The sequence below is a fragment of the Hymenobacter edaphi genome (genome assembly GCF_003258365.1).
Taxonomy (GTDB): domain Bacteria; phylum Bacteroidota; class Bacteroidia; order Cytophagales; family Hymenobacteraceae; genus Solirubrum; species Solirubrum edaphi.
Map to the genome: position 1 here is coordinate 1,647,090 of NZ_QHKM01000001.1, position 115,343 is coordinate 1,762,432.

93 protein-coding genes (2 of these 93 cut by a window edge) are annotated in these 115,343 nt (G+C 67.2%); 59 read left to right on the plus strand and 34 right to left on the minus strand.

Annotation, left to right across the window (positions count from 1 at the left end):
- Positions 1-365: the 3' portion of a DUF3592 domain-containing protein gene (locus DLM85_RS06860; RefSeq protein WP_111477299.1), read on the plus strand. Its footprint begins 55 nt before the window's first position; the window shows 365 of its 420 coding nt (coding positions 56-420); the start codon falls outside the window, past its left edge; its stop codon occupies positions 363-365.
- 106 nt (positions 366-471) lie between these two features.
- On the opposite strand, the gene DLM85_RS06865 is transcribed toward DLM85_RS06860, so the two are convergent.
- Both DLM85_RS06865 and DLM85_RS25730 read right to left on the minus strand, forming a co-directional pair.
- Positions 472-939, minus strand: coding sequence for a MaoC family dehydratase (locus DLM85_RS06865; RefSeq protein ID WP_111477300.1), 468 nt, complete (start codon positions 937-939; stop codon positions 472-474).
- A gap of 65 nt (positions 940-1,004) precedes the next feature.
- Positions 1,005-1,802, minus strand: a complete 798-nt coding sequence (locus tag DLM85_RS25730) for a LexA family transcriptional regulator (RefSeq protein ID WP_111477301.1) — start codon at positions 1,800-1,802, stop codon at positions 1,005-1,007.
- A gap of 155 nt (positions 1,803-1,957) precedes the next feature.
- Between DLM85_RS25730 and DLM85_RS06875 the strand changes: the two genes are divergently transcribed.
- The 15 genes from DLM85_RS06875 to DLM85_RS06940 all read left to right on the plus strand — a co-directional run bounded on the left by DLM85_RS06875 (position 1,958) and on the right by DLM85_RS06940 (position 21,058).
- Positions 1,958-2,356 (plus strand): YbjN domain-containing protein, encoded by a 399-nt coding sequence (locus DLM85_RS06875; RefSeq protein ID WP_111477302.1) that lies wholly within the window; start codon positions 1,958-1,960, stop codon positions 2,354-2,356.
- Positions 2,357-2,512: 156 nt separating this feature from the next.
- A complete protein-coding gene (locus DLM85_RS06880; protein WP_111477303.1) occupies positions 2,513-3,238 on the plus strand; it encodes a PspA/IM30 family protein in 726 nt (241 codons plus the stop codon).
- Between the two features lie 52 nt (positions 3,239-3,290).
- Positions 3,291-3,458, plus strand: a complete 168-nt coding sequence (locus tag DLM85_RS25385) for a hypothetical protein (RefSeq protein WP_165822035.1) — start codon at positions 3,291-3,293, stop codon at positions 3,456-3,458.
- A 26-nt stretch (positions 3,459-3,484) separates the two neighbouring features.
- On the plus strand, positions 3,485-3,709 hold the full coding sequence (locus DLM85_RS06885; protein WP_111477304.1) for a hypothetical protein: 225 nt from the start codon (positions 3,485-3,487) through the stop codon (positions 3,707-3,709).
- A 53-nt stretch (positions 3,710-3,762) separates the two neighbouring features.
- Positions 3,763-4,398: an OB-fold-containig protein gene (locus DLM85_RS06890; protein WP_111477305.1), complete on the plus strand. Its 636-nt coding sequence runs from the start codon at positions 3,763-3,765 to the stop codon at positions 4,396-4,398.
- Between the two features lie 45 nt (positions 4,399-4,443).
- Positions 4,444-4,590, plus strand: a complete 147-nt coding sequence (locus DLM85_RS25390; RefSeq protein ID WP_165822036.1) for a hypothetical protein — start codon at positions 4,444-4,446, stop codon at positions 4,588-4,590.
- A gap of 53 nt (positions 4,591-4,643) precedes the next feature.
- On the plus strand, positions 4,644-6,806 hold the full coding sequence (locus tag DLM85_RS06895; protein ID WP_111477306.1) for a flotillin family protein: 2,163 nt from the start codon (positions 4,644-4,646) through the stop codon (positions 6,804-6,806).
- A 110-nt stretch (positions 6,807-6,916) separates the two neighbouring features.
- A complete protein-coding gene (locus DLM85_RS06900; RefSeq protein WP_133256943.1) occupies positions 6,917-7,291 on the plus strand; it encodes a DUF3592 domain-containing protein in 375 nt (124 codons plus the stop codon).
- Positions 7,292-7,330: 39 nt separating this feature from the next.
- Entirely contained in the window at positions 7,331-12,382 is a 5,052-nt protein-coding gene (locus DLM85_RS06905) for a DNA repair ATPase (RefSeq protein WP_111477308.1), read from the plus strand.
- A gap of 6 nt (positions 12,383-12,388) precedes the next feature.
- Positions 12,389-12,754, plus strand: a complete 366-nt coding sequence (locus tag DLM85_RS06910; protein WP_111477309.1) for a DUF3592 domain-containing protein — start codon at positions 12,389-12,391, stop codon at positions 12,752-12,754.
- 110 nt (positions 12,755-12,864) lie between these two features.
- Complete coding sequence (locus DLM85_RS06915; protein WP_111477310.1) at positions 12,865-14,085, plus strand: PD-(D/E)XK nuclease family protein; 1,221 nt, start codon at positions 12,865-12,867, stop codon at positions 14,083-14,085.
- Positions 14,086-14,355: 270 nt separating this feature from the next.
- Positions 14,356-15,771: an MATE family efflux transporter gene (locus tag DLM85_RS06920; RefSeq protein ID WP_111477311.1), complete on the plus strand. Its 1,416-nt coding sequence runs from the start codon at positions 14,356-14,358 to the stop codon at positions 15,769-15,771.
- A gap of 65 nt (positions 15,772-15,836) precedes the next feature.
- The gene (locus DLM85_RS26175) at positions 15,837-17,711 is read left to right on the plus strand and encodes a serine hydrolase domain-containing protein (protein ID WP_111477312.1); all 1,875 of its coding nucleotides are present in this window, start codon (positions 15,837-15,839) and stop codon (positions 17,709-17,711) included.
- Between the two features lie 303 nt (positions 17,712-18,014).
- The gene (locus DLM85_RS06930; protein ID WP_111477313.1) at positions 18,015-18,869 is read left to right on the plus strand and encodes a HamA C-terminal domain-containing protein; all 855 of its coding nucleotides are present in this window, start codon (positions 18,015-18,017) and stop codon (positions 18,867-18,869) included.
- A gap of 2 nt (positions 18,870-18,871) precedes the next feature.
- Entirely contained in the window at positions 18,872-21,058 is a 2,187-nt protein-coding gene (locus tag DLM85_RS06940) for a DEAD/DEAH box helicase (protein WP_133256944.1), read from the plus strand.
- A gap of 133 nt (positions 21,059-21,191) precedes the next feature.
- Here the strand turns inward: DLM85_RS06940 and DLM85_RS06945 are convergent, their stop codons facing one another.
- A complete protein-coding gene (locus tag DLM85_RS06945) occupies positions 21,192-22,133 on the minus strand; it encodes a hypothetical protein (protein ID WP_111477314.1) in 942 nt (313 codons plus the stop codon).
- Positions 22,134-22,703: 570 nt separating this feature from the next.
- Positions 22,704-23,180 carry a hypothetical protein gene (locus tag DLM85_RS06950; protein WP_133256945.1) on the minus strand — a complete coding sequence of 159 codons (477 nt, stop codon included), beginning with the start codon at positions 23,178-23,180 and terminating at the stop codon, positions 22,704-22,706.
- Between the two features lie 529 nt (positions 23,181-23,709).
- On the opposite strand from DLM85_RS06950, the gene DLM85_RS06955 reads away from it, so the two are divergent.
- Positions 23,710-24,057, plus strand: coding sequence for an ATP-dependent DNA helicase (locus tag DLM85_RS06955; RefSeq protein WP_111477316.1), 348 nt, complete (start codon positions 23,710-23,712; stop codon positions 24,055-24,057).
- Positions 24,058-24,270: 213 nt separating this feature from the next.
- Here DLM85_RS06955 and DLM85_RS06960 read toward each other — a convergent pair whose 3' ends face one another.
- Together DLM85_RS06960 and DLM85_RS06965 are read right to left on the minus strand one after the other, a co-directional pair.
- Entirely contained in the window at positions 24,271-25,551 is a 1,281-nt protein-coding gene (locus DLM85_RS06960; protein WP_111477317.1) for a PAS domain-containing sensor histidine kinase, read from the minus strand.
- 2 nt (positions 25,552-25,553) lie between these two features.
- On the minus strand, positions 25,554-26,363 hold the full coding sequence (locus DLM85_RS06965) for an alpha/beta fold hydrolase (RefSeq protein ID WP_111477318.1): 810 nt from the start codon (positions 26,361-26,363) through the stop codon (positions 25,554-25,556).
- A gap of 178 nt (positions 26,364-26,541) precedes the next feature.
- Here DLM85_RS06965 and DLM85_RS06970 point away from each other — a divergent pair, with 178 nt between their 5' ends.
- From DLM85_RS06970 to DLM85_RS06990, 5 genes are all read left to right on the plus strand, one after another.
- Positions 26,542-27,291, plus strand: coding sequence for a DUF6683 family protein (locus tag DLM85_RS06970; protein WP_111477319.1), 750 nt, complete (start codon positions 26,542-26,544; stop codon positions 27,289-27,291).
- Positions 27,292-27,439: 148 nt separating this feature from the next.
- On the plus strand, positions 27,440-28,294 hold the full coding sequence (purU, locus tag DLM85_RS06975; protein WP_243635875.1) for a formyltetrahydrofolate deformylase: 855 nt from the start codon (positions 27,440-27,442) through the stop codon (positions 28,292-28,294).
- Between the two features lie 90 nt (positions 28,295-28,384).
- Positions 28,385-28,897, plus strand: a complete 513-nt coding sequence (locus DLM85_RS06980) for a hypothetical protein (protein WP_111477320.1) — start codon at positions 28,385-28,387, stop codon at positions 28,895-28,897.
- Positions 28,898-28,993: 96 nt separating this feature from the next.
- Positions 28,994-31,552, plus strand: a complete 2,559-nt coding sequence (locus tag DLM85_RS06985) for an alpha-amylase family glycosyl hydrolase (RefSeq protein WP_111477321.1) — start codon at positions 28,994-28,996, stop codon at positions 31,550-31,552.
- Between the two features lie 344 nt (positions 31,553-31,896).
- Positions 31,897-32,379: a DinB family protein gene (locus DLM85_RS06990; RefSeq protein WP_111477527.1), complete on the plus strand. Its 483-nt coding sequence runs from the start codon at positions 31,897-31,899 to the stop codon at positions 32,377-32,379.
- Between the two features lie 143 nt (positions 32,380-32,522).
- On the opposite strand, the gene DLM85_RS06995 is transcribed toward DLM85_RS06990, so the two are convergent.
- A complete protein-coding gene (locus DLM85_RS06995) occupies positions 32,523-33,095 on the minus strand; it encodes a class I SAM-dependent methyltransferase (RefSeq protein ID WP_111477322.1) in 573 nt (190 codons plus the stop codon).
- 219 nt (positions 33,096-33,314) lie between these two features.
- Between DLM85_RS06995 and DLM85_RS07000 the strand changes: the two genes are divergently transcribed.
- Positions 33,315-38,120, plus strand: a complete 4,806-nt coding sequence (locus DLM85_RS07000; RefSeq protein WP_111477323.1) for a fibronectin type III domain-containing protein — start codon at positions 33,315-33,317, stop codon at positions 38,118-38,120.
- Positions 38,121-38,257: 137 nt separating this feature from the next.
- On the opposite strand, the gene DLM85_RS07005 is transcribed toward DLM85_RS07000, so the two are convergent.
- Positions 38,258-39,754 carry an NCS1 family nucleobase:cation symporter-1 gene (locus tag DLM85_RS07005; RefSeq protein ID WP_111477324.1) on the minus strand — a complete coding sequence of 499 codons (1,497 nt, stop codon included), beginning with the start codon at positions 39,752-39,754 and terminating at the stop codon, positions 38,258-38,260.
- A 250-nt stretch (positions 39,755-40,004) separates the two neighbouring features.
- Here DLM85_RS07005 and DLM85_RS07010 point away from each other — a divergent pair, with 250 nt between their 5' ends.
- The 5 genes from DLM85_RS07010 to DLM85_RS07030 all read left to right on the plus strand — a co-directional run bounded on the left by DLM85_RS07010 (position 40,005) and on the right by DLM85_RS07030 (position 43,839).
- Positions 40,005-40,865: a universal stress protein gene (locus DLM85_RS07010; protein WP_111477325.1), complete on the plus strand. Its 861-nt coding sequence runs from the start codon at positions 40,005-40,007 to the stop codon at positions 40,863-40,865.
- 195 nt (positions 40,866-41,060) lie between these two features.
- Positions 41,061-41,357, plus strand: a complete 297-nt coding sequence (locus DLM85_RS07015; RefSeq protein ID WP_111477326.1) for a hypothetical protein — start codon at positions 41,061-41,063, stop codon at positions 41,355-41,357.
- A 48-nt stretch (positions 41,358-41,405) separates the two neighbouring features.
- Positions 41,406-41,699 (plus strand): hypothetical protein, encoded by a 294-nt coding sequence (locus tag DLM85_RS07020; RefSeq protein ID WP_111477327.1) that lies wholly within the window; start codon positions 41,406-41,408, stop codon positions 41,697-41,699.
- Between the two features lie 117 nt (positions 41,700-41,816).
- Positions 41,817-42,125 carry a hypothetical protein gene (locus DLM85_RS07025; RefSeq protein ID WP_111477328.1) on the plus strand — a complete coding sequence of 103 codons (309 nt, stop codon included), beginning with the start codon at positions 41,817-41,819 and terminating at the stop codon, positions 42,123-42,125.
- Between the two features lie 175 nt (positions 42,126-42,300).
- Positions 42,301-43,839, plus strand: coding sequence for a SulP family inorganic anion transporter (locus DLM85_RS07030; protein ID WP_111477528.1), 1,539 nt, complete (start codon positions 42,301-42,303; stop codon positions 43,837-43,839).
- 247 nt (positions 43,840-44,086) lie between these two features.
- Here the strand turns inward: DLM85_RS07030 and DLM85_RS07035 are convergent, their stop codons facing one another.
- The 3 genes from DLM85_RS07035 to uvrA all read right to left on the minus strand — a co-directional run bounded on the left by DLM85_RS07035 (position 44,087) and on the right by uvrA (position 47,888).
- Complete coding sequence (locus DLM85_RS07035) at positions 44,087-44,473, minus strand: DUF3037 domain-containing protein (RefSeq protein WP_111477329.1); 387 nt, start codon at positions 44,471-44,473, stop codon at positions 44,087-44,089.
- Positions 44,451-45,239 (minus strand): HipA family kinase, encoded by a 789-nt coding sequence (locus DLM85_RS07040; protein WP_111477330.1) that lies wholly within the window; start codon positions 45,237-45,239, stop codon positions 44,451-44,453. The genes DLM85_RS07035 and DLM85_RS07040 overlap by 23 nt, the downstream gene beginning before the upstream one ends.
- A gap of 105 nt (positions 45,240-45,344) precedes the next feature.
- A complete protein-coding gene (gene uvrA / locus DLM85_RS07045) occupies positions 45,345-47,888 on the minus strand; it encodes an excinuclease ABC subunit UvrA (protein ID WP_111477331.1) in 2,544 nt (847 codons plus the stop codon).
- Between the two features lie 211 nt (positions 47,889-48,099).
- Between uvrA and DLM85_RS07050 the strand changes: the two genes are divergently transcribed.
- Positions 48,100-50,346 (plus strand): T9SS type B sorting domain-containing protein, encoded by a 2,247-nt coding sequence (locus DLM85_RS07050; protein WP_133256946.1) that lies wholly within the window; start codon positions 48,100-48,102, stop codon positions 50,344-50,346.
- A gap of 47 nt (positions 50,347-50,393) precedes the next feature.
- On the opposite strand, the gene msrB is transcribed toward DLM85_RS07050, so the two are convergent.
- A complete protein-coding gene (msrB, locus tag DLM85_RS07055; RefSeq protein ID WP_111477333.1) occupies positions 50,394-50,855 on the minus strand; it encodes a peptide-methionine (R)-S-oxide reductase MsrB in 462 nt (153 codons plus the stop codon).
- A gap of 174 nt (positions 50,856-51,029) precedes the next feature.
- Positions 51,030-52,376, minus strand: coding sequence for a leucine-rich repeat domain-containing protein (locus DLM85_RS07060; protein WP_111477334.1), 1,347 nt, complete (start codon positions 52,374-52,376; stop codon positions 51,030-51,032).
- Positions 52,377-52,888: 512 nt separating this feature from the next.
- Between DLM85_RS07060 and DLM85_RS07065 the strand changes: the two genes are divergently transcribed.
- The 3 genes from DLM85_RS07065 to DLM85_RS07075 all read left to right on the plus strand — a co-directional run bounded on the left by DLM85_RS07065 (position 52,889) and on the right by DLM85_RS07075 (position 54,937).
- Positions 52,889-53,617: a dioxygenase family protein gene (locus DLM85_RS07065; protein ID WP_111477335.1), complete on the plus strand. Its 729-nt coding sequence runs from the start codon at positions 52,889-52,891 to the stop codon at positions 53,615-53,617.
- Between the two features lie 104 nt (positions 53,618-53,721).
- Positions 53,722-54,258 carry a hypothetical protein gene (locus tag DLM85_RS07070; protein ID WP_111477336.1) on the plus strand — a complete coding sequence of 179 codons (537 nt, stop codon included), beginning with the start codon at positions 53,722-53,724 and terminating at the stop codon, positions 54,256-54,258.
- On the plus strand, positions 54,239-54,937 hold the full coding sequence (locus DLM85_RS07075) for a pirin family protein (RefSeq protein WP_111477337.1): 699 nt from the start codon (positions 54,239-54,241) through the stop codon (positions 54,935-54,937). Before DLM85_RS07070 ends, DLM85_RS07075 begins: the two co-directional genes overlap by 20 nt.
- A gap of 19 nt (positions 54,938-54,956) precedes the next feature.
- Here DLM85_RS07075 and DLM85_RS25395 read toward each other — a convergent pair whose 3' ends face one another.
- The gene (locus DLM85_RS25395) at positions 54,957-55,940 is read right to left on the minus strand and encodes a hypothetical protein (protein WP_165822037.1); all 984 of its coding nucleotides are present in this window, start codon (positions 55,938-55,940) and stop codon (positions 54,957-54,959) included.
- Positions 55,941-56,144: 204 nt separating this feature from the next.
- Here DLM85_RS25395 and DLM85_RS07080 point away from each other — a divergent pair, with 204 nt between their 5' ends.
- Complete coding sequence (locus DLM85_RS07080) at positions 56,145-58,880, plus strand: T9SS type B sorting domain-containing protein (RefSeq protein ID WP_165822038.1); 2,736 nt, start codon at positions 56,145-56,147, stop codon at positions 58,878-58,880.
- A 120-nt stretch (positions 58,881-59,000) separates the two neighbouring features.
- Here the strand turns inward: DLM85_RS07080 and DLM85_RS07085 are convergent, their stop codons facing one another.
- Positions 59,001-60,605 carry a protein adenylyltransferase SelO gene (locus DLM85_RS07085; RefSeq protein WP_111477339.1) on the minus strand — a complete coding sequence of 535 codons (1,605 nt, stop codon included), beginning with the start codon at positions 60,603-60,605 and terminating at the stop codon, positions 59,001-59,003.
- A gap of 314 nt (positions 60,606-60,919) precedes the next feature.
- Here DLM85_RS07085 and DLM85_RS07090 point away from each other — a divergent pair, with 314 nt between their 5' ends.
- Together DLM85_RS07090 and DLM85_RS07095 are read left to right on the plus strand one after the other, a co-directional pair.
- A complete protein-coding gene (locus tag DLM85_RS07090; protein WP_111477340.1) occupies positions 60,920-61,864 on the plus strand; it encodes a helix-turn-helix domain-containing protein in 945 nt (314 codons plus the stop codon).
- A gap of 95 nt (positions 61,865-61,959) precedes the next feature.
- Positions 61,960-62,715: an SDR family NAD(P)-dependent oxidoreductase gene (locus DLM85_RS07095; protein WP_111477341.1), complete on the plus strand. Its 756-nt coding sequence runs from the start codon at positions 61,960-61,962 to the stop codon at positions 62,713-62,715.
- 258 nt (positions 62,716-62,973) lie between these two features.
- Here DLM85_RS07095 and DLM85_RS07100 read toward each other — a convergent pair whose 3' ends face one another.
- Positions 62,974-63,363, minus strand: coding sequence for a cupin domain-containing protein (locus DLM85_RS07100; protein WP_111477342.1), 390 nt, complete (start codon positions 63,361-63,363; stop codon positions 62,974-62,976).
- A gap of 336 nt (positions 63,364-63,699) precedes the next feature.
- Between DLM85_RS07100 and DLM85_RS25400 the strand changes: the two genes are divergently transcribed.
- Together DLM85_RS25400 and DLM85_RS07105 are read left to right on the plus strand one after the other, a co-directional pair.
- Positions 63,700-64,554, plus strand: coding sequence for a hypothetical protein (locus DLM85_RS25400; RefSeq protein ID WP_165822039.1), 855 nt, complete (start codon positions 63,700-63,702; stop codon positions 64,552-64,554).
- A 209-nt stretch (positions 64,555-64,763) separates the two neighbouring features.
- Positions 64,764-67,421, plus strand: a complete 2,658-nt coding sequence (locus DLM85_RS07105; RefSeq protein ID WP_165822040.1) for a PAS domain-containing protein — start codon at positions 64,764-64,766, stop codon at positions 67,419-67,421.
- A 107-nt stretch (positions 67,422-67,528) separates the two neighbouring features.
- On the opposite strand, the gene DLM85_RS07110 is transcribed toward DLM85_RS07105, so the two are convergent.
- The 4 genes from DLM85_RS07110 to DLM85_RS07125 form a co-directional block, all read right to left on the minus strand.
- Entirely contained in the window at positions 67,529-67,756 is a 228-nt protein-coding gene (locus DLM85_RS07110; RefSeq protein ID WP_111477344.1) for a helix-turn-helix domain-containing protein, read from the minus strand.
- Between the two features lie 2 nt (positions 67,757-67,758).
- On the minus strand, positions 67,759-68,451 hold the full coding sequence (locus tag DLM85_RS07115; RefSeq protein ID WP_111477345.1) for a DUF2975 domain-containing protein: 693 nt from the start codon (positions 68,449-68,451) through the stop codon (positions 67,759-67,761).
- A 113-nt stretch (positions 68,452-68,564) separates the two neighbouring features.
- Complete coding sequence (locus tag DLM85_RS07120; RefSeq protein ID WP_111477346.1) at positions 68,565-69,101, minus strand: DinB family protein; 537 nt, start codon at positions 69,099-69,101, stop codon at positions 68,565-68,567.
- Positions 69,102-69,186: 85 nt separating this feature from the next.
- Entirely contained in the window at positions 69,187-70,290 is a 1,104-nt protein-coding gene (locus tag DLM85_RS07125) for a pectate lyase family protein (protein WP_111477347.1), read from the minus strand.
- A gap of 209 nt (positions 70,291-70,499) precedes the next feature.
- Between DLM85_RS07125 and DLM85_RS07130 the strand changes: the two genes are divergently transcribed.
- From DLM85_RS07130 to DLM85_RS07140, 3 genes are all read left to right on the plus strand, one after another.
- A complete protein-coding gene (locus DLM85_RS07130; protein WP_111477348.1) occupies positions 70,500-71,228 on the plus strand; it encodes a ThuA domain-containing protein in 729 nt (242 codons plus the stop codon).
- 72 nt (positions 71,229-71,300) lie between these two features.
- A complete protein-coding gene (locus DLM85_RS07135; RefSeq protein WP_111477349.1) occupies positions 71,301-72,272 on the plus strand; it encodes a helix-turn-helix transcriptional regulator in 972 nt (323 codons plus the stop codon).
- Between the two features lie 64 nt (positions 72,273-72,336).
- Positions 72,337-72,861 (plus strand): DinB family protein, encoded by a 525-nt coding sequence (locus tag DLM85_RS07140; protein WP_111477350.1) that lies wholly within the window; start codon positions 72,337-72,339, stop codon positions 72,859-72,861.
- Between the two features lie 177 nt (positions 72,862-73,038).
- Here DLM85_RS07140 and DLM85_RS07145 read toward each other — a convergent pair whose 3' ends face one another.
- Complete coding sequence (locus DLM85_RS07145) at positions 73,039-73,956, minus strand: cation diffusion facilitator family transporter (RefSeq protein ID WP_111477351.1); 918 nt, start codon at positions 73,954-73,956, stop codon at positions 73,039-73,041.
- Between the two features lie 123 nt (positions 73,957-74,079).
- A complete protein-coding gene (locus tag DLM85_RS07150; protein WP_111477352.1) occupies positions 74,080-74,904 on the minus strand; it encodes a hypothetical protein in 825 nt (274 codons plus the stop codon).
- Between the two features lie 204 nt (positions 74,905-75,108).
- Between DLM85_RS07150 and DLM85_RS07155 the strand changes: the two genes are divergently transcribed.
- The 3 genes from DLM85_RS07155 to DLM85_RS07165 all read left to right on the plus strand — a co-directional run bounded on the left by DLM85_RS07155 (position 75,109) and on the right by DLM85_RS07165 (position 76,873).
- Positions 75,109-75,702 (plus strand): RNA polymerase sigma factor, encoded by a 594-nt coding sequence (locus DLM85_RS07155; RefSeq protein ID WP_111477353.1) that lies wholly within the window; start codon positions 75,109-75,111, stop codon positions 75,700-75,702.
- Positions 75,703-75,705: 3 nt separating this feature from the next.
- Positions 75,706-75,996, plus strand: coding sequence for a hypothetical protein (locus DLM85_RS07160; RefSeq protein WP_111477354.1), 291 nt, complete (start codon positions 75,706-75,708; stop codon positions 75,994-75,996).
- 184 nt (positions 75,997-76,180) lie between these two features.
- The gene (locus DLM85_RS07165; RefSeq protein WP_111477529.1) at positions 76,181-76,873 is read left to right on the plus strand and encodes a ClpP family protease; all 693 of its coding nucleotides are present in this window, start codon (positions 76,181-76,183) and stop codon (positions 76,871-76,873) included.
- A 325-nt stretch (positions 76,874-77,198) separates the two neighbouring features.
- Here DLM85_RS07165 and DLM85_RS07170 read toward each other — a convergent pair whose 3' ends face one another.
- On the minus strand, positions 77,199-77,534 hold the full coding sequence (locus tag DLM85_RS07170; protein WP_165822041.1) for a winged helix-turn-helix transcriptional regulator: 336 nt from the start codon (positions 77,532-77,534) through the stop codon (positions 77,199-77,201).
- Positions 77,535-77,667: 133 nt separating this feature from the next.
- Here DLM85_RS07170 and DLM85_RS07175 point away from each other — a divergent pair, with 133 nt between their 5' ends.
- The 5 genes from DLM85_RS07175 (at position 77,668) to DLM85_RS07195 (ending at position 84,780) form a co-directional block, all read left to right on the plus strand.
- Complete coding sequence (locus tag DLM85_RS07175) at positions 77,668-78,576, plus strand: NAD(P)/FAD-dependent oxidoreductase (protein WP_111477356.1); 909 nt, start codon at positions 77,668-77,670, stop codon at positions 78,574-78,576.
- 122 nt (positions 78,577-78,698) lie between these two features.
- Positions 78,699-79,979 (plus strand): flavin monoamine oxidase family protein, encoded by a 1,281-nt coding sequence (locus DLM85_RS07180; RefSeq protein WP_111477357.1) that lies wholly within the window; start codon positions 78,699-78,701, stop codon positions 79,977-79,979.
- A gap of 207 nt (positions 79,980-80,186) precedes the next feature.
- Positions 80,187-83,288 carry a nidogen-like domain-containing protein gene (locus tag DLM85_RS07185; RefSeq protein WP_111477358.1) on the plus strand — a complete coding sequence of 1,034 codons (3,102 nt, stop codon included), beginning with the start codon at positions 80,187-80,189 and terminating at the stop codon, positions 83,286-83,288.
- Positions 83,289-83,360: 72 nt separating this feature from the next.
- Positions 83,361-83,579 (plus strand): PID-CTERM protein-sorting domain-containing protein, encoded by a 219-nt coding sequence (locus DLM85_RS07190; RefSeq protein ID WP_111477359.1) that lies wholly within the window; start codon positions 83,361-83,363, stop codon positions 83,577-83,579.
- Positions 83,580-83,766: 187 nt separating this feature from the next.
- Entirely contained in the window at positions 83,767-84,780 is a 1,014-nt protein-coding gene (locus tag DLM85_RS07195) for a zinc dependent phospholipase C family protein (protein WP_133256947.1), read from the plus strand.
- A 131-nt stretch (positions 84,781-84,911) separates the two neighbouring features.
- On the opposite strand, the gene DLM85_RS07200 is transcribed toward DLM85_RS07195, so the two are convergent.
- Together DLM85_RS07200 and asnA are read right to left on the minus strand one after the other, a co-directional pair.
- Positions 84,912-85,556 carry a HEAT repeat domain-containing protein gene (locus DLM85_RS07200; protein WP_111477361.1) on the minus strand — a complete coding sequence of 215 codons (645 nt, stop codon included), beginning with the start codon at positions 85,554-85,556 and terminating at the stop codon, positions 84,912-84,914.
- 113 nt (positions 85,557-85,669) lie between these two features.
- A complete protein-coding gene (asnA, locus tag DLM85_RS07205) occupies positions 85,670-86,701 on the minus strand; it encodes an aspartate--ammonia ligase (protein WP_207890967.1) in 1,032 nt (343 codons plus the stop codon).
- Positions 86,702-87,259: 558 nt separating this feature from the next.
- On the opposite strand from asnA, the gene DLM85_RS07210 reads away from it, so the two are divergent.
- From DLM85_RS07210 to DLM85_RS07225, 4 genes are all read left to right on the plus strand, one after another.
- Complete coding sequence (locus tag DLM85_RS07210; protein ID WP_111477362.1) at positions 87,260-87,646, plus strand: hypothetical protein; 387 nt, start codon at positions 87,260-87,262, stop codon at positions 87,644-87,646.
- Between the two features lie 107 nt (positions 87,647-87,753).
- Positions 87,754-90,162 carry a TonB-dependent receptor gene (locus DLM85_RS07215; protein WP_243635876.1) on the plus strand — a complete coding sequence of 803 codons (2,409 nt, stop codon included), beginning with the start codon at positions 87,754-87,756 and terminating at the stop codon, positions 90,160-90,162.
- A gap of 125 nt (positions 90,163-90,287) precedes the next feature.
- The gene (locus tag DLM85_RS07220) at positions 90,288-91,850 is read left to right on the plus strand and encodes a PepSY domain-containing protein (RefSeq protein ID WP_111477363.1); all 1,563 of its coding nucleotides are present in this window, start codon (positions 90,288-90,290) and stop codon (positions 91,848-91,850) included.
- 21 nt (positions 91,851-91,871) lie between these two features.
- On the plus strand, positions 91,872-92,309 hold the full coding sequence (locus DLM85_RS07225; protein WP_133256948.1) for a hypothetical protein: 438 nt from the start codon (positions 91,872-91,874) through the stop codon (positions 92,307-92,309).
- A 73-nt stretch (positions 92,310-92,382) separates the two neighbouring features.
- On the opposite strand, the gene DLM85_RS07230 is transcribed toward DLM85_RS07225, so the two are convergent.
- Positions 92,383-93,132, minus strand: coding sequence for a superoxide dismutase (locus DLM85_RS07230; protein ID WP_111477365.1), 750 nt, complete (start codon positions 93,130-93,132; stop codon positions 92,383-92,385).
- Between the two features lie 75 nt (positions 93,133-93,207).
- Positions 93,208-93,960: a PD-(D/E)XK nuclease-like domain-containing protein gene (locus tag DLM85_RS07235; protein ID WP_111477366.1), complete on the minus strand. Its 753-nt coding sequence runs from the start codon at positions 93,958-93,960 to the stop codon at positions 93,208-93,210.
- A gap of 227 nt (positions 93,961-94,187) precedes the next feature.
- Between DLM85_RS07235 and DLM85_RS07240 the strand changes: the two genes are divergently transcribed.
- The 3 genes from DLM85_RS07240 to DLM85_RS07250 all read left to right on the plus strand — a co-directional run bounded on the left by DLM85_RS07240 (position 94,188) and on the right by DLM85_RS07250 (position 96,141).
- On the plus strand, positions 94,188-94,763 hold the full coding sequence (locus tag DLM85_RS07240) for a nucleoside/nucleotide kinase family protein (protein ID WP_111477367.1): 576 nt from the start codon (positions 94,188-94,190) through the stop codon (positions 94,761-94,763).
- Positions 94,764-94,907: 144 nt separating this feature from the next.
- Positions 94,908-95,489, plus strand: a complete 582-nt coding sequence (locus tag DLM85_RS07245) for a hypothetical protein (protein WP_111477368.1) — start codon at positions 94,908-94,910, stop codon at positions 95,487-95,489.
- Between the two features lie 229 nt (positions 95,490-95,718).
- Positions 95,719-96,141: a globin family protein gene (locus DLM85_RS07250; protein WP_111477369.1), complete on the plus strand. Its 423-nt coding sequence runs from the start codon at positions 95,719-95,721 to the stop codon at positions 96,139-96,141.
- A gap of 89 nt (positions 96,142-96,230) precedes the next feature.
- Here the strand turns inward: DLM85_RS07250 and DLM85_RS07255 are convergent, their stop codons facing one another.
- Complete coding sequence (locus DLM85_RS07255; RefSeq protein WP_111477370.1) at positions 96,231-99,083, minus strand: outer membrane beta-barrel family protein; 2,853 nt, start codon at positions 99,081-99,083, stop codon at positions 96,231-96,233.
- Positions 99,084-99,354: 271 nt separating this feature from the next.
- Complete coding sequence (locus DLM85_RS07260; protein ID WP_111477371.1) at positions 99,355-100,179, minus strand: GLPGLI family protein; 825 nt, start codon at positions 100,177-100,179, stop codon at positions 99,355-99,357.
- A gap of 149 nt (positions 100,180-100,328) precedes the next feature.
- Between DLM85_RS07260 and DLM85_RS07265 the strand changes: the two genes are divergently transcribed.
- The 4 genes from DLM85_RS07265 (at position 100,329) to DLM85_RS07280 (ending at position 107,182) form a co-directional block, all read left to right on the plus strand.
- On the plus strand, positions 100,329-101,765 hold the full coding sequence (locus DLM85_RS07265) for a sensor histidine kinase (protein ID WP_111477372.1): 1,437 nt from the start codon (positions 100,329-100,331) through the stop codon (positions 101,763-101,765).
- A 196-nt stretch (positions 101,766-101,961) separates the two neighbouring features.
- Positions 101,962-102,636 (plus strand): response regulator transcription factor, encoded by a 675-nt coding sequence (locus DLM85_RS07270; RefSeq protein WP_111477373.1) that lies wholly within the window; start codon positions 101,962-101,964, stop codon positions 102,634-102,636.
- A 272-nt stretch (positions 102,637-102,908) separates the two neighbouring features.
- A complete protein-coding gene (locus DLM85_RS07275) occupies positions 102,909-103,997 on the plus strand; it encodes a porin (RefSeq protein WP_111477374.1) in 1,089 nt (362 codons plus the stop codon).
- A 149-nt stretch (positions 103,998-104,146) separates the two neighbouring features.
- Positions 104,147-107,182, plus strand: coding sequence for a glycoside hydrolase family 2 TIM barrel-domain containing protein (locus DLM85_RS07280; RefSeq protein ID WP_165822042.1), 3,036 nt, complete (start codon positions 104,147-104,149; stop codon positions 107,180-107,182).
- 297 nt (positions 107,183-107,479) lie between these two features.
- On the opposite strand, the gene DLM85_RS07285 is transcribed toward DLM85_RS07280, so the two are convergent.
- The 5 genes from DLM85_RS07285 to DLM85_RS07305 all read right to left on the minus strand — a co-directional run.
- On the minus strand, positions 107,480-108,307 hold the full coding sequence (locus tag DLM85_RS07285; RefSeq protein WP_111477375.1) for a hypothetical protein: 828 nt from the start codon (positions 108,305-108,307) through the stop codon (positions 107,480-107,482).
- A 132-nt stretch (positions 108,308-108,439) separates the two neighbouring features.
- Positions 108,440-109,705: a glycoside hydrolase family 88/105 protein gene (locus DLM85_RS07290; RefSeq protein WP_341537759.1), complete on the minus strand. Its 1,266-nt coding sequence runs from the start codon at positions 109,703-109,705 to the stop codon at positions 108,440-108,442.
- A 196-nt stretch (positions 109,706-109,901) separates the two neighbouring features.
- A complete protein-coding gene (locus DLM85_RS07295) occupies positions 109,902-111,563 on the minus strand; it encodes a glycoside hydrolase family 28 protein (protein WP_111477376.1) in 1,662 nt (553 codons plus the stop codon).
- Positions 111,564-111,809: 246 nt separating this feature from the next.
- A complete protein-coding gene (locus DLM85_RS07300; RefSeq protein ID WP_111477377.1) occupies positions 111,810-113,963 on the minus strand; it encodes a hypothetical protein in 2,154 nt (717 codons plus the stop codon).
- Positions 113,964-114,131: 168 nt separating this feature from the next.
- Positions 114,132-115,343, minus strand: the 3' end of a protein-coding gene (locus DLM85_RS07305) for a DUF4450 domain-containing protein (RefSeq protein WP_111477378.1). Its footprint extends 2,199 nt past the window's final position; the window shows 1,212 of its 3,411 coding nt (coding positions 2,200-3,411); the start codon falls outside the window, past its right edge; it ends in the stop codon at positions 114,132-114,134.

Sequence of the window (115,343 nt, forward strand, 5' to 3'; positions counted from 1 at the left end):
TCACCGGCGCTGCCCTGTTTGGCCGGCGGCAGCAGCGGGCCCGGCAGCAGCGCGGCCGGCGGGCCGAGGCCACCATCGTGGCCCTGACGCCCGCGCGCCAGCTGTTCACCCCGCGGGTCCGGTTCACCACGGCCGCGGGGCAGGTGGTGGAAACCGACCCCGAATCCGCAGCCGTTGCGGGGCAGTACGCCGTCGGCCAGACGGTGCAGGTGGTCTACGAGCCGGAAAACCCCGAAAACGTCGACCTGGCCACGGCCCAAGCCGGCGGCTACGGGTTCGGGTTGGTCGTGGGGCTGCTTTTTGCGGGGGTCGGGGTGCTGCAGATGCTGGGCGTGCTGCCGGTGTTCGAGCAATACGCGCATTAGCAGCCGACGCCACCCGCTGAAACAGCGTTGAGCCGACCCACCGGCGGTTTTTCCGCGGCGGGGTCGGCTCAACGCTGCTGCCAGTTTGCGGTCCGGAGCCGGGCCCTTACTCGGCGAAGTGGTACAAAAACGTCACCACACCGCTGTAGGCGGGCTTTTTCTGGTCCTTGATTTCCAGCGTCACCTCGATCTGGGCCTTGGCAATGCCGCGCAGGTTTTTCACCGCCAGCAGCTTGGTACGCAGCCGCACTTCGCTGTCCACCATCACGGCCTGGTTGAAGCGCAGGCTCTCGATTTCGTAGTTGACCTGCATCTTCAGGTTCTCAATGCGCACAATCTGCCCCCAGAGGTAGGGCAGCAGCGAGAGGGTCAGGTAGCCGTGGGCAATGGTGCCGCCAAACGGCGACTCCGTACGGGCCCGCTCCGCATCCGTGTGAATCCACTGGTGGTCGAGTGTGGCTTCGGCGAAGCGGTTGATCTGCTGCTGGGTGATGGGAAAATACTCCGAAACGCCGAGTTCCTGGCCCTGGAATTGTTCGAGTTCGGCCAGGCTGCGGATGGTAAGAAGACTCATGGGGAAGGTGAGGAGGCGGCCGACGGAGCGCCGGCCGGAAGTAGGGAGAACGAAGCGCCAAGATATCAGTCCTGCTCCTTATCGAGCCGGCTGAGCAGTTCTTCCACCTGCCGCTCCAGGCGGCTCACCCGCTCCTCCAGGGCCGAGGGCGGGCGCAGGTGCGTGGTAAACACGGCTTTCACCTCCCAGATTTCCAGCGCCTGCCCCAGGTCAAATTCCTGCGCGCCGTAGTCGGGGTTGTCGGCGCGCAGCTTGAGCTGCTGCTCGCCCAGGCGCTCCACCAGCCGGCGCACCAGCAGGCGGCTCTGCGTCACGAAGGCGTAGATGCGGCCCGCGCGCAGCGTGGGCGCGGCCCGGTCGATGCGGCGGCAGAGCACCACGTCTTGGTGGCGCAGGCCCTGCTGCTGGTGCTGCATCTCGGCCCCCTGGATTTCAAACGCGCGCGTGGCGGGCCCGAGCGCGTGCGGCAACGTGAGGGCCGGCAGCGCGTCCACGAAGTGCTTGTCGTGGTAATGCACGATGTACTCCAGCAGGCGGTCGGCGCGCACGAAGGGCGTGAGGGCCGCCTGCTGGTCGGCCCGCGCCACTGGGCTGGCATCGGCGGGCGGCGCGGCCTGCAGATCCTGCTGAAAGATATCGAAGCCGTAGAGGTCGTTTACCGTCAGCTCTTTCGTCAGTAGCAGGTCGACGGAAAGGCCAAAATGCTGAGCAATCTGGATCAGGGTCTCCATTTTGGGCTCGGAGCGCCCCTCCTCGTAGGCCCCGACGCTGGGCCGGGCCAGTCCGAACAATTCCGCAAAAGCTGCTTGGCTCAGCTTTTTAACCGTGCGTATCTTGCGGATGTTGTTGCCGATATAGGACATTCTGCTGAAAAAATTTTACGCTCAAAGTTTGAGCAATGCCAGAACTTTCAGTATTCTTGCACCGTAAAGCTACCACAAATACCCCGAAGGCTCTGCCAGCAACGCCAGCAATTTGAGCCGTGCTAACGAATCTTCCCACCCGCCCCGCGCTGCCTATGGCTCACCCCTACTTCGCTATCATTCACCAGCACCTGCTCACGCTGGGCTTCGACATCCGCCACGCCGACGAACCGGACGGCATCCTCGTCGTCGACCACCCCGAGCAGGGCATCCGCAACCTGGTGCTGGGCTGCGGCGAGCCGCTCCTGATTCTGGAGCAGTACCTGCTGGAGCTGCCGGCTCCTTCCTGCGAGGTGTACCAGCGCCTGCTGACCAAAAACCGCGACATCATCCACGGCGCCTTCGCCCTCGACGAGTCGGGCCGCAAGGTCATCTTCCGCGACACGCTGCAGCTCGACACCCTGCAGCTCTCGGAGCTGGAAGCCGTGCTGAACTCGCTCAGCCTGCTGCTCAGCGAGTTTTCCGACGAGCTGATCGGCTTCAGCCGACGGTAGAACGACCTACAAAGGCCGTCATGTCGAGCGAAGTCGAGACATCTCGCTCGATAGTAATTCCCTTGTTGAACAAGTTGCCTGCAGACGCCAGCACGCGAGATTCCTCGGCTTCGCTCGGAATGACGGTCTGGTAAACTCACAAAGCCCTACCCCGCTATGAACATCTTCGCCCGCCTTTTCAAAATCGGCCAGGCCGAAACGCACTCGGCCATCGACCAGCTCGAAGACCCGATCAAGATGACCGAGCAGGCCCTGCGCGACCTGCGTCTGGACCTCGACAAAAGCCTGCACGCCCTGGCCGAAGTGAAGGCCATGGCCATTCGCAGCCGCAACGAGGCGGAGGGCTTCCGCTCCAAAGCCCTCGACTACGAAAACAAGGCCGTGCTGCTGCTGCAGCGCGCCCACCGCGGCGACCTGCCCCCCGCCGAAGCCGACCGCCTCGCCAGCGAAGCCCTGGTGAAGAAAACCGAGAACGAAGCTCACGCCACCCGCGCGGGCCAGGATCAGCAGCGGTTTGAGCAGTCGGCGCAGCAGCTCGACCAGAACGTGCAGCAGCTCAAGCAGACCATCGGCCAGTGGGAAAACGAGCTGAAGACGCTCAAGGCCCGCGCCGCCGTCAACTCGGCCACCAAGACCATCAACAAGCAGCTGGCCCAGCTCGACTCCTCGGGCACGGTGGCGCTGCTGGAGCGCATGAAGGAAAAAGTGGCCGTGGAGGAAGCCCTGGCCGAGTCGTACGGGCAGATTGCGCAGGAAAGCAAGTCCGTCGACCAGGAAATCGACAAGGCCCTGCAGACCAGCGCCGGCGGGCAGGCCGCGGCCGATTTGCAGGCGCTGAAGCAGAAGCTGGGGCTGACGTCGCCGGAGCAGCCGCAGCAGTAGCGTTCTGCCGCCCGGGCCGGCTTGCCGTTGCTTTCACCCAAATCCACCTGAGGTGCCTCGTTTCGAATTCCTTCTGCTGGTGCTTTCCGGCTTGCTGCTCGGCGCCGGCACGTGGCTGCTGGCGGGCCAGCCCGGGGCCACCACTCCCATCCTGCTCGGATTGCTCACCCTTTCGGCCGGCGTCGCGCGCTACCGCCACCGCCGGCCGCAGCGAGGCTGAGCTTCACTTTCTCGGTTGTTACTCCCATGACCCGCCACGAACGAACCCTACTGCTCATTGGCACGGTGCTGATTACCAGCATGGCGGTGCTCCGCATCAGCCACTACATCAGCGCCAGCGTGGCCCTGACGCTGCTGGTCTTCGGCGGCCTGTTTGCGGCGGCCGCCGTGGCCGGGCACCACAAGCGCCTGAAAGCCCAACACACCGCCCTGCGGACGCGCCAGGGCGAGGCCCCCGCGGCTCGACCTTAACCCCCACGCGGCCCGGCCCGTGGCGCTTTGCTTACTTTTAAGCTGCCCTTGTTATGCCTATGACCGAACTGCTGCAAGCCGCGCTTTCGCGCCCGAATCTGCCGGCCACCGGGCTGCTGATTTTCGTGCTGCTGTACTGGCTGACGGTTATCGTGGGCCTGCTCGACTTCAAAACCCTGGACCTCGACCTCAACCACGACCTGGACACCGAGGCGCACCTGGGCGTGGCCTGGCTGAATCACGCGCTGGCCTTTTTCAACCTCGGCCGCATTCCGCTGATGGTGTTTTTGAGCTTCGTGGCCCTGCCGCTGTGGGTGGGCAGCATCCTGACGAACTACTACACCGGCAACACCTCCGGCCTGCTGGGCCTGGCCTTTCTCGGACCGCTGTTTATCGGCAGCCTGCTGGTGGCCAAGGTGCTGACCACGCCCTTCGTGCGGCTGTTTGCCTCGCTGGAAAAAGACCACGCCGACCACACCAACCCGGTGGGTAAAATCTGCACGGTGCTGCTGCCCACCACGCGGGAGCGGCTGGGCCAGGCCGCCGTGCGCACCGGCGAAGTGGCCCTGACCCTGAACGTACGCGCCGCCTCCGCCGCCACCGAGCTGCGCAAGGGCGACACGGCCCTGGTCATCGACTACGATGTGGCCGGGCGCTGCTACCTTATCGAGCCTTACGAGGTGGCCTGACCGCACAACTGCCCCGCTGCTTTCCAACTCCAACACCTGCCTGCTATGACTACGCCGCTGCATTTCTTCATTCTCTGGGCCGCCGCCACCGGCGCGGCCGGCCCCTTCCTGTCGTGGACCAATTCGGCCGCGGCCGGGCTTGAAACCATTGGCCGCCTGCTGGGCGCCCTGCTCGATCTGGTCCTGGCTTAACCGCCCTTCACCTTTCCCCTCTCCTACTGCATACACTTTTACTACCTCCTTTTATGGTTGGTCAACTTTCTCTGGCCGTGCTCGTCGTGCTCGGCCTGTTTCTGCTCGGCATCATTGCCATCATTGCCCGCATGTACCACAAGGCCGCGCAGGGCGAGGCGCTGGTACGCACCGGCATGGGCGACACCAAGGTCTCGTTTTCGGGCATCTTCGTGGTGCCCATCCTGCACCGCATGGAGGTGATGGATATCAAGCTGAAAACCATCGTCATTGCCCGCGCCGGCAAGGAAGGGCTGGTGTGCAAGGACAACCTGCGGGCCGACGTGAAGGTGAACTTCTTCGTGCGCGTCAACAAAACCCACGAGGACGTGATGAACGTGGCCCAGAGCATCGGCGCCCACCGCGCTTCGGACCCGGCGGCGCTGGAAAATTTGTTCGACGCCAAGTTCTCGGAGGCTTTGAAGACCGTGGGCAAGCACTTCGACTTCATCGAGCTGTACAACTCCCGGGAGCAGTTCAAGCAGGAAATCGTGCGCATCATCGGCACCGACCTGAACGGCTACGTGCTCGACGACTGCGCCATCGACTACCTGGAGCAGACTCCCCTTAATGCGCTCAACCACGACAACATCCTGGACGCGGAGGGCATCAAGAAGATTATTGCCCTGACCTCGGAGCAGAAGATTCAGGCCAACGCCATCGAGCGGGAGACGCAGAAAACCATCAAGAAGCAGGACGTGGAAGCCCAGGAAACCATCCTGCAGCTGGAAAAGCAACTGATGGAAAACCAGGAAAAGCAGAAGCGCGAAATTGCCAGCATCCGGGCCCGCGAAACCGCCGAAATTGCCAAAGTGCAGCAGGAGGAACTGCTGAAATCGGAGCGGGCCCGCCTGGCGACCGAGGAGGAAGTGAAGGTGGCCGAGCAGAACCGGGACCGGCAGATCCTGGTGGCCGAGCGCAACAAGCAGCGCACCGACGCGGTGGAAACCGAGCGGGTAAGCCAGGCCAAAGCCCTCGAAATCAACGAGCGGGAGCGGATTGTGGCCCTGGCGCAGATTGAGAAGGACAAGGCCGTGGAGGAGGAGCGCAAAAACATCCAGGCCATCATCCGGGAGCGGATTTCGGTGGAAAAGGCCACGGTGCAGGAAGAAGAGAAAATCAAGGATACCCGCGCCCAGGCCCAGGCCGAGCGCGAAAAGCTGGTCGCCATTACGGCCGCCAAGCAGGCTGCCGAAGCCGCCACGGTGAACCTGGTGGGCGAAGCCGACATGGCCAAGCAGGCCGCCGAGTTCCGCGCCAAACAGTCGCTCATCGACGCCGAAGCCGAGAAGGCCACGGCCGAGTTCAAGGCCCAGGCCATCCGCACGCTGGCCGAAGCCGAAGCCTCGAAAGCCACGGCCGTGGGCCTGGCCGAAGCCCAGGTGATGCAGGCCAAAGCCACCGCCCGCCAGAAAGAGGGCGAAACCCAGGCCACCGTGCTGCAACTGACGGCTACGGCCGAGGCCCAGGCCATCCAGGCCAAAGCCGGCGCCCAGGCCGAAGCCGACGAGAAGCTCGGCCTCGTGGCCGCCAAGGTGAACCGCGAAAAGGCCATGGTGGAAGTGGAAGTTATCGACGCCATGGCCGACGCCCAGCAGAAGAAAGGGCTGGCCGAAGTACGCGTGAACGAGGAGCGGTTTGCGGTGGAAGCCAAGGGCATCGAAGCCAAGGCCGACGCCATGAAAAAGCTCGACGGCGTGGGCAAGGAGCACGAGGAATTCAAGCTGCGCCTGGCCAAGGACCAGGCCGTGGAGCTGGCTGAAATCAACATCCAGAAGGACATTGCCAGCGCGCAGTCGGGCGTCATTGCCGAGGCCCTGAAAGCCGCCAAAATCGACATCGTGGGCGGCGAGACGATGTTCTTCGACCAGATCATCGGCTCGATTACCAAGGGCAAGAGCATCGACCGGGCCGTGGGCAACTCCCAGGTGCTGACCACGGTGAAGGACACGTTCTTTGCGGCTGACGGGGGCGGCGACTTCAAGCACAACATCACCCGCTTTATCAACCAGTTCGGGCTGAAATCGGAGGATGTGCGCAACCTCACCATCTCGGCCCTGCTGCTGAAGCTGCTGAACAAGGCCGGCGACGACGCCACCCGCAACACCATCACCCAACTGGCCAGCACGGCCCAGATGATGGGCATCGGGGATACGAAGGTGAGTTCGTTGAACTAACGGCGCCGGCGCCTCCCCCCCTAGCCCCCTCTCCGAAAAAGGAGAGGGGGAACTAGTTTCTAGCCTTTTAGAAAATAAAGCCAAGGCTGCCTACCAGCTCTTAGAACAGGATGCAAGCACCCTCTTCGAACCCCATTCCTACTAACAAGAAACAGGTGCTGGGGCTGCTGCTCGTGCTGCTGCTGACATTCGCCCTTATCGGAGTCATCATTTACCGGGGCAAGCAGGCCGATGCGCAGAAGCGGGCATTTATCCTGAAGGATCCGGGCGTTACCACGGGCATCATCACCCGGCGGCGGCGCTACAAGCACAAGCGGGTTACCGTCACCTACCGGGTGGACGGCCGGAAATACACGTTGCGCACGCGCGTCAACCGCGCCTTCCTACGCGGCCACCAGATGGGCGACACGACGGCCGTGGTGTACGCCAAGGCCGACCCGTCGAAGGCCGTGCTGAAAGCCACGCTGCTGCGCGAGAAAAACTAATTACTCCTTACGTCCAAACGTCAGGTTCTTACCCGCTTTATGGAACAAACCGCCGCGCCCCAACTCGAAACCGGCACCTACGAAATTCTGCGCAACCGCCTCACCAAGGGCGGCTCGGAACTGCGCGTACGGCTGGATAAGCTCAATACCGAGCGCAAGAAAGTCTTTGGCGCGCTGGACTGGCAGCTGCTGGGCACCGGGCGCATCACCACCGAGCACAACTGCGTGCCGATGGACATGGTGGCCCTGGGCGACCAGTTTCTGTTCGGCTACAACGTGCTGCTGGGCCTCAAGACCGAGGTGGAGCTGACGGACATTTTCGGGGTGTATGCCTACCGCCGGCCGGAGTTTCACCCCGTGGGGCTGGAGCTGCTGAACGATAAGACGTTCATCGAGGAGCTGCGCAACCTGTATAAGTACTACAAGAAGACGCGCTTCGTGAAGTTTGCCCAGCGCGGGGAGCACCTGTTCATGGTGTTCCGGGTGGGCAAGACGCCCAACGACATCAAGACCTTCAAGTGGCTGGTGCAGGGCCAGACCCTGACCTACCTCGACAACCGCTCCGACCACGAGTACACCTTCCCGCCCCAGCACGAGTTCCAGTGGAAGCGCGCCACCCGCGACATGCACCGGGCCGGCAAGTACCCGCACATCAGCATCGAGGACAAGGTGTTCGTGGAGACGGTGGGCGGCGACTTGACCATCAAGGTCGAGGATAATACCAAGACCGGGCAGGGCATCTACGCCGAGCCGGTGGAGAACAAGGACCAGACCCTGGACGACGCCGAAATTCACTACGCGGTGGTCGGCCAGCTGGTCTTGCTCAAGATCCGGCCCTACCAGGAGCCGCAGTTTCGCTACTTTCTCTACAACACCAAGCTGCGGCAGGCCCAGCGCCTCGACGCGCTGGCCGACGCCTGCGTGCTGCTGCCCGATGGCCACGGCCTGATTTTCCCCCACGGCTACTACCTGCAGACCGGCGACGGAAAGCAGTTCGAGCAGGTGCCGCCGGAGCTGGTGTTTGAGCGGCGGGTGGCGGCGCCCAACGGCGAGGATTTTCTGTACGTGTTCTTCCAAAAAGACAACGGCCTGTACCTGCTGCTGAGTTACAACCTCATCAGCCAGCGGGTGGCCGCGCCCATCGTCTGCCACGGCTACGCCTTGTTTGAGAACGGGGAGCTGTGCTACTTCCGCGCCGACGAGGAGCCCAAGAAGCACCACGCCGTGCAGATCTGGCAGACGCCCTACACCGCCCCCGACTTCCAGCTGCCCGCCGCCCAGGACGGCTACCTGGGCAAGCTCGGCAACAAGGAAATCGTGCGGGCCATGGCCGAAGCCCAGGAAGTGCTGACGCTCATCGGCAAGGACGACTCCTACACCGGCCTCTACCTCGACCTGATCCGCCGCACCACCTCCCTCACCGACACCTACCACTGGCTGGCGGAACCCGGCGCCGAAAAGCTGGCCGAGCCCCTGCAGGAAATCCGCCAGGCCGCCACCGCCGCCGTGGAGGAGTTCGACAAGGTGCAGCGCATCCGCCGCAGCACCCAGGAGACGACCCAGCAGGTACTCGGCCGCGCCGCCGAGCTGCGCGACCTGATCAAGCGTACCGCCGACGCCACCGAGGTGCAGCAGTACGTGCAGCAGCTGGCCGATTTGCGCACCGTGCGCGGCGAAGTCATTTCGCTGAAGGAGCTGCGCTACGTGGAGCTGCCCGCCGTCGACAAAGCCGCCGGGGAGCTGCAAAGCCTCTCGCAGGAAGTGGCCCAGCGCACCGTGGATTTCCTCTTGCGCGACGACGCCCTGGCGCCCTACGCCGCGCGGGTGCAGGCCCTAGGCGCGGGCATCGACCAGCTGCCGACCGTCACCGAGGCCAACAAGCTGGAGCAGGAGCTGAACGGGGTGGCCGCCGAGCTGGAATTGCTGATCGAAGTGGTGGGCAACCTGCCCATTGCCGACCCGACGCAGACCACCCGCATCATCGACAACATTTCGGGCATCTACGCGGGCTTCAACCAGCTGCGGGCCGCCCTCAAGCGCCGCCGCCAGACCTTGGCCGGCACCGAGGCCCAGGCCGAGTTTTCGGCCCAGCTCAAGCTGCTCGAACAGGCCCTGGTGAACTACCTCGACCTCTCCGACACGCCCGCCAAGTGCGACGAGTACCTCTCGCGCCTGATGGTGCAGCTGGAGGAGCTGGAGGGCAAATTCCCCGAATTCGACCAGTTCCTGAGCCAGCTGGCCTCCCGCCGCGAGGAAGCCTACGAAGCCTTCGAGGCCCGCAAGCAAAGCCTGGTGGCCGCCCGCAACCAGCGCGCCTCCGCCCTGCTCCAATCGGCCGAGCGGATGCTTAAGGCGGTGCACAACCGCGTGACCAAGCTGACCAGCATTGCCGACATCAACGGCTACTTCGCCGCCGACGTGATGGTGGAGAAAGTGCGCCGCACCGTGGATGAGCTGCTCAGCCTGGGCGACGCGGTGAAGGCCGACGACCTGCAGTCCCGCCTGAAAACCCTGCGCGAAGACGCCGTGCGCCAGCTCAAGGACCGCGCCGACCTCTTCACCGACGGCGGCCAGGCCGTGCGCTTCGGCCCGCACACGTTCACCGTGAACACCCAGCCGCTGGAGCTGACCCTGGTGCTGCGCGACGGGACGCTGCACTACCACCTCACCGGCACCAACTTCTTCCGCCCCGTCGAGAGCGAAGCCGTGCAGCAGGCCCGCCCCGTGTGGGAACAAACCCTGCCCTCGGAAAACCAGGACGTGTACCGCGCCGAGTTCCTGGCCGATTACCTGCTCCGCGCCGCCCAGCATCCCCGCCCCGCCCAGGACGGCGCCCCCGCCGTGCTGACGGTAGCCGAGCTGGAACGCCTCGGCCCCGCCGAGCTGCTGGGCTACGTGCAGCAGCACATGGCCCCGCGCTACGCCGAAGGCTACCTCAAGGGCGTCCACGACCACGACGCGGCCCAGATCCTCTCGGCCCTCGTGCGCCTCACCCGCACCGCCGGCCTGCTGCGCTACCCCGCCGACACCCGCGCCGCCGCCGCGCTCTACTGGCACCGTTTCGCCCCAGCTGAGCAGAAAGCTCACTGGCAGCGCCAGATTCAGGGCCTCGCGCTGCTGTTGCAAGTTTTCCCCGACGCCCAGGAAACCGGCCAGCTCACCGCCGAGCTGCAGGCGGCCATCGAAACCTTTGCCGCTAAAACCGGCCTGTTCACCCCGCAGGAAGTGGCCGAAGCCGGCGAATACCTGCTGCACGAGCTGATTCAGCAGAGCAGCGCGCCTTCCCTCGCCGCGCCGCAACCAGCCGCCGGCCCGGGCGGACTGGTAGAAGGCCGGGGCAGCCTCCCCGTGGAGCAGCTTCAGACGCCGCCGACGCCTTTCACCACTTCCGCCGAAGCCGCCGACCTGTACGACGCCTTCCAGAAGCAGCTCAAGGAGCGCCGCGCCAGTGAAACCTTCGAGTCGTCCGTTGCGGCCCTGAGCGGGCAGCCTACGGCGCAGTTTCAGCTGATCCGGCAGTGGCTCCAGGCTTTCGTCAGCGCCGCCGTGGCTCCCCCTTCCGCCGCTTTATTCGCGGAATCTAAGGAGAGGGGGCCGGGGGGTGAGGTTGCCGTCCTGCTCGCCACCGGCGGCTACGCGCCGGAAAAGGTGGTCCGCACGCCCCTGACCGAGGTGCTGCCCGACATGCGCGGCAACCACCCGCGCATCGTCACCAGCAACGACCAACAAACAACGAAAAACGAATATCACCTCGACTTCCCGGCCTTCCGCCGCCGGCTGCACCAGTACCGCACCCACACGCTGCCGCAGTTCGAGGCCTACCAGACGCTGAAAAAAGACCTGCTAGCCCAGGCCGCCGCGGACATGCTCCTGGACGACTTCCGCCCCCGCGTGCTGACCTCCTTCGTGCGCAACCAGCTCATCGACCAGGTGTACCTGCCCCTCATCGGGGCCAACCTTGCCAAGCAGATCGGTACCGCCGGGGAAGGCAAGCGGACGGACCTGATGGGCCTGCTGCTGCTGATTTCGCCGCCCGGCTATGGCAAGACCACCCTGCTGGAATACGTGGCCAACCGCCTGGGCCTGATTTTCATGAAAATCAACGGGCCGGCCATCGGGCACGCGGTGACCAGCGTCGACCCCGCGCAGGCGCCCAACGCGGGGGCGCGGCAGGAGCTGGAGAAGCTGAACCTGGCCTTCGAGATGGGCGACAACGTGATGATTTACGTCGACGACATCCAGCACTGCCACCCCGAGTTCCTGCAGAAGTTCATCTCGCTCTGCGACGCCCAGCGCAAAATCGAGGGCGTGTACCAGGGCCGCGCCCGCACCTACGACTTCCGCGGCCGCAAGGTGTGCGTGGTGATGGCCGGCAACCCCTACACCGAAAGCGGGGAGGTATTCCGCATTCCCGACATGCTGGCCAACCGCGCCGACATCTACAACCTCGGCGACATCCTCACGGCCGGCTCCGAGCAGGCCTTCCGCCTCTCCTACCTCGAAAACGCCCTCACCAGCCACCCCACCCTGGCCCGCCTGGCCGCCCAGGCCCCCCAGGACGTGCCCACCCTGCTGCGCCTGGCCGAAACCAACTCGGCCGACGGCCTCAGCTTCGAGGGCAACCACTCGCCGGAGGAGCTGAATGAGTACGTGGCCGTGCTGCGCCAGCTGCTGCGCCTGCGCGACGTGGTAGCCCGCGTCAACGCCGCCTACATCAGCTCGGCCGCCCAGGCCGACGCCTACCGCACCGAGCCGCCGTTCAAGCTGCAGGGCTCCTACCGCAACATGAACAAGCTGGCCGAAAAAGTGCGCCCGGTGATGAACGACCAGGAAATCGAGCAGCTGCTGGCCGCCCACTACGAAAGCGAAGCCCAGACCCTGACCAGCGCCACCGAAGCCAACCTGCTCAAGCTGCGCGAGTTGCTCGGCTGGCTCACGCCCGAGCAGCAGCAGCGCTGGCAGCAGATCAAGCAAACCTACCTGGAAAACCTGCGCAACTCCGGCGCCGGCCAGCTGCTGCAGATGCTCGACAAGCTCGAAAGCATTGCCGGCGGGCTGAGCGGCATCCGGGAGGCGCTGAAAAACAACTAACCACGCATGACTGCCCAACCGCTGACGGGCTCCAACGCCCTGATTTTCGCCTTCGGCCTGGGCCTGGTGCTGGCCGGCGCCCACCTGCTGCTGCACAGCAGCCAGCTGCGCCGCCGCGGCCAGCACGTCTGGGGCCGGGTCACCGGCCTCGAAACCAGCCCGCCCCGGGCGCAGGTCAGCTTCCAAACCGTGGAGGGCACGGCGGTAACCGTGGAGTCGCGCTACCGCCTGGCACCGGGCGCCGCCGTGCCACTTTACTACGATCCGGCCCAGCCCGCGCACGTGGCCATCGACAGCCCGCTGTACCGCCGCGGGACGTACGCCTTGATTGCGCTAGGCCTGGCTATTATGCCCCTGGCCTGGCTGCTGTAGCCCGAATTACCCGGCGCAGCTCCGGCGCCGGCCCGCTGCCCGGCAAGCCCGCAGGCGTTGCCAGTACGGTACCCCTTAAGCTTACTTACAAACGCTTCTATCTATCAGGCATGAGCGACATCGACCTGTATCAATCATTGTTGAGGCAAACGCATCAGATTACGGAGCGCAATCAGCAGGAGCTTACCGCGCTTAAGCTTGCTACCGCCTTTGAATTCTCGCCGTTCCACTTCATTCCCTGGGGCGAGGTGCCTGTAACCCACATGCTGGCCTTTTTCCTGAACCATACCAACCAGCATGGACAGCAAGGCGTCTTTCAGCAACACTTTCTCCAAGAGCTCCGCAAGCTGTTGCCCAGCCGCCATATTCCTGAGGATACCTACAACGTGGTGGCAGAGAAGCGGCATGGTGGCGGCAACTACGGACAAATTGATCTGCTGCTGACAGGCCGCCAGCATCGATTCGCCATCTGCCTTGAGAACAAACCGCACGACAGCACCGGGGATACGCCTCGCCAGTTAGAGGCCTACCACGAATACCTTACCGGCGTGGGCGGTTTTGGCGACGGGTACATCTTGCTGTACTTAAGTCGGACGACGCGCCATCCGGCCCCAACCAGTTTATCGACCGACCAGCGTGAGCAGCTGACCGCCTCCGGCCACTACCGCAATATCACCTACCAGGAATTCTTACTGCCCCTGCTCAGCAGCTGGTCCGGGCGGGCGCACGCACCCAAAGTCAAGGAATTTCTACTTGACTTCCGTTTTCAAATCGAAACCCAGCTGCATTTCCCCACTACTTCCCCTATGCCGACCGTCAACCACGCGGAAATTGCGAAGCTTCTGCTCAACGACCCAAACCTGCTTGAAGCCGCCTACCAGCTTCCGACGGTTCTTCAAACGGCAGAGCAGCAGCTACGCGAGAAATTTGCGGGCTACGTCTTGACAGTGGCCCGGGAGCTTGGGCTGCAGCTTGTTTCCTGCCCGGCAGATGTTGAAGCCTTCAAGAATTTTGTCAATGAATCGCCCTGCGCGCTGGCTCGCCCAACGTGGGGAGAATACGCCATCGGCCTGGAATTCAGCGGCGCTACGCTCGACGTTGGAGTCATCGGCGGCGGAACCGGAAGCGCCGTCTCCCAATACCTGGCCGCAGGCTTGGGAGGCCCTAAAAGCTCGCCCGCCTGGGCCTGGTGGTCGGCCCTGTACGACAGTGATTTTAGCGCCATTTACCTGGATATTGCCAGCGGTGCAATTGCTGAAAAGATGAAAGCTAAGTTCTCATCCATCGCCGCCTTGCTTGACCAATTTACCCAAGACGGCATCCTGAACTAAGCTGATTTGGCGGAACTATAAGCCTCCGCGCGGTTCAGATTCAGCGTGGCGTCACGCGGGGCCTTACCGTTCACCACAGGCGCCACCACCAACCCCAAGCGCCCCGGCCAACACCGGGGCGCTTGCGTTTCCCCCGTTCGGCCGGCTTCCCCGCTTCCGGAGGATGGCGCGCATCAAGTGCGTTGGGGCCGGGGCAGGGGCCGCCAGGACCCGGAAAGGGAAGCTCCACCGCGAAACGCCCGCCCCCGCCCGCCCGTTAGCCGGCAAACCATGCCCGCTCCCTCCACTACCACCACCGCCCCGCTTACCGAAGGCCCCATCCTGCGCGCCCTGCTGCGCCTGGCCGTGCCCATCGTGCTGGCCAACCTGCTCCAGACCGGCTACCAGCTCGTGGATGCCTACTGGGTGGGCCGGCTCGGGGCCAATGCCGTAGCCGCGGTGGCCGTGAGCTTCCCCATCAACTTCCTGCTGGTGGCCCTGGGCTCGGGCTTTTCGGTGGCCGGCTCGGTGCTGGTGGCCCGCCACTTCGGCGCCCGCGACCTGCCGATGGTCAACCACGTGGCCGCCCAGTCCCTGGTGCTGACCCTGTCCCTGTCGCTGCTGCTGGCCGTGGGGGCCTACTTTGCCTCGCCCCTGCTGCTGCGCCTCATCGGCGTCGGGCCCGACATTTTCCCGCTGGCCAACCGCTTCCAGCAGGTGCTCTTTCTGGGCCTGCCGCTGAACTTCGGCTTCCTCATGTTTCAGGCCCTGATGCGCGGCGTGGGGCAGGTGCGCCTGCCGCTCTACATCAACCTGCTGGCCCTGGCCCTCAACTTCCTGCTCGACCCGCTCTTCATCTACGGCTACGGCCCCGTGCCCGGCCTGGGCGTGGCCGGCGCCGCCCTGGCCACCGTCGGCACCCAGGCCCTGTCGGTGGTACTGGGCCTCGCGCTGATGCTGCGCGGCACGGCCGGGCTCAAGCTCAGCTTCCGCGGCTTCCGCCCCGACACCGCCCTGATGCTGCGCGCCTTCCGCCTCGGTGCCCCCTCCTCCATCGATTTATCGGCGCGCGCCCTGGGCTTTTCCATGATGACCATCCTGGCCACCGGCTTCGGCACCACCGTGCTGGCCGCCTACGGCATCGGCTCGCGCCTGCTGGCCCTGGGCATCATCCCGGCCCTGGGCATCTCGCTGGCCTGCTCCACGCTGGTGGCCCAGAACCTGGGCGCCCAGCGCCCCGACCGCGCCCGCCAAACTGCCCGCTACGCCATCGGCACCAGCTTTCTGGGGCTGCTGCTGGTGGGCGCGGCCATCTACGCCGCCGCTCAGCCGCTGGTGCGCTTCTTCCTGGCCGGCGACGAAGCCGTGGCCGCCGAGGCGGTGCAGTTCGTGCGCATCGCCGCCGCCAGCCTGTGCTTTACCGGCGTGCAGCAATCGGTATCCGGCGCCCTGCGCGGGGCCGGCAACACCCTGGGCGCCATGCTGCTCACCCTCATCAGCACCTGGGTGCTGCAGTTTCCCATTGCCTGGTACCTCAGCAGCCACACCGCCCTGGGCTTCCGCGGCCTCTGGTGGAGCTTCGTGGCCGCCAACGTGCTGGCCGCCACCCTGGCGCTGCTCTGGTTTCTGCGCGGCAGCCGGCCGCAGCCCGACCCGCTCCAGCCCCAGGCGGACGCGCTGACCGGGCTGGCAGAGGAAGCCGGGTAACCAGCCCGTCAGGCGGCGACTAAAAACTACTCCTATCTTCCCCCAAAATCCCCTTCCTCTATAGCGTGAAACGATTACTCCTGCTCCTGCCGCTGCTGGCCGGCCTTACCCAGCCCGCCGCCCGCGCCCAGCGCCGGCCCATCAGCACCATTCCCCAGCTCACCGACTCGCTGCAGCGCATCATGCAGAAGGAGCACATGCCCGGCCTGCTGCTCACTATCGTTGCCCACGATTCGGTGCTCTTCGAGGGCGGGCTGGGCTTGGCCGACGTGGCCCAGCAAAAGCCCGTCACCGCCCACACGCTGTTTCGCATGGGCTCCGTCACCAAAACCTTCGTGGCCGTGGGCCTGCTCAAGCTCGTGCAGCAGGGCAAGCTCAGCCTGAACGATGAGGTGCGCAAGCTGGCCCCCGAAGTACCTATCGACAACCCCTGGGAAGCCACCGACCCGGTGCGCGTCGTGCATCTACTGGAGCACACCGCCGGCTTCGACGACATGCACCTCAACCACGTCTACAACCCCACCGCCACCGACCCGCGCGGCGCGGCCAGCGTGCAGGTGTTCCGGCCGGAGCTGCGCTGCCGCTGGCGCCCCGGCGAGCGGATGAGCTACTCCAACCCCGGCTACCTGCTGGCCGGCTACCTGCTCGAAAAACGCGGCGGCCAGCCCTACGAAACCTACCTCGCCCGGCACCTGCTCCGCCCCCTGGGCATGGCCGACGCCACCTTCGCCCTGCGCCCCGCCGCCCTGCCCCAGCTGGCCCGGGGCTACCGCTTCGCCGACGGCCACTACCAGCCCATTGCCCCGCTGCCCATCTACTCCGGCCCCGCCGGCTCGCTCAGCGCCTCCGCCGCCGACATGACGCGCTGGGTGCAATTCTTCCTCCACGACCTGCGCACCAGCCCCACCGGCCCCGCCCTGCTCGCGCCCGGCACCCTCCGCGACATCGAAACCACCCACAGCACCCTGGCCGCCCGCGCCGGCCTGCCCGCCCAGTACGGCCTGGCCAACCAGGTGATGAACTGGAAAGGCCCCGCCGCCTTCCGCGGCCACGGCGGCGGCATCGACGGCTTCCTCTCCACCTTCGCCTACCAGCGCGAACTGGGCGTGGGCTACGCCCTCTCCAACAACGGCGGCCAGCCCACCAAAAGCCTCGACAAGCTGATCCGCGACTTCCTGCTGCGCCGCGTGCCCGCCCCCGCCGCCCCGGCCACCCGCCCCCTCGATTCCGCCGCCCTCGCCCCCTTCCTCGGCCACTTTAGCCCCGCCGCGCCCCGGCAGCACATGGCCGGCCTCAACGACTACCTGCTCGGCGACCGGCAGCTGGTGCGCCGCGGCCCGCTGCTGCTGTTCCAGCCCCTCTTCGGCGACGCCGATACCCTGCTGCCCGCCGGCCCCCCGCTCACCTTCCGCCGCCCCGGCCAGCAGCAAGCCTCCCTGGCCCTCACCCACGACCGCGACGGCCGCCGCGCCCTCGTCGGCAACGGCACCTACGCCCTCGAAGCCAGCAACACCTGGTGGTGGCTGCGCCCCGCCCTGCTCGGCCTCACCGTGCTGCTCATGCTCAGCAGCAGCTTCGCCGGCCTGGTCTGGCTGATCCTGGCCCTGCGCCGCCAGGTGCCCCGCGGCCAGGTGCTGCCCCGCCTGCTGCCCCTGCTGGCCAGCCTCACCCTCGTCGGCACCCTCATCGGCTTCCTCGGCCTCGTCGACCACATCACCCAGACCGGCACCCGGCAGCCCCTCCCCATCCTGGTCAGCCTCGGCCCCCTGCTGTTCGCCGCCCTCATCCTGGCCGGCCTGCTGCTCACGCTGCGCCGCTTCCGCCAGTTCCGCAGCCGCACCGTGGCCTGGTACCTGCTGCTCACCTACGGCGCCCTGGGCTGGCTGGCCTTTGCTCTGGCCTCCTACGGCTGGCTCAGCTTGCGGCTATGGACGGTATAATGCCCCGCCCTTTCGCGCCCTAAAACCAAGCGCCCCGGTACAGCTGACGCATCAGCCGCACCGGGGCGCTTAGTGTGGGGAATCTGTAATTTAGGTTTCTACGGTCGCTGGCATTTGAGTTTGGGAGGAGTCTAGGTGTGAATCAACAACCATGTACTGTTCTGACAATTCAAAATTTGTTGTACATAGTCATGATTAACATTATTAGATTTGTCTTCGCCCTGTACCAAATGGTATCATGTGTGCGCTGCATCACCTTAATAACAGTTACTCCACAAGTCCTATCTGACTATTAAGAAGCTTATGCCAAGACCTTTCCAGTCCGACTTAGTCATAGATGAACGCATCTGTGAGCCCGCATTAAAGGCTTACCATGTCGGGTTCGACAACAACAAATTCAGATTCCTACCGCTTATTGATGTAATAAGAAGAGTTATACCCGAGTTTTCATTGGGTTACCATGAAGGAAAAGGATTTTCTTTAACCGTAATGGTAGATAGATTAAAAGAAGCTGCTGATACAGTTTATCAAACTGATAAATACCAAAAGAGAGGAGAATTCGGAGAATTAATATTACATCTTTTGCTAAGAGATTTTCAAAATAGCATACCTTTAGTATCAAAAATTTATTTCAAAGATTCCCATGATGTACCTGTACACGGCTTCGATGGAGTGCATGTAACTATTAATGGAGAAGAAAAAAAATTATGGTTAGGTGAGTCCAAAATGTTTAAAACTGGCAAAAGAGGCATTCAAGATCTTGCAAAAGATATTCACAAACATGTAAATGAAGATTACATAAGAAAAGAATTCGCTTTGGTATCGCGAAAACTACCTGTTGAAGTACCCGAAATAGATTACTGGCGAAACTTAATGGATAAACATCAGCGCGCTCAAACCATATTTTCAAGCTTAGTAATACCGATGGTCTGCACTTATACTAGTAATTTGTTCAACAAGCATACTGATGAAACAGTAGATTATTTTCAAGAATTTGAAAATGAATGCAAGTATTTATGCTCAGAATTTGATAAACTAAAACTAAAGCTAACAATACCAAATAATGTTGAGATTATATTAATGCTACTACCAGTCCCATGCAAAAACGAACTTAATAAAGAACTAAATAAAAGATTAAAGGCCATGCAAAGCATTTAACTATGAATTACGAACAGGCACTTAGCATAATCCGCAACAAGTCATTCATTGACTCTTCAACCAGTTTTGCTATAGCAAAACTATGCACGTCCTTATTAAGAAACAAAGAGTTAGAATCTAATGGAAGAGACCTAGTCATAAGAATACAAGATATATGGGAATTAGTAGCCCCACAAACACATGAAATGTGGAATGACATTACTGAAGCAGCTGGCTTGTACCCGTACGTTAAGCCTGAAAGACTATCCTCAAGCTCACTTCTGAGATATGAATATCACAAATCTCCTCATCTGAACAATGTCTACTTACACGAGGAACAACAAAAAATATCCATGAATTTATTAGAAAAGAGGTCAGTAGTCGTCAGTGCTCCGACTAGTTTCGGAAAAAGCCTACTGATTGAAGAGATAGTAGCAAGCAATATTTATAAGCAAATCGTTATTATACAACCCACATTAGCATTAATTGACGAAACAAGAAAGAAGTTATTAAAATACAAGCGAGAATACAAAATCATTGTCTCAACATCTCAATACCCAGATATAGACAAAGGAAATATTTTCATTTTTACAGGAGAGAGAACTGTTGAGTACTCTAAATTCATTGGAGTTGATTTTTTTATAATTGATGAATTTTATAAACTAAGTGTAGAAAGAGATGATGACAGAGCGGTTGTTTTAAATCAAGCTTTCTACAAACTGCTCAAAATGACAAACAGGTTCTATCTTTTAGGGCCTATGATTAAAAACATACCTGTTGCGTTTAAAGAACAGTTTGACCTATTGTGGTTTCCCACGGAGTTTGCAACTGTTGCTGTAGATGAAATTAACCACGAAACAAGAGGATCATTAAAAGCAGCTGAAAAGAAAGCACTAAAAACCCAAAACCTACTAGATCTATTAGTTCAATTACAAGAACCAACACTCATATATTGCTCCGCACCGTTGAAGGCAACAAAACTTTGTAATGACTTCGTAGAATATCTTAACGAAGACGTTTATAACCCGATAGAGCTGCCAAATTTTGACAACAAGGAAATCATTGAATGGATTGAAGAAAATTTGAATAATGAGTGGCTACTAATCGAAGCACTGCAAAAAGGCATAGGTTTTCATCATGGAGCAATACCAAGGCATTTAGGCAGTGCTTTAGTAGACGCATTCAATCAAGGCAACATCAAATGGTTGTTTTGCACCTCTACACTGATTGAAGGAGTAAATACATCTGCAAAGAATGTCGTGCTCTTTGACAAAGAGAAAGGAAGAAAGCCTATCGATTTTTTTGACTACAAGAATATTGCTGGCAGATCCGGAAGAATGAACAACTATTTTATTGGCAATGTATATAGATTCGAAAAACCACCTATTCAGACAGATTTATTTATAGATTTACCATTATACGATCAAAAAAATGCACCTATTGAATTTTTATTTTCTATCGACACAAAAGATATTAACAATGACGGACTTGCCAAGCTAAGTGAATACCAAAACCACCCACCAGATATATTAGAAACTATAAGAAAGAACAGCTCAATCAATGTTAATGGACAGATAGAAATAATAAATGAGATAGAAAATAATCTACAAAAATATCACTACTTACTTAATTGGTCATCAAACCCCACATACGAACAACTATTAGCGGTTATTGATTTATGCTGGCACTTTTTGTTAAAGCCAAAAGAGAATCGAGCAGAAATCAGATCAGCTAAGCATTTAACTTTCATGACAAGTCGATATACCCAAGTAAAATCATTGCCTATATTAATAAAAATAATTGTAGATGATCCTTATTGGGTAAAAATAATACCAGATTATAAAACCAGATTAAACACCTTGACTTTCTTCACACTCAATATCACCAGACATTGGTTTGACCACAAGCTGCCAAAATGGATATGTGTTATATCCGATTTACAAGAATATGTATTCAAAAAACATGGCATTGATTTTGGCAACTATACTCTTTATGCAAGAACATTAGAACACAATTTTCTCCCTGGAAACCTTTCTTCACTAAAAGAATATGACATTCCTGTTTCAGCAATTCAAAAACTTACAAACATTCTAAACCCAAACGACAGCATAGAAGAACTTATTAATATTTTAAGCATATTACCAAATAGCATGCTTACTCAATTTGGACTACTACCATATGAAATAAATAAAATTAAATCCGCATTCTAATATACAACCACATAACTAACTTGGCCATACATTAAGCATCACAAAATTTTACAATTACAATGTATCACACACAAACAAAAACGCCCCGACCAAAACCGGGGCGTTTCCATTCCGACCAAGCCCACTAGGCGCCCTACCGCACCACCCACCGTCCTTCCCCGTCCACCTGCTCCAGCACCACCAGCAGGTACGGCGCATCGGCCGCCCCCAGCCCGCTATAATCCGCCAGCTGCTGATCCGTCTTGTGCTTCACCACCACGCCCTGCCCCGGCGCGGGCGCGGCCGTGCTGGTCAGGGCCGTGTAGTAGCGCAGCGTGAGGCCCTTGCCGCTGCGGTTGCCCAGCGTCGGCTGGGGCACGCCGGCCTCGCGCCGGTCGTACACCAATACCGGCTTGCCGTAGCGGGCCACCCCGCGGTACTCGGCCTTGCGCCGGGCCGCCGTCTTCACGATGCGCCGCGCGGCCTCGTACTGCGTCACCAGCTCCGGGTGCTTCAGCTGCTGGGCCGTCACCAGCGGGTCCAGCTGCTCGTCCAGCACCCGCGTGGCCTCGTCAATCAGCGTTTCCAGCGCATCGGTGGCCGTACTGGTGCCGGTTTCCACCTGCCGGGCCGCCCCCTGCGTATCGGTCAGCGCCTGGATGTCGGCCCGCAGGTCCGTGCGTACCTGCTCCTCGTAGCCCGCCTCGGCCAGGTCGGCGGGCTTGAGCGTGCCCACCGCCCCGTCGATTTTGCGCAGGTAGGCCAGCAGCTCCGCCTCCTTGCCCTTGGCCACCTTGCTCAGCGGCTGCTTCAGCTCCCCGCGCAACCCGGCATCAGCGGTCAGCGTCACCACCAGCAGGCGCAACACCTCCGCCTTCTGCGCGGCGTGCCCCTTCGTGGCCGTCCTGCTTTCCGTGATTTTAGTCGTGTCGCGGTCCTGCGACTCCCCCGCCGCCCCAATACGCGTCACCACGTCCGCCAGCTTCGCCCGCCCGGCCTCAATGCGCTTCACGGCCAGCAACGGCGTCCCCGCTTCGTCAAAGAAGCGCAAAACCGTCTGGTACATGGCCAACTGGTTTTGTTGATAAGTTTTCATGCTAAAAGGTATTTGATTATGATTAGCCGCCTTTTCACCCGAAAAAGCCCAACAATATATCAATCCCCCTATTCCAAACAAATACAATTCATCATCACCGCCTTCATCCACCACCTCACCGACCGCCCCCACCACCTCGCCGACGATTCCCACCGTCTCTCTGCCTTCATCCACCACCTCGCCGACCGTTCCCACCACCCCGCCGACTGTCCCCACCGCCTCGCCGCTAGCCCCCACCGCCTCACCGCTAGCCCCCACCGCCTCGCCGACCGTTCCCACCACCTCGCCGACCGTTCCCACCGCCTCGCAGACAGGAACGGTCTGGCATAGTGTGGGGGCCACAGCCGCGTAGCGGCGCCATGTTGGTAGCAATACCAAGACACCGGAACGACCAGGCTGCAGCGCAACGGCCCGGCCTCGAACGAGCAACATCAACATCCGCAAGGCCGTGCCGCCGCCCGGCCAGCGTCATGGCCTGAGCCTCCTGATCTTCTACCCCCACAACGCCGCCACGCGCCCGCAGCCCCCGACGCTATGCCGGAACCGGTCTATTAGAGTAGGCTCCTGCCCCTACTTAGCGGGCACGAAGGCGAACCGCTGCCCGGCCAGCGCTTCCAGTTCGGCCTGCCGTACCCGGGCGTAGAACAGCTCCAGCGCCACGGCCTGATCGTAGAAATACAGGTCGATATCGTGCGCCTGCCCGGCCAGGTGCAGCACCGCTTTCAGCTCCCGGGGCCGGTGCAGCAGGGTGCCGTCCTCCAGCTTGCCCTGCGCGTTCTGCACCAGCACCACCCCCCGCAGCCGCCGCTCCCGTCGCAGCGAGTCGGCGGGCAGCGGGCGGTTGTCACGGTCGTAGGCGGGCAGGGCACCCCGTTCCAGCCGCGCAATCAGCGAGTCATTCCAGGCCGGCTGCCAGCCCGGGCTGCCCTTCAAGTCGAGCACTTGCTCGTCGTCCTGCACCCGGTAAGTGAGCGGCGTAGCGGGCGTCGAGCAGCCCAGCAGCAGGCAGGCACTCAAGCAATAAGCGAGGTAGCGAAGGACGGGCATCAGCAGGGCAGTTTCCCCAAATATAGCCACCCGACCCACCCCACCCCATCCGCCCCCAACAAGCCCCCGGCCGGCTGGCTCGCCATCGATTCCTGCATCCTCGCCGCCAGCCCCTGCAGTCATTCCGATGGCTCCTGCAATCATTCCGCCCGCCCCTGCAAGCTCACTGACGGTTCCTGCGAGCATTCCGCATACCCCCTACCGCCTCGTGCCACCAAGCTCCCCCGCTCGTCAGGCTCCCGCGCTCCTTTTCATGTCGCGCATCAAGCGAGGTAGGGGGCCGGGGGGGTTGAGGCGAACGTGAGGGCAGCAAAGCGCACCTGCGCCGGCAAGACAACCAAGCGCCTCCACCAGCCCCCGCCCCATTCGCAGAAGAAACCCGCCCGGTGGGCGATAATCCAAGCTTCTTGGACGGCAGTTCCGGCCCGCCGCCGCCCCGGCGCCCCGCCCTGGCACCCCGCTTGCAACTACCCTGGCAAGCGGTTGCCTACTGCCCCGCCCCCTTCTCACCCCCACACATCCACTTGCCATGAAAGCCTCCCTGTTTTCCTTCGTTGCCGCCCTGGGCCTGTTCGCTTCTTCCGCCTCGGCCTTCGCCGCCCCGGCCGCCAACCCGTTCAACGACCGCCGCGAAGTGAGCCGCTACGAGCGGGAGCGGGCCGAACGCCTCGAACGCGAACGGGCCGAGCGTGCCCGCCGCGAAGCCGCCGAGCGCCAGCGCAAAATGGAGCTCGAACGCCAGCGCCAGCTGCAGGCCCAGCGCCGCCTGGAGCAGCAGCGCGCCGCCGAGCGCGCCCGCTACGAAGCCCAGCACCGCAACGACCGCCACGATGACCGCCGCGACGACCGCGGCCGCAACGACGGCTACCGCCGCTAACGCTCCCTGCGCCTGCTATCCGCCAAAGCCCCGGCCCACCGCCGGGGCTTTTTCGTGTTCCTCACCGAGGTTTCCCGCCCCCAAACCGCGGAGGTGCGCAGCCCCTTCCGCCCCTCAGGCAGCGCGCAGGCACCGGCTGATCAGATGAGCACCGGCCGCGTTTGTCCCCGTTTATCGTGCAAAGCGCGCCCCAACCGTCCGGCAGGCCCAATCCTACCGCGTCGCCTGGCTCCCCCGCTCCTTTTCGGAGAGGGGGCCGGGGGGCGCGGCGAGCGGGCGGGCGTCCGGGGTTGAATCCCCCGCTTCCTCCTGCGGCAGAAAGATGCGGAAGGTGGTGCCCGCGTCCACGGCGCTGTCCACCTCCACGCGCCCGCCCGCCTGCCGGGCCAGCCGGTTGACCAGGTACAGGCCCATGCCGGTGCCGGCCACCTCCGGGTGAAAGCGCCGAAACAGCTGAAACAGCTCCCGGTGGTGGCGCGTCAGGTCGATGCCCCGGCCGTTGTCCTGCACGCTGAGCACGGTGGCGTGCGCGGTCCGGGCCGTGCTCACCCGCACCCGCGGCGGGCGGTCCGGGGCCGCGTACTTCAGCGCATTCGAGAGCAGGTTGTAGAGCAGGCTGTGCAGCCCCGGCCGGGCAATGCGGAGCACCGGCGCGGCGGCAAAGTCCAGCTCGAAGCGGGTTCCGGCCGGCGCCGGCTGCAGGCTGCGGATGATGTCCTCGGTGAAGGGCAGCAGCGCCACCGGCTCGGCGGGCACCTGCTCCATGGCCCGCTGCAGCTGCACCACCTGCGTCAGCCCGTCGATGGTGGCCAGGATCTGCGCCAGCGCGTCCTCGAACATGCTCATCATCGGGCCCGCCTCCGCGTCGTGGAAGGTGACGGAGCGGCGCAGCTCCTCGAACAGCCCCACCATGTTGTTGATGGGCTGCTTCAAATCGTGCGAGGCCGTGTACACGAAGCTGTCCAGGTCGGCATTGATGCGGGTGAGCTGCTCGTTTTTGGCCCGCAGCTGCTCGTTGGCCCGGGCCAGCTGCTCGCGCTGCTCCTCGGCCTGCACCTTGGCGCGCAGCAGCTCCTGCTCGTACTTGCGCCGCTCGGTGATGTCGAACAAGCTCACGCGCACGGCCAGCGGCGTGCCGTCGGGCTCGCGCACCAGCGCCGCGCTCAGCAGCACCGGCAGGGTGCTCCCGTCGCGGCGGCGCAGCAGGTAGCTCATTTCGCGCACCTGCCCCTGCAGCAGCAGCAGCGGAGCGCAGTGCGTTTCGTAGTGCAGGCGCCCGCCCACCGTCAGCAGCTGCTGCAGGCAGCGGCGGGCCACCAGCTCGTCGCGCCGGTAGCCCAGCCACCCGAGCAGCGTCTGGTTCAGCTTCACCAGCGTGCCGTCGGGCAGGCAGGTGCAGTAGCCGCAGGGCGCGTGCTCGTAGAGGTCGTCGAGGTTTTCCTCGGTCAGGCGCAGGTCCAGGGCGGGCAGGGACGCGTCGTCGGGCGGGGTCATGGCTACGGGCGGGGCGCAGCACCCAAAAAGTGGTCGATGGCGGCAATGGTGGGCGCGGGCGCGCTCAGGTGCGGGCAGTGACCCGAGGTATCGAGCACCACCAGCTCGCTGCCGGGCAGCTGCCGGTGCAGGTACTGGCCCACGGGCAGCGGGGCAATGACGTCGTGGGCGGACTGCAGGATGAGCGTGGGCGTGTGCAGCCGCGGCAGGTCGCCGCGGTTGTCGCCCAGGAAGGTCACGCGGGCGAAGTGCCGGGCAATGGCCGGATCGGTGCGGCAGAAGCTGTCGGTCAGCTCCTGGGCCAGCGCCGGCTGCTCGGGGTGGCCCATGATAACCGGCGCCATGGCCCCCGACCAGCCCAGGTAGTTGGCGTCCATGGCCTCCAGCAGCTCCTCGATGTCGACCCGCTCGAAGCCGCCCACGTAGCCCGCGTCGTTGAGGTAGCGCGGCGAGGGCGCCACCAGCACCAGCCGCTCCACGATGCCCGCGGGCGCGGCAATGGCCGCCAGCACCGCAATCATGGCGCTGACGGAGTGGCCCACCAGCACCACCCGCGGCAGCGCCAGCGCCCGCACCACGGCCAGCACATCGTCGGCATGGGCCTGCAGCGCGGCGTAGCGCGCCGGGTCGTAGGCGCCCACCTCCGAGCCGCCCGCCCCCACCAGGTCGAGCAGCACCACGCGGTAGCGGTCCTCGAACGCCGGGGCCACCAGGCGCCACATGCGCTGGTCGCAGCCGAAGCCGTGGATAAACACCAGGGCCACTTCCCCGGTGCCCGTTACCGAGACGTTGTTGCGTGTGAGGGCAGTCATTGCTATGGCCGATGCGCACGGGCCCGCGGCGGGTTGTCGCCGGCCTTGCTGACCCAAGATACGGCTTATCCCCCGCCCGGCCTACCCCGGGCCCGGCCGCCGCGCACCCGCGCGGCCGGCGCGTGCGTAAGACCCGGAAAGGCCCCCGCGCCGTTTTTTGCCACAAGCCCCGCTCCCGATGAACGCCAAGCTGCTCACGGCCACCGCCCTCGGCCTGCTCCTGCTCACCCGCCCCGCCGCCCAGGCCCAGGACCTCGGCGGCGCCCTCGACCTGCCCATGCTCGGCCGCGACCTGGCCCTGAGCGCCGCCATTACCGCCGACGCCGAGCGAAGGGCCAAGGAAATGGGCGTTTCCCTCGACAAATCGAAAGCCGCCACCGGCGCGGCCACCGCCGGCAGCGCCCGCCTGAGCTACACCGCCACCCCCGCCCTGCGCCGCCAGACCGTCGACAACCTCGCCCGGCGCATGGCGGCCAACAACGCCGGCCAGGCCCAGGCCATGCGCACTATGTTCGGCCCCGGCGGCAAGGCCGACTACAGCCAGCTCTACCGCGCCGGCTTGAAAGGCTCCGGCTTCCAGGACAACGACGCGGCCTCGGCCCTGGCCTCGTTTATGGAAGTGGCCTACGTGGTCGTCAACAACATCCGCGACACCAAGGCCATTACCCCCGCCGTCGACCGCGGCCTGCGCCAGCAGATGGCCGGACTGCTCGCCCGCAACGCCGTCGCCAAAAGCCCCGCCCAGCTGGCCAGCCTCGGCGAGGACCTGAAGCTGCAAACCGTCATCCTGATGGCCGGCTGGCAGGAAAGCGTCCAGAACGGCAAGGCCGACGCCTTCCGCGGCACCATCGGCCAGAGCTTCCGCAGCCAGTTTGGCCTCGACCTGACCCAGGTACGCCTCACCGAACACGGCTTCGCGCCCAAATAGGCGTCCGCGCCCCGCACCGGCCGGGGCCGGTCAGCGGAGGCCGGGGACGCGGGCATGGGCGGCGCGGGGCGGGCCCGCGGCGGCGGGCCGTATCCGCCGGGGCGCCGCACGCGTACCTTGCAGCTCACCTGTCTGATTTTCGCCTGCCGTGCCTCCAGCCGCTTTGCCCGCCCCCCACTACCTGCTCATCCGCTGCCCCGACGAGCCGGGCCTGATCTTCCGCATCACCGGCGTGCTTTTCCGCCACGGCCTCAACATCGTGCGCAACGACGAGTTCGTGGAGCCCACCGGCCCCACCTTCTTCATGCGCACCGAGGTAGCCGGCGACTTCCAGGCCGAGGCCCTGCTCAGCGAGCTGCGCGCCGCCCTGCCCCCGGCCGCCGAGGTGCAGCTGGGCGACCCGCGCCCCCGCAACATCGTGGTGATGGCCACCAAGGAGCACCACTGCCTGAGCGAGCTGCTGGTGCGCCACGCCTTCGACGAGCTGGGCGCGCGCATCCTGGCCGTCATCAGCAACCACGCCCTGCTCGGGCCGCTCACCACCCAGTTCGGCGTGCCCTTCCACCACGTGAGCCACGAGGGCCTGAGCCGGGCGCAGCACGAGGCCGCCGTGCGCGCCGTGCTCGACCACTACCAGCCCGAGTACGTGGTGCTGGCCAAGTACATGCGCATCCTCTCCCCCGAGTTCGTGGCCCCCTACGCCGACCGGCTCATCAACATTCACCACTCCTCGCTGCCCGCCTTCGTGGGGGCCAATCCCTACGGCCAGGCCTTCGAGCGGGGCGTGAAAATCATCGGGGCCACGGCTCACTTCGTCAACAACGAGCTGGACCAGGGGCCCATCATTGCCCAGAGCATCATCCCCGTCGACCACACCCACAGCGCCGCCGACATGGCCCAGGCCGGCCGCGACGTGGAGAAAATCGTGTTGGCCCGCTCCCTGCGGCTGGTGTTCAGCGGGCGCGTGTTCGTGCACCACAACAAGACCATCATCTTCGAGTAAGGCCCGGCGCTTGGTGAATACGCAGGAGATAGGGTAGCTTTGGAGCCGGCTATGCCGCTATGTTTTCCGCTTCATTTTCATTCCTACCCCATGCGTTATGTTTTCGCTGGCCTGCTCGTGCTACTCGGGCACGCGGTCCAGGCTCAGATCGGGCTGCTGCAAACCGGGGGCCGGGCCGCCGTCTCGGCCCACTCGCTGGCTAAGCGCCCCACCAAGGCCGGTGCCAAGGCCAAGGAGGCCGCTGCCCCGCCCGTGAAGTACGTGACGCCCTTTACCTACCGCGGGCAAACGGTGTCGCACCAACGCACGGCCGCCGACCAGCTCAAGGGCAAAGGCAGCACCGAAATTCTGGCCCTGGAAGCCCTGCTGGAAGAAACCTATACCGCCATGCGGGCCGACTCGGCGCAGTCGTTTTGCCCGCCCGCCCGCTTCGACGCCATTGCCGCGGCGGCCCGCACGGCGGCGGGCGCCCGGCCTTCGTGGGACTATTATGCCTACCAGAACGAACTCGCGTTCTACCAGCAGGAGGAAGCCCGCCGCCAGCGCCTGCTGAACCCACCGCCCCCGCCGGCGCGCCGCCCGCCCGTGAAGCGTCGCGGGTAGTCCTGCCCGACAGGTTTTTTCGGGGTAATTGCGTTTGTCTTCCGGTGGCTGATAGTTGCGTCGTATCTTTATGATTCTATCCGCAACGACCCACCCATGAAACACCTGTACCTGGCGGCCTGGCTGCTCCTTGGCAGCCTTGGGGCGCACGCCGTGCCCCTCACCTTCCGCGTCGACATGAGCCAGCAGACGGTGGCCAGCACCGGCGTGCACGTGGCGGGCAACTTCCAGGCCGCCGCCGGCTTCGGGGGCGACTGGAACCCGGCCACCACCCTGCTCACCGATCCGGACAATGACCGCATCTACGAGGTGACGGTGGACGTGCCGGCAGGCCAGTACCTCTACAAGTTCGTGAACGGCAACGCCTGGGGCGGGGCCGAGCTGCCCCCCGCCAGCTGCGGCGTGGCCGACGGCGGCGGCAACGTGAACCGCCAAGCCACGCTGGGCAGCACCGCCCTGCGCCTGCCGGCCGTGCCCTTCGGCGGCTGCCCTACGCTGGTCACGTTTCAGGTGAACATGCGCGGGCTGACGGTGCCGCGGGCCGGGGTGCACGTGATGGGCAACTTCCAGACCCTGGCCGGCTACGCCACCAACTGGGACCCCACGGCCATTGCCCTCACCGACAACAACGGCGACGACATCTACGAGGCGCAGGTGGCCCTGCCCGCGCCCGGCCGCTTTCTGTACCGCTTCGTGAACGGCACCGCGGCCACGGCCGCCGAAACCGTGCCCGCTACCTGCGGCGTGGATGACGGCCGCAGCACCGGCACCCTGGCCCGGGTGCTCAACGCCACCGGCGCCGTCAATACCGCGCCGGCGGTGTGCTTCAATACCTGCCAGAACTGCGGCCCCTCGCTCGACACCTACGCCACGCACTGGTGGAACGACGCGGTGTTCTACGAGGTGTTCGTGCGCAGCTTCTACGACTCGAACGGGGACGGCAAGGGCGACTTCGCCGGCCTCACCCAGAAGCTGGACTACCTCAACGACGGCAACCCCAACACGACCGCCGACCTGGGCGTGACGGCCCTGTGGCTGATGCCGATGATGGAGTCGCCGAGCTACCACGGCTACGACGTGACCGACTACAAGGCCACCGAGGCGGACTACGGCACCATGGCTGAGTTCGAGGCCTTTATGGCCGCCGCCCACCAGCGCGGCATCAAGGTCATCATCGACCTGGTGCTCAACCACTCCTCCGACCAGCACCCGTGGTTTCAGCAGGCGGCCGGCTCGGCCACCAGCCCCTACCGCGACTGGTACCGCTGGTCGGCCACCAACCCCGGCGGCCTGGGCTGGTACCCGCGCGGGGGCAGCTACTACTACGGCTACTTCTGGAGCGGCATGCCCGACCTGAACTGGCGCAACCCGCAGCTGAAAGCGGCCATGTGGGACGCCTCGCGCTTCTGGCTGCGCAAGGGCGTCGACGGCTACCGCCTCGACGCGGTGAAGTACCTGGTGGAAAACGGCACCACCATCGAAAACACGCCCGAAACCTTTAGCGTGCTGGAGGAATTCCACGATTCGGTGCGCGCCGTGAATCCGCAGGCCTTCACCATCGGCGAGGCGTGGTCGAGCACCCCGCAGGTAGTGCCCTACGTGGTCAACCAGCGCCTCGACGCCTGCTTTGAGTTTGACCTCTCGGCCGCCATCGTGAGCAGCCTGAACGCGGGCAGCGCCACCGCCCTGCGCACCCAGCTGGCCGCGGTGGACGCGGCTTACCCCCGCCTGCAGTACGGCACCTTCCTCAGCAACCACGACCAGAACCGCATCTTCGGCACCCTGGGCAATGACCTGGCCCGCATGAAGCAGGCCGCAGCCCTGTACCTGACCATGCCCGGCGTGCCCTTCCTTTACTACGGCGAGGAAGTGGGCCTGCTCGGCGCGGGCCTCGACGAGGACAAACGCAAGCCCATGCAGTGGACGGCCGGCACCAACGCGGGCTTCACCAGCGGCACGCCCTGGCGCGCCCTCAACTCGAACTACCCCCAGTTCAACGTAGCCACCGCGCAGGCCGACCCGGCTTCGCTGCTCAACCACTACAAGAAGCTTATCGGGCTGCGCACCGGGCAGGCGGCCCTGCGCAAGGGCTACTACCTGCCCGTGACCACGCCCGCGCCCGGCACCCTGCTCAGCTACGCCCGCGTCTTCGGGCAGGAGGCCGTGGTGATGGTGAGCAACCTGGGCGGCACGGCCGCCACCGGTACCACCCTCGCGCTGCCCCTCTCCACGCTGCGCGCCGGCACCTACCAGGTGACGGAGCTGTACTCGGGCCAGGCGGCCGGCACCGTGACGCTGGACGCGCAGGGCGGCGTCGGCGGCTGGGCCGTGAACCTGCCCGCGCTGGGCGCCAACCAGACCTGGCTGCTGCGCCTGACTTCGACGACCACCGCCGCCAAGACGGCCCAGGCCGGCCTGAACCTGCAGCTCTACCCCAACCCCGCCGCCCGGCAGGTGCGCCTGGCGCTGCAGGGCGCCCCCGCCGGCCCCGCGCAGGTGCAGGTGTACGACGGGCAGGGCCGCCGCCTGCGCACCGTCGACTTCCAGGGCCTGCAGCACACGCTCGACACGAGCACCTGGGCCGAGGGCGTGTACTTCCTGCGCGTGCAGGCCGGCCGGGCCGTGGGCGTGCAGCGCCTGGTCGTGACGCACTAAAGCGCCACCCGTTCAAGTACGCGGGCCGGGGCGGTGGAAACAATTGTTTCCGCTGCCCCGGCCCGATTCGTTGTAGCCCCCGGCGGCGCGGGTAGGCCCCAACACCAAACGACCCCGCAGCCAGCTGCCGCGGGGTCGTCAGAAGAAAGGCCCGTCGTCACAGCCGGTCCCACACCTGAAACCGACCGAGTTGCCGCAAAATGACGACCGGCCCCGGATTCTTAAACGCAGCCCGCGGGCCGGGCGTGGTGCTATTAGTACCGATTTCGCGGCGCGACAAACGCGGATTTTGTCCCTGCGTAGTTATGCACCGCGCCGCCTTCAGCCGGCCGCCCCTTTGCACCATGGACAAACACACCCGGGACTCCCTCGTCGGCTCCCTGACGGCCTTGCTGGAGCAGGGCCACGCCCACGCCACCTTCGAAGCCGCCACGGCCGACGTGCCGGCGGCGCTGCTCAACCAGCGCCCCGACGGGCTCCCCTACTCGCTCTGGCAGCTGGCCGAGCACGTGCGCATCGCGCAGTGGGACATTCTGGAGTTCAGCCGCGACGCCGGGCACCAGTCGCCGGAGTGGCCCGCGGGCTACTGGCCCGCCGAGGATGACCACGCCGACGCCGCGCGCTGGCAGGCCACGCTGCGGCAGATTCAGCACGACCGGGCGCAGTTTCTGGCCCTGCTCCGCGACCCGGCCCGGGACCTGCTGCAGCCCTTCGAGCACGGCACCGGCCAGACGCTGCTGCGCGAGGCCCTGCTCATCGCCGACCACAACGCCTACCACACCGGCCAGATCATCCTGGTGCGCCGCCTGCTCGACAACTGGGACTGACGCCCCCCCGCCCGGCGCGGCGGCAGCAGCGCATGCCCGGCCCCCGGCCGCGGACCCTTGGCGCCCGGCAGCCTGGGCGCCGCGGCCGGTTGGCGCCGAGGCCACCCGCGGCGGCCCAGCTCCCAACGCGCCGCGGGCGCTGGCTAACCCGCCGGGGCCTCGGCGGCGGGCGCGTAGGTGAAGACGTGGGCGGGCGGCAGGTTCAGCAGCACGCGGACGTGGCCCTCGGGGCGAAAAAACCGCTCGAACAGGCGGCAGTTGCGCAGCGAGTACTGAAACAAGATCAGGCGGCCGGCGGGCAGCAGCAGCTGGCGGGTATGGGCCAGAATGCGCCAGCCCAGGCGCCGCGGCAGGGAAGCAAACGGCAGCCCGCACACCACGTAATCGGCGCCGGCCAGGCCGAGGGGGCGCAGGTACTCGGCGGTTTTGTCGGCCGAGCCGTGAATGATGTGCACGTCGGCGTGGGCGGCGTAGCGCTGCCGCAGCAGCTGGCAGAAGCGCCGGTTCACCTCGATGAGCACGATGCGGGTGCCGGGGCGCCGGTGCTGCAGCAGCGCATCGGTGAAGACGCCGGTGCCCGGGCCGTACTCCACGATGCAGCGGGCCCGCGCGAAGTCGATGGGCGCCAGCACCTGGGCCGTCAGCTCGGGGGAGCTGGGCACGAGCGAGCCGACGACGGCGGGGTTGCGCAGAAATTCGCCGAGAAACGTGGCCATACGACGTAGCGGCGCCCCATGGGGGGGCGCTGCTGCCTTGTACGGCGGCGGGCCGACGGGGGCTGCCGGCGCCGGGCGGGGCGGCGGGCCGGCCAGGTATCTGAGTACTTGAATACGACAATTAAATCTTTACATTGTCGACAGAGCGCCAACGCCTTGGCTCCGGCCCCCGGTCCGGCCGCTTCGCCGATTCCCTTCCATCCATTTTTTCTCTCTCCTATGCCCCCAGCATTACCCTTTTCCCAGCGGCTTACCCAGCGGCTGCTCACCCTCTGCAGGCGCTTCGGGCCGCCGGTAGCCTGGCTGCCCGCTGCACTGCTCGGCTCGCTGCTGAGCTTCGCGGCGCAGGCCCAGGCGCCGGTCAACGACGACCCCTGCGGCGCCGTGCAGCTCAGCCTCAACGGCAACCTGTGCGTGACCCCGACCGTGGGCACCAACGCGGGCGCCACCACCACCACCGTCAACGGGACGGTGGCCAACACCTGCGGCGCCTTCAACAACACGGCGCCCAAGGACGTGTGGTACAAGTTTACCACCGCTACCACGGGCGCGGCCAGCGCCGGCGCCACCATCACCGTGACGGGCAACCCCGCCGGCCTGATCCGCCTGTTCTCGGCCAGCTCGTGCTCGGGCACCTTCACCCAGGTGACGTGCTCGGCCTCGAACGCCGCCAACACGGCCGCGCCGCGCCTGGTAACCGGGGCGCTGCAGCCCGGCACCACCTACTACCTGCAGGTGGCCGGCTTCACTTCCACCGACACCCAGGGCCAGTTCACCATCTGCGTAACCGACCCGCCCACCTGCGGCGCGCCGGCCGTGCTGGGCGTGACCTTCCCGACGGGCACCTCGGCCTCGGTTTCGTTTACGCCCGGGCCCGGCAACACCACCTTTACGGCCGTGCTGCAGGGCGGCACCGGCGGGCAGCAAACCGTCAACAACGCCACTTCGCCGGTGGTGTTTGCGGGCCTGACGCCGGGCACCACCTACTTCGTATCGATCCGGACGGACTGCGGCGGCACCACGCTGCAGTCGCCGTTTTTCAGCTTTACGGTGCCGCTGCTCAACGATGACCCCTGCGGCGCCCTCAGCCTGACCATGGGCTCGACCTGCGTGGCCACCACGGGCACCACGTTCGGGGCCGGCACCACCACGCCCAATGGCTACACCAACCCCAGCTGCGCCGCCGACGCCAGCCCGCTGGACGTGTGGTACCAGTTTACGACCCCGGCCACCGGCGGGGCCAGCACCAGCGCCACCATCACCGTAACCGGCCCCACGGCCGGGCAGGTGCGCCTGTTTTCGGCCGCCTCGTGCAACGGTCCGTTTACGCAGCTGGCTTGCTCGCAGTCTGCCACCGGCCCCGCGGCCCCGCTGAGCTACACCTCGCTCACGCCCAGCACCACTTACTACGTGCTGGTGGCCGGCTACGGCGACACCAGCCCGCGCGGCAACTTCACCATCTGCGTGACCGGGGCGCCCGCCTGCCCCGACCCCACCAACCTCGCCATTGCCGGCGTCAACGCCACCACGGCCAGCCTCTCGTTTACGCCCAGCAGCAACGCCACCAGCTACACCGTGACCTACACGCCCACGGGCGGGGGCACCACAACCACCGTGACGCCCGCCCCGACCACCTCCCCGGTGGCGCTGACAGGCCTGACGGCCGGCACCACCTACACGGTGACGCTGCAGAGCGTGTGCCCGGCCGGCGTGGGCTCGGTGCTCACGCGCACCTACACGGCCAGCGGCGGCGCCCCGGCCAACGATGAGTGCCTGGGCGCCACGCCCATCACCAGCATCGGCATCGGCACCTGCGGGGCCGCGGTGCCCGGCACCATCACGGCCGCCTCGTCGTCGACGGGGGCACCGGCCCCGGGCTGCGCCGGCTTCCAGGCCACCACGCTGGACGTGTGGTTCAGCCTGGTGGTGCCCGCCAACGGGGCCCTGCAGGTGGAAACCGGCCCCGGCGCCACCAACAGCATGAACGACACCGGCATGGCCCTCTACTCGGGGAGCTGCGGCAGCCTCACGCTGATTGAATGCGACGACGACGACTCGCCCACCGGCAGCTTTTCGCTGATCCGGCGCACCAACCTCACGCCGGGCAGCACCGTGTACGTGCGGGTGTGGAAGTTCGGCGCCACGGCCGGCACCGACTTCACCGTGTGCGCCCAGACCGAGGCGCCCTGCGGCACGGTGAGCAACCTGAGCGTGAACAACATCACCGCCACCTCGGCCGCGCTGACGTTTACGCCCCCCACGGGCGCCACCAGCTACACCGTCACCTACACCCCCGCGGGCGGCTCGCTGGCCATTCTCACGCCCAGCCCCACGGCCTCCCCGGCCCTGCTCACCGGCCTGACGGCCAGCACCACCTACACCGTCACCATTCAGGCCACCTGCGCGGGCGGCTCGGGCCTGCCGCTGGCGCTGACCTTCACCACCGCCCCGCCGGCCCCGGCCAACGACAACTGCGCGGCCCCGACGGCGCTGACGGTGGGCACCACCTGCGCGCCCGTCACGGCCACCACGCTGGGCGCCACGGCCTCAGCCGCCCCCATCGGGGCCCCGAGCTGCACCAGCGGCACCGTCAACGACGTGTGGTTTAGCCTGACCGTGCCCGCCAACGGCATCGTGCAGGTGACGACCGGCGCGGTGAGCGGCAGCCCCGTAACCGACACCGGCCTGCAGCTGTACGCGGGCAGCTGCGCGGCGCTGACCTCGCTGGGCTGCAACGACAACTTCGGCGCCGGCAACTTCTCGCAGGTGCGCGCCACGGGCCTCACGCCCGGCAGCACCGTGTACGCCCGCGTGTGGCAGGTGGGCAGCACCAACGGCGGCTCGTTCACCGTGTGCGCCGCCACCGACCCGGCCTGCCCGGCCGTGACCAACCTGGCCGTGGGCAGCATCACCACGACCTCGGCCTCGGCAACCTTTACGCCCCCCGCCGCGGGTACCAGCTACACCGTCACGTACACGCCGCAGGGCGGCACGGCCACGACGGTCACGCCCGCCCCCACGGCCTCCCCGGTGGCCCTGACGGGCCTGCTGCCCGGCACCAGCTACACGGTGTCGGTGGTGAGCAACTGCCAGCCCGGCGAAACCTCGACGGCGGCCACGACCACGTTCACCACGACCAGCTGCGTGGCCCCGACCAACCTGAGCGCCAGCGCCATCACCACGACGTCGGCCACGGTGAGCTTCGGCGTGGGCAACGGCGCGACCTACACCGTGACCTACACCCCGCAGGGCGGCGCCCCGACGACGGTGACGCCCGCCCCCACGGGCAGCCCGGTGAGCCTGACGGGCCTCACGCCGGGTACCCAGTACACCGTGTCGGTGGTGAGCAACTGCGGCGCCGGCCAGAGCGCGGCCGCCACTACGCGCTTCACCACGCTGACGCCCTGCAACCCGGTGACGGGCCTGACGGCCGGCAGCATCACCATCACGTCGGCCAGCCTGACGTTTGTGGGCACGGGTGCCAGCTACACCGTGACCTACACCCCGCAAGGCGGCACGGCTACCACCGTCGCGCCCGCCCCCACGGCCTCGCCGGTAGCCCTGACGGGCCTCACGCCGAACACCCAGTACACGGTGGCGGTGACCAGCCAGTGCGCCAACGGGCTCAGCTCGACGGCTGCCACCACGACCTTCACCACGCTGGCGCCGTGCAACGCGGTGACGGCCCTGACGGCCACGAGCATCACCACGACCTCGGCCTCGGTGACCTTTACGGCCCCCGCCGCGGGCACCAGCTACACCGTCACGTACACGCCGCAGGGCGGCACGGCCACGACGGTGACGCCTGCCCCGACGGCCTCCCCGGTAGCCCTGACGGGCCTCACGCCGAACACCCAGTACACGGTGGCGGTCATCAGCAACTGCGGTGGCGGGCAGACTTCCGCGGCGGCTACCACCACGTTTACCACTTCGGCCCTGCCGACCTGCGCCGCCGTAACGGGCCTGACGGCCACGGGCATTTCGACTACTACTGCGTCGCTGACCTTCAGCGGCACGGGCGCCAGCTACACCGTGACCTACACCCCGCAGGGCGGCGCCCCGACGACGGTGACGCCGGCTCCCGGCAGCTCGCCGGTGGCCCTGACGGGCCTGACCCCGAACACGTCCTACACCGTGTCGGTGGTCAGCAACTGTAGCAACGGCGTTAGCTCGGCCGCCGCAACGACCACGTTCACCACCCTGGCCACGGCCGCCTGTCCGCCCGTTACGGGGCTGACGGTGAGCAGCACGACCTCCGGGGCTACGGTGAGCTTCGTGCCGGGCGCGGGCAATACCACCTACACCGTTTCGGTTACGCCCGCCGCCGGCGGCACGCCCCTCACCATTCAGGCTACGGCTTCCCCGGTTACGTTCACGGGCCTGCTGCCGGGCACGGCCTACTCGGCGTGCGTAACGCCCAGCTGCGGCACGACGGCCGGGGCGCAGGTGTGCGCCACGTTCACGACGGCCACTCCCACCAGCTGCCCGGCCCCGACCGGCGTAGCGGTGAGCGGCATCACGTCGACGGCGGCCAGCGTGACCTTCACGGCCGCGGGTAGCCCCCTGAACTACTCCGTCAGCTACACGCCCGCGGGTGGCACGGCCCAAACGCTGCTGGTAACCGGCTCGCCGGCCGCGCTGACGGGCCTCGCGCCGAACACCCAGTACACGGTGTCGGTGGTCAGCAACTGCGGCAGCAACGGCAGCTCGGCGCCCTCGACGGCCGTCACGTTCACGACGCTGGTAACGGCGACGCAGCACGCGGCCCTGGCCCGGCAGGTGCAGCTGTACCCCAACCCGGCCCAGCGCAGCTTCTGGCTGGAAGTGCCGGCCCAGCTCACGCGCAAAGCCGTGACGGTAACGCTGCTCAATAGCATCGGCCAGCAGGTGCAGCAGCGCCTGCTGCCGGCCGCCGCCGCGGGCAGCAAGGTGGCCTTCGACGTGACGCAGCTGCCGCGCGGGGTGTACTCCCTGCGCCTGACCACCGAAGCGGGCGTGCTCGTCAAGCGCCTGGTGGTCGACTAAGCGGGAACGGAGCCGGCCGCCGGCTCCGCCTCCCCTGGCCAGTAAGTAAAAAGGCCCCGGAGCACGCGCTCCGGGGCCTTTTTTTGAGGCTTGATATCAGCTACCGGGCTTCCGTTGAAAGCTGTTTCTGATCTAGCCTATCCCGCCACGGCCACCGGCACCGGCGCGGGGCGCGGGCGCATCAGGGCCACGTAGAGGCCGCCGGAGAGGAAGAAGCCTACGAACCAGGCGTAGTGGTACACGTCGGCCAGCCAGGGCCACACGGCGCCGGCGGGCAGCGCGCCCACGGCCTGCAGAAAGCCCGGCACGTTGGGCAGAATGCCGATGATGAGCGCCAGCATGGCCGGCCCGTTGATGCCGTTACGGTAGGCGTAGCGGCCGTCGTAGCGGTAGAGGTCGGGCACGTCGAGGTGGCGGCGGCGCAGCAGGTAGTAGTCGGCAATCAGGATGCCGCCGATGGGCCCGAGCAGGGCCGAGTAGCCCACCAGCCAGGTGAAGATGTAGCCCGAGGGGTCGGCAATGAGCTTCCAGGGAAAGATGAGCAGGCCGATGACGCCGGTGATGTAGCCGCCGGTGGTGAAGCTGATGCGCTGCGGGCTGAGGTTGGCAAAGTCGTTGGCCGGGCTCACGATGTTGGCGGCAATGTTGGTGGCCAGGGTGCTCAGGGCCACGGCCAGCATGGCCACCGACACCAGCAGCTTGCTCTCGAACCTGCCGGCCAGCACCACCGGGTCCCAGATGGTTTGCCCGTAGACAACGAAGGTGGCCGACGTGACCACCACCCCCACGAAGGAAAACAGCGTCATGGAGGTGGGCAACCCCAGCGCCTGGCCCAGCACCTGCGCCCGCTGCGAAGTGGCGTAGCGGGTGAAGTCGGGAATGTTCAGGGACAAGGTAGCCCAGAAGCCGACCATGCCCGTCAGGGCCGGGAAGAAGAAGGCCCAGAACTCGGCCGAAGTGGCGAATTTGCTGGGGCGGGCCAGAATCGGGCCCAGCCCGTGCCCGGCCGAAATGGCCCACCACAGCAGCGCCGCAGCCGCCACCGGCAGGAAAAATGCCTTGAACACCAGCAGCTTCTTGATGCTGTCGACGCCGAGGTAGACCACGTACATATTCAGCGCCCAGAACACCAGAAACACCAGCGCCGGCCCGGTGGCCAGCCCCCACGAGGCCGGAAACACCGCCGGTAGCTTGCCCAGCCCGGGCCACCAGAGCACGGCCATCTGGTAGAGGGCAAAGCCGCCGATCCACGTCTGAATGCCGAACCAGCCGCAGGCAATGACGGCGCGCAGCAGGGCCGGCACGTTGGCCCCGCGCACCCCGAACGCGGCCCGGGCAAACACCGGAAACGGGATACCGTATTTGGCCCCGGCGTGGCCGTTGAGCAGCATGGGCACCAGTACCACCGTGTTGCCCAGGAAGATGGTGAGCAGCGCCTGCCACCAGTTCATGCCCCCCTCAATCAGCGAGGAAGCCAGCATGTACGTCGGAATGCACAAACTCATGCTGATCCAGAGCGCGGCGTAGTTGGCGGTGGTCCAGGTGCGGGCCGCGGCGGGCACCGGCGCGAGGTCCTCGCTGAGCAGGCCGCGGCTCAGCGGCTCGGTGGCGGCGGGGTGTGGCGTGGGGGTCATGGGGGTTGGCGGAGTACGTTCGGGGTTAAGTATAGCAGTTTAGCGAAGTATTTCGACGCCAGCTGCTTTCGGGCGGGAGCGGTGGCCCCGGTGCCCGGCGGCCCACCAGCCACCTCAGCCGCCGCGCCGCCCAATCCGGCGGTACTTACTTTTAAAATAGCATTGGACAAATACAAAAAATAATTATATTATCATCCTAACCCTCCCGCCGCGGCCCGGATATTGTCCCCCTTCCCCAACGGTCCTAGCCATGCAACACCTACTGGTTCCCACTGATTTTTCCCCCGAAGCGCACCACGCCTTCGAGGTGGCCCTGCAGCTGGCCCGCCGCACCGGCGGCCGCCTCACGCTGCTGCACGTGGTGGATACGCCCGGCGCCGCGGGCGTGGTAGCTACCGGCTCGGCCAGCGGCGGCTCGGGCCTCGACGGCGTGTTTATGGTGCAGCTGCTGCAGAACACCAAGCGCCGCATGCACGCGCTGATGGCCGAAGCCGCCCGCAGCCACCCCGATGTAGCGGTGCAGGACATCGTGGCCACCGGCGACGTGGACGCGGCGGTGCTCGACACCATCCGCGCGCAGCACATCGACCTGGTGGTGGTGGGGGCCCACGAGCACAAGCCCGGCTCGCACCTGCTGTTTGCGCCCGATTCGCACGCCGAGCGGCTGGTGCGCCTGGCGCCCTGCCCGGTGCTGACGGTGAAGCACCCGGCCCCGGAGTTCGAAGTGCACCACATCGTCTTCGCCTCCGACTTTCAGCCCGAAGCCGACCTGGCCGCCGCCAGCCTGCGCCAGGTGTGCGCCGCCTTTCCCGAAGCCACCCTGCACCTGCTCGACGTGGTGACCAGCGCCAGCGACTACGCCGCGGCCGTTTCCCGCATCCACGCCTTTGCCCGGCGCCACCAGCTGGCGGCCTACGAGCCCGACGTGTTCGACGCGCCCGAGGTCAGCGCGGGCATTCCGCGCTACGCGGCCCAGGCCCACGCCGATCTGGTGGTGATGCTCACCCACGGCCGCACCGGCCTGCGCCACTGGCTGCAGGGCAGCATTGCCGAAAGCGTGGCCGTGCAGGCAGCCGCGCCGGTGCTCACGTTTCACGCCCCGGTGGCGTAGCGCCGGCAGCCGCCCCGGACGGGTGGCTACGACCCGCCCCGCCGCTACCGTTGTGCTGGCCAGGCCCTTGCCGCCGCCGGCCGGGCTCGCGGCAGTTCCGTATTCGCCGCCGCCAAATCCCAATTTGTACGGGCCCTTGTGACCGGCATTTTGGTCATCTTTGATTGCAACTTCCTCCTTTCCCCTGCCTGCTCTATGCACCCGGCCCATTCCTGGCGCATTCTGCGCGTGTACGCCGAAACCAGCGGCGCCGCGGTGGCCCTGATTCTGGTGACGCACACCCGCACCGGCACCGACGTGTACGAAGTGGAGCTGCCCTACCTGCTGTGGGAGGCGCTGGGCCCGCGGGCGGCGGCCGGCTTCGTCACCCGCCTCTACCGCAGCCACTGCCCCGAATCGGTGCGGCACCTGGGGCTGTGCGCGGTGCGGCGGCGCATTGCCGCGGGCCTGGCCGCGCATCACCAGCAGCGGGCTCCTGGCCCGGGTTCTTAGCCGCCCGGTGCCCCTGCATCTTTCCCTGCTCCCCGCCGTCGTTTCCCCATGAGCGTCCCCATCTCCTACACCATTCAGGCCAGCGCGGCTCCGCTCTCGGCCATGGTGCGCGTGCGTATCCGCTGCCGCACCGACACCGGCTCGCACCGCTGGAACCTGGAAATGCCCCGGCTGCTCTGGGCGTCGATGGGCACCGAGCAGGCCGCCGCCTTCATCACCGAGCAGTACTTCGATGCCTACCCTGATACCCGGGCGCTGGTAGGCTCCACGCACATTTCCTGGGCCATTGCCACCTCCCTGCTCGATACGGAGCAGTACTTCGCCCCCGAGGACGACGCCTGAGCCGCCGCAAATCGGGAATTACCGGCCTGAAAATCCGTAAAAAGCCGGGGCCGCGGTCGTTTCAGCACCGTCATCCGCCTGCTGCATGGGCCTGGCCCCACCTTCACCAGCACCGTTATGCCTACGTCTACCCTGAGTTCCTCGCTGCAGCTGCACATAGTGCCGGCCGGTCGCCGCCTTGATTTTGCTCAGGTGCCGGGCCACTACGCGTACATCTACCGCCGCAGCCGTTCCGCGCCCTGGGAGTGCATTGCCCACAACGCCCGCAGCCCGTTTATCGACCGCTGCCCGCTGCCCCCGGGGGCCCTGACGGAGTACGTGCTGGTGTACCACGACGCGGCGGGGCGCGTCACGGCCGCCACCGGCATCCTGCAGGCCATGCCCGCGCAGCTGCCGCCGGCCGCCAGCCTGCTGGAGGTGCGCTGAGCCCGGGCGGCCCGGGCTTACTCCGGGCCTGAAGCCGTACTTTTGCGGCGTCCATGCCTGGTTTCTCCGCCTGTACCTTTCAGCTTACGCCACCCTGAGAACGGGCCGGTTTGCCTTGCGCCGCCGCTTCGGAGCCGAAGCGTGCGGCTTTTCTTTTGCCTTTCTCAGCTTCCGCATGCTCTCCGTTCGGGCCTACCTGGCGCAGTACCAACTCAACGTTAAAAACGAAATTCTGGCCGGCCTGACCACCGCCCTGGCCCTGGTGCCCGAAGTGGTGGCCTTTGCCCTGCTGGCCCACATCAGCCCGCTGGTGGGCATCGGCTCGGCCTTTATTATTTGCCTGGTCACCAGTATCGTTGGCGGCCGGCCGGGCATGATATCGGGCGCGGCCGGCTCGGTGGCGGTGGTCATCGTGAGCCTGGTGGTGCAGCACGGCCCGGAATACCTGTTTGCGGCCGTGGTGCTGATGGGGCTGATTCAGGTGGCCATCGGGGTGCTGCGCTTCGGCAAGTTTATCCGGCTGGTGCCGCAGCCGGTGGTATTCGGTTTCGTCAACGGCCTGGCCCTGATCATCTTCATGGCCCAGCTGGAGCAGTTCAAGGTGCGCGATGCGCTGACGGGCCAGGAGCATTGGCTCACGGGTCCGCCGCTGCTGCTGATGCTGGGGCTGGTGGGGCTGACCATGCTCATCGTGTACCTGCTCCCGCGCCTGACCAAGGCCGTGCCGGCGTCGCTGGCGGCCATTATCGTTACCTCGGCGCTGGTGCTGCTGGGCGGGCTCGACACCAAATCGGTGGGCGACATTGCCTCCATCCGGGGCGGCTTGCCGCAACTGCACCTGCCGCAGGTGCCCCTTAGCTGGGCCACGCTGGCGCTGGTGGCGCCCTACGCCCTGATCATGGCGCTGGTGGGCCTCACCGAAAGCCTGCTGACGCTGACGGTGGTCGATGAAATGACCGACACCCGCGGGCGCGGCAACCAGGACTGCGTGGCCCAGGGCCTGGCCAACGTGGCTTCGGGCCTGACCGGCGGCATGGGCGGCTGCGCCATGATCGGGCAGACGATGGTGAACCTGGAATCCCGGGGGCGCGGCCGGCTCTCGGGCGTGGTGGCGGCGGTGGCCCTGGCCCTGTTCGTGGCGGTGGGCGCGGGCCTGATCGAGCGGCTGCCGCTGGCGGCGCTGGTGGGCGTGATGTTCACGGTGGTCATCAGCACCTTCGAGTGGGCCAGCCTGCGCATTCTGCGGCGCATGCCCCGCACCGACGTGCTGGTGATGCTGCTGGTAACGGTGGTAACGGCCGTGTCGCAGAACCTGGCGCTGGCCGTGCTGCTGGGCGTGGTTATTTCGGCCCTGGCCTTTGCCTGGGAAAACGCCAAGCGCATTCGGGCCCGCAAGTACGTGGACGCGGCCGGCGTGAAGCACTACGAGCTGTTCGGCCCGCTGTTCTTCGGCTCGGTGCAGGCCTTCGCGGAGAAGTTTGAGCCCGCCGCCGACCCGCAGCAGGTCGTCATCGATTTCCGCGACAGCCGCGTGGCCGATATGTCGGGCCTCGACGCGCTGCACAAGCTCACGGAACGCTACCAGCGCCTGGGCAAAACCCTGCACCTGCGCCACCTCAGCCCCGACTGCCGCCAGCTGCTGCGCAACGCCGGTGCCCTCGTTGAGGTCAATATCCTGGAAGACCCGGAATACCGCGTGGCCACGGACGCATAGGAGCCTCCCCCGGCCCCCGCTCCCATGGAGAGGGGAAACCTGACGTCAGCAACGGGGCAGAACTGCCCCGCTGGCTCGCCGCTGACGGCTTGGATAAACAGCAAGTGAGTACGCTCCCTATTTGGACTCACACGGAGGCGGAAACACAAAGCGGCAGCAATGAGCCTGCGCTCATTGCTGCCGCTGTCGTTGCTGGCGGCTGGCTCCCCCTCGCCCTTTGGAGAGGGGGCCGGGGGGTGAGGCCCAATTACTCCACCAGCTGCGCGTGCAGGCGGTTCAGCGTCTCGGCCGCGTCGTGGCAGAGGCCGGGGTGTACGGCGGAGGTCTGCACGATGGTGCTGCGGGTGGCGGTGAGCCAGCGAAACCGCTCGGCCAGGCCCAATTGTCCGATGGGGCCACCTTCGCGGCGGCCGCGGCAGATGCGGTCGAAGGCGTGCAGACGGGCCGTCAGCTCGCCCAGGTCCAGGGCCGCGCCGGCGAAGGCGCGCAGGCGGGCTTCGGGCAGGTGGTAGCGGCACTGCAGAAAGCCCTGGTCGCGGCAGTAGAGTACCACGCCCACGTTGAGGAATTCCTCCCGCTCCACGCGCGGCACCACGCGCAGCACGGCGTACTCAAACAAGTGCTTGTCGGGCATGGTCGGCTTCGGCGGTGAAGGTATCGGAAGCGGCCACGCGGGCCGTGAGAAACTGCACGTAGGCGGCGCGCTGCTCGGCCGGGCTCTGGTCGGGCTCCAGCAGCCAGGCCTCGGGCACCAGGGCCACGATGCCCTCGATAACGGCCGGCGTGAGCCGCGGGCGCAGCTCGGCATCGACCTGCGGCAGCTCGGTGGCGCGGGGCAGCAGCACGTGGTCCTTGATCTGCGGAAACGGCCGCGCCTTGCCGGCCCAGCCCGGGCCGGTGTGGTGGGCGTACAGCGCCGCGCCGTGGTCGATCAGCCACAGCTCCTTGTGCCACATCAGCATGTTGGTGTTGCGGGCGGTGCGGTCCACGTTCAGCGTCAGCGCGTCGAGCCACACGACCCGGGAGGCCAGGCGGGCATCGACGGCGGTGACCAGCGGGTCGAAGGTGATGGCGCCCGAGAGGTAGTGCAGGGCCAGGTTCAGGCCTTCGCTGGCGCGCAACAGGTCCTGGATTTCCTCGTCGGGCTCGGTGCGGCCGAAGGCTTCGTGGAGGTTCACGAACACCAGCTCGGGCACGCGCAGGCCCAGCACGCGGGCCAGCTCGCCCACAATCAGCTCGGCAATCAGCGCCTTGGGCCCCTGGCCGGCGCCGCGGAACTTGAGCACGTACAGAAAGCCGTCGTCGGCTTCGACCAGGGCGGGCAGCGAGCCGCCTTCGCGCAGCGGCGTCACGTAGCGCGTCACGTCGACGGTGCGCAACGCGGGAGTATCAGCGGGCATGGGGTGCAGGTGGAGTTCGAAGGGCAAAGAACGGGGTTTTACGGCGTGGGACCGGTTTCGGCCCGCAGAGGGCGCGAAGAGTTTTGCAGAGGACGCGGAGCTGTGCTAGCCGCGCCGAAACCGCGCCAGGTAGGGCGCCGTGCGGCTTTCCTTCGATTTCGCCACCGCGGCCGGCGGGCCCTCGGCCACCACCCGGCCGCCTTCGTCGCCGGCGCCGGGCCCCATGTCGAGCAGCCAGTCGGAGGCGGCGGCCACGCGCATGTCGTGCTCCACCAGCACCACCGTATTGCCCGCGTCGACGAGGCGGTTGAGCTGGATGAGCAGGCGCTCCACGTCGGCGGGGTGCAGGCCGGTGGTGGGCTCGTCGAGCACGTAGAGCGTGTCGCCGCGCTGGGCCTTCTGCAGCTCAGTGGCCAGCTTGATGCGCTGGGCTTCGCCGCCCGACAGCTCGGTGGCGGGCTGGCCGAGGCGCAGGTAGCCCAGCCCCACTTCGCGCAGCACCCCGAGGGCGCGCTGCACGCTGGGCTCCTCATCGAAGAACGCGTAGGCGTCGTCCACGGTCAGGCCCAGCACTTCGGCAATGTTTCGGTCGCGGTACTGGATTTCCAGGGTTTTGGCGTTGTAGCGGGCGCCGTGGCACACCGGGCAGGGCGCGTACACCGAGGGCAGAAACAGCAGCTCCACCATCACAAACCCCTCGCCCTGGCAGTTTTCGCAGCGCCCCTTGGCCACGTTGAAGCTGAAGCGGCCCGCGTCGTAGCGGCGCTGCCGGGCCTGGGGCGTGGCCGCGAACAGCTTGCGCACGTGGTCGAAGAGGCCGGTGTAGGTGGCCATGTTGGAGCGCGGCGTGCGCCCGATGGGCTTCTGATCCACCCGCACCAAGCGGCGAATCGTCTGCAGGCCGTCGGTAATTCGACCTTCCAGGGAAGGCGCGGCGGCCGACTGTAGCAGGTCTTCCTCGGCCGCTTCCGCGGCGCCTTCGTCGTCCCCTTTCACGCCTAGGGCTTGCGCCACAAGTTCAACCAAAACCTGGCTGACCAACGAGGACTTGCCCGAGCCCGACACGCCCGTTACCGTCGTCATCACGCCCAGCGGAAACCGCACGCTGAGCCCGTCGAGGTTGTTGCGGCGCACGCCTTCGAGCCGCAGCCAGCCGGCCGGCTGGCGCGGCGGGCGGCTGCCCGGGGCTTCTTCCCGCAACAGGTAGCGGCGCGTCTGGGAGGCGTCGACTTCGGCCAGGCCGGTTACCGGGCCGCTGTAGAGAATCTGGCCGCCTTGCTCGCCGGCGGCGGGGCCCACGTCGACCAGCCAGTCGGCCTGGCGCACCACGTCGAGGTTGTGCTCCACCACGAAGAGCGTGTTGCCGGCCGCTTTCAGGCTGTGCAGGGCCGTGAGCAGGGCTTCCGTGTCGGAGGGGTGCAGGCCGGCCGAGGGCTCATCGAGCACGTAAACCACGCCGAACAGGTTGGAATAGAGCTGGGTGGCCAGGCGCAGGCGCTGCAGCTCGCCCGGCGAGAGGGTGGGCGTGCTGCGCTCCAGCTGCAGGTAGCCCAGGCCCAGGTCGAGGAGCACGCGCAGGCGGGCCGTCAGGTCGCCGGCAATGCGGCGGGCCACTTCGGCCTGCTCGGGGTGCTCGGCGTCGTGCTTTTTGCGGCCTTTCGCCGTGCCTTCGGCGTAGGGCCGCAGCAGCTCGGCCACGCGCTTGAGCGGCTGCCGGGCCATGTCGGCAATGTCGAGGCCGGCGAAGGTGACGCTCAGTGACTCCGGGCGCAGGCGCTTGCCGTGGCAGGTGGGGCACTCGGTGCTGAGCATGTACTGCAGGGCGCGCTTTTTCATCAGCGGGCTCTGGGTGGTGGCGAAGGTGTGGAGCACGTGGCGCCGCACCCCGGTAAAGGTGCCCATGTAGTTGGGCGGCTCTTTGCGCTGGAGGGCGCGCCGGGTTTCGGCGGGCGTGTAGCCGGGGTACACCGGCACCACCGGCTGCTCGTCGGTGAACAGAATCCAGTCGCGCTGCTGCTGCGGCAGGTCTTTCCACGGCACGTCCACGTCGTAGCCCAGGGTCACCAGAATGTCGCGCTGATTCTGCCCGCCCCAGGCCTGGGGCCAGGCGGCAATGGCCCGCTCCCGAATGGTGAGCGTGGGGTCGGGCACCATCGACTGCTCGGTGACTTCGTAAATGCGCCCGAGGCCGTGGCACTGCGGGCAGGCGCCTTCGGGGGTGTTCGAGGAAAACGCCTCGGCGTAGATGATGCCCTGCCCGGCGGGGTAGTCGCCGGCGCGGGAGTAGAGCATGCGCAGCAGGTTCGACAGCGTCGTCACCGAGCCCACCGACGAGCGGGTGGTGGGCGTGCCGCGCTGCTGCTGCAGGGCCACCGCTGGCGGCAGCCCGTCGATGCTATCCACCGCGGGCACCGACATCTGGTGAAACAGCCGCCGCGCGTAGGGCGACACCGATTCCAGGTAGCGGCGCTGGGCCTCGGCGTAGAGCGTGCCGAACGCCAGCGAGGACTTGCCCGAGCCCGACACGCCGGTAAACACCACCAGCGCGTCGCGCGGAATGTCCACGTCGACGTTCTTGAGGTTGTGCTCCCGGGCGCCGCGCACCTGCACGAAGCCTTGGGTGGAGGAAGTAGAGGACACAGCAGTCATTGTCGTGCGGAATAGGGCGCCGGCTGGCGCGGGTGGTACTACCTGCGCAAGCATACGCAGCGCAACCCAAAGCAATCGGCGCCTTCTGCCCGCTGCGGCCACTATTGCCAGACGCTAAGCCGGTTAAATGCAGGAGCCGGGGCCGGTTAGGCGGCTTTGGATACCGCTAATCCGTTACTTTTAATCATCCGATGCCTGAATAGCTAGCCCGATGATTCCTCTCGCACGCGTACTGATTTGCGGGTTGTGGCTGCTGGCCGCCCCCGCGTGGGCGCAGACGTTCACCAAAAAATGGGACCGAACCTACGGCGGCCCCTCGGGCGACGACGTCAGTGTGATGCTGCGCACCGCCGACGGGGGCTTCCTGCTGGCCGGCAGCAGCCTTTCCTGGAGCGGGTTCGACCGCACCGAGCCTTCCCGCGGCCAGTTCGACTACTGGCTGGTCAAGACCGATTCGCTCGGGGTGAAACAATGGGACAAGGCGCTGGGTGGCGTTACCGATGATGACCTCACCGCGCTGGCCGCGACGCCGGACGGCGGCTTCCTCGTCGGCGGCCACACCGATACGCGCTACGCCCCCTTCGGCGACATCAGCGAGGCGTCCCGGGGCGAAGATGATTTCTGGGTGGTGAAGCTCAATGCCCGCGGCGACAAAGTGTGGGACCACCGCTACGGCGGCCGCCACGACGACTACTTAACCGATATCCTGCCCACCCCGGACGGCGGCTTTCTGCTTACGGGCCTCAGCAATTCCCCCAGCAGCGGCGAGAAAACCACCGCCTCGTTCGACAACGTCGTGCCCGGCCGGGGCGACTATTGGGTCGTGAAAATCGATGCCAGCGGCCGACGGCTCTGGGACCGGTCGTACGGCGGCCCGCAGGAGGATGCGAGCGTGCGGCTGCTGGCCACGCCCGACGGCGGCTACCTGCTCGGCGGCACGTCCAGCTCGCCGGCCTCGGGCACTAAAACCGCGCCCTTGCGCGGCCAGCGCGACTATTGGTTGATCAAATTCGACGCCGGCTTCGCGCAGCAGTGGCAGGCCACCTACGGCGCGCCCGGCGCCGACAGCGGGCTGGCCAACCTGAGCCTGGGCGCGGATGGCAGCGCGCTGCTGGTCGGCCGCTCCAACGGCAACCGGGGCGGGAACAAAAGCGAGGACAGCCGCGGGGGCCTGGATTACTGGCTGGTCAACATCAACCCGGCCACCGGGGCCGTCAACTGGGACCGGACCGTGGGCAGCCCGTCCGACGATTACGCCACGGCGGCCCTCGGGCTGCCCGGCGGCGGCTGGCTGGTGAGCGGCAGCAACCGCGGCGCCGGCCGCGAAAGCACCGCCCCCCGCCGCGGCGCCTCCGATATGTGGCTGGTGCGGCTGCGGGCCGATGGGCAGCTGCAGGACAACTACTGCGTGGGCGGCAGCGGCGACGAGCTGGCGGGCCGCACCGGGACGCTGGCGGCCGTGGGCGCCGGCGAGTACGTGCTGGCGGCCCGCTCTTATTCGGAAGTGAGCGGCGACAAAAGCGAGCCGACGCGCGGCAACTCGTTTGACATGTGGCTGATCCGCCTGGGCCTGCCCCAGATCAGCGGCGACGCCCTGCTGTGCCACGGCGCAACCACCGTGCTGCGCGGACCGGCCGGGGCCACCACTTACCGGTGGAGCACCGGCGCCACCACGGCCAGCATCAGCGTCACGCAGCCCGGCCTCTACACGCTCACCTGCACCTTTCCCGGGGGAGCCGTGGTCACGTTTCAGCATACGGTGCAGCCCTTCATTACGCCCCCCATCCGCATCCGGGGCGATTCGCTGCTGTGCGCCGATGGCGTGGTGCAGCTGGACGCCACCACGCCCAACGCCACCGGCTACCGCTGGAGCACCGGTGCTACCACGCCCGCCATTGCCGTCAGCCAGCCCGGCCAGTATTCGGTGCAGGTCTATTTCGGCAGCACCTGCCGGGCCGCGGCGGCCCAGCGCGTGCGGCTCCTGCCCCGCGGGCCGGCGTTCGGGTTTGGCCCCGATACCACCCTGTGCGAGGGCGGCAGCCTGCTGCTGCGCGGCCCGGCGGCCGGGGCCCTGCCGCCGGGCACCACCTACCGCTGGTCCGACGGCTCCACGCAGGCCACCTTACCGGTCAGTGAGCCGGGGCTCTACACGCTGCAGCTGACGGCTCCTGATTGGTGCCAGCAACTCAGTCGGCGCGTCGATTTCCGCGCCTGCATCGTCATTCCGAACATCATCACGCCTAACGGGGACGACCTCAACGATAGGTTTGTGGTGCGCGGGCTGCCCGCTGGCCCGTGGGAGCTGCAAGTCTTTACGCGCTGGGGCCAGCAGGTGTACCACACGAATGATTACACCGGCCAGTGGGGCTCCGGCGCCGCAGCCGGCGTATATTTTTACCGCCTGCGCCACAGCACGTCCGGCGCGCTTTACAAAGGCTGGGTGGAAGTGGTCAGATAAAGCCGCCAGACCGGTCACCATGCGGCGCCGGGTGCCGGTCCCGGCTTCTACGGGTGCGGCGGTGCGTCCTGCTCTTGCCGCAAGCTCACCGAGTTGATGCAGTAGCGCAGCCCGGCCGGGGCGGGGCCGTCGGGAAAGACGTGGCCGAGGTGGCCCGCGCACACGTTGCAGCGCACCTCCACCCGCTGCATGTTATGGCTGTCGTCGAAGTGGTAGCTGAGGGCGTTTCTGGCCGCGGGCTGGGTGAAGCTCGGCCACCCCGAAATGGCGTGGTACTTCGTGGCCGCATCGAACAAGAGGCTGCCGCAGCCGGCGCACACGTAGCGGCCGGGCTCGTAGGTGCGGCAAAAGGCGTTGCGGTAGGGCGGCTCGGTGCCGTGCTGGCGTAGCACGGCCAGCTGGGCGGGCGTGAGCTGCGCGGCCCATTCCGCTTCGGTCAGCACCAGGCGCCGGGGCGGCTCGGGGTTGCTGTATCTGGCGTATTTGAGGACGTCGGCCCAGCGCAGCATAGCGAAATACAGTGGTTTCGACCCGGCTCTACAAACCAAACCCAGGCGAGTGGACAGCAAGCAAACCAACCGTCGTGCTGAGCAAAGCCGAAGCATCGCTCCCACGTTGCTTAATCGTGCGGTAAAGATGCTTCGGCTTTGCTCAGCCTGGCGTTCCTGACTACTTTTTACAGCCTAATCCGGGGAAGCAGCCGGCGCGGCAGCGGCCAGCGCCCGTTCGATAGCGGCAAACGTGGGGCGGGCGGCCACCTCGGGCTGCGCGCACTGGCGCTGCAGCGCCCACAGCGGCTCCAGCGCCGCCTGTTCCGCGGCCGAAGCCGGGTCGCAGCGTTCCAGCAGCTCTTCCAGCAGGCAGCCGAAGGCCCGCACCTCCAGCGCCTGCAATCCCTGGGCGGTAGCCACGTCGGTGGGCTCGAAAAAGCTGGCCGCGCCGAAGTCGCCGAGCAGGGCGTGGCCGCCGGGCTCCACCAGGATGTTGTGGCCGTACAGGTCGCCGTGGGTGATGCCCTGCGCGTGCAGGTGCGCGGCGGCCCCGGCAATGCCCGCGGCGATGCGCAAGGCGGCGGGCAGGGTGAAGCGCGTATCGGCATCATACACGTCGCGGGAGCAGGTGGCGAAGCTGGGCGGCCCGGCCAGGTTGCCGTAGCGCGGGCTGATGAGCGTCAGCACCAGCCCCTCGGTGCCGGCCGGGTGCCCGGTTATCTGCCCTTCCACCCCGATCAGGCTGGCCTGGCGACCGGCGCTGATGTAGGCGTCCATTTCGCTGCGGGGCAGCCCGTCGCTGGTAATGGCGCCCTTGAACAGCTTCACGGCCACGGCCCGCGGCGCCTCGCCGGCCGGCTGCCACCGGGCCCGCGAAATAACGCCCGAGGCGCCCTCCCCCAGCTTTTGCTCCAGCGTCAGCTCAAGCCAGGGAATCTGGCGGGTGGGGTGGCGGGCCAGCACGGCGGCTTCGCTGCGGTCGGCAAAGGGGTTGCCGGCGTAGCCCAGCCAGCTCAGGCGCGGCATGCGCAGCAGCCAGGCCGGCAGGTGGTCGAGGTGGTTGGCGGCCAGGCGCAGCAGCTCCAGGTGGTGGCACTGGGCCAGCTCGGCGGGCAGCGCGCGCAGCTCGTTGCCGGCCAGCATCAGCTTCTGCAGCCGCGTGCAGCGGCCGATTTCGGGCGGCAGGGCCTGCAGCCGGTTGTTGGACAAAATCAGCCAGCGCAGCTGGGGCGGCAGCGCGGCGGCCGGCAGGGTGCGAATCTGGTTGGTCTTGAACCCCACCATGCTCAGCGCGGGGCACTGGCCGACCGCGGCGGGCACTTCCTCGAACAGGTTGTCGGAGCAGAACAGAATGCGCAGCCGGTGCAGCCGGTGCAGATCGGCGGGCAGCGTGCGCAGGCGGTTGCCGGAGAGGTTGAGAATTTCCAGCGTGTCGGCGAGGTCAAATATTTCGCGCGGAAATTCCGTGAGGCCGGCGGCGAGGTCGAGGCGGGTGGCGCCGGCCAACTGCCCGGCGCGAAGCTGTTCGAGGGTATGCATCGGGGCAAAGGTCGGCAGCGGCGGCCGGAACCGCCCCGAAGCCGGTACCGCCCGGGCCCCGACGCCGGCTCGCAGGGGAGCCTCGCGACGCGCAGGCGCCCCGGGCGCGGGCGAAGCAGGGGCCGCAATCGACCAATCGGCGCTTTTCCCCGACCACGAGCCGCCCAGAGCAGACTAGCTCGGCACCAACCACCAGAATACCATTTCACCATCGTAACCCAACCAGGCGCCGCGCTCCGGCTAAAGGCGCAACAGGGCCTACGTCATTTGGCTGACGACGGCCCCGCCTGAGGCAGAAGCCAGGATGAAAACCGTTTTACTTCACCCAAAAACGCACCCTCTCAATATAAAATCACTCCTACGCCTCCCCTTTTCCGCCTGTACGGTCCGTCAACAGCAGCTCTGGTATTCGTCGGCACAATCGTGCTGGTGGTCGATTCGAGCCTGCGCTACAAAAAGGATAAATACAACTTTGACTCAACGAATCAGCCATCCGTAACGCAACTACCCTTATGGAACGCAAGCACTTTCTGAAGAGCCTTCTGGTCGGCGCCGTGTCGGCCCCCGCCCTGTTGTCGGCCTGCGGCAAGGACGAGGTGACGCCGGACACTTCGGGCGCCACCACCACGGGCGGCACCACCGGCACCACGGGCTCGGGCAGCTGCGCGGCGGCGCCCACCGAAACTGAAGGCCCCTTCCCCACCAAGCAGCCGGCCTCCTACGTGCGCTCCGACATCCGCGACGGCAAAGCCGGGCACCTGCTGACGGCCAACATCACCATCACCAATACCAACAACGGCTGCGCGGCCCTGGCCGGGGCGCTGGTCGACATCTGGCACTGCGACGCCGAGGGCAACTACTCGGAGTACGGCGGCACCGGGATGCAGTCGACCAACTACCAGTCGGTGCACTTCCTGCGCGGCCGGCAGACCACCGGCGCCAACGGGCTGGTCACGTTCACCAGCATCTTCCCGGGCTGGTACTCGGGCCGCGCCACCCACATCCACGTGCACGTGTACTCGGCCAGCGGGCAGTCGTTGAAAGTCACCCAGATTGCCTTCCCCGAGGGCACGGGCTCGGCCGTGGCGGCCGTCAACGGCTACGCCAAGGGCCTGACGGGCTACACCGCCAACGCCCAGGACAACGTGTTCAGCGACGGGGTGAGCCTGGAGCTGGCCTCGGTAACGGGCAACACCACCAGCGGCTTCCAACTGTCCATCTCGCTGGGCGTACCGGCGTAACGATGAACTGGTGAGGTGGTGAAATAGTGAGTGGCGTGCTGCTTGCGCCACGGGCGCGGTTTCGTCCTCCCGAACATCAACTCACCACCTCACCACCTCACCCCATGGCCCGCACCATCACGCTCTGCTACCGCAAAATCATCGACGCCGGCGCCACCCACGCCTGGGACAAGCTGGTGTGGGAGGATACCTACCAGGAGTTTCGGCTGCAGGCCCAGACGGTGGACCCGGCGCGGCAGTACCGCACCTTCGGGCAGCTGCTGCAGCACGCGGCCGGGGCCGAGCGGCTGCACTTTCTGGTCAGCGCGGCCGTGCGGGGCTATTTGCAGCAGCTCGGCGGGCTGGTGCCCGACATCGTCGACAACCTGGGCCGGCGCTTTCTGCCGTTCAGCCAGTTTCAGTTCGAACTCATCAACTCCGACCTGCAGGACCGCAGCCGCCACCAGGTGGCCGTCAACTTCTACTCCGAGGCGCTGCGCTGGCACGACACCATCGGCACCTACCTGCTGGTGTCGGTGGCCGCGGCCCGGCCCGCGGCGCCCGGCGCGGGGCTGCCCACGCACCTGCTGGCGCTGCAGCCGTTTTTATCGATTCACTCCCTCCAGCTGCCCGCCCCGCCCGATGAAGCAGACGCCCGGTAACATCTTTCTGGCCGAGCAGCGCGGGCTGACGGAAACCGCGCAGTTTCGCCGCTACAGCACCCTGAGCTTCGGCTCCTACGCCGACGCGCACAAGGGCCCCGTGGGCCGCCTGCGGGCCCTGAACGAGGAGCTGCTGGCGGGCGGGCAGCAGGTCAGCTTCCGGGCCGATGCCGCGGCGCTGCTGCTGGTGCTGCCCATCACCGGCGACGTGCAAGTGTGCGGCCCGCAGCACGCCCCGGCTACCGTCGACGTGGGCGAAGCGCTGCTGCTGCCGCTGGCCGCCGGCGCCGAGGTTGGCTTTCAGAACCCTTACGCGGCCGACGTCATCAACTTTCTGCACCTCTGGCTCGACGCGGCCCCGGTCGCCGCCCCGTTGCTGGCGCCGCAGCGCTTCGCCTTCGCGCCCGAGGCGCTGGACAACCAGCTGGCGCCCATCGTGCCGGCTGCCAGCGGCATGGGCTTCGCGCTGCACCTGGGCCGTTTTGGCGGGCGCCACGAGGCGGTTTGCCGCCTGGCCGAGGGCGCCCGGCTGGTTGCCTTCGTGCTGGCCGGGGCCTTCGAGCTGGCAGGCCGCCTGCTGCACGAAAAAGACGCTCTGGCCCTCTGGGACACCGATGAAGCGGAGCTGGAAGCCCTCAGCCCCGCCGCCCTGATGCTGGTGCTGGAGCTGGCACCATAGCCGGCCTGGGGCCGGCGGGCTAGTTGCCGGCCCGCCGGTAGCGGCCAGCCCCGAGGCGGTAAGTGCCCGCGGGCAGATCGGCCCCCGCGGCGCCGGCCAGGGAATAAGCCACCGTGTCGGACCGGTCGTCCGCGGCGGTGGCATGCGGCCGGTAGCGGCCGAGCACGACGGTGCGGCCTTGGTCGCGCACGGCGTAGTCGCGGCTGGCTTCGAGGTAGCGGCTGGGCACCTCGCGGCCCTCGTCGTCGGTGTAGCCGTGGTATTCCTCCGTGCGGCTGGTGAGGGCACTGAAGAGCCATTGGTCGCGCCGCAGGTCGTAGATCTGCAGCCACGTAACGGCCGAGCCGCTGGAGCCCCGGCCCGCCCCCATGTGGCCGTAGGTGTTTTCGAGCACCAGCAACTCCGCATCGGCAGAGCGGTAAAGCTGGTGGCGGATGCCCCCAAACCCGCTGTGCCGGCCCAGCACCCGGGCCCGGTACCGGGGGCCGCGAAACTCCAGCAGTACAATCGGGCCGAAGTACGGGCTGCCGGCCAGAAACAGCTGGCGGCCGGCCGCGTTGGGCAGCGGCACCGGGCGCGGGTACGATCCTTCGGCGGCGCCCGTGGGTATGAACTCTTCCAAGGCGCAGAATTCGGTGAGCCAGGGCGTCCACTCGTTGCAGCACTCTTCTTCGTCGAGGCGGTCGGCCGGCACGTAGCGCATCAGTTCGCACCGCTCGCGGGCCTGCGGGCCGGGCGGCCGGGCCGCGTCGGCAATGCGCTGATCAACGCTATCGGTAAAGGCCAGCTGGTTTTCGGCCCGGCGCAGGCTGTCGTAAGCCGCGTAGTCGACGCGGGCCATAACCGCCGGCGGGCCGTACGGGATGGGAACGGAATCGGGCTTGGCCGGCGCAGCTATTGGCGGGGTAGCAGCGGGCGCAGCCGGTGGCCGCTGCACGGCCTCGCCGCAGCCGAGCAGGCAGCCAAGCAGCAGCGGGTAGCAGGAGTTGGGAAGGCGCGGCATGAAGCAGATAGGCCCAAAGCTAGCATTCATTGCCGGGCAGGCATACCAGCAAAGGGTCCGCGGACGTTGGAAAGGCGTTTACCGCCCGTCGCTGCCCACAGCGGCGCCCTTACCCGGCGTGCCGGCCTCTTGCCCGGCGGCGCTGTCTCAGCTCGTCACCAACCCCCGATTCCTTTGCCTTATCGGTTACTCCGGCAGCTTTGCGTGAGCTGCGTTCTGTTGGGCGGCCTGCTCTGCGCGGGCCTGGCCCGGGCCCAGGGGCCTTCGTTTGACTGGGCCGTCACGGTGTCGGCGCCGGTGCCCAGCAGCAATTTCCTCGGCAGCTCGCACATCAATGATATGGCCACCGATTCGGCCGGCAACACCTACGTAACCGGGGGCTTTCGAAACGATGTGCGTTTCGGCACTGCCACGTACAACGCTTCTAACCTGGGCGACGACATCTTCGTGGCCAAGTTCGACGCCCGCGGCACCCTGCGCTGGATGCGGCAGGCCGGCGGCCCCGACAACGGCGACGCGGGCTTGGGGCTGGGCCTCGATGCCCGCGGCAACGTGTACGTGACGGGCTATTTCGTCAGTACCACGGCTTCGTTTGGCGGCATCACGCTCGCCAGCCCCATCACCCGATCCAACCAAGTGACGGGGTACGCCGCCTTCGTGGCCAAGCTCGACAGCAGCGGCAACTGGCTGTGGGCCAAATGCCCCGGTGGCAGCGGCCCGCACTTAAGCGCCGATATTGCCGTCGACCGAGCGGGCAACGCCTACATCACCGGCCAGTTCTGGCAGGCGGCCACCTTCGGCAGCACCACCCTTGCCAACGTGGTGCCGGTCTCCCGGCCCGTAACCCCCGACGCCTACGTGGCCCGCATCGATGCCCAGGGCAACTGGACCTGGGCGGTGGCCGGCGGCGGCCAGCAGGAGGACGGCGGTGTGGCCCTTGCCCTAGATGCCCAGGGCAATGTGTATCAGGCCGGCTTTAGCCTGGGTGCCAACAGCCGTTTTGGGCCGCTGACCTTTGCGACGGGCTGCACGTTCGTGAGCAAGCTGGACGCGCAGGGCAACTACCGCTGGGCAGTGCCCAGCAGCAACATTGCCCCGGGCCAAGTGCTCCAGCTCAAGTCGGCGTTGGTGGTCGATGCCCGCGGCAACTGCCGTTTCACCGGCAACTTCAGCGGCACGTTCAGCTTCGGCGCCATCACACTCACCCGGCCCCCTACGACGCGCACGGCCTACGTGGCCCAGCTGGATGCCAACGGCGGCTACCGCTGGGTCCGGCCGTCATCTGGGTTTGACGGCAATGATTGGCTCCCAGCCGCCCTCACGCTGGACGCAGACGGCAATAGCTACGTCTGCGGTAATTTTTACGGCAACGTGCAGCTTGGCTCTACCGCGCTGGCCAGCGCAGGCTACAACGACGGCTTCGTGGGGCAGCTGGACGCCGCCGGCAACTGGCGCTGGGCCATGGCGGTGCACGGCACCTACCGGGACGAGACGAGCTGCATTGCCCTGCCGCCGGGGGGCACCACCCCCAGCGTGGCGGGCAACTACGACTCGCCCCTGCTGAATTTTGGCCAGGGCCTCACCCTGCCCGGCCACAACGGCACCTCCACGTACCTGACCCGGGCCCTGCCGCCGCCCGCGCTGCAGCTCGCGGGCGACTCGCTGCTCTGCCAGGGCGGGCAGGTGCACCTCACGGCCCGCGCCACCGGCGCCGTGACGGGCTACCGCTGGAGCACCGGCGCCACCACCGCCAGCATCACCGTGACGACGCCCGGCACCTACTCCGTCACGGCCACGTTTCGCGGCGGCTACACCCTGACGGAGCGCCTGCGGGTGCGCAGCATCAGCCCGAGCGTGCAGATTACGGGCGCCGCCCCGCTCTGCCCCGGCACGGCCCGGACCCTGACGGCCGTGGCCCCCGGCGCCGGCAGCTACCTGTGGAGCACGGGCGCCACCACGCCCGCCATCAGCGTGACCCAGGCCGGAGCCTATTCCGTGACGGCCCGCTACGGCAGCGGCTGCGCGGCCACGGCCACTACCACCCTGGCGGCCAACGCGGTGAGCATCGGCGGGCGCCAGCAGCTGTGCCCGGGGCAGAGCACCCCGCTCACCGCTACAGCCACCGGCAGCCCCGTGACCAGCTACCTGTGGAATACCGGCGCCACCACCGCCACGCTGCTTGTGGGCACCACCGGCACCTACTCGGTCACGGCTACCTTCGCCGACGGCTGCCGCCGGACGGCCACTCACACCGTGAGTCCGCCGGTGGCCAGCGTCGCGTCGGTCAGTGGCGACACGCTGCTCTGCCCCGGCGCCGCGTTGCAGCTCACGGCCCAACACCCCGACGCGCTCGGCTACCTGTGGAGCACCGGCGCCACCACGCCCGCCATCAGCGTTTCCCGGCCCGGACTGTACGCGGTGCGCCTCACCTACGCCGGCGGCTGCACCAGCCGCGACTCGCTGCTGGTGCAGCCCGCGCCCCTGGTGCCCGCCTTCACCCTCGGCCCCGATACCACGCTGTGCCTGGAGCAGCCGCTGCGGCTGCGCGCCCCCGCCCTGCGCGGCCCGGGCCTGCGCTACCACTGGTCCGACGGCACGACCGGACCCACGCTCACCGTCGCCGAGCCCGGCACCTACGCGCTGACCGTCACGGGGTTCTGCGATACGCGCACCGTCACGCGGCACGTGCGCTACCAGAGCTGCCTGTTTCTGCCGAACGTCATCACGCCCGACGGCGACGGGCAGAACGACCGGTTTGTCATCAACGGGCTGACGCGCGGCCCCTGGCAGCTGGAACTCTATAACCGCTGGGGCCGCCAGGTGTACCGCACCGCCGATTACCGCCACGACTGGGGCGCGGATGCCCCGCCCGGCGTGTATTACTACCTGCTCCGGCAGGGCGCCACCAGCTACAAAGGGCGCCTGGAAGTCGTGCGCTAGTGGCAGCCGGCCCACGGACGGCAACGGCCCGCTCGCACGCTACTGCAGCGCGACGAGCGGGCCGTTGCCGTCGGGGGTGCCTGGTACGCCGGCTTGCCCCGGATGGGGCCGGTTTTGCGGCTAGGAGCTGCACGAAAGCGTGGCGCTGCCGGGCTTTTCGCGGGCCCATTCGGGGCGCTTGGCGGCCAGCTCCTCGTGTTCGGGCTGCTCGTCGAAGGGGCGTTTGAGCACCTCGAACAGGCGGTTGAGCGGGGCCAGGTCGCCGGCTTCGGCGGCTTCGATGGCCTGGGCGGCGAGGTAGTTGCGCAGCACGTACTTGGGATTGGCGGCCAGCATGCCGGCGCCGATGCCGGCTGCATCGGCCGGCTCCTGGCGCAGGCGCAGCAGGTAGCGGCCCAGCCACTCGCGCAGCTGCCGCAGGCCCTCGGCCGCGGATTCGGGGTAAGCCGCAGCGGTTAGCAGGGCCTCCAGGGCTTCATCCGCTTCGGCGGGGCGGGTGAGCAGGGCCGGCACGCGGTGGGCGAGGCGGCGGAAAAACACCGTCATGTCGACTTCGGCGGCGGCCAGGGCTTCGAGCAGGCTGTCGAGCAGCGGGGCGTCGTCGACCGAGGCCTGGCGGGTGAGGCCGAGCTTGCGGCGCAGCTGGGCGTTGCGGGTGGCGGTGAACACGCGCACGTACTCGTCGAGGGCCGGGCGCAGGGCCTGCACATCGGCCACCAAGGGGCTCAGGGCCTGGGCCAGCATCATCAGGTTCCAGAGGGCCACGCGCGGCTGCTGCCCGAAGGCGTAGCGGTGGGTGCCGAAGTCGGTGGTGTTGGGCGTCCAGTCGGGCTGGTAGGGCTCCAGCCAGCCGTAGGGGCCGTAGTCGATGGTCAGGCCCAGAATGCTCATGTTGTCGGTGTTCATCACCCCGTGCACGAAGCCCACCGTCATCCAGTGCGCCACCATCACGGCCGTGCGCCGGCACACGTCCCCGAAAAAGCGCACGTACACGTCGGCCGAGGGCGGGCCCAGCTCGGGAAAGAAGCGGCCGATGACGTAGTCCGTCAGCTCGCGCAGCTGCTCGGTTTCGCCGTGGGCAGCCAGGATCTGGAAGTTGCCGAAGCGCACGAACGAGGGCGCCACGCGGGCCACCACGGCGCCGGGCTCGGGCCGGGGGTTGCCGTCGTAAAACATGTCGCGCACCACCGGCTCGCCGGTGCCCACCAGGCTCAGCGCCCGGGTGGTGGGCACGCCGAGGTGGTGCATGGCCTCGGAGCAGAGGAATTCGCGCAGGGAGGAGCGCAGCACGGCCCGCCCGTCGGCGCGGCGCGAGTAGGGCGTGGGGCCGGCGCCCTTCAGTTGGATTTCCCAGGCGCGGCCGTCGGGGGCCGGCAGCTCGCCCAGCCCCATGGCGCGCCCGTCGCCGAGCTGCCCGGCCCAGTTGCCGAACTGGTGCCCGCCGTAGCGCGCCGCGAAGGGCCGCATGGAAGGCAGCACCCGGTTGCCGGCCAGCACCTCCACGGCCGGGCCGCGGGTGGGCGGGCGGCTCAAGCCCAGTTCGGCGGCCAGCTCCTCGGACCAGGCCAGCAGGTGCGGGTCGCGCACGGCGGTGGGCGTTACGGGCGAGTAGTGGTAGCCGGGCACCTGCCGGGGCTGCAGCTCGCGCGAGGGGTCGGCGCGCAGCGCGTCGGCAAAGGAGTTCTGAAACGGGGCCTGATCGAGGGAAACGGGGGAAGCGGACATGCGGATGCGTACGGAAAGCGCGGCAAGTACGCCAACACCGCCCGTCCGCCAGATGTTTCCGCGGACCGAAGTCTGAAGCCTGACCGGAAACTCCCAAACGTTCTGCTGAGCTCCGCGAAGCATCTATTCCGCTTCGTCCGATACCATGCAACGAAGCGGAATAGATGCTTCGACAGGCTCAGCAGGACGCCTTGCCTGATTTTCGGCGCCTTCCAAAACAGCTTCATAATCTTCAACTGTTCAACTGCCGGCGGCAAACTTTCCGCGCCGGGGCGGGTTGCCGTGGCGTTGAATCCTACAAGCTAGCTGCTGCCATGACCACCACCGCGCTGACGGCCCTCTACCAGGAACTGGCCCCCTGCATCGGCACCGACCTGAGCGCGCTGCTGCCCCAGCAGCTGCAGCGCGAAGTCGGTCACTTCAACGTGTTCGACCTGGCCGGCTTCTGGGAATCGACCCAGCTGCAGGCGGGCGTGCCCTACCCCTGCCGCTCCTTCTACAAGATCAGCCTGCTGCGCAGCCGTAGCCGCAGCGAATATCAGGGCCAGACCATCGACATCGAGGCCGACGCGCTGGTGTTTTCGACGCCCAAAGTGCCGTTTCAGTGGTGGCCCGCCGAGCCCCAGCAGGGCCATTTCTGCCTGTTCACGGCCGAGTTTCTGCTGCCGGTGCTCGGCGGCCTTGCCCCGGACGAGCTGCCGCTGTTTCAGCACCGCGACTACCCCGTGTTTCAGCTCACGCCGGCCGAGGCGGCGCGGGCCACGGCCATTTTTGCGCGGATGCACGAGGAGCTGGCTTCCGACTACGCCCACAAATACGCTTTGCTGCGGGCCTACGTGCTGGAGCTGCTGCACCTGGGCCAGAAGCGGCAGCCCGCCCCCGCGCTGCCCCCCGCCCCTTCGGCGGCGGCCCGGCTCTCGGCGCGCTTCGTGGAGCTGCTGGAGCGGCAGTTTCCGCTCACCACGCCCCAGCAGCGGGTGCGGCTGCGCACCGCCAAGGACTTCGCCGACCAGCTGGCCGTGCACGTCAACCACCTCAACAAGGTGCTCAAGGACAGCACCGGCCGCACCACCACCGACCTCATCGGCGGCCGGCTGGCGCAGGAGGCCAAGGCCCTGCTGCGCCACACCGACTGGACGCTCTGGGAAATTGCCGACGGCCTGGGCTTCGTCGACGTGGCGCACTTCTCGCACTTCTTCCGCCGCTACGCCGCCCTGAGTCCCGGCGCTTTTCGGACGCAGGAAGCAGTGCCGGCTTGATTTCTACAACAAGCTGATTGGCCGGTACAACGCCGGCGCCCGCGGGCCCGGGGACCTTTGTCGTGTTCAATTTCAACGCGACAAACCGACTCTCTATGAGCACTTCCCCGAAAATAGCCCTCGTTACCGGCGGCAGCCGCGGCCTGGGCAAAGACATGGCCCTGAAACTGGCCCGGCAGGGCCTCGACGTCATCCTGACCTACCGCAGCCAGCAGGCCGAAGCCGCCGCCGTGGTGGCCGAAATCGAGGCCCTGGGCCGCCGCGCCGTGGCCCTGCCCCTCAATGCGGCCGACCTGAGCACCTTCGATGCCTTCTTCGCCCAGGTGCGCACGGCGCTGGGCAGCACCTTCGGTACCGACCGGTTCGACTTTCTCATCAACAACGCCGGCACCAGCCTCAGCGCCCCGATTGCCGAACTGACCGAGGCGCAGTTCGACGACATGCTCAACATTCACTTCAAGGGCGTGTATTTCCTCACGCAGAAGGCCCTGCCCCTGCTGCGCGACGGGGGCCGCATCGTCAACGTGTCCTCGGCTACCACGCGCAGCTCCTTCGCGGGGGCCTCGGCCTACGCCAGCATGAAGGGGGCCGTGGAGGTGTTCACGCGCTACCTGGCCCTGGAGCTGGGTCCGCGGGGCATTGCGGCCAACGTGGTGGCGCCCGGGGCGGTATTCGGCGGCGGCGCCATGACGGATACGCCCGAAATCCGCGCCTGGGTGGCCCAGATGACGGCCCTGGGCCGCACCGCCGAGCCCGACGACATCGGCGGCATCGTAGCTTTCCTTTGCTCCGACGCCGCCCGCTGGCTGAACGGTCAGCGCCTCGAAGCAACGGGCGGCATGGTACTGTAGAACGGGCACAACCGGCTTGGTAGCAACGCGCCCGCCGTTACTGGCTTCTTCAGTAACGGCGGGCGCGTTGCGGTTACAGCAAGCCTTGCGCCGGCGGCTGATTTCGCCCTGGTTAAGCCAGAGCTACGCAAGCGTCGGCCCTGGTTTTCGGGCAAGGGCGACGATAAGCCTGCCCGGTGCAGCCAAAACGTGGCGCCGCCGGGCTTGAGGGGCCGAAGCACGCCGGCGGGTTTTTGGTACAGCCTTCGTAGCCCGGCGCTAGGCCTTGCCGTGCACCGTGGGCAGCCCGAGGCGCTCCACGGTGTTGCCCTCGAAGTCGAACTCGATGAGCACGGCCGGGCCCTCGCCCACCACCCAGCCGTCGTGGCCGGGCTCGATGGCCACGGCCTGCGGGGCCACAAACTCCTCCACGAAGCCGTCGGCGTAGCGGATGCTGATGCTGCCCTGCGCCAGGAAGCCCACGTGCGCGTGCATGCACAGGGCCGTGCCCACCACCGGCTGCATGTGCGCCGACCAGCGGAAGCCCACCGGGTAAATGATGCGCTTGACGCGGGCCGTGCCGGCGGCTACCACGTCGACCTGCACGCCGCCGACTTCGCGGTGCTGGGTGTTTTTCATCGGGGCCAGAAGCTGATTGGGTTGATCCATGGGAAGTAGGGTATGGCGGGCGAAACGGCGGAACCGGCAGCGGCGCCGGCCCGGGGAAATATAGCCAGCACCGCGGGCAACGCGCTGCTATTTTTTCGGGCACCCCGGCCGGGGTGCCCGGTCCTGGCAAAGGACAGCCGGGGCGCCGACACCCGCCGCCAGCGCCGCTGCAGCAACCCCGTTTCAACCTCCACCGCCCTGCCCTTCAACCCGGTAGCCTGACCCGCTCCAAGCGGGCTGAGGCTGGCCGGAACGGGCGGCCAGCCCAGCCAAAACGCAACCTTTGGCCGTGGCCGCCGGTAAAATCGGGGACAAACCAAAACCCTCATTCCCATCATGGCCACTTACAATCAGCACCCGGATGAGGACCGCGACTACCGCGGCCGCAATCAGAATTACAGCAACCAGAACCGTGACTGGAACAACCGCTTCGATGAAAACCGCCGCGGCCAGCAGCGCTGGCAGGACGAGGACAGCAACACCCGCGGCGTGAGCGGCAACGACGGCTACAGCAGCGGCTCGTCGTCCTCGTCGGCCTACGGCCGCGACAACGACTGGCAGCGCGACCGGAGCGAGCTGAGCCGCCGCGGCATGAACCCCAACAGCCACAGCGAGCAAAGCTGGAACCGCCGCAGCCACGACGACAGCAGCCGCTACGGCAGCCCGGGCGGCACGGGCCGCAGCAGCGCCGACTACGGCGCGCGCAGCTACGACCAGCAAAACCAGTGGGGCCGCTCCGAGGCGGACCGCCGCTGGCAGGACCGCAGCGCCGATTACGGTTCCTCGACCCCGGGCTACGGCACGCGCAACCAGGGCTACGGCAGCAGCTACGGGCCGCAGGCCTACACCAGCGGCTCCGACCCGAACGCCTACGGCCGCAGCGACCGGAACAGCAACTGGGCCTCGCAGCAGCCATTGGGCCGCTACGACCAGGACCGCGACAGCCGCAGCCACGCCTCGGACCGCTACGCCGGCGGCCGCTCGGCCGGCGGCTACAGCCAGGGCTACTACGACGCCGACGAAAACAGCCGCTACCAGCACGTGCGCGACCACGACGACCGGCACGACCGCGACGAGCACCGCGGCTTCTTTGGGCGCATGGCCGACCGCGTGTCGGACTGGTTCGGCGACGACGAGGAGCGCGACAACCGCCGCGACTGGCAGGACCGCGACGAGCGGCGGCGCTACTAGACAGCGCGGCGCCACCACACCCCGGCCCGTCGGCCGGCCCGGAGTCCTCCGGGCCGGCCGACGGGCCGCACGGTTTTCGGCCAAATCCGGGCTACCTTGGCTCGGCTTGCGGCTGGCACGCCCCGGCCTTGCCCGGTCGGCGCGGTCAGCATTTCCTCGTCGAGCCCGTCGCTGCCGACGGGCTTTCCTTTGCGTTTCCCCGCCCTCCCGTGACCGTTTCTGACGCTGCTTCCGGCTTTTCGCCGGCCGACTCCTGGGCTGCTTTTCCGCCGGAGGAGCTGCTGGCGGGCGTATTCGACGTGTCGCTGACCGGGCTGCTGCTGCTGCGGCCGCTGCCCGCCGCCGGGCCGCCGGAAGCCGTGGCCGACTTTGCCTACGCCTACGTCAACCCGGCGGCGCAGCGCATCCTGGGGCTGCCCGCCCAGCCCACCCGCACGCTGCTGGAAGTGTTTCCGGACGCCGGGGCCGCCGGCGTGCTTGGCTTCTACCGCCAGGCCCTGGCCTCGCCCGCCCCGCTGCACCTCGATGTGCACTACCAGCGCCACGGCCTCGACAGCTACTACCGCCTGGCCGCCCGGCGCGTGGGGCCGGGCCTGCTGGTGAGCCTGACCGATACCGACGCGCAGCCGCGCACCGCCGCCGAGCAGGTGCTGCGCGACAGCCGGGCCCGGGAGCAGCACGCCCACGCCGAGGCCGACATGCAGCGCAACCGCCTGCACCAGCTGCTGATGGAGGCGCCCGCCCTGATTGCCACTTACCGCGGACCCGAGCACGTGTTTGAGTTCGTCAACGCCCAGCACCAGGCGCTGCTGGCCGGCCGCGCGCTGCTGGGCCGGCCGCTGCGCGAAGCCCTGCCCGAGCTGGTGCATCAGCCCATCTACGCCCTGCTGCGGGCGGCCTACCGCACCGGCGAGCTGCAGTCGGCCACGGAGCTGCCGGTGCTGCTCGGCCCCGACAACGCGCCGGCGCTCAGCCAGAACCACTACAACGTGTTTTTCCAGCCTACCCGCGACGCGGCCGGGCAGGTCGACGGGGTGCTGGGCTTTGCCTACGAGGTGACGGCGCAGGTGCAGGCCCGGCGGCAGATCGAGGAAAAGGAGCAGGAGCTGCGGGCCCTGAACATGCTGCTGGGCGTGGCCAACGAGGAGCTGGCCAGCGTCAACGAAGGCCTGCGCCGCAACAACGCCACGCTGCAGCACACCCAGCAGGCCCTGCGCCAGCTCAACCAGGACCTGGAAGCCCGCGTGCAGCAGCGCACCCACGAGGCCGACGCCGCCCGCGCCGAGGCCGAGCGGCAGCGGGCCCGCCTGGAGCGGTTCTTTATGCAGGCCCCGGCCGCCATCTGCGTGCTCGATGGCCCGGCGCTGGTGTACGAGCTGGTTAACCCCGGCTACCAGCGCCTGTTTCCGGGCCGCGAGCTGCTGGGCCGGCCCCTGGCCGAGGCCATGCCGGAATTTGCCCGGCAGCCTATCTGGCACATTCTGCAGCGCGTGTACCAATCGGGCGAACCGCACGAGGGCCGCGAAACGCTGGTGCAGGCCGCCCGCCAGGCCGGCGGGCCCGTCGAAGACCGGCACTTCACCTTCATCTACCAGCCGCGCCACGACGCGGCGGGCCTGATCGACGGGGTGCTGGTGTTTGCCTACGAAGTGACGGCGCTGGTGCAGGCCCGCCGCCGGGTGGAGCAGAGCGAAATGGAGTTCCGCCTGCTCTCCGACGCCATTCCGCACCTGGTATGGACGGCCACGCCCGCCGGCTCGGTAGATTACTGCAACGAGCAGTGGTGCGCCTACACCGGCGGCACCGTGGCCGATGCCCTGTACGACGGCTGGACCCGCTACTACCACCCCCACGACCTGCCGCAGCTGCAGCAGCACTGGGCCGGCAGCCTGCACGCCGGCCAGCCCTACCAGGTGGAAGCCCGCCTGCGCCGCCACGACGGCTCCTACCGCTGGTTTATGGTGCGCGCCCTGGCCCTGCGCGACGAGCACGGCCAGATTACCCGCTGGTTTGGCACCGGCACCGACGTGCACGAGCAGAAAGGCCTGGCCGAAGCCCTGCGGCTGGCCAGCCGCAAGCTGGCCACCACCAACCGCGAGCTGCGCGTGGCCAACGACGAAACCCAGGCCATCAACCAGGAGCTGGCCCTGACCAACCGCCAGCTCACGCGCATCAACCAGGACCTGGACAACTTCGTGTACACCGCCTCGCACGACCTGCGCCAGCCGGTGTACAACCTGGCGGGCGTGTTTCAGGAGCTGAAGCGCACGGCCACGTTCCACGACCCCGAGGCCCCGCAACTGATGCAGATGTTCGAGGCCGCGCTCGGGCAGATTCACAACACCATTCAGGGCCTCTCGGAGGTGGTGCAGGCAGAGCGCCGCAACGCTCAGGACGCGGTGGAGCCGGTGGCGCTGCTGCCCCTCACGCAGGACGTCATCCGCAGCATGCACGAGCAGGCCTCGGCCACCGGGGCGGCTTTCCGGCTGGATTTTGCGGCCGTGCCGGCCCTGCGCTTCGCCCGCCTCAACCTGCAGAGCATCCTTTACAACCTGCTCAGCAACGCGCTCAAGTACCGCCACCCCGACCGGGCGCCCGCCGTGCGCGTGGCCACCGAGCTGACGGCGGCGGGTGCCCCGGTGCTGCTGGTGCAGGACAACGGCCTGGGCCTCGACGTGCCCCGCTTCGGCCCCGACCTGTTTCAGCTGTTCCGCCGCTTCCACGACCACGTGAGTGGCTCGGGCCTGGGGCTGTATTTGGTCAACCGCATCGTGCAGCAGGCCGGCGGCCGCATCGAAGTGGAGAGCGTGGTAGGCGCGGGCACCACGTTCCGAATTGTGCTGCCGGCGGCGGCCGTGGCGCAGTAGCTCAGGCTGTGTGGGCAGCGCGCAAACAAAACGTCCTGCTGAGCGTGGTCGAAGCAGCACGACCTCGAAAGCCCCAAAATACACTTTTCGCTTACCGTCCGCAGGCCCTAGCCGGCGGCGCCGGGCGGGGCCTCCGGCACGTACTCGAGCAGGTCGGCGGGCTGGCACTGCAATACCCGGCAAATGGCTTCGAGGGTGGAAAAGCGGATGGCCTTGGCTTTGCCGCTTTTCAGCACCGAGAGGTTGGCCAGCGTGATATCGACGGCGGCGGCCAGGGCGCTGAGCGACATTTTGCGCCGGGCCAGCATCACGTCGAGGTTGACAACGATGGGCATGATCAGATGGTGAGTTCGGCTTCGCGGGCCATTTCGACGCCCCGCTGGTAGATGGTGGCAATGACCAGCAGCAGCAGCCCGAACTTCCAGCTGCCCCAGCCGCCCATGGCCGGATCGAGGATGATGTAGCGCGTCACCGTGCCGAGGCGCTCATCGCCGAGGGAAATCGCAGGCACCAGCGCCTGCAACGCCTTCAGGGCCAGAAATTCGTACGCGTCGATGCCCAGGGCCAACAAGCCCAGCCAGCGGATGCGCCGGGCGTTGGCATCGGTGAAGGGCGTATCGAGGCGCATGTCGCGCAGCATGTGGTAGAGCAGGCGGCCGGCCAGCATGGCAAAAAGCAGAATGCCCAAGGACGAGCGGCCCAGCGAGGAATTCTTGACCCCGAGCAGGGCCAGCGCCACGCGTTTGGCCGCGCTGGGCTCGTGGTAGATCAGCCGGTGCTGGCTGCTTTTCTCGACGAGGTAGTGCGTGGGCCGGGCGGCTCCGGGGCTGGTTTCGGCGGTGCTGAGCTGCCCCTGGGCCCGCGAATTGGCTTGCAGCGTTACGAAAACCAAATCGTGGTGCGCCGGGCCCGCGTCCCACAGGCCGAACAGCAGGTTGAGGGCCAGGCCCAGCCCGGCGGCCACGTACTGCGCCAGCGCCAGCCAGCGCAACCCGCGAAACAGCCAGGGTTCGGGTAAGAAAGCAGTCATAGCAGGAAGGGGTTTACGAGGACGTAAACCAACGCAATATTTATTGTTTATCAATAAATATTGTCCGCTTACCAGCAATAATTAACCGTAAAGCAATAACCCGCCGCCAGTGCCTACCCCAGCAGCGGCCACACCCGCTCGCGCCAGAGCTGCAGGTGGTGGGCCTCGTGGCCGGGCAGCATGTAGCCCAGGGCACGCACGCTCACCGGCATGCCGCTGGCCGTGCCCTGCCGCGCCCAGGCCTCGGGCCCGACGGACTCCAGCAGGGCCAGGGTGGCGGCGCGCTGGGCATCGTACTCGCGCAGGATATCGGCCAGCGGGCGGGCGTCGGCGCCGCTGTGGGCGGTGAAGGCGTCCTGGTCGAAGCCGGGCAGCGGCGACTGGTCGCCGCGGGCCAGGCTGAGGGCGCGGTAGGCAAACACCCGCTCCGTGTCGATGATGTGCACCAGGGTTTCCTTGATGCTCCACTTGCCCGGGGCGTAGCGCAGCCGGGCCTGCTCGTCGCGGAGGCCGCCGAACAGGGCGTGCAGCTCGGCCTGCTGCTCGCTCAGGCGCTGCACCGGGTCGTGGCCGGCCGGAATCTGCTGGATGTACCGGTCGTAGTAGGCGCCGTACTCGGCGGCGGCGGGGCGGGTGGTGCGGAAGTTCATGGGGCGAAACTACGCGCCCGCGCCGCGCCAATGCAAAAAGCCCCGGCCGGAGCCGGGGCTTTTTGCATTGGCGGGCGGGCCGGAATTACAGCTTGCCCACGCCGGCTTTGGTCGTCACCGCGTCTTTGACTTCGGCGGCCGGGGTCAGCACGCCGGTGGTGGCGTAGGGTACCGCGAGGGTGCAGGCGGCGTTGGTGGGCTGCGAGCCGGTGCAGCTCAGGTACTGATTGCCGCTGGCCGACCAGTAGCCCAGGGCGCTGTTCTTGCTCGTCACCGGGTCGCGCACGTCCTCAAACACGTTGTTTTCCACCAGCAGGCAGGCCCCCACGCGCGAGTTCACGCCCGAGCCGGTCACGTGCTTGAAGTAGTTGTTGAACACGTGGGCCGTGCCGCCGCGGTAGCTGGGCAGGCGCTCCTTGATGTTGGAGTAGTAGTTGTGGTGGAAGGTCATCTTCCGGTCGGCGTTGTCCGAGTCCGAGGAGCCGATCAGGTGGCACTTGTGGTGGTCGTGGAAGTAGCTCCACGACACGGTGATGTACTGGCTGCTGCCCTTCGCGTCGACCAGCCCGTCGTAGAGGTCCTGGTTGGTTTGCGTCACCGGGTCGAGGTTGTAAAACTCGCAATGGTCGATCCAGAGGTTCTGGCTGCCCTCGATGGTCACGCAGTCCCCGTCGTTGGCCACCACCTGCGGGCGGCCCTCGTCGTTGATGGCGGTGCGCGTGACGGTGGACATGGTGAACTTCAGGTTGCGCACGATGACGTTGCGCTTGTTGCTGATGGTCAGGCCCACGCCTTCCAGAAACGCCGTCGAGCCCACGCCCAGCAGGGTTTTGTTGGAATTCACGCTGACCGACGCGCCCTGGGTACCGCCCGTGATGGTGCCCTCAATCTTGATGACGTAGGGCGTGGCGCTGCTGGCGTACTGCTGCAGATCGGCCAGGGTGCGCACGGTGACGGTGCTGCCGCTCGCCCCGCCGGTGGTGCCGCCGTTCTGCGTCGAGAAGCCCGTCTGCGCGAAAATGGCGGGCTCGTTGGCGCCGGTGTCGGGCGTGGTCGGGTCCGGGTCGGTGGTTTTGGCTTTGCTGCCGCAGGCCGCGAGGCTGCCCAGCAGGGCCCCGCCCAGGAGCAGGGTGCGGGCGGTACGAAGAATAGCCGGGCCAGTAGCCGGACGGGAAAAGCAATGACGCATGCGCGAAAACGTGAAATCAGGCCGAGAAAAAGGCGCGGCCCGGTGCCGCACCCCAGGCCCAACGGCCCGGCAGTGGTCGGAAGTTTCACCCGCCGCGCCAAATACCGCGGCCCGCGGCCGGGCTTTATTTATGCAAACGTTGTCGGGAACGTTGCCTGCGCGGTCTTGCCTGGTCCGCCTTATCTTTCCACCCTATCCTGCTGCTGCCCATGAAAACCATACCCCTGCTGATTGCTGCCGGCGTGGCCTTGGCCGCTCGTCCCGCTTCGGCACCTGCCCCGGCGGCCAGGCCGGCCGTGCTCGTGTTTCACAAAACCGCTGGCTACCAGCACGCTTCCATTCCAACGGGCATTCAGGCCATTCGGGAGCTGGGGCAGGAGCACCGGTTCACGGTGGAAGCCACCGCCGACGCGGGCTATTTCACGCCCGCCAAGCTGAAGCACTACCGGGCCGTCGTTTTCCTCAACACCACCCACGACGTGCTCGACGCGGCGCAGCAGGCGGCCTTCGAGCAGTACATCCGCGCCGGGCGCGGCTTCGTGGGCGTGCACGCGGCCACCGACACCGAGTACGACTGGCCCTGGTACAACGGGCTGGTGGGCGCTTACTTCGACAACCACCCCAAGGTGCAGCCGGCCACCGTCCGCATCACCGACGCCAGCCACCCGGCCACCGCCGGCCTGCCCGCCGCGTGGCCGCGCACCGACGAGTGGTACAACTTCCGCAACCTCGCCCCGGACCTGCACGTGCTGGCCACGGTGGACGAAACCAGCTACAGCGGCGGCACCCACGGCGCCCACCACCCCATTGCCTGGTACCACGCCTACGACGGCGGCCGGGCCTTTTACACGGGCCTGGGGCATACGCCCGAAAGCTACGCCGAGCCGGCTTTCCGGCAGCACCTGTGGGGCGGCATCCAATACGCCATGGGCCGCTAGGCGTGCCCCCGATTCGCTCCCATTGAGCAGTTACCGCGCCCGGCAAGCGGCCGACTTACGCTACTTTCGGCCATGAACCGCTTCGACCGCATCACGGCTATGCTCGTACAGCTGCAGGCCCGGCGCGTGGTGAAGGGCCCCGAGCTGGCCGCCCGCCACGGCGTGAGTTTGCGCACCATCTACCGCGACCTGCGCACCCTGGAAGAAGCCGGCGTGCCCATCTGCGGGGAGGCCGGCGTGGGCTATTCGCTGGCCGAAGGCTACCGCCTGCCGCCGGTGATGTTTACCCGCGAGGAAGCCACGGCCCTGCTCACGGCCGAAAAGCTGGCCGCCCAGCTCACCGACGCCCACACGGCCCAGCTCAGCCAGTCGGCCATGGACAAGCTGCGCGCCGTGCTCCGCCGCCCCGACCGCGACTACGTGGAAACGCTCAGCGCCCGCATCCGCGTGTTTGGCGGCCCGCGCCGCCCGGCCGCGCCCGCACCCGCCGCCGGCACCCAGCAGCCCCTGCTCGACGCCATTGCGCGCCAGCGCGTGGTGCGGCTCGACTACCGCGCCGGCCACCAGGGCACGCCCTCCCGCCGCGACGTGGAGCCCATCGGCGTGTACTTCGGGCAGCACTGGCACCTAGTGGCTTTCTGCCGCCTGCGCCAGGAGTTCCGCGATTTTCGCCTCGACCGCATGGCCGCCCTGCAGGTGCTGGATGAGCCTTTCGAGCCGCGCCCCGACACTCTGCAGTCGTACTGGGCGGCGCAGGCCCGGCGGCGCCAGACGCTGGTGGCCGTAGTGCGCTTCGGGCCGCAGGTGCTCGGGCAGGTGCACGACCACAAGCACGCCTTCGGCTGGAAGCAGGAGCAGGCCCCCGATGCCGCCGGCTGGGTGGAAATGACCCTGGTGCCCGGCTGCCTGGAGCATTTCGGCCGCTGGCTGCTGCTCTTCGCCGGGCAGGTGCAGGTGGTGGCACCGGCCGAGCTGCAAACCGGGGTGCAGGCGCTGGCCCGGGCCGCCCACGATTTTTTTTGCGGCCCGGCCGAGCCCTGCTGACATAGGGCTGTCAGTGGGGGCCGCGAAGTTTGGGCTATCAATCACCCCAAACCCCAGTAAGCCCATGGAAACCACCCTGGTAGCCGCCCCCGCCCAAGCCTTTCTCGCCGAGCTGCACGACGAAGTGCCGCAGACCCGCCGCGTGTTCGAGCGCGCCCCGGTGGCGCAGCTCGACTGGCAGCCCCACGCTAAGTCTATGACCCTGGGCCAGCTCCTGCGCCACACCGCCGACGTCCTCGGCTGGATCAAGGACACGCTCGACTCTACCGACCTGGACGTGTCGGTATTTGACAACGCGGCGACCACGCCCATCAGCAGCACCGCCGAGCTGCTGGCGTACCTGGAGGAGCGCGCCGCCGCGGCCACCGCGGGCCTGCAGGCCGCCACGGCCGACGACCTGGAGCAGCTCTGGACCATGCGCAGCGGCGAGCAGGTGCTCGTCAGCCAGTCGCGCGCCTCGGTGGTGCGCCACCTCATCAGCCAGATGATTCACCACCGCGGGCAGCTTACCGTGTACCTGCGCCTGCTCGACGTGCCCGTGCCCGGCCCCTACGGCCCCAGCGCCGACGAGCAGAACTGGCAGGGCTAGAGGCTTAATGCCCTTGGACGGCCAAAAAGCCCGTCATTCCGAGCGCAGCGAAAAATCTCGTGTGTCTAGTCCGGTAGTATTCCTTTTGTGCAGGAAGTTGCTATCCAGCGTCAGCACGCGAGATTCTTCGCCTCGCTCGGAATGACGTTCTGGTTTGCCGGCGGTGCTGGCCGCTTGCTACTGGTGCCAGTCTTCCGGCTCGATATGCACCAGCACGTCGTAGATGGCCGGCAGCTGGGCAATGACGGCGTCCTTCACGGCGTGGGCCACGGCGTGGCCTTCGCGCACGCTGATGTCCCCGTCGACGAGCACGTGCAGGTCGACGAAGTACTCGAAGCCCATCTTGCGCACAATGCACTTTTCGGTGCCGAGCACGCCGGGCACGGTGCGCGCCACCCGGGCCACGTCCTCGGGCCAGGTGCCGGCGGGGGCTTCGTCCATGATTTCGCCCAGGGCCGGCCGGAAGATGTGGTAGGCGTTGAAGACAATGATGAGCGAGGCGCCGATGGCCGCCCAGTCGTCGGCGCTTTCGAAGCCCGGGCCGCCGATGATGGCAATGCTGATGCCCACGAAAGCCGTGAGTGAGGTAATGGCGTCGCTGCGGTGGTGCCAGGCATCGGCCTTCACGGCCCCGCTGCCCACCTCCTCGCCCACCTGGTCGATGTGGCGAAACAGCCATTCCTTGACGATGACCACGCCGCCGAGCACCAGCAGGGTGAAGGGCGAGGGAATCTTGTGCGGCGTCAGGATGTGCCCGATGCTCTGCCACACAATGATGCCCGCGGCCAGCACCAGCGCCCCGGCCACCAGCAGGGAAGCCAGGGGCTCGGCCTTGCCGTGGCCGTAGGGGTGGTTTTCGTCGGGCTCCCGGGCGGCGGCGCGCAGCCCCAGCCACACAAACAGCGAGGTGAAGATGTCGGAGGCCGACTCGATGGCGTCGGCAATGAGGGCGTAGCTGTGGCCCAGCACCCCGGCCGCGCCCTTCACCATGGCCAGCAGCAGATTGGCCCCCACGCCCACCAGGGTACTGCGCTGTCCGCGCTGCACGCGCTCGGCGGTGGGCCGTACGGAAGGACTCGGGCTGGGCTGTGGCATGAAGGGGCGGAAATAATGCGGACGGCCGGGCGGTCAACCCACCCCGGCGCAGCCCGCAAAATTACGTGGGCAAACGGCAACGGCCGCTGATAGGTTCGGCGGGGCCCCGGGCCCGCCGGTTGGCTAGCCGGCCGGCGGGCCCAGCGCCCACTTGGTGCGGGTGTAAGCCACGCGGAAGCCCTGCGTCTCGGCGTTGCGCTGCGACTGGCTGCCGGGCACAGCGCCCATCATGGCCACGGTGCAGCCCTGCGCGGCGGCGTGGCGCAGGCGGGCATCGAGCAGGGCCAGCTGGGCGCCCCGGCGCCGGCCCGCGGGCACGGTGCTGGCCCCGGCCAGCAGGGCCGCGCCGTCATAAATAAACAGGCCGCCGGCGGCAATGGCCGTGCCGTTCAGCTCGGCCAGAAACGGTGCTGCGCCCGCGCTATGGGCGCTGAGCTGCCCGAATTCGAGCATAAAGTCGGCCAGGCCGGGCATTTCGGTGCTCCAGCCGGCGGCGGCCGTCTGCGCCCACAGCAGCTCCTCGCCCGGCCCGATGCGGCGGGTGCTCAGCGCCGTCTCGGGCCGGGCCGCGGGCTGGTAATCGGCGGTCAGCGGACGGTACAGCACGCTGGTGTACTCGATGGGATGGTAGCCGCGCCCGGCCAGCAGGGGCAGCAGGGCGGCATCGGCCAGCGGGCTGATTTCGTGCTGGACCGGGGCGCCGCGCTCCTGAAAAAACGTCTCGATTGCGGCCAGCGCGGCCGCGTCGGCGGGCTCGAACAAACCCAGTCCGAAGGTTTGCGTCAGCGGCGACGCGGGGCCGTCGAACAGCACGTAGGCGCCAGCCACGGTGCGCCAGGCGGCCCCGCTGGCGGGCTGACGCCGGGCCCGCGCTTCCACGAAGGCGGCGTTGCTGCGGGCTTCGGTGCGTTCGAGGCGCTGGGCGAGGGCGTGGTCGGCGTAGAGCATGGCGGGCAGTGGCTGGCGGCGTAAAATAACGGTAGCCGGGGGTTTTCTTCGCCGGTGCTGCTCCTGCTGCCCCGAGGCCGGCGCGCCCCCGCCGGCCAGGAAACCCCAGCGGCGGAGCTGCCGGGGCCGGCGCCCAAACTTTTTTGCCGGCGCGGCGGTGATACCTGCGCGTTCTGCCGATTAATCAGTACATCACCCGCCGCTATGACTACCGACCTGCTTCCGCCCCCGGCCCTCCCCGCCGACCGCGCCGCGGCCCTGCGCGCCGAGCTGCTGGCCGACCGCCCCGGCACGCTCACCCGCCTTTACCGGCGCACGTTTCCGATGGTGGAGCGCCACGTGCGGCGCCACGGCGGCTCGGGCCAAGACGCGCAGGACGTGTTTCAGGACGCGCTCATCGTGCTCTACGAAAAGGCCGTGGCCGGCACGCTCACCCTCACGGCCGCGCCGAGCACTTTCCTCGTGGCCATCAGCCGCAACCTGTGGCGGCGCGAGCGGCAACGCCGCCAGCAGCTGCCCTACACCGAGCTGAGCCCCGCCCAGGCCGAGGAGCTGCCCGACGCCGAAGCGCCGGCGGAAACCGCCTCGGTGCTCGATTACCTGGCCCGGCTCGGCGAGCGGTGCCAGAGCATTCTGCTCTCCTTCTACTACCATCGTCAGCCGCTGGAGCAGATTGCCACGGCCCACGATTACGGCAGCGTGCGCTCGGCCACGGTGCAGAAATTCAAGTGCCTGGAGCGCCTGCGCCAGGCCGTGCGCACCGCCCGGGCCGACACCGCCGACCTGCTAGCCCGCTAAGCCATGCGCTCCGAACTCACCCGTCTGCAGCGCATCGAGCAGCATCTGCTCGGCCCCGCGCCCACCGCCGAAGCCGCCGCGGCCTGGCAGCTGGAGCGCCTGCTCGACCCCGCGCTGGCCGCCGATGCCGCCGCCCAGCAGCAGCTTTACCAGGGCCTGCAGCGGGCCGGCCGCCGACAGCTGCGCCAGGAGCTGCAGGCCATTCACCGCCAGCTCTACGGCCCCCCGCCCGGCGGCTGGCTGCGCGCCGCCGCGGGGGAGCTGCGCGCCCTGCTGCGGCGCTTCCGCCGCTGAGGCGGGTCGGGCTTAGCGGCCTTGCTTCCGTGTTTTTTCACCCGTAGCGGCGGCCTCACGCCCGCCGCCGGGCCGCGCTTTGCCCATTTCTTTCTCTTCCGCTACGGCGGCTGACCAATATTCAGCCGCCCACGGCGCCCTGGTGCCCCGCCGAAAAACGAAAAACCAACAACAAAAAACCACCATGCACGCATCCACCGAATTTCGCCGCTTTGCCGTCGGCCACCAGGGCCTGAGCGGCTTGCGCGTCGACCAGTACCTGCACCACGCCGCCGGCCTCGCGCGGCCCTACCTCGAGAGCATGACGCGCTCCGTCATCGAGGAGCGGCCCACGCGCTTCGCCGAAATCGACGTGTTTTCGCGCCTGATTATGGACCGCATCGTGTTCCTGGGTCAGGCCGTCGACGACAACATTGCCAACATCATCATCGCGCAGTTTCTGTTCCTGGAATCCGTCGACGCGCAGAAGGACATCCTGCTCTACATCAACTCGCCCGGCGGCTCCGTCTACGCCGGCCTGGGCATGTTCGACACCATGCAGTACATCCGCCCCGACGTGGCCACCATCTGCACCGGGCTGGCGGCCAGCATGGGCGCCTTTCTGCTGTGCGGCGGGGCGCTGGGCAAACGCTCGGCCCTGCCCCACGCCCGCGTGATGATTCACCAGCCCTCGGGCGGCGTACAGGGCCCTTCGGCCGATATCGAAATAACCGCCCGTGAGGTGGTAAAGCTGCGCCAGGAGCTCTACAGCATCTACGCCGAGCGCACGGGCAAAACCGTCCAGCAAATCCACGACGACTCCGACCGGGACTACTGGCTGCGCGCCGACGAAGCCAAAGCCTACGGCCTCATCGACGAAGTGCTGGCCAGGGAGTGAGGCCGAGTTTAGGAGCTGCGTGGGAGGGTTGAGTTTAGGAGTTGTATGTGGCACGTCATCCGGAGCGCAGCTAACCGCAGGTCGGCGCAGCCAAGGACCTTCCCCGCACCCCGCACCACCGCTGCCGACGAAGCGCAAACGCGTTATTGGTGACGTCAGTAACGCCGAAGCGCAGCCACCACGCCCGGACGACAGGGCGTTGGTGGCTGCGCTTTTCGGTTGGTGCAAGGTGCGAGGAAGGTCTTTCGGCTGCGCCGTACGCCAGACGAAGGCTGACCGTTCCTCTACAACCCCTAAACTCTTACCCTCTTAAACTCATAAACGCCTAAACCTCCGTCGTCAGATGCTGGCGGTGGGTTTCGCCGAAGCGGCGCAGCTCCTGCAGCAGCGGCAGCACCGTGCGGCCGTGCGCGGTGAGGCCGTAGCGCGTGATGACGGGGCGCGAGGGCACCACTTCGCGGTGCACCAGGCCGTTCAGCTCCAGCGCGTGCAGGTGCTCGGCCAGGGCCTTGGGCGTGATGCAGTCGAGGTGGGCTTCCAGCTCGGAAAAGCGCAGCGGCTGCCCGCACAGGCAGTGAATGATGGGCATGCGCCAGCGGCCGCACACGACGGCCAGCGCGTCCCAGATCGGGCGCAGCTCCTGGGGATTGAGGGTCGACATCGGGCTATACAACGGGAAAGTAGCTCTCCAAAACACCAGCGCGCGGCGGGGCGGCCGGCAGTAGGTTTGTAAAGCCGGCTGCCAGCCGAAAAGTTTGCTTGCGGCCGACAATCCACCCTTTTCCCTCCGCTCCATGTCCCCCGATTCATCCTACGACGTGCTCATCATCGGCGGCAGCTACGCCGGGCTGAGCGCGGCCCTGGTGCTGGGCCGCTCCCTGCGCCGCGTGCTGGTGCTCGACGCCGGCCGCCCCTGCAACCGCCAGACGCCCCACGCCCACGGCTTCCTCACCCGCGACGGCACGCCGCCCGCCGAGCTGGCGGCCCTGGCCCGGGCCCAGCTGGCGGCCTACCCCAGCGTGCAGCTGCGGGCCGCCACCGCCGTCCGCGCCACGGCCGAAGCCGGCGGCTTCCGCGTCGACACGGCCGCGGGACCGGCCTACGCGGCGCGCAAGCTGCTGCTGGCCACCGGCCTGCACGACGAGCTGCCGCCCGTGCCGGGCCTGGCCGAGTGCTGGGGAATTTCGGTGCTGCACTGCCCCTACTGCCACGGCTACGAGGTGCACGGCCAGCCGCTGGCCGTGCTCGGCAACGGCGACGCGGGCTTCGAGTTTGCCCGCCTCCTTCACCACTGGAGCCCCGATCTGCGCCTGCTCACCAACGGCCCCGGCACGCTCAGCGCCGAGCAGGCGGCCCACCTCGCGGCCCGCGGCGTGGCCGTCATCGAAGAGCCGCTGCAGGCCGTGGAGCACCAGGCCGGGCAGCTGCACCACCTGCGGCTGGCCGGCGGCGCCCGGCTGCCGCTCCGGGCCCTGTTTGCCCGGGTGCCGTTCCGCCAAGCCTCGGAGCTGGGCGCCCAGCTGGGCCTGGCGCTGACCCCGACCGGCCTGCTCGCCGCCGACGAGTTCGGGCGCACCGCGGTGCCGGGCCTGTACGTGGCCGGCGACAATTCCTCGCCGATGCGGCAGCTGGCCGCCGCCGTGGCCAACGGCAGCAAAGCCGCGGCGTTTATCAACCACGAGCTGATTGCGGCCGATTTTTAGCCGCCCCGGTCCCTGCGCCGGTTTTTCGGCCGCGCCCGGCGGGTATATCCCGCCGGGCGTTGTTGCGTAAGTCAGGGCAGCCGGGCGCGTGTTGCTCCAGCCCCGGCCGAATACCCTGTCTTATGTCGGATTCCTCCCTGCTTGTTATCGGCGCGGGCGTGGCGGGCCTGCTGGCCGCCCGCGACCTGGCCCGCGCCGGCCGGCGCGTCACCGTGCTCGAAGCCCGCGACCGGGTGGGCGGGCGCATCTACCCCATCAGCGGCGGCGGCTTCTCGGCCCCGGTGGAAGGCGGCGCCGAGTTCATCCACGGCGACGCGCCTCTGACCCGGGCCCTGCTGCGCGAAGCCGGCGGGACCTGGCACGACACGGCGGGCCGGAATTACCAGGTGCAGGGCGGACAGCTGCGCGAGGCCGAGGCGTTCATCACCGAAATGCCCCGCCTGCTGCAGGCCCTGCAGGCCGTGGCGCACGACCTGCCGCTGGCCGACTTTCTCCACCAGTACTTCGGCGGGGCCGGCAACGCCGAGCTGCGCCGGCAGGTCACGCAGTTTGCCGAGGGCTTCGACCTGGCCGACCTGCGCCGGGCCAGCACCCTCGCCCTGCGCGAGGAGTGGGCCGGCGGCGGGGCCGAGGACTCGCCGCGGCCCGCCGGCGGCTACGCCCGGCTGCTGGCGCTGCTCACGCGGCAGTGCGCCGCCGCGGGCGTGACGGTGCGCTGCCACGCGCCCGTGCACACGGTGCGCTGGCAGGACGGGCACGTGCGCTGCGAGGGGCCGGGCGGCGTTTTCGAGGCCCGGCAGGCGCTGATAACCGTGCCCCTGGGCGTGCTGCAGGCCCCGCCCGAGGCGCCGGGCGCGCTGCGCTTCGATCCGGAGCTGCCAGGGTTGCGCGCGGCCGTGGCGGCGCTGGGCATGGGCGCGGTGGTGAAAATCCTGTTGGAATTCGACGCCGCGTTCTGGGCCGCGCCCGACGCGCCCCGGCCCGCGCCCGACCTGGGCTTCCTCTTCGCCGAGGCCGCCATTCCGACGTGGTGGAGCCAGCAGCCCGACCCGCGCCCCCTGCTCACCGGCTGGCTGGGCGGCCCGGCGGCCAGCGCCGCCACCCCGCCCGATATGCTGCTCACGCAGGCGCTGGCGTCGCTGGCCGGCATCTTCGGGGTGCCGGAGGCCGAGGTGCGCCGCCGCCTGCGCGCCCACCGCGTGCTCGACTGGGGTGCCGACCCGTGGGCCCGCGGCGCCTACACCTACCCCACCGTGGGCGGCGCCGCGGCCCGGCAGGTGCTGGCCACGCCGGTGGCCGACACGTTGTTTTTCGCGGGCGAAGCCTTGTACGAAGGGGCGGCGGGCGGCACCGTGGAAGCCGCCCTGGCCAGTGCCGTGGCCGTGGTGCCGCAGCTGCAGTAGGGCGGCCAGCGTCGACAACCGGCCGCTTTACTCCCGCGTGACGGCGTGGTGCCGCATATGCAGCAGGGCGGCCCGCTGCCCGGCCGGCCGCGGGCGTTGGGAAAAGAAGTTTGTGAGACTCACATAATAATGTGAGAAAACTCCAATATTTGGATAAGGCCAATATTTTCGTGCCGACATCCAGTTTCTCACCCTTCTTCCCTAGCTATGACCGCACCACTTCCCCGCTTATCCTTTGCCCTTGTGCCGGCGGTCCTGCTGGCCTGGGCTGGCCAGCAGGCCCAGGCCCAAACCAGCCAGCCCCCGGTGCGCCCTGCCAATGCCTGGTCGCCGAGCTTCGACGACCCCACCTACGCCACGCGCAAGCAGCGCCGGGCGGCGGGCCGCCTGCAGGCCCAGCCCCAGCCGCCGCGCCCGGCGGCCAAAGCCGGCGGCGTGCCGGCGGCCATCACCCTGCCGGCCTGCTTCGAGCCGCTGGATACCACCGCGGCCGGCGGCTGGCAGCACTTCCCCCGCGTCGACGGCTTCGACGACTCCTTCATCGGGCCGATTCCGCTGGGCTTCAGCTTTTCGCTCTACGGCAGCGTGTACAACGAGGTGTACGTCAACTCCAACGGCAACATCACCTTCGGCCAGGGCTTCACCTCGTTTACGGCCACGGGCTTTCCCACGGGCGTGCCCATGGTGGCCCCGTTCTGGGCCGACGTGGACGTGGAAATGAGCGACACCACGGCCCAGCACACCAGCGGCAACATCTTCTTCAAGAAGTTCCCGGATAAGTTCGTGGTGACCTGGAACCGGGTAGCCTACTTCGCCCGGCACTCCGACAAGAAAAACACCTTCCAGCTGGTCATCAAGGCCAACACGGCCCCGGGCTTCAGCGGCGACGACGTGTTCTTCTCCTACGGCGACATGCAGTGGACCACCGGCGACGCGGACAGCGGCCAGGGCGGGTTCGGGTTCGGCTTCGGGGGGGTGCCCGCCACGGTGGGCGTCAACAAGGGCGACGGCACCAACTTCATCCAGGTGGGCCGCTTCAGCAAGGACGACGGCTCGCACCCCAACAACCAGGACGAGAGCGGGGTGCACTGGCTCGACAACCAGTGCTTCTCCTTCAAGGTAGGCTCGGTCTCGACCAACGCCCAGCCGACGGCCGCGGGTCTGCCGGCCGGCAACACCATTACCCTGAGCCTGGGCCAGACGCGCAACCTGGCCCTGCAGTTCCTGGGCCCCGAAACGGGCCAAACGGTGACGGTGGCCACCACCACCAACGGCCTCTGCAACACCAGCGTCGTCAACGATGGGCAGCCCAACCCGACGGTGAACCTGAGCATCACCGGCGCGGCCTGCAACGTGGGCACGCACACCATCAGCCTGCTGGCCACCGACAACGGTACGCCCGTGGCCTCGCGGCAGTTTGACCTGACGGTGGTGGTGCTGGCCAGCAACCAGTGGACCGGCGCGGTGAGCACCGTGTACACCGACCCGGCCAACTGGAGCGCGGGCACCGTGCCCACGGCCGCCGACGACGTGGTCATTCCGAGCGGGGTGCCGCGCATGCCGGTGCTCAGCACCACGGCCGCGGTAAACAACCTCACCATTGCCAGCGGGGCCAACCTGACGGTGGCCGCGGGCGGCGTGTTTACGCTGGGCGGCAACCTGAGCAACAACGGCCTGCTGCTGGGCGCAGGCACCCTGCAAACCAACGGCGCGGCGTCCCAGACCTTCAGCGGCACGGGCAGCAGCAGCCTTTACCGCGCCACCATCGGCGCGGCGGGCGCGGTGCTCAACCAGCCCCTGGCCCTCGACCAGCTGCTCACGCTCAACGGCAGCCTGACCTCCAACGGCAACCTGACGCTGCTCTCCCGCCTCGACGGCTCGGAAACGGCCATGGTGGTGAACAACGGCGCGGCCGCGGTCAGCGGCAACGTGACCGTGCAGCGCTTCATCGGCCCGACGACCAGCCCGCAGATGGGCTACCGCCACCTCGCGGCCCCGGTCACCAATACCACCCTGGCCGACATGGCCATCGGCGGGGGCGGCTTCAGCCCGGTGGTGAACCCGGCTTATAACTCGGCCTCCAACCCTGGCCTGGTGACGCCCTTCCCGAACGTGTTTGGCTACGACGAAACGCGCGTAACCAGCGGCGCGGCCGTGGCAGACTTCGACCGGGGCTGGGTGTCGCCGGTGACCAATACCATGTTCCCGACCTTCGGCTTCACCGTGAACATGATGGGCCGGCAGATCATGGACTTCGTGGGCACGCTGGGCAACGGCACTTACAACCGCGTCAACCTGACCCGCGGCGCGGGCAGCCAGGCCGGCTGGCACCTGCTGGGCAACCCCTACCCCGCCCCCCTGGACTTCACCCAGCTCACCCGCACGGGCCTCGACAACGCGGTGTACGTGTTCCGCTCGAGCGGGCAGTACGCGGGCTCCTACGCCAGCTACGTCAACGGCGTGCCGGCCAACGGCGGCTCGAACATCCTGCCGATGGGCCAGGCCTTCTTTGTGCGCACCACGGCGCCGGGTACCCCGGGCACCATTGCCTTCAGCAACGCCGCCCGCCTGACCACTTACCAGAACCCGGCCCTGCAGCGCACCGCCGCCGAAACGCGCCCGCTGCTGCGCCTGACGCTGGCCAATGCCGCCGGCTCGGCGTCGGATGAAACGGCCGTGTACTTCGAGCAGGGCGCTACCGCCGGCTTCGACGCGCAGTACGACGCCTACCGCCTCGGCAACGGCAACGTGGTGCAACTCGGCGCCCTGGCCGGCGCCTCGGAGCTGTCGATCAGCGGCATGCCGGCGCTGGGCGCGGCCCCGGTGACGGTGCCCCTGCTGGTGCGCGTGGCCCGGACGGCTACCTACACCCTGCAGGCCGGGCAGCTCCTCAACCTGCCTCCGGGCTGGACGGCTACCCTGCGCGACGCGCTGACCGGCGCCGCCACCGACCTGCAGCAGCAGCCGAGCTACAGCTGCACCATTGCCGCTAACGAGGCCCCGGGCCGCTTCTCGGTGGAGTTTGCCCCCCGCGTGACCTCGGCCGGTCAGGCGCAGCTGGCCGCTACGGTGTCGGTGTACCCGAACCCGGCCCACGGCACGGTGTATCTGGGCCTGCCCGCCAGCTCGCAGCCGGTGACGGTGCGCGTGCTGAACGCGCTGGGCCAGCAGGTGCGCACGCAGCAGGTGCCGGCCACCGGCCGCGGCACGGCCGTGGCCCTGCCGCTGACGGGTCTGGCCAAGGGCGTGTACTCGGTGCGCGTGGCCCTGCCCGGTGGCACCGTCACCAAGCGCCTGGTTGTCGAATAACGAATTCTTTTCCTTTCTAACTCTCACGCGGCGCCGCCTGCTCCTGGGGCACCGCCTCCTTCACCCGCTTTCATGACTGCTTTGCTGAACACCCTGCGCGCCGCCCTGGCCGTTGCCGCCCTGCTGCTGGCCAGCCCGCTTACTTCCCTGCACGCCCAGACGCCCGGCTCGGGTGGCCCCGAGCCGGGCACCCCCGCCGAGCCCACGGCCGTCCCCATCGACGGCGGAGCCTCGCTGTTGCTGGCCGGCGGCGCTACTTACGCCCTCAACCGCCTGCGCAAGCGCCGCTAAGCGCCCGCGGCAGCCGCTGAGCGGCACCGCGACTCAGTCCGAGCCCGCCGTGGTCCTGCCGCGGCGGGCTCGTGTTTTTGGGGTACCGGCCGGCGGGCGGGCTTTTTCTTTAGGCGAGTTTTTGCACAAGGGCGGCAAACCGCTGACCTTTGCTGCCTTGACCGTTCTCAACCTCCCACGTTTCGCCATGTTTTCAATTCGTCGCCGCGCCGTGCTGGCTGCCGCCGCACTGGTCGCCGTTCCCTCGCTGCTGATGGCCTGGGGCAACTGGGGCCACCAGCGCGTGAACCGCGCCGCCGTGCTGGCCCTGCCCGCGCCCATGCGCACGTTCTTCTACAACCACATCGACTTTGTGGTGACCGAGTCCGTCATTCCCGATTCGCGCAAGTACGTGCTCAACGACCGGGCCGAGGGGCCGCGCCACTACGTGGACCTGGAAAACTACGGCGACGACCTGAACGCCATTCCGCGCGCCGCCGCCGATGCCTACGCCAAATACGACGCGGCCCTGCTCGACAAGGAAGGCCGCCTGCCCTGGTACATCCAGGACATGCTGGTGAAGCTGACGGCGGCCATGAAAAAGCAGCACAAGGACGAAATCCTCTTCGTAGCCGCCGACCTGGGCCACTACCTCGGCGACGCCACCCAGCCCCTGCACACCTCCGCCAACCACGACGGGCAGAAAACCGGCCAGAAGGGCGTGCACGCCTTCTACGAGTCGCAGATGGTGGAGCAGTTCGGCCCCAGCTACAACTTCAAGCTGGCCGAGCCCAAGTTCATCCAGGACCCGACGGCCGAAGTCTGGCGCATCGTGCTGCAGGCCCACGCCGCCGCCGACACGCTGCTGGCCGTGGAAAAACAGCTGGCCGCCGCCACCCCCGCCGACCAGGTCATCGAGGCCAGCAACGGGCAGCCGCGCAAAAACATCTTCAACAGCTCGTACCGCACCCAGGCCTACACGGCCGCCGTCCACCAGAAGCTGAACCGCATGGTGGAGCGCCAGCTGCGCACCGCCGCCCAGGCCACGGCCAACTTCTGGTACACCGCCTGGGTGAATGCCGGCAAGCCCGACCTGACCAAGCTCGACACGAACTACACCACCAAGAGCAACGAGAAAAACCTGAAGGCCGAGCTGAAAATGCTCGAAAAGGGCAAGCTGGTGGATTTCTCCTCGTTCCGGGAGTTTCCGCAGGGCCAGTAGCCTGTCGTCCTGCTAAGAATCAAAAAGCCCGGTCGCATTAGCTTGCGGCCGGGCTTTTGCGTGCATAGCCAGACTTGCTGTAGCACAGCGGAATTTCCGATGCTGCTGTGCAGCTTGATTGTACGACCAGATTACCGCTCCATCAGCAGCTTTAATAGGAAACCGCCCCATTCTTGGTAATTTGGATTCGGGTGCCGGCTAAAATACTCAGCTACCGGCAACAAGCGGACGTAGATGGGCTCGAAGTCACCCCCCGGAAGGCTTCCCCAAGGCCGTAGTGGCGTCAGGTCCATCACCTCCCCCAGAGCCGTGAACCGCACGCCTTCGTCTTCATCATCGAGCCGGCGCAGCAGAGCCGGCAACGCTACTTCGGTGGCTACGTGCATCTGATGGTTGCGGGCCAGGGCACCAGTCGCCATTTTGCGCATTCTCACGTTCGGGTCCTCCGTAGCGGCCAGCAGCTGGGGCAGGGCTGTTTCGCCCGTGATGTTCAGGGCCCAGAGGGCGCGGTCGGTTACCGTTCCGTTGGCGTCGAGCAGCCGCTCCATCAGCAGGGGCACCAGCCGGGTTGCATCGGCGCGCAGCTGCTCCGGGTAGCGGCGCACCAAAGCCGTCAGCGCGAAGAAGCGGATGTGCTCGTGCGCATCCGCAATGCGGTTGGTCAGCGGCTGAAAAAAAGCGGGGCGGGCTTCGTGCTCGGCCAGGTAGCGCACGGCCCGCAGCCGCTCTGCGTCGTCGGCGCTGCTCAGGCCGGCTTGAATTTCGTCATCCTGCATAGGGTATAATTCCCTTTGCAAGTACGCCCGTTCCGGCCGAAAAACGCACGGGCCGGCTCCCGCTAAAGGAACCGGCCCGTTCTGGGGTCAAACCGTACTTGCCTCAGCCGCGCCTACAGCAGCTCCACGCCCGAGCCCGCCAGCTCCGCGCGCACGGCTTCGGGCCAGATGCTCACCTGCACTTCGCCGATGTGGGTCTTGCGCAGCATAAACATCGTCACCCGCGACTGGCCGATGCCGCCGCCGATGCTTTCGGGCAGCCCGCCGTCGAGCAGCAGCTTGTGGAAGGCCAGCTCGGCGCGCGCGGGGCAGCCGCGCACTTCCAGCTGCCGGCGCAGGGCCGTCTTATCGACGCGGATGCCCATCGACGACACCTCAAAGGCCGCCTGCAGGCCGGGGTGCCAGAGCAGGATGTCGCCGTTGAGGCCGCGGCGGCCGGCGTCGGTTTCGGTGCTCCAGTCGTCGTAGTCGGGGGCGCGCCCGTCGTGGATTTCGCCGTGGCTCAGCTCGCCGCCGATGCCGATGATAAACACCGCGCCGTACGCGCGGGCGGCTTCGGTCTCGCGCTGCTTCACTGTCAGCCCGGGGTAGCGCAGCAGCAGCTCCTCGGCGTGGATGAAGGTAATCTGCTCGGGCAGAATGGGCTGGATGTCGCCGTACTCCTCGGCCACGCGCAGCTCGGTGGTGCGCAGCGCGTCGTAGATTCTGGTCACCGTTTCCCGCAGCAACGGGATGGTGCGCTGCTCGGGCAGGATGTGCTTTTCCCAGTCCCACTGGTCCACGTAGATCGAGTGAATGGGCGAGTAGTCCTCGTCGGGGCGCAGGGCGCGCATGTCGGTGAGGATGCCGCGGCCGGCCGGGATGCCCAGTTGCCTCAGGCGCAGGCGCTTCCACTTGGCCAGGGAGTGCACCACTACGGCCTTTTGCTCGTCGAGGGCCTTGATGGGAAACGAGACGGGGCGCTCAACGCCGTTCAAATCGTCGTTGATGCCGGTGCCGTCGAGCACGGCAATGGGCGAGGATACTTTGGTGAGCTGCAGCTGCCGGGCCAGCTCCTTGGCGAAGGTGTCCTTCACAAAGCTGATGGCTTCTTCGGTTTTGAGCAGCTCAGCGGGGCTCAGAACTTGGGTGGGGGCCGTTTCCATGATTAACGTGCGTTTTGGAAGTATGAGAAAGTGTTTCTGGGTTTAGGATTTTGCCAAGTATTGGCAAGGCTGCGCCCGGCCGAAAAAACTCGTTGTTTTTTCGGTGCCACGAACCTTGAAATGCGCGCGTAAGGGCGAAAAAAAAGCCTTCCGAGAAACGGAAGGCCTACAAAATCAACAGTTGATTAGGAGTCTGCCAATCAGACCAATAGCCTTCCATCTCGGAACAGATTATTGTTCCGATTCTGATTATTGAGGCTGTTGGCGAACTGACGCATGAGGGTGCTTGGGGGGCGTTTCGAGGGCTAAAATAGAAACCGATTCTTACGCCGCAAAAAATTTGCACAAATAATTTTTCCGCGGCGGCCGGTTTCTCGCGTACGCGTGGGACCTATCGTTACGCAGCCGGGCCCGCCGGGGTTGGGGGTTGGGCCGCCGGGTTTGGCGCTTGGGCGCGGAGGCTGTTCCTTTGCAGCCGATTGCCCTCCGGCGGCAGCTTGGCGGTGCTCCCGCGCTCCGCCAAGACTTAGCCCGCCCCTTCTTTCCCCGTCGCCGCGCATGCGCCAGGCCATTGCCATTCTGCTCCTCTGCTCGCTTTCGGTGCACTGCGCCGGGCGCCTGGGCATTGTGGCCAGCTGGTGGCTGCAGCGCGACTACGTGGCGCGGGTGCTGTGCATCAACCGCGACAAGCCCCGGCTGCGCTGCAACGGCAAGTGCCACCTGCGCAAGGAGCTGAAAGCCGCCGACGCCCGCGAGGCCAAGCAGCAACCGGGCAGCCACCGGCAGGCCTTCCAGGACATCGTGCTGGCCTGCCCGGCCCCGGCCGCGCTGCTGCCCGCCGCCCCGGCCTGGTTTGCCGAGGCCCCGCCCCGCTACGCCGCCCTGCGCGTGGCGGCCTACGCCTGGGCCCGCCCCGGGCCCGATTACCCGCCCGCGGAGGGCTGATTGCGTCCCGTTTCTTCCCGGAAATCGGCGGACCACCGCGGTCCGGCGCGGCGCCGTTCGTGGCGCCCGGCGCCGGCGTTGGCCTGCCCCAATCAGCCTATTCACCCGTGAAACCCATATTTCCCTTGCTGCTCGTGGCCCTTGGCGGGGGCCCGGCGGCCTGGGCGCAGCAGCCCGTCTGCGCCGGCCGCGTCTTCGATGCCGCCACCAAAGAACCGCTCATCGGCGCCACCGTGCGCACCCCGGACGGGGCCACCGGCGCCGTCACCGATGCCAGCGGACAGTTTTCCCTTCCTATCGCGTCCCCCGCGCTGGTGGTTTCGGCCGTGGGCTACCAGCCGCAGACGGTGACGGCCGGCAGTAGCGCCCCGCTGCGCGTGGCACTACTGCCGGCCGTGCAGGATTTGCAGCCGGTGGTGGTGACGGCCTCGCGCGAGGCCCAGCTGCGCACCGACGCGCCGGTGGCCATCAGCAAGCTCGCCTCGAGCGTGATTCAGGACACCAAGCCCACGTTGCTGGCCGAGCTGGTGAACAAGGTGCCGGGCGTGGTGATGCTCAACTACGGCAACGAGCAGCACGCCATGAGCATCCGCCAGCCCATGGGCACGGCGGCCTATTTTCTGTACCTGGAAGACGGCATTCCGCTGCGGCCCATGGGCGTGTTCAACCACAACGCGCTGCTGGAAACCAACCCACTGGCCATCAGCTCCATCGAGGTGGTGAAGGGGCCGGCTTCGTCGCTATACGGGCCCGAGGCCGTGGGCGGGGCCCTCAACGTGCTCACCAAGCGGCCCACCAGCGTGCCCACGGCCAGCGTGGGCGTGCAGGGCGACCAGTACGGCTACCGCCGCGTGCAGGCCGCCGGCGGGGGCATGATCAGCGCGAAGCTCGGGGCCTACGCGAGCGGCTACGTGGCCCGGCAGCGCAACAGCTGGCTGGCGTCGTCGGACTACGACAAGGCCGCGCTGAACGCCCGGGTGGAGTACGCCCCCGGCCCGCGGCTGCGGCTGACGGCGGCCGGCGCGGTGAACGACTACGACTCGCAGACCAGCAGCGCGGTGGACAGCGCGGCCTACTACCGCCGCGAGTATTCTTCGACCTCCGACTTCACCTACCGCCAGGCCTACGCCCTGCGGGCCCGCCTCACGGCTGAGCAGCAGTGGACGCAACGGCAGTCGACCAGCCTGACGGGCTATTTCCGCGATAATGCGCTGGGCCAGAACCCGAGCTACGGCATCCGCTGGAACCCCACCGCTTCGGCCACCAACGACCCCACCAAAGCCCGCGGCGAGGTGAACGTGAGCCGCTTCCGCAGCTACGGCCTGCTGGCCCAGCACAGCGTGCGGTGGCAGTGGCTGGACTCGCGCCTGCTGGCCGGCACCAGCCTCGACTACTCCCCCACCCGCTACGAGGCGCACCAGCTCGACCTGGCGGCCCGGCTACGGCCCGGCGGCCGGTCGGTGGAGCAGTATGCCGTGGTGGCCGAGCGGCCCGACCTGCCCCTGGCCGACTACGCCACCGACCTCGTCAGCTCGGCCGTGTACGCCCAACTCGACGTGCACCCGCTGCGCCGCCTGCAGCTCACCCTGGGCGGGCGTTTCGACCGCCTGTCGTTCGACTACCGCAACCGCCTGGACCAGTCCCGGGGCACGAAGGCCTACCAGCAGGCCACGCCCAAAATCGGGCTGACCTACGACCTGGGCCGCGGCCGCGGCCTCTACGCCAACTACTCGCGGGGCTTCGCACCGCCCGGCCTGACGGCCATCTTCCGCAAGCGCCCCGGCACCGGCGTGACGACGGGCGGGGTGAGCGTGCCGGCTGATTTTTACTACAACCTGACGCCGGCCCGCTTCCGCAACCGCGAGGTGGGCGGCTGGGCCGCGCTGCTGAGTGGCAAGGTGTACGTCGACGTGGCCCTCTACCAGCTCGACGGGCGCAACGAGCTGCTGAGCATCCGCCAGCCCGACGGCTCGACCGACTACCAGAGCGCGGGCAAAACCCTGCACCGCGGCGTGGAGTACGGCCTAACCTGGAAGCCCACGGCGGAGCTGTTGTTCCGCGTGGGCGGCACCAACGCGGTGCACCGCTTCGAGCAGTTCGTGCTGAGCACCAATGCCAACGACGCGGTGCAGAACGTGAACGGCCGCGACATGCCCCAGGCCCCGCGCTGGGTGGCCAACGCCGAGCTGACGTACAAGCCTACGTGGCTGCCGGGCCTGCGCGCCGCCGTGGAGTACCAGCGCATCGGCCCCTGGTACCAAGATCAGGTGCAGCGCGTACGCTACGACGACCGGACGCTGTTCGGGGCCCGCGGCGTGAGTTTGCTCAACGCCCGCGCGGGCTACAGCTGGCGCGAAACGGCGGAGGTGTTCGTGAACGTGCTGAACGTGACCGACGAGCTGTACGCCAACGCCGCCACCCGCGGCAACGCTCGCCCCGACCGCACCACCTACACCCCCGGCGCCCCGCGCACGGTGTCCCTGGGCGTGCAATACAATTTTGTTGGTAAAAAATAGCGTGTAGCGCGGCGGGCTCCAGCCCGCGTCCGCCCGAACGATTGTCGTGGGACGACCGTCGTTTGGACGATAGAACCACTATCTGAGGGACGCGGGCTGACGCCCGCGCTACGCCGTTCATCCCTATGCAAATCCTCGAACAACCCGCGCCGGCCCGTGGCGGCATCCGCCGGGCCGTGCAGCGCCATATGTACCGCTGGCACCGCATCATCGGCCTCATCACCGTGCTGCCCGTTATCTGCTGGACGCTCAGCGGGCTGCTGCACCCGCTGATGAGCAACTGGCTGCGGCCCAGCATTGCCCGCGAAGCCCTGCCGCCGCTGCCCGCCCCGCGCCCGGCCCGGCCGCTAACGCAGGTGCTGCGGCAACACCACCTGCCGCAGCTGCGCAACGTGCGCCTGGTGCGCTGGCAGGGGCAGCCGGCCTACCAGCTGCTCATCGACGGGCCCACGGCCCGGCCGCGCTACTTCAGCGCCAGCACCGGGGCCGCCCTGCCCGCCGATGCCGACCGCCGGTACGCCGAGCAGCTGGCCCGCTACTTCGCCCAGGATTCCACGGCCGGCATCCGCGAGGCCACGCGCCTGACCCGCTTCGACGCCGAGTATAAGTTTGTGAACCGCCTGCTGCCGGTGTGGCGCATCACCTTCGGGCGGCCCGACGGGCTGACGGTGTACGTGGAAACCATGCCTGCCCGGCTGGCCACGTTCAACAACACGACCCGCGCCGCCTTCATCCGCTCGTTCGACGCGCTGCACAGCTGGGGCTGGGTGGAGTGGCTCAGCGGCAGCCCCGCCGTGCGCGTGCTGCTGATGCTGGCTTTGCTGAGCGTCATCATCGGCTCGGCGGTGAGCGGGCTGGTGATTTACGGTTTTATGTGGGGCCGCTTCCGGAAGCCGCGCAACGCGGCCGATAAGGTGGGCGGGCTGAAAAAGTACCACCGCGCCGTGGGCCTGGCCGTGGCCCTGGTCACGCTCACCTTCGCCGGCAGCGGAGCCTTTCACGTGTACCTCAAGCGGCACCCCGACCAGCGGCTGCGCTACCAGCACGCCCCCATCCTGGCCGCCGACCGCCTCGTGGTCGACCTCACCCGGCTGCCCCTCGACTGGGCGCGGGTGCAGAACGTGGCCCTGGCTGAATTCGACGGTGAGCTGTACTACCAGGTATTTGAGCTGCCCGCCGAGGCTGCTGACCACGCAAGCGGCAAGCCCGCCGGGGCCAGCACCGGCCAGCCGGTAGAGGCCGTGCGCGCCGTACCCATCAGCTACTACTACGCCAGCACCGGCCGGCTGCTGCCCGGCGGCGCCGAGCGGCACGCCCGCTTTCTGGCCACGCGCTTCTACCAGCAGGCCGCCGGCCCCTACGCCCCTACCCCCGCCATCGGGCAAACCGAGCTGGTCGACCATTTCGAGGGCGAGTACGGCTTCATCAACAAGCGCCTGCCGGTGGTGAAGGTGGCCCTGCGTACCCCCAGCAACACCACGCTGTACGTGGAGCCCGCCACCGGCCGCCTCGCCGCCCGCGTCGACAACCTGGACCGCTACGAGGGGCTGAGCTTCGCCTTTCTGCACAAGTACCACGCCGTGGGCCGCCTGGGCAAAAACGTGCGCGACGCCGTTACCATGCTGGCCGCCGCCGGCGTGCTGGCCGTGTCTTTGCTGGGGTTGTGGTTGTTTGTGAAAGTGAAATAGCCCGCCTTGCCAGTTCTACCCATGAGGCGTTTTTTACTGCCCGGCAGCCTGGCCTTGCTGCTGGCCTGCCAATCGACCCCGGAACAGAGCCCCACCGGCGGCCCGGCGCCGGAAAACACCCGCGCGGCCGTGCTGCAGCACCACGATGCCCTGATGGCCCGCCTGAACGGCCTCGTGCAGGAGCAGCTCCGCTCAAAAGGCCAGCTCAAGACCCTGGCCCGCGACACCGCGCCGGAAGCCCTGCGGCGCCCCGAGGCCCGGCGGCTGCGCCGTCTCCTCGGCGGCCTGCGCGCGGCCGAGGAGGCCATGATGACGTGGATGCACCAGTACCAGGAGCCCGACACCGCCCGGCTGACGGCGCACCAGTACGAGGATTTCTGGGCCACCGAAGCCGAGGAGCTGCGCGCCCTCGACCGGTTGATGAGCCAGGCCCTGGACTCGGCCCGGACGGTGCGTTGAGCCCGGCCCGCCAAACGCGGAGAGCCGCTTCCTGCGCAGGAAGCGGCTCTTCGCGTTTAAGCAACAAACCGAATTAGCCTTTCAGGGCCGCGTCGTAGCGCTTGCCGGCTTCCGACCAGTTCACCACGTTCCAGAAGGCGGCCACGTAGTCGGGGCGCTTGTTCTGGTATTTGAGGTAGTAGGCGTGCTCCCACACGTCGAGGCCGATGAGTGGGGTACCGCGCTGAATGCCGGCCACGTCCATCAGCGGGTTGTCCTGGTTGGGGGTGCTGGTAATGGCCAGCTTGCCGGCCTTGGCGTCGTGAATCAGCCAGGCCCAGCCCGAGCCGAAGCGGCCGGTGGCGGCTTTGGTGAATTCCTCCTTGAACTTGTCGAACGAGCCGAAGTCCTTGGCAATGGCCGCGGCCAGGGCGCCCGCGGGCTGCCCGCCGCCCTTGGCGGCCAGCAGCTGCCAGAAAAACGAGTGATTCCAGTGGCCGCCGGCGTTGTTGCGGATGGCGTCGGGCTGCTTGCCGGCCGAGGCCAGCAGCTGGGCCAGGCTCATCTTTTCCTCCGGCTTGCCCGCCACGGCCTCGTTCAGCTTCGAGACGTAGGTTTTGTGGTGGGCGTCGTGGTGAATTTCCATGGTGCGCGCGTCGATGTGCGGCTCCATGGCGTTGTTGGGGTAAGGCAGCGGCGGCAGGGTGAAGGGGCCGTCGGCCATGGGCATAGCGCGGGCCTCGCGCAGCAGCTTTTCCTCGTGGGCCGCGGCCAGCACGGCCGGGCTGATGACGGCGCCGACCACGGCCAGCAGGCTGTTTTTCAGAAAATCTCGCTTCAGCATGGCGGTGAGATAGAGAGATGGTGAAATGGTGAGTGTGCCGGGGCAAATACGGCAGAAAACCCGAATTGCCGGGTTTTACCCGGCTGGCGCGGGTGCCGGGTCGTCTTCCTGCTCGGGCGGGGTATGGCCCAGGTCGAGCACCACGTCGCGCACGGCCGGGTCGAGGTAGCCGGGCAGTTTGCCCGGGTCGAGCAGGCGCAGGAGGCGCAGGTACTTGGCGCGGCCCTCGGCCAGCATGTGCGGCGGCACTTCGTACACGAACAGGTGGTGCGGGGGCTGCTTCTGCACGCCCACCAGCAAAAACCGGTCGGCATGGAGCGCATCGAGGTAAAAGGCGGCCTGCCGGTCGTAGTCGTAGCCCGAGCACTGGGCCACGAAATGCTCGTAGTCGCGGGCCAGCGTGGTTTTGAAGTCGACCACGGTGTAGGGCTGCCCGGGCACGTCCACCACCAGATCGGCCCGCAGCTTGCACATGGTGTTGGTCAGGGGCTCGGTAAACACGCAGCTGGGTTCGGCCACGCCCTGGTCGAGCAGGTCGCGCAGGTCGTCGCGCATGCGCACGCCCTCCACCAGCCACCACACCAGGGTGTCGTTGACGGCCGGGTAGCTGGGCACGTACTGGTCGGGCTCGAGCAGGGCCGTGTGAAAGGCCGTGCCGAAGCTCAGGGCCGAGGAAGCGCTGGATTCGCGCCGCGGGCGGCCGTTCAGCGCGTCGCGCAGCCGGGAGAGGTCCGAGTTGGCAATGGCGGGCAGGGCGCGGTAGTCGTCGTAGGAAAGGCGCAGCAGATCGGGGCGGCGCCAGGGAGCAGGCGGGGTGGTGTCGGACATAGCGTAGCGCAATGTACTACGGCGGCAGTGGCCGGGTTGTTGAGGGCCGGGCCGGGCGCGGCTCCGGTTTGTGCGAAAGCCGCAACTTTGCTGCGTTGTTTGCCGAAAAATTGGTCTGACCCGCGGGCGTACCGCTGCCCGACGGGTCGTTCAACGATAGTGGTCCTACGACTTTGGCTCCGCTGACCTGCGGTTGGCGTCGTAGCACCACTTCAGCCTCCCCTCCCATGATTCACCTGATTGGCCTGGCCGGCCGCCGCGGCAGCGGCAAAGACACCGTCGCCCACCTCGTGCAGCAGCTGCAGCCGGCGCGCGAGTGGCAGATTCGCTCCTTCGGCGACGCTATCAAGGGCGTGTGCGCGGTGCTGGCGGGCGAATCGACGGCGCCCTACTACACCCAGCCGGGCAAGGCCGAACGGATTCCGACCTACGACCTGACGCGCGGCGAGCTGCTGCAGCAGGTGGGCGCGGCCCTGCGCGCCTGGCGCGGGCCGGTGTGGATTGAGGCCCTACTGGCCAATTTGCCCACCGACCACCCCGTCATCGTGGCCGACCTGCGCTTCCCCGACGAGGCCGACACGCTGCGCGCCCGCGGCGGGCTGATCTGGCGGGTGGAGGGCGACCCGCTGCGCCAGCGCGGCGACGGTACCCGCGACGACAACCACCCCTCCGAAACCGCCCTCGACGCCTACCCGCACTACGACGCGGTGCTACGCAACGACGGCACCCCGGCCGACCTGCGGGCGCAGGTGGCCCGGCTGCTGCGCGCGGCCGGCGAACAGGTGCTGGCCGGCCAGGGCTGAAAACGCCGCGCTGGCCAGCCCTACGTTGCAGCCCGACAGCTCGCGCCTTGGCCGGCCCGGCGTTGCGCAGCCCTGGTCGGGGTGCCCTGCGTATAGAGGAGCTGGCGGGCCGGGGCACACCACCACCCGGCCCGCCGGCCTCCCATGAAAAAGCTGCTGTCTTTTCTGCCGCTGCTGCTCACCGGCTGCGGCGACTGCGAGGACGTTCACCTCACGCCGGAGGAGCGGGCGTGGTTTGCCGACTACCAGCAGGGCACCACGCTGACGTTTCGCAGCAACCGCGGCGCCACCAATACCCTCACGGTGCAGCCCCGCCAGGAATGGTACGAAAACAAGCCGTGCAACAAGCTGGAATCCGGGCCCTACCATTTCATTTTCAGCCAGGTGGTGCTGCGCCCCGCCAGCGCCTACGACGAAAAGCACCGGGACTTTGTGCTCAACATCCGCAAAACCCACCCCGAGCGGCCCGGCCTGCTCACCTTCAGCGCCGCCGGCCTCGACGGCACCACCGACGCGCTGCCGGGCAAGCCCACGGCCACGCTGCAGCAGCAGGTCTGCACGCTGAGCAGCGGCAAGACCTACCCGGCGGCCTACGTATTCCGGCAGGGCCAAAACGCCACCAACTACGGCAACGGCCGCATGCAGGCCTTTTACTGGGACAAAACCGACGGGCTGATCCGCTACGAGCTGGCCGACGGCGAAATATTTGACCTAGCGGCCCGCTAAGCCGTATCTTAGAGCTGAATGGCCTACTCCACCCGAGAGGCCTGACCGCGGCGCCGCCTCGCCTGCGCGCCGCTCTACCCCAGCTTGCCCGCCGCCCCAAACCGCCGGCGCGGGCGCGGGGTCCGGATTCTGCCGCGGCACTGCCGGCCGCGGCCGCCGACGCCCCGCCACCGCCCGGGCGCCGTTCTTGCCTGCCGTCGTTTGCCGGATTTCCGTTCCTGATTCAGGTATGTCCCTTTCCGCTCCTGCCTCCCCGGCCGAAGCCGCCGTGCACCTGCCGGCCTTCGTGCGCGACTTTCACCACCAGCTCGGCACCGATACGCTGCTGGCCCCGCTGTTTCCGACCGCCCACCGCCCGCTAACGGCGGAGGAATACCAGTTCTGGCGGGGCGTGCTCAGCGGCACTTGCTACCAGGGCCGCCCGTTTCCCCGGCGGCAGGCGCCCGCGCACCTGCTGGCCGTGTACGAGCGGTGGCAGCTGCTGCTCGGCGCCACGCTGTATTCGCACCTGCCCCGCACCCAGGCCGCCGAGGCCCTGGCCCACGCCTCCAACGTGGCCGTACTGCTGCAGCACCTGGCCCTGGGCCGCCCGGCGCCCCCCGCGCCCGCGGCCTCACGCCCCCGCTTCCCCGCCACCCGGCACTGGATCTGAAGCCGGCTGTTTTCGCCTGCCTGAAAGCCCCCGGCCCGGGCGTTTCTGCCGGGGCCGGGCCGGGGACGTGATACGGCTGCAGCCTCGGCTTACTTGCCGAAGCTGCGCACGTTGTAGCTGAAGCTCAGCATGAAGTAGCGGGTTAGCACCCGGCTGCGCACGTCTTCCAGGTAGGTATCGGTCACGTTGCGCACCACGCTGCGGTTTTGCCGGAGCAGGTCGTAGGCCTGCAGCTTCAGCTCCCCCTGCTTGTTGTTGAACAGCTGCCGGGCCAGCGCCACGTTCCAGAGGGCCACGCCCTGGTTGAAGCCCGCCGAGCGGCCGGCGTAGCGCGTCAGCCAGAGGTCGGAGCCGAGGGTGAAGCGGCCGGGCAGCTGGTAGAACACGTCGGCTTCCAGCTTCTGGCTCCAGTAGGCGGTGTTTTGCTGGGGCAGCAGGGAGTAGCGCGCGTCGAGGTAGGTCACGTTCAGGTCGAGGCCGAATTCCAGCTGGTCGTTGAAGGCCGTATTCACGCTCAGGCCCTGGCCCAGGCTCCAGTTGCGGGCTTGGTTCCACTGCTCGTTCACCAGGCTGCGGCCCTGGGTGAAGTTGCCGTTGGTGCTCAGGTTCACGTTCAGCTTGTGCCAGCCCAGGCGCTGCCCCAGCGACAGAAACCCGTTCAGCGTGCGGTAGCCGTCGGCGTTGACGGGCCGCGTGGTCTGCACGCCCTGGGCATCGAAGGCCGTCGAGGACACGATGCGGTCCTGCACCTGGGTGGCGCTGAGCAGGCCGAAGATGCTGCGGTTGCTGACGGCGTTGAACTGCTGGTAGGTGGCCGTGAGCGAGTGCAGGTACTCGGGGCGCAGCAGCGGGTTGCCGCGGCGCACGAACAGCGGGTTGGAGTTGTCGGTCACGGGCTGCAGCTGGGTGGCCGAGGGCGCCTGCAGGCGGGTGCGGTAGTTCAGGCGCAGGGTGCGGCCGCGGCTGCCGTTCCAGCTGAACATGGCGTTGGGCAGCAGGGTCTGGTAGCGGCGCGTGAAAGCCGAGTCGCGGCTTTGGTTGTCGACGCCAAGGCGGGCCTGCTGCGCGTCGAGGCCGAGGGCGTAGCCGTAGCGCAGGCGGCGCGTCTGCCAGGTCAGGCCGGCGCGGTGGGTCCGGAACTGGCTGCGGAAGCGGTTGCTCAGCCCCGGGTTCAGCCGGTCGTAGGCGCCGGTGGCGTCGTTGTAGTCGGTGGCGTCGCGGCGGGCCTGGCTGCGCGAGTCCGAGGCGTTGTAGTGCAGCTCCAGCTTCTGCTGCAAACTCAGCGGCTCCACGTAGGCCAGGTTCAGCGCCTGGGTGCGGGCGGGGTAGTCCTGGGCAATGCGCTGGTCGAGGCGGGCGCGGCGGGCCGGGCCGTCGGGGCTGAAAAAGGTGTTGTCGGCGCGGTTGAAGGCGGTGCCGTCCTGGCTGTTGAGCACCGCGCTCAGGTTGGCCGAAAGCGTGCGGCCGGCCTTGGAAAATTTGCGCATCAGCAGCAGGTTCCCGTTGCCCCAGGCGCTGCCGGCCGTGGCCTCGTAGCGGCTCAGGCTCTGGTTGAGCCGCTGCGCGCCCCGGGCCGTCTGCTGCCCGACGTTGCGCCATTGATCAGTGCTTTGCCACCAGAGCGCCGGCGTGAAGCGCAGCGAGGTCAGCGAGTCGAGCTTGTAGTCGAGGCGCAGGTTCAGGCGCTGGCTCAGGGTGCGGTTGCGGGCCGCGGTCGATTGGTCGGTCAGCAGGGCGGGCGCGGCTTCCTCGCCGGCGAGGCGGCCGGTGGCGTTTTCGCGGCGGCTGACCTGCTCAGTGCGCACGGTGCTGCGCGCGGCCAGGTAGCTGGTGGCCACTTCGGCGCGCCGGCCCCAGGCGTCGCGGTAGTTCAGCCCGCCGGTCAGGCTTTCGGTAATGCTGCTGGGCTGGTTGTTGGCGGCGCCCGCGCTGCTGCCGCGGCCGCCCTGCATTATCATCGGCCCGCCGCTGCTGCCGGGGCCGCCCACCCCACCGAAGCCACCGGGCAGGCTGCTGCCCGCATTGGCGCCGGGGCCGCCGCTCAGGTCGGCGGCGGCGGGTGCGCCATTGTCCGAGAAGCCGAGCTGGTTGACGTTGTTGGCCTGCCCGATGGCCGAAATCTGCCGGCCGTTGTTGAAGCGGTTCAGGCCCAGCTGGGCGCGGTAGCGGCCATCGGTACCCAGGCCCAGGCCTTCGGTCCCAAACCAGCCCTTGCGCTTGTCGCGCTTGGTCACCAGGTTGATGGTTTTCTGCTGCTGCCCGTCGTCGATGCCGCTGAACTGGGCCTGGTCGCCTTGCTGGTTGAACAGCTGCACCTGGTCGATGATGCCGGCGGGCAGGTTGCGGGTAGCCACCTTGGGGTCGTCGCCGAAGAAGGGCTTGCCGTCGACGAGCACGCGCTGCACCGGCTGGCCCTGGGCGCGGATGGTACCGTCGCGGTCGACCTGCACGCCGGGCAGCTTCCGGAGCAGCTGCTCCACCACGGCGTTGGGCTGGGTTTTAAAGGCGCGGGCGTTGAAGGCCACCGTGTCGCCCTGCACCGATACCGGGGCGCGCTCCTGCTCCACCACCACTTCGCCGAGCGTGTGGCTGGCAGCCCGCAGGCGCAGGGTGCCCAGCGCGGCCGCGGGCGCGGCGGCCGTGAGCTGCAGCGGCACCAGGCGGCTGCGGTAGCCCAGGAAGGTCAGCAGCAGATAGTAGCGGCCCGGGGCCACGCCGCGCAGGGTGAAGCGCCCGTCGCCGTCGGTGATGGTGAAGCTCAGGTACGACGAGTCGCGGGCCGCGAGCAACGACACCGAGGCCTCGCGCAGCACCTTGCCGCTGGCGCTGTCGGCCACGGCGCCGTGAATCTGGCCGGCGGCCGGGCGCGGGGCAGCGGGTTGTTGGGCCCGGGCCATAGCCGCACCCAGGCAGAAGAGCAGAAAGAGTAGAACGTAGCGCATAGGAGCCTCACCCCCCGGCCCCCTCTCCAAGGGGAGAGGGGGAGCCTGACGATGGCGTAGGGAGAATTGCGTCAGGGGTTGTGCTTGATGGGTTGGGCGCAGGAAGATTTGGCGCCGTTGGGGCCCGTGAATCGGGAAGCAGCGCCAGGCTGAGCTCCGCGAAGCATGACGCTGCTTCGTCAGACAGAAACTACTATCTGTAGAGATGCTTCGCGGAGCTCAGCATGCCCGTTCAAAAGGCATTGTCACCTTCCGCAGAGCCCAACTGAGCTTAGTTGCGGCCGCCGAAGTTTTCCATGGCGCGCTGGCGGAAGTCGGCGCGGGCTTTGTCGCGCAGGTCCTTCAGCTCCTCCGGCGACACTTTTTGGGCCCGGGCGCCGGGGCGCACGTCGGCTTCAGCCACGGCGGCTTTCAGGTCGACTTTGCTGGCCCGGAACTGCTCGTTGGCGCCTTCCACGGCCAGCACCACGCCCTTGTCGGGCGTCAGCTCGCGGATGGGCGAGTAGGTAAAGGGCAGCTCGGTGGTGACCCACACGGTGTAGGTTTCCTTGCGGAAGGGCACCGTGGCCTTGCGGCAGGTGTAGCCGGCAATTTTCTTGGTTTGCTCGGTCAACTGCCAGCCTTCGGTTTTGCTGATGGGCGCATCGGCGCGGTACTCGCTGGCTTTGTCGTCCTTTTTCACCGTCAGCACGGTGGCGGCGGTGCGGTCCTTGAGGTTCAGATAAGTGCTTTCCTCAAAGGGCCGGCCGAGGTTGGTGGTCTGCGGGGCGCGGCCGCCGCCGGCGCCCCCCGGGCCGCCGGGCCCGTCGACGGTGCGAATCATCAGGCCGCCGCCTTCCTGGGTTTCCTTGGCGTAGTCGCCGGCGAAGCTCAGCGTCTGGGCGAAGGTGCGCACGTCGGGAATGTCGGCGGGGAAGTCGGGGGAGCCGGGGCGCAGCTCCTGGCCATTGATGACCACGCGCAGCTGGCTGGGGTCGATGCGGCGGGAGGCTTCGTAGCTGATGCGGCCGGCCGACTGGGCGCGCAGGTGCTGAAAGGCGCTCAGGCCGGTGACGAGCAGCAGGGCGAGGAAGAGGATGGTGAGCAGGGCTTTCATGGCGGGCAGTGGTTGCAGTGAGTTGACGCTTGCAAAGCACCGGCATCGGCCTGTAAAGCACTGTTATCTTGTGTTAAAGAGTGTTAACGCCGCCGCCCCGGCCCGGCCGGGGTCGTATTTTCGCCGGGCACTTCCCTCCCACTCCGCCCATGAAACGCCGCATCCGCACCATCTTCTGGCTTCTGGCGGCCTGCATCCTGGGCATCAACGGCTTCCAGGCCTACTGGCTCTACACCACCTACCAGCTCAGCCGCACGCAGTTTGAGCGCACCACCACCGAAGCCCTGCAGGCCGTGGTATTCCGGCAGCAGGCGGCGCAGCTGCAGCAGCAGTTTGCCCGCGCCGGGCTGACGCAGTTTCAGCTCCGCATCAACGACGCCAGCATGTCGGTGCGGGCCGCGACGCCCAAGACCGGCGCCAACCGCGTCATCGTGCTGTCTGGCGCGGCGGATACGGCCGCGCCGGTGCCGCGCCTGGAGCGCATCATCGTGCGTAACCACCACCGGGATTCCGCCGCCGGCGCCCGGCGGCTCGGGGTGCTGCGCGCCGCAGCCGCCACGCCGCCCGAAGTAAACCTGCGCCAGCTCGGGCGCGACTACCGCGCCGAGCTGCGCCGCCGCGACACCGAAGCCGATTTCGTGCTCGACACCGTGAGCCTGCTGCGCCCCACCGCGGGCCGGGGCCCGGTGCTCGACGTGCCGGCCACCCACTCGCTGCGCACCAGGCCGGTGCCGCTCGGCGCGCTGAACGTGGGCGGCGGCTGGCAGGTGCAGGCCGGGCTGCGGCCCCCCACCTTCTACCTGCTGCGCCGCATGGGCGGGCTGCTGGCCGGCTCGGTGCTGCTGCTGGGCCTCACCACCGGCTGCTTCGCCCTGATGCTGAACACAATTCTGCGCCAGAAAAAGCTGGCCGACGTGAAAAACGACTTCATCAACAACATGACCCACGAGCTGAAAACGCCGCTGGCCACGGTGTCGGCCGCCGTGGAGGCCATGCAGCACTTCGGCGCGCTCAACGACCCGCAGAAAACCCAGACCTACCTGAGCATTTCGCAGGGCGAGCTGCAGCGGCTGTCGGACCTAGTGGAGAAGGTGCTCCACATTGCCGTGGAAGAGCGGCAGGCCCTGCAGCTCCATCTGGAGCCGGTGCACCCCGCCGCGCTGGTGCAGGAGCTGGTGCAGCGCCAGCAGCTGAAGGCCCCCAAGCCGGTGCAGTTTCAGGTCGACATCGAGCCCGCGGACGTGGTGCCGCTCGACGCGCTGCACCTGGGCAACGTCATCAACAACCTTATCGACAACGCCATCAAGTACTCCCGCGAGCAGGTGACCATCCGCCTGCGCGGCCGCCGCGACGAAACCGGCTGGCGCCTCACCGTGCAGGACGACGGCATCGGCATCCCGAAAAGCTACCAGGAGGCCATCTTCGACCGGTTTTTCCGCGTGCCCACCGGCAACCTGCACCCCGTCAAAGGTTTCGGCCTGGGCCTCTACTACGTGCGCCAGGTGGTGGAGCGCCACGGCGGCCACATCGCCGTGCGCAGCGAGCCAAACCGCGGCAGCGAGTTTTCGTTGTGGCTGCCGGTTTGAGACAGAAAATACGATTGCACGTCATTCCGAGCGAAGTCGAAGAATCTCGCGTGCTGATGCGAGATACTAATTTCAACGAATCAGTGGATGCTTCGGCTGCGCGGACGCCAGAAGGAGCATGACAATACTCTTGGCCGTCACCACGCGAGATTCCTCGGCCTTGCTCGAAATGACGTGCAAATCCCCAAACAGCCATATGCCCTCCATCCTCCTCATCGAAGACGAGCCCGCCCTGGGCATGATTGTGAAAGACAGCCTGGAGGTGCGTGGCTTCGCGGTGCGCTACGCGGCCGACGGGCAGGAGGGGCTGGAGCTGTTTCGGCAGCAGTGCCCCGACATTGTGGTGGCCGACGTGATGATGCCCCGGCTCGACGGCTTTTCGCTGGCCGAAATCATCCGGCGCGAGAATCCCGGGGTGCCCATCATCTTCCTCACGGCCCGCTCGCAGCCCGCCGACGTGGTGCGCGGCTTCGAGCTCGGCGGCTCCGACTACCTGAAGAAACCCTTCAGCATGGACGAGCTGATTGTGCGCATCCGGGCGCGGCTGGGGGCGGCCGCGGCCACCCCGGCGCCCGCGGGCGTGCTGACGCTGGGCCAGTACCAGTTCGACCACCCCAAGCAGCGCCTGCACCGGCAGGGCCAGGAAGAGCAGCTTACCCACCGCGAAGCCGAGCTGCTCAAGCGCCTTTACGACCAGCGCAACCAGGTGCTGGAGCGCACCACCGTGCTGCGCGAGCTGTGGGGCGACGACAACTTTTTCAACGGCCGCAGCCTCGACGTGTTCATCACCCGCCTGCGCCGCTACCTCAAGGACGACCCGCAGGTGCAGATTGTGAACGTGCGCGGCATCGGCTACAAGCTGATGCTGTAACGGCCGGCCCGCGGCTCGCGCTGCGGGGTTCCGCCGCCCGTTTTCGGTCCGACGACTTCCCGAGCCGCTTTGCCGTATTGGCAAAGCGGCTTTTTCATTTTGGCAATTACCATGGCCTGACACGACCACATACAAACGATTGTCATTTGACCATCAGGCAATTACCACCCAATTTAATTCCTCGCGTCCCTTCGGCTCGCAATTTGGCATTCCGAATCGACACCATCTGCCGCGCCTGACCAAATCGGTTTCCCGCGCTGCCTTTTCCTTCGATGAAAGCACTGCTGCTTGTCGCCCTGACGGCGACGCTGGCCGTTCCGGCCGCCGCCCAGACGCCCGCCGATTCCGCCGCCCCGCGCCCGCTCACCGTCTACGGCTTCGTCGACGGCTACTACGGCTACGACTTCACGGGCCGCAGCCAGACGCGCCCGGCTTTTCTCTATGCCCACCACCGCGCCAACGAGTTTGCCCTCAACAACGCCGTGCTCGGCGCCCGCTACGACGACGGGCGGGTGCGCGGGGCCCTGGGCCTGCACGCGGGCACCTACGTGGAGGCCAACTACGCCAATGAGCCCGCCGCCCTGCGCCCCGTCTACGAAGCCTACGCGGGCTTCCGGCCCTTCGCCAAGGCCTGGCTCGACGTGGGCATTTTTCCCTCGCACCTCGGGTTTGAGTCAGCGCTGAGCAAGGACAACTGGACGCTGACGCGCTCCATCATGGCCGAAAACTCGCCCTACTACGAGGCCGGCGCCCGCCTCAGCTACGAGGCCTCGCCGAAGCTGACGGTGACCGGGCTGGTGCTCAACGGCTGGCAGAACCTGCGCGACACCAACCGCGCCAAGGCCCTGGGCACCCAGCTGCAGTGGAAGCCCACGGCCAAGCTGCTCGTCAACAGCAGCACCTTCTACGGCAACGAGCAGCCCCGGGACTCCACCCGCCGCCGGCGCTTCTTCCACGACTTCTACCTCAGCTACGCCGCCACCGACCGGCTCAGCCTGGCCGCCGTGTTCGACGTGGGTGCCCAGCAACGCCCGGCGAGCCAGCGCGGCGCCGATACCTGGCACGCCGGCGCGGCCCTGCTGCGCTACCAGCTCACCGATAAATGGGCCGCCGCCGCCCGCTACGAGTACTACCGGGCCCGGCGCGGCGTCATCATCCGCAGCATCTCCCCCGCCCCGGCCGATGCGGACTTCAACCTCGGCGGGGCCTCGCTGAACCTCGACTACGCGCCCACCGCTCACGTGCTGGTGCGCGTGGAGGGCCGGGCCCTGCGCAGCCGCCAAGCGCCCTTCCGGACCGATGCGGACCGCCCCACCACCCGCTACGCCAACGTGACGAGCAGCGTGGCGCTGAGCTTCTGAGAAGTTAGGAGTGGATAGCGTTGTGGGACTTGGGTTGCGGATTTGCACGACATTCTACCTCCTGGCTCCTTCCACAAGCAGGAAGCTACAGGTCGCCGGCGCGGCGGGCGTTGGCTATGTTAGGCGCGCCAACCCACTTCCCGCCCCGCATGTCCTCGTTACTTACCCGCTGCCTGTGTGCCCTGTGGCTGCTCGGCGGCTTCGCGGCCCGGGCCCAGCCCGCCGCCCCCACCCGGCAGACGCAGTACCTCTCGGGCCGCGACAAGGACCGCACCGTGGCCTGGGACTTCTACTGCACCGGCGGGCGGCAAAGCGGCGTCTGGACCACCATTCAGGTGCCCTCGTGCTGGGAGCAGCAGGGCTTCGGCAGCTACAACTACGGCCGCGACTACAAAACCTACGGCAAGAATTTCCGCTTCGCCGACGAGCAGGGCCGCTACCGGCACGCGTTCCGCACGCCCCCGGACTGGCAGCAGCGGCGGGTGTTTATCGTGTTCGAAGGCTCGATGACCGACACCGAGGTGAAGGTGAACGGGCAACTGGCCGGGCCTACGCACCGGGGCGCGTTCTACGAGTTTCGCTACGACATCACCGACAAGCTGCGGCCCGCCGGCCAGCCTAATCTGCTGGAAGTCACGGTGAGCAAGATGTCGGCCGATAAGTCGGTGAATAATGCCGAGCGGCTGGCCGACTACTGGGTGTTCGGCGGCATTTTCCGGCCGGTGAAGCTGGAGGCGTTTCCCGAGCAGTTCATCCCCCGCCTGGCCGTGGATGCCCGCGCCGACGGCTCCTTTGCCCTGAACGTATTCGTGCGCGGGCTGCGGCAGGCCACCGAAGTGCAGGCCGACATCCTCGACGCCGACGGGAAGACGGTGGGCTCGGCGCGGGGCATGGCCCAGGCGGGTGATACGCTCGTTAACGTCAAAACCACCGTCAGCCAGCCGCGGCTGTGGACTTCGGAAACGCCCAATCTGTACCGCACCCGCGTGAGCTTGCGGGCCGGCGGGCAGCCGCTGTACCAGACCGAGGAGCGGTTCGGCTTCCGCACCATCGAAATCCGGCGCGGGCGGGGCATTTTCGTCAACGGCACGCAGGTAAAGCTCAAGGGCACCAACCGCCACAGCTGGTGGCCCGAAACCGGCCGCACCCTCAGCGACGCCATCCATCTGCAGGACGTGCGGCTCATCAAGGAGATGAACATGAACGCGGTGCGCATGTCGCACTACCCGCCCGACCGGCGCTTTTTGGAGCTCTGCGACTCGCTCGGCCTGTACGTGCTCGACGAGCTGGCCGGCTGGCAGAAGGCCTACTCGACCCCGGCCGGGGCGCCGCTGGTGCGCGAGATGGTGCAGCGCGACGCGAATCACCCGAGCATTCTGTTCTGGAGCAACGGCAACGAGGGCGGCACCAACAAGGAGCTGGACGATGACTTTGGCCTTTACGACCTCTCGCAGCGGCCCGTCATCCACGCCCACCACCGCCCCGGCAACCAGCACAACGGCATCGACACCAACCACTACGAGAACTTCTACAGCTCGCAGAAACTCCTGGCCGACTCGCTGATCTACATGCCCACCGAGTTTCTGCACTGCCAGGACGACGGCGGCGGGGCGGCCGGGCTGCAGGACATCTGGGAGCTGCACTGGCAGGCCCCGCGCTCCGGCGGCGGCTTCCTCTGGGCCCTGGTCGACGAGGGCCTGGTGCGCACCGACCAGCGCGGCATCATCGACGTGAACGGGGTGAATGCGCCCGACGGCGTGCTGGGCCCGCACCGCGAAAAGGAAGGCAGCTTCTTCGCCATCCGGGAAATCTTCGCGCCGATTCGAGTGCGCGTGGCCGGGGCAGCGCAAGCCAATAAGAAAACCGCGAAACGCAGCAAGCCGCCCAAGGCCGCAGCAGGCACAACCTCCCCGGCTTCAGCTGCTGCGGCTCCACCTGAGCCAGCGGCGGCGACTCAGCAAACGGCCGGCGGTTCGGCCCCGGCTGCCACTCCGCCGACCGAGCTGCCGGCCGATTTCCGGGGCGTTATCGAGGTCGAAAACCGCTACCACTTCCTGAACCTGCGCCAGTGCTTTTTCCAGTGGGAGCTGGTGAACTTCCGCCAGCCCGGCGACGCGTTCAGCGGCCACGTGACCCGGCAGCGCGGCCGGGCCGCCAGTCCCGATGTGGCCCCGCTGGCCCGGGGCCAATTGAAGCTGGAACTGCCCAAAGATTGGCGGCGCTACGACGCGCTGCAGCTGGCCGCCTTCGATGCGCAGAAGAACCTGGTGTACCGCTGGACCTGGCGCACCGGCCCCGCCCGCCAGGCCCTGGCCGGCCTCGTGACGCTGGCCGCCGGGCCGCAGCCGATAGAAGCCACCGAAACCGATTCCACCCTCACGCTCAAGGCCGCGGGCATCACGGTGGGCTGGAACCGGCAGACCGGCCGCCTCACCGGGCTGCGCGGCAACAACGGCGACAAGCTCAGCTTCGGCGGCGGCCCGTTGCTGGTGAGCGGCGCGGCCACCTTCCAGGGCCTCACGCGCCGCTCGGAGCCCGACGGCGAAGTGGTGGAAGCGCGGTACGCCGGCGACCTGCGCGCCGTGCGCTGGAAGCTCTACGGCTCGGGCTGGCTGCAACTCGATTATGAGTACGCCGCCGCGGGCGACCTGCCCTTTGCCGGCCTCTCGTTCCGCTACCCCGAAAACTACGTGCTCGGCGCCCGGTGGCTGGGCCGGGGCCCCTACCGCGTCTGGAAAAACCGCCCCCAGGGCGTCACGCTCGATACCTGGGAAAACGCCTACAACAACACCCAGACCGGCGCCGCCCCCTGGCTGTACCCCGAGTTCAAGGGCTACTTCGCCGACATCAGCTGGCTGGAGCTGAACACGGTGGAAGGCAAGTTCCTCGTCGCCACCCCCGACCCGGGGCTGTACGTGCGCCTCTTCGACTTCTACGGCCTCTCCGGCGTGCAGCCCCACCCCGGGCTGCCCGTGGGCAACCTCTCCTTTCTCGATGCCATTCCGCCCCTGGGCACCAAACTGGCCCTGAACATCGACGCCAACACGGCCGCCCTCGGCCCGCAGAGTGAGCTGAATCACCTGAGCGGGACGCGCCGCCGCACTTTGTACTTCTTCTTCGGCCTGCCCCCGGTCAGCAGCACGCCCCAGCCCTACACTGCCCCGGCCAAGGACGACTTGTTTTAAGGCGGTAGTACTGGCGGTCATTGCCGCGCTTCGCTCGCAATGACCACCAGTGCTACCGCACCAAAATACTTACGGCTCAAAAACAGCCGCGCCCGAAACTGCAGTTTCGGGCGCGGCTGCTTGTCTGGTCAGCTCATTGGTCTGAACCGATGGTGCGTGCTGCCAGGGTTAGCGGTTGGCACGTTGGCCAGGACCGATTGGCTACGCCTTCCTCGGTTGCCGCGCCTGACTACGTCGACCTTCGCTTCGCTCGCAATGACAGCGGGGTGAACCGGGGCATGCGGGGGCAGCCCCGGGCTACTGCAGCTTCGGCTGCGGCTTGGGGCTCTGCATGTAGCCGGCCGGCACCTTCTGGGCCGCGGCAATATTGCTGAGCCGGCGGCCGTCTTTGCCGTCCGAGCGGTTGGCGGCGAGCAGGATGCGGCCGTAGGGGCGGTAGTCGCTCCACTGGCGGCGGAAGCTGGGCGCGGCGTCGGCGGCGTTGCGGTAGAAGGCCCACTCCTCCACCAGGTACGTGCGCGGGCTGATGAGCAGCTCGTAGCGGTTGTTAGGCGTCACGCCCACGTTTTCGAAGGTCATTTCCACCACCCGGGCCGGGCTGCCCTGCACGGTGTTGCCGGTGCCCTTATAGACGAGCTTCACGCCCGAGTCCTTGAGCTTGAAGGGCATCAGCAGCCACCAGGAGTTGTTGGCCCAGGTGGCGTACATGTTGGTGAGCAGCTTTTTGCCCTCCTCGGTTTCGCTGATGTCCTGCCCGGCGCGGTAGGCCTTGCCCGTGCGCGAGTTCAGGTTGCCGGTCAGCACCAGGTCGCCCTTCTGCCAGCGGAAGTCGTTGGTTTGCTTGTCCCACACCTGGTACTGCTCGCCGAAAAACTCCCAGCCGATGAAGCGGGTCTTCTGCCAGGCATCGTAGCCGCCCATGGCCTGCATCACGCTGTCGGCCAGGGCCACGGCGCGGGCGTCGGAGCCGATCTGGTTGAAGTCCTTGCCGGCCGGGTACGCGGTGACCTTGCCGAGCTTGCTTTGGGCCCAGGCCGGGCGAGCGGGGCTCAGCAGCGCCAGCGCCCCGAACATCAGCAGGCAGCCGGGGCGCAAGGGCAGCAGGTGAGAAAGAAGCGGCATCATCGTCATATGTGCGGGGAAAAGAGGGACAAACGCGCGTACGAAAAAATGCCCGCGGCAGCTAAACGGCCGGGCCGAGCGGCGGAAAATTGCCCCTCGGCCCGGCCGCTCGGGCAAGCTGCGCGGCTCCGGCCGCTATTTTTTTCCGGCCATTTCCATTTCGATGCTGGCCATGATAAACGGCCCCACACCCTTGAAGTCGTTCTGCTTGATGGGCTCCGAGAGGTAGTACTCGTAGCTGCCGTCGCGGTAGGGGTTGCCGCCCAGGCCGCCCACGCTCACCGTGCCGTTCAGGGCCACCGTGCCGTCGGGCTGGGGCGCCACAAACTGCTGGAGTACGCCCTGGTAGCCCTTCTGAGCCACGGCGGCGTACTGTTTATCGAGGTAGCCCATTCGCACGCCTTTCTGCAGGGCGTAGACGAACATGCAGGTGCCGGAGGTTTCAATGTAGTTGCCGGCTCGGCCAGCCTGGTCCGTCACCTGCCACCAGCCGCCGGTTTTCGGGTCCTGGTACCTGGCCAGCACCGGCGCCAGGCGCTGCAGGTAGCTGATCAGGTTCTTGCGCTGGGGGTGGTCCTTGGGAAAGTAGTCGAGCACGTCGACCAGGGCCATGCCGTACCAGCCGATGCCGCGGCTCCAGAAGTTGGGCGAGAGGCCGGTTTCCTTGTTGGCCCACTTCTCGGTTTTGGCTTCGTCCCAGCCGTGGTAAAGCAAGCCGGTTTTGGGGTCGACCAGGTGCTTTTCCACCAGCGCAAACTGCAGGGCCACGTGGTCGAAATCCTTGGGCTGGTTGAAGAGTTTGGCGTATTCGGCGGAAAACGGCTCGGCCATGTAGAGGCCATCGAGCCACATCTGGTTCTGGTAGCGCTTCTTGTGCCAGTAGCCGCCCTCGGAGGTGTGGGGCTGGTTTTCGAGCTGCAGGCGCAGGGTTTCGGCGGCCTTGCGGTACAGCGCGCGGCGCGGCAGCTGCGGCTGCTGGTACAAAGTCAGCAGCACCCGCCCGGCGTTGATGTTGTCGAGGTTGTAGTCCTCCATCTTGAAGTAGCGGATGCTCGCGTCCGGGCCGATGGAGTAATCCATGGTCTTGACCACGTAATCCAGGTACTTCCGCTCCCCGGTGCGCTGCCAGGTGCGCTCCAGGGCCTTGAGCATCAGCCCGTGCTCGTAGCCCCAGCGGGCGGCGCGGTTGCGCTCCGGCGGAACGGTGTCGGGGTAGAGCTTCATAAATGAGTCGGCCATGCGCTGCGACCAGGGCAAGGCGGCGGCCACGGCGGGCGGGCGGGCGGCGGCCGGCTTGGCGGGCGCGGCCGTTTTGGTTTTGACCTTGACTTTACTTTGGGCCACGGCCAGCGGACCGGTCAGGGCCAGGCCGGCCAGCAGCAAAAACGAGTAAACACGCATAGGAAAATCAGCAGAAAGTCAGAGAAAGGAAATGCCGTCAGCAAGATTACCAGCGGCGGCTACCAGCGGCGTCATGTGCTGTCATGTTCCACAAAGCGGGTGATTGGTAACAGAGGTTACGGGTTGAAGGCCGGTAGTAATTGAAGCCATAATGGTAAGCTCACTGACCAATCTGGCTTAATCACGCTGCAGCCGGCTACTTTTTCGCCACGCTGACGGCTTTTTTCTTCACCCCGGTGCCGACTTCCACCGGCAGCTTGGCCTGCGTTACATCGGTATTGCTGAGCTTGATATCCTTGGCTTTATCAGCGCCGGAGGCGCGCAGCAGCACCGCCGCGCCGGGCTGGTACTTGATGCCGTCGAGCGTGATGTTCTGGCTGTTGTGCACTTCCATCACCGGGTCGGTATTCTTGCTGAGCAGGCTCACGTTTTTGAGGCTGATGCGGTTGGCTTCGATGCAGACCAAGCCTTTATCGGCCTGCAGCACGGCGTTTTCCAGGCTGATGTCTTCGATGGCGCGCTCGGGCAGGCCGCGCACCAGCATGGCGGTGCGGGCGCCGTTGCAGGTCACGTTGCGCATGGAAATCTTGCGGAAAGCCGGCGTGCCCTCCCCCACCGGCTGGGCGGGCGACACGGGCCTTTCCTTGGAGCCGGCCACCTGCGGCGTGGGGTCCTTGATCATGTAGTACATGTCGAAGAGAATGGCCTCGCCGGGAATGTCCTTCATGTCCACGTTCTCGATGAATATGTTTTCCACCACCCCGCCGCGGCCCCGCGTGGTCTTGAAGCGCAGCCCGATGTCGGTGCCGATGAAGGTCAGGTTCTGCACCCAGATGTTGCGCGCCCCGCCCGACATTTCCGAGCCAATGACGAAGCCGCCGTGCCCGCGGTACACCGTGCAGTTGCGCACCAGGATGTTTTCGGTGGGCAGGGCCCGCTGCCGCCCCTGCTCGTTGCGCCCTGATTTGATGCAGATGGCGTCGTCGCCCGCGCTGAAGGTGCAGTTTTCCACCAAGCCGCGGTTGATGGATTCCAGATCCAGCGCGTCGGTGTTGGGCGTGTAGGGCCCGTTGAGCACCGATACGCCGCGCACCACCACGTCCTGGCTCATCATCGGGTGAATGGTCCAGGCCGGGGAGTTCTGGAAGGTTACGCCCTCCAGCAGAATCCGCTTGCAGCCGTCGAGCACCAGGAAATCGGGCCGCAGGTAGTCCTTGATTTCCTCGAAGTCCTTGACCTCCTTTTTCTCCTCGGTGATGACGCCCGCCTCCTTCACCTTGGTGCCGGCCAGCGACTGCGCCGACGGGTACCACCTGTCCTGCTTCTCGTTCAGCACGCCGCCCGAGGCCACCAGCTGCTTCCACTCGCCCTCCGGCGTGCGGCCCTTCTGCACCATCCACCAGGCTTCCCCGGCCCCGTCGAGGATGCCGCGGCCGGTAATGGCCACGTTTTCCAGGTTCTGGCCGTAAATCAGCGCCTGGTTGCGCACGGCGGCCAGGCCTTCCCAGTTGGTTTTGATGAGCGGGTAGTCGGCGCGGTTGGCCGAAAACTGCAGCAGCGCGCCCAGCGCCAGGTGCAGGTTGACGTTGGAGCGCATGGTCAGCCCCGCCGTGCGCCAGTGCCCGCGCGGCACCAGCACCACGCCCCCGCCCTGCTGCCCGCAGGCGTCAATGGCCTGCTGCAGGGCCTGGGTGCTTGGCGTGAGGCCGTCGGGTACGGCGCCGTACTTGGTGATGTTGAAGGTATCCGGGCGAAACTCGGTCGGGTTGACCTTGGGCAGATTCGGGGTGAACGACTGAGCAGCGGCGGGCAGGCCGGCTGAAACCAGCAGCGCGAGGATGGGCAGGTAGTTGGTCATGAAGTAGCGCTAGGGCTTGAAACCAGCTTCCTTGCTCAATTATGGAAGGGCTGGGGTTGATTCGGGCTCGAAAACCCGGCCAGAAGTCGGCAATTCAGCGGCAAAGATGCTTCGACCGGGCTGATACTAACTGAATTTTGCCGTTTCAGGGCGTCGTTCACGCGGCGCGGACGCCCGTCAACCACCCCGGCCACGCCTGCGGCTTGGCGTCTCCTCCCCGCCGAAGAAGGGAAGCTGGTCGTTCCACTACGGCATGGGTTTCAGCCCCTCCCACTTCACCTTCCAGCCCTTCGGAACACCCGGATTGGCGGTTTTGCTGCCGTCGTAGCCGGCGCACATCAGGGCCACGGCCGCCAGCAGGCCGCCGTTGCCGGGCAGGTAGAGGCGCAGCCGGTCGTCCTGGAAGTTGTGGCCGTTGGGCAGGTAGGTGTTGGTTTTGATGGGCATCAGCAGCGCGTCCACCGCTTTGTCGGGCAACCCCAGGCGGGTGGCCGTCATGGAGGTCATCGGGAAGTCCCAGCCCCAGGTGTGCGGCCAGTTCCAGCCCTTCCACACCAGGTCGAAGGTGCGGCGCATGGTGGCCGGGTCCTGCTGGCCGGTGACGGGCATCATGCCCAGCGCGCCGAGCACCGAGGGGTGGTCGGTGATGAATTCCGGGTTGGTGTAGGAATCGGGGGCGCTTTCGGCGGCCAGGTACACGCCCTGCGCCTGGGGCAGCTTCGAGAGCTTTTGCAGCACTTCGGCGTATTTGGGATTGGGCGCCAGGCCGGCTCGTTTCCGCCATTCCTGCGCCGTGGTCAGGGCCCAGTGCCAGTACACCAGCTCGTAGGTGGGGTTGAAGGTTTCTTCGGCCTTGAAGCGCTCCTGGGCCGGAATCAGACCCTTGCCGAGAATGTAACGGTCCTTGTCTTTCTCGTAAAACGGGTACGAGGCCATGAAATCGGCCGTGGCAAACACCAGTTCCTGGTACTTCTGCTGCGCGGCGGCCCCGCCCCCGTCGCGGCGCACCAGCTCGGCCAGGTAGATGAAGTGCGGCTGCTGCCAGATCAGAAACGCGCCCACCGACGAGGGCGCCTCGCGGCCCTGGTTGTCGGTCATTTTCTGCCAGCGCAGCCCCTCGAAGCCCTGGCGCTGGGCAATGGCCTTGGCGCCGGCTATGATTTCGGGGCGCAGGTACCAGTCGAGGCTGCGCTGCAGCAGGTCGGTGCGGCCCCAGAGGCCGTAGTGCATGGCGTGCCAGTAGTGCATTTCCAGGTGGGGCTTGCCAAACCAGCTGTTGTACACCAGCCCCGTTTCCTGGGGCGGAAACTGCCCCGTTTCCTGACTGCGAATCAAATACTGCGAGAGAATCATGCGCCGCTCCAGCTCCTTGGCCCGCGGGTCCTTGGTGGCACCGAAGTCCACCGCGCCGCCGCTCAGCCAGAAGCTTTTCCAGCCCGCCACGCTGCTTTTCTGCGCCTCGGCGAAGCTCACCGGATGCATCTTCTCCTCCAGCGGCGGCGTGAAACGGGCGCTGACTTCCAGCACGTCCTGCTGGCCATCGGGCGTCAGCACGAACTCGTGCGGCTGCGCGCCGGTGGCCAGCCGGGCCTTCCCGTTCCAGCCGAAAGCCACCTGGTACTGGTCGGCGTCGAGCCGGTGCGACACCACGGCCATGGTCTCCCGCTGCCACTCGATTTTCGACTGGTGCCGGTCGGCGTTCTGGTAGTTCACGCCCACGTCGTCCCACTGCGCGGTGGGGTACGGCAGGCGCAGAAACACCTGGAGGCGCTGCTGCTTCACCAGCGGCGACTTCACCTGCACGGCCACCGCGTCCTGCTGCTGGTGGCCCACCGTCAGCACGTCCACCGGCGTACCTTCCAGGGTGAAGTGGCTGCGGATTTCGCCGGTCCAGGGGTTCAGCTCCTGCCGCAAATCTTTCAGGTCCTTAATGGTAGCGCGGGAGCCGTCTTTTTTGAGCAGCACGAAGCCCAGGTTGCCCAGCTGCAGGCGGTGCGGGTTGGCGCGCAGAAAGTCCACCGCCTGCTTGTTGCGCTCGGGCGCTTTCACCTGCACGGTGTAGGGAATCTTGCGCCCGTTCAGCTCGTACTGCCGCTGGGCTTCCTCCACTTTGTAGCCCTCCCGGTTCGGAAAGCTGTGCCAGCCCCATTCCGACTGCGTGCCCAGCGGCACGCCCTTGGCGTAATACTCCGGGAATGACTGCAGCCCCGTCACGTCGACGGTCATGGCAAAAACGCCGTTGCCCACGTTCAGCGAAGCCAGCGAATCGGTGGTGGTGTTCACAACCTTGTGGCGCTCCACCACGGCCTGCCGGTTGATGGCCTGGGCCAGCGCCTCGGAAGCCGAAAAAGCGGCCCCGAAGCCGAGCAGAGAAAAAAAGAGGACGCGAGTGTTGGGCATATGGTGGAGACTGTAGAGCCGCCTGTTTGCGACTCAATCGTGAGCTGCGTTGATCTTCGATTGCTGAGGTTGTGATTACCGCGTCGGTGCAACTCCAGCGGGGCAGTTGGCCATTCATTGCCGACGGTTCAATGACAAGACGCCAGGTCTCTACATCGTTCTGATGGATTACAGGCGCGCCAGCGTCACGCTCATCAGGCCGATGACCACGTCATTGGCCAGGGCGCGCACCGTCAGGCTTTTGAGTTTCTTGTTCGGGTCGAGGGGCAGCTCCAGCACCGTGGCCGCGCCCCCGTCGATGGCGCGGGTGCTGAAGCCCTTGATGCTGGTGTACTGGTCGAATTCGCTGCCGGGCACCATGCGGCCGGTTTTCAGGTGTACCCGCAGCGGGTGGGGCGCGCCGGTGCGGAAGGCAAAGCCGTCGTCGAGGTAGTCCTGCTCGATGGGCCACCACGAGTCGGGATTACGCAGCGCCAGGCGGGCCGTGGTGCCGTCGGTGTACTCGACCAGTACCTCCCCGTTGTCGAGCTGGCTTTGCATGGGGTTGGTGGAGCCGGCCAGCAGCAGCCGGGCGTGCGCGGCGCGGCCCTTCAGCGGCACGGTGACCTGCTTGGGGTAATTGCTCCACTGCGACACGAACAGCACGTTCGGCGCCCCCGCCGCGCCGGGCGTGCGCAGTGGCACGCCGTCGGGCAGACGGATTTCGTTTTGCGCCCCGGCCAGCTGGCGCAGGCCGCTGTCGTCGATAACGGCCTGCGTGAGCGGGTAGCACCAGTTGCCGATGCCCTGGGTGGGCAGCTGCAGCGTCGGCCCCTGGGGGCGCGGCGCGAGGTACTTGTTGGGCTGAAAGATGCTGGTCACCTGGTCGTTGAAGTAGCGCGTGAGGTCCTGCGTTTCCCAACGCCGGGCAACCGGCGCGGCCGTGGCCGTTTTGCCGGCAGCCGGGGCGGCGGGCGGAGCCACATGCAGCGGCGTCCACCAGCGCAAGGCGCCCTGGTTCTGCGGCACGAATACGGTACGGCGCCCCGGCTGCCGGGCCACCGCGGCGGCGCTGTCGGCCGCTGCTACGCGCAATGTCGGCGCCGCGCCCCGCCACTGGATTTCCACCGCGTACCGCTCGGCCGGCGCGCTGCGGATTTCGATAACCGGCCGGCCCACGGCGGCGGCCAGATTGCGCCAGGCGGCGGGCTGCCCGTTCACCGTCACGGCCGCTACTTCGGTGGCCAGGGCGGGTACCTGCAGCTTCAAGGCCAGGCGTTTGGGCAAGCGCTGCGCCAGCTGGTAGGTTTCGCGCTGGCCCTGGCGGCGGAAACGAAAGGTCACATCGGGCACCACCAGACTGGCCGAATCCCAGGCGGCGGGCAGGCCGGGCTTCACCAG

Coding starts and splice junctions, on each gene's coding strand:
- DLM85_RS06865 (WP_111477300.1), bottom strand. CDS start 939: ATGAGTCTTCTTACCATCCGCAGCCTGGCCGAACTCGAACAATTCCAG.
- DLM85_RS25730 (WP_111477301.1), bottom strand. CDS start 1,802: ATGTCCTATATCGGCAACAACATCCGCAAGATACGCACGGTTAAAAAG.
- DLM85_RS06875 (WP_111477302.1), top strand. CDS start 1,958: ATGGCTCACCCCTACTTCGCTATCATTCACCAGCACCTGCTCACGCTG.
- DLM85_RS06880 (WP_111477303.1), top strand. CDS start 2,513: ATGAACATCTTCGCCCGCCTTTTCAAAATCGGCCAGGCCGAAACGCAC.
- DLM85_RS06885 (WP_111477304.1), top strand. CDS start 3,485: ATGACCCGCCACGAACGAACCCTACTGCTCATTGGCACGGTGCTGATT.
- DLM85_RS06890 (WP_111477305.1), top strand. CDS start 3,763: ATGCCTATGACCGAACTGCTGCAAGCCGCGCTTTCGCGCCCGAATCTG.
- DLM85_RS25390 (WP_165822036.1), top strand. CDS start 4,444: ATGACTACGCCGCTGCATTTCTTCATTCTCTGGGCCGCCGCCACCGGC.
- DLM85_RS06895 (WP_111477306.1), top strand. CDS start 4,644: ATGGTTGGTCAACTTTCTCTGGCCGTGCTCGTCGTGCTCGGCCTGTTT.
- DLM85_RS06900 (WP_133256943.1), top strand. CDS start 6,917: ATGCAAGCACCCTCTTCGAACCCCATTCCTACTAACAAGAAACAGGTG.
- DLM85_RS06905 (WP_111477308.1), top strand. CDS start 7,331: ATGGAACAAACCGCCGCGCCCCAACTCGAAACCGGCACCTACGAAATT.
- DLM85_RS06910 (WP_111477309.1), top strand. CDS start 12,389: ATGACTGCCCAACCGCTGACGGGCTCCAACGCCCTGATTTTCGCCTTC.
- DLM85_RS06915 (WP_111477310.1), top strand. CDS start 12,865: ATGAGCGACATCGACCTGTATCAATCATTGTTGAGGCAAACGCATCAG.
- DLM85_RS06920 (WP_111477311.1), top strand. CDS start 14,356: ATGCCCGCTCCCTCCACTACCACCACCGCCCCGCTTACCGAAGGCCCC.
- DLM85_RS06930 (WP_111477313.1), top strand. CDS start 18,015: ATGCCAAGACCTTTCCAGTCCGACTTAGTCATAGATGAACGCATCTGT.
- DLM85_RS06940 (WP_133256944.1), top strand. CDS start 18,872: ATGAATTACGAACAGGCACTTAGCATAATCCGCAACAAGTCATTCATT.
- DLM85_RS06945 (WP_111477314.1), bottom strand. CDS start 22,133: ATGAAAACTTATCAACAAAACCAGTTGGCCATGTACCAGACGGTTTTG.
- DLM85_RS06950 (WP_133256945.1), bottom strand. CDS start 23,180: ATGCCCGTCCTTCGCTACCTCGCTTATTGCTTGAGTGCCTGCCTGCTG.
- DLM85_RS06955 (WP_111477316.1), top strand. CDS start 23,710: ATGAAAGCCTCCCTGTTTTCCTTCGTTGCCGCCCTGGGCCTGTTCGCT.
- DLM85_RS06960 (WP_111477317.1), bottom strand. CDS start 25,551: ATGACCCCGCCCGACGACGCGTCCCTGCCCGCCCTGGACCTGCGCCTG.
- DLM85_RS06965 (WP_111477318.1), bottom strand. CDS start 26,363: ATGACTGCCCTCACACGCAACAACGTCTCGGTAACGGGCACCGGGGAA.
- DLM85_RS06970 (WP_111477319.1), top strand. CDS start 26,542: ATGAACGCCAAGCTGCTCACGGCCACCGCCCTCGGCCTGCTCCTGCTC.
- DLM85_RS06980 (WP_111477320.1), top strand. CDS start 28,385: ATGCGTTATGTTTTCGCTGGCCTGCTCGTGCTACTCGGGCACGCGGTC.
- DLM85_RS06985 (WP_111477321.1), top strand. CDS start 28,994: ATGAAACACCTGTACCTGGCGGCCTGGCTGCTCCTTGGCAGCCTTGGG.
- DLM85_RS06990 (WP_111477527.1), top strand. CDS start 31,897: ATGGACAAACACACCCGGGACTCCCTCGTCGGCTCCCTGACGGCCTTG.
- DLM85_RS06995 (WP_111477322.1), bottom strand. CDS start 33,095: ATGGCCACGTTTCTCGGCGAATTTCTGCGCAACCCCGCCGTCGTCGGC.
- DLM85_RS07000 (WP_111477323.1), top strand. CDS start 33,315: ATGCCCCCAGCATTACCCTTTTCCCAGCGGCTTACCCAGCGGCTGCTC.
- DLM85_RS07005 (WP_111477324.1), bottom strand. CDS start 39,754: ATGACCCCCACGCCACACCCCGCCGCCACCGAGCCGCTGAGCCGCGGC.
- DLM85_RS07010 (WP_111477325.1), top strand. CDS start 40,005: ATGCAACACCTACTGGTTCCCACTGATTTTTCCCCCGAAGCGCACCAC.
- DLM85_RS07015 (WP_111477326.1), top strand. CDS start 41,061: ATGCACCCGGCCCATTCCTGGCGCATTCTGCGCGTGTACGCCGAAACC.
- DLM85_RS07020 (WP_111477327.1), top strand. CDS start 41,406: ATGAGCGTCCCCATCTCCTACACCATTCAGGCCAGCGCGGCTCCGCTC.
- DLM85_RS07025 (WP_111477328.1), top strand. CDS start 41,817: ATGCCTACGTCTACCCTGAGTTCCTCGCTGCAGCTGCACATAGTGCCG.
- DLM85_RS07030 (WP_111477528.1), top strand. CDS start 42,301: ATGCTCTCCGTTCGGGCCTACCTGGCGCAGTACCAACTCAACGTTAAA.
- DLM85_RS07035 (WP_111477329.1), bottom strand. CDS start 44,473: ATGCCCGACAAGCACTTGTTTGAGTACGCCGTGCTGCGCGTGGTGCCG.
- DLM85_RS07040 (WP_111477330.1), bottom strand. CDS start 45,239: ATGCCCGCTGATACTCCCGCGTTGCGCACCGTCGACGTGACGCGCTAC.
- uvrA (WP_111477331.1), bottom strand. CDS start 47,888: ATGACTGCTGTGTCCTCTACTTCCTCCACCCAAGGCTTCGTGCAGGTG.
- DLM85_RS07050 (WP_133256946.1), top strand. CDS start 48,100: ATGATTCCTCTCGCACGCGTACTGATTTGCGGGTTGTGGCTGCTGGCC.
- msrB (WP_111477333.1), bottom strand. CDS start 50,855: ATGCTGCGCTGGGCCGACGTCCTCAAATACGCCAGATACAGCAACCCC.
- DLM85_RS07060 (WP_111477334.1), bottom strand. CDS start 52,376: ATGCATACCCTCGAACAGCTTCGCGCCGGGCAGTTGGCCGGCGCCACC.
- DLM85_RS07065 (WP_111477335.1), top strand. CDS start 52,889: ATGGAACGCAAGCACTTTCTGAAGAGCCTTCTGGTCGGCGCCGTGTCG.
- DLM85_RS07070 (WP_111477336.1), top strand. CDS start 53,722: ATGGCCCGCACCATCACGCTCTGCTACCGCAAAATCATCGACGCCGGC.
- DLM85_RS07075 (WP_111477337.1), top strand. CDS start 54,239: ATGAAGCAGACGCCCGGTAACATCTTTCTGGCCGAGCAGCGCGGGCTG.
- DLM85_RS25395 (WP_165822037.1), bottom strand. CDS start 55,940: ATGCCGCGCCTTCCCAACTCCTGCTACCCGCTGCTGCTTGGCTGCCTG.
- DLM85_RS07085 (WP_111477339.1), bottom strand. CDS start 60,605: ATGTCCGCTTCCCCCGTTTCCCTCGATCAGGCCCCGTTTCAGAACTCC.
- DLM85_RS07090 (WP_111477340.1), top strand. CDS start 60,920: ATGACCACCACCGCGCTGACGGCCCTCTACCAGGAACTGGCCCCCTGC.
- DLM85_RS07095 (WP_111477341.1), top strand. CDS start 61,960: ATGAGCACTTCCCCGAAAATAGCCCTCGTTACCGGCGGCAGCCGCGGC.
- DLM85_RS07100 (WP_111477342.1), bottom strand. CDS start 63,363: ATGGATCAACCCAATCAGCTTCTGGCCCCGATGAAAAACACCCAGCAC.
- DLM85_RS25400 (WP_165822039.1), top strand. CDS start 63,700: ATGGCCACTTACAATCAGCACCCGGATGAGGACCGCGACTACCGCGGC.
- DLM85_RS07110 (WP_111477344.1), bottom strand. CDS start 67,756: ATGCCCATCGTTGTCAACCTCGACGTGATGCTGGCCCGGCGCAAAATG.
- DLM85_RS07115 (WP_111477345.1), bottom strand. CDS start 68,451: ATGACTGCTTTCTTACCCGAACCCTGGCTGTTTCGCGGGTTGCGCTGG.
- DLM85_RS07120 (WP_111477346.1), bottom strand. CDS start 69,101: ATGAACTTCCGCACCACCCGCCCCGCCGCCGCCGAGTACGGCGCCTAC.
- DLM85_RS07125 (WP_111477347.1), bottom strand. CDS start 70,290: ATGCGTCATTGCTTTTCCCGTCCGGCTACTGGCCCGGCTATTCTTCGT.
- DLM85_RS07130 (WP_111477348.1), top strand. CDS start 70,500: ATGAAAACCATACCCCTGCTGATTGCTGCCGGCGTGGCCTTGGCCGCT.
- DLM85_RS07135 (WP_111477349.1), top strand. CDS start 71,301: ATGAACCGCTTCGACCGCATCACGGCTATGCTCGTACAGCTGCAGGCC.
- DLM85_RS07140 (WP_111477350.1), top strand. CDS start 72,337: ATGGAAACCACCCTGGTAGCCGCCCCCGCCCAAGCCTTTCTCGCCGAG.
- DLM85_RS07145 (WP_111477351.1), bottom strand. CDS start 73,956: ATGCCACAGCCCAGCCCGAGTCCTTCCGTACGGCCCACCGCCGAGCGC.
- DLM85_RS07150 (WP_111477352.1), bottom strand. CDS start 74,904: ATGCTCTACGCCGACCACGCCCTCGCCCAGCGCCTCGAACGCACCGAA.
- DLM85_RS07155 (WP_111477353.1), top strand. CDS start 75,109: ATGACTACCGACCTGCTTCCGCCCCCGGCCCTCCCCGCCGACCGCGCC.
- DLM85_RS07160 (WP_111477354.1), top strand. CDS start 75,706: ATGCGCTCCGAACTCACCCGTCTGCAGCGCATCGAGCAGCATCTGCTC.
- DLM85_RS07165 (WP_111477529.1), top strand. CDS start 76,181: ATGCACGCATCCACCGAATTTCGCCGCTTTGCCGTCGGCCACCAGGGC.
- DLM85_RS07170 (WP_165822041.1), bottom strand. CDS start 77,534: ATGTCGACCCTCAATCCCCAGGAGCTGCGCCCGATCTGGGACGCGCTG.
- DLM85_RS07175 (WP_111477356.1), top strand. CDS start 77,668: ATGTCCCCCGATTCATCCTACGACGTGCTCATCATCGGCGGCAGCTAC.
- DLM85_RS07180 (WP_111477357.1), top strand. CDS start 78,699: ATGTCGGATTCCTCCCTGCTTGTTATCGGCGCGGGCGTGGCGGGCCTG.
- DLM85_RS07185 (WP_111477358.1), top strand. CDS start 80,187: ATGACCGCACCACTTCCCCGCTTATCCTTTGCCCTTGTGCCGGCGGTC.
- DLM85_RS07190 (WP_111477359.1), top strand. CDS start 83,361: ATGACTGCTTTGCTGAACACCCTGCGCGCCGCCCTGGCCGTTGCCGCC.
- DLM85_RS07195 (WP_133256947.1), top strand. CDS start 83,767: ATGTTTTCAATTCGTCGCCGCGCCGTGCTGGCTGCCGCCGCACTGGTC.
- DLM85_RS07200 (WP_111477361.1), bottom strand. CDS start 85,556: ATGCAGGATGACGAAATTCAAGCCGGCCTGAGCAGCGCCGACGACGCA.
- asnA (WP_207890967.1), bottom strand. CDS start 86,701: ATGGAAACGGCCCCCACCCAAGTTCTGAGCCCCGCTGAGCTGCTCAAA.
- DLM85_RS07210 (WP_111477362.1), top strand. CDS start 87,260: ATGCGCCAGGCCATTGCCATTCTGCTCCTCTGCTCGCTTTCGGTGCAC.
- DLM85_RS07220 (WP_111477363.1), top strand. CDS start 90,288: ATGCAAATCCTCGAACAACCCGCGCCGGCCCGTGGCGGCATCCGCCGG.
- DLM85_RS07225 (WP_133256948.1), top strand. CDS start 91,872: ATGAGGCGTTTTTTACTGCCCGGCAGCCTGGCCTTGCTGCTGGCCTGC.
- DLM85_RS07230 (WP_111477365.1), bottom strand. CDS start 93,132: ATGCTGAAGCGAGATTTTCTGAAAAACAGCCTGCTGGCCGTGGTCGGC.
- DLM85_RS07235 (WP_111477366.1), bottom strand. CDS start 93,960: ATGTCCGACACCACCCCGCCTGCTCCCTGGCGCCGCCCCGATCTGCTG.
- DLM85_RS07240 (WP_111477367.1), top strand. CDS start 94,188: ATGATTCACCTGATTGGCCTGGCCGGCCGCCGCGGCAGCGGCAAAGAC.
- DLM85_RS07245 (WP_111477368.1), top strand. CDS start 94,908: ATGAAAAAGCTGCTGTCTTTTCTGCCGCTGCTGCTCACCGGCTGCGGC.
- DLM85_RS07250 (WP_111477369.1), top strand. CDS start 95,719: ATGTCCCTTTCCGCTCCTGCCTCCCCGGCCGAAGCCGCCGTGCACCTG.
- DLM85_RS07255 (WP_111477370.1), bottom strand. CDS start 99,083: ATGCGCTACGTTCTACTCTTTCTGCTCTTCTGCCTGGGTGCGGCTATG.
- DLM85_RS07260 (WP_111477371.1), bottom strand. CDS start 100,179: ATGAAAGCCCTGCTCACCATCCTCTTCCTCGCCCTGCTGCTCGTCACC.
- DLM85_RS07265 (WP_111477372.1), top strand. CDS start 100,329: ATGAAACGCCGCATCCGCACCATCTTCTGGCTTCTGGCGGCCTGCATC.
- DLM85_RS07270 (WP_111477373.1), top strand. CDS start 101,962: ATGCCCTCCATCCTCCTCATCGAAGACGAGCCCGCCCTGGGCATGATT.
- DLM85_RS07275 (WP_111477374.1), top strand. CDS start 102,909: ATGAAAGCACTGCTGCTTGTCGCCCTGACGGCGACGCTGGCCGTTCCG.
- DLM85_RS07280 (WP_165822042.1), top strand. CDS start 104,147: ATGTCCTCGTTACTTACCCGCTGCCTGTGTGCCCTGTGGCTGCTCGGC.
- DLM85_RS07285 (WP_111477375.1), bottom strand. CDS start 108,307: ATGATGCCGCTTCTTTCTCACCTGCTGCCCTTGCGCCCCGGCTGCCTG.
- DLM85_RS07290 (WP_341537759.1), bottom strand. CDS start 109,705: ATGCGTGTTTACTCGTTTTTGCTGCTGGCCGGCCTGGCCCTGACCGGT.
- DLM85_RS07295 (WP_111477376.1), bottom strand. CDS start 111,563: ATGACCAACTACCTGCCCATCCTCGCGCTGCTGGTTTCAGCCGGCCTG.
- DLM85_RS07300 (WP_111477377.1), bottom strand. CDS start 113,963: ATGCCCAACACTCGCGTCCTCTTTTTTTCTCTGCTCGGCTTCGGGGCC.